Genomic DNA, 115343 nt, shown 5'->3' on the forward strand with positions numbered 1-115343 from the left:
CGTCGTCGGCCACCGTCTTCGTCGAGTCGGGATCCGGCATCGGTGAGGGCGCCCGTACGGGCCTCGCGAACGTCGTCACCGGTGTGCTGTTCCTTCTGGCCATGTTCTTCACGCCGCTCACCTCGATCGTCCCCGGCTACGTCGCCGCCGCAGCTCTCGTGCTCGTCGGTGCGCTCATGCTCGCGCAGATCAAGAACATCGACCTGACGGACTTCAACGTCCTGCTGCCGGTGTTCCTCACCGCGACGGTCATGCCGCTGACCTACTCGATCGCCAACGGCATCGGCGCCGGCTTCATCAGCTGGGTCGTCGTGAATGTCTTCGCCCGCAAGGCGAAGCAGGTTCACTGGCTGCTCTGGATCGTCGCGGCGGGCTTCGTGATCTACTTCGCCCGCGGCCCGATCGAGGCGCTCATCGGCGCCTGACCGCCGCCGCCTCGAGGTCCCGATCGGGCCGGGTATGCCTCGTGCATTCCCGGCCCGATCGGGACCTCGCGCGTTGGGGCGGTGTTCCGGGGACGCGTTGTGCCGCACGACGCGGGATGCCGCGACGCGACGGGTCCCTGGAACGCGCCGGCGGCCGCGCCGAGCCGGCCCGGCAGGCCCGGCTGCGCAGGCCTCGCGTCCCGGCATCCGCCACCCGCAGACACCTCTAGGTCCCGATCGCGCCGGGTATCGCGCGCACATTCCCGGCCGGATCGGGACCTCGGACGTGGGGGCGGCATTCCGGGGGCGCGTTATGCCGCACGACGCGGGATGCCGCGACACGACGGGTCCCTGGAGCGGGCGACACGACGCGCCCCCGGAGCGCACGCCGCGCCGCGCCGGCCACGGCCCGGCTGACCCGGCTCCGCAGGCCTCGCGTCCCGGCATCCGACCGCCCCAGAACGCCCCGAGGTCCCGATCGGGCCGGGTATCGCGCGTGCATTCCCGGCCGGATCGGGACCTCGCGCGCACCGGAGCCGCGCCGGGAACGACGAAGGGGCGGATGCCGCAGCATCCGCCCCTTCGTCGTGTGGCTTAGAGCGCCTCGATGATGGCGCGCATCAGGTCGGCGGTCTCGGACGGGGTCTTCCCGACCTTGACGCCGGCGGCCTCGAGGGCCTCCTTCTTGGCCTGTGCCGTACCGGCCGAGCCGGAGACGATGGCGCCGGCGTGGCCCATGGTCTTGCCCTCAGGTGCGGTGAAGCCGGCGACGTAGCCGACGACCGGCTTCGTCACGTGCGCCTTGATGTAGTCGGCCGCGCGCTCTTCGGCGTCGCCGCCGATCTCGCCGATCATGACGATGGCCTTGGTCTCGGGGTCGGCCTCGAACGCCTCGAGGGCGTCGATGTGCGTCGTACCGATGACCGGGTCGCCGCCGATGCCGATGGCCGTCGAGAAGCCGAGGTCACGGAGCTCGAACATCATCTGGTAGGTCAGGGTGCCCGACTTCGAGACGAGGCCGATGGGGCCCTTGCCGGTGATGTTCGCGGGCGTGATGCCGACGAGCGCCTCACCGGGCGTGATGATGCCGGGGCAGTTCGGACCGATGATGCGGGTCTTGTTGCCCTTGCTCTTGGCGTAGGCCCACGCCTCGGCGGTGTCGCCGACGGGGACGCCCTCGGTGATGACGACGAGCAGCGGGATCTCGGCGTCGATCGCCTCGATCATCGCGTCCTTCGTGAAGGCGGGCGGCACGAACGCGATGGAGACGTCCGCCCCGGTCTTCTCGATCGCCTCGGCGACCGATCCGAAGACGGGGAGAGCGACCTCGCCCTCGTGCGGCTTCTCGTGCGTGACGGTCGTGCCGGCCTTGCGGGCGTTCACGCCGCCGACGACGTTCGTCCCGGCCTTCAGCATGAGGGCGGTGTGCTTGGTGCCCTCACCGCCGGTGATGCCCTGGACGATGACCTTGGAGTCCTTGTTGAGGTAGATAGACATGTCTGTTGTCCCTGTGTCTCGGTAGTCTCGGCGCGTCTCAGGCGTTCGCCAGCTCGGCGGCCTTGTCGGCGCCCTCGTCCATACCGGCGGCGAGCGTGACGAGCGGGTGGTTGGCCTCGGCGAGGATCGCGCGACCCTCCTCGACCTGGTTGCCGTCGAGGCGGACGACGAGCGGCTTGGTCGCCGCGTCGCCGAGGATCTCGAGGGCCTTCACGATGCCCTCGGCGACCGCGACGCACGACGTGATGCCGCCGAAGACGTTGACGAAGACGCTCTTGACCTGCTCGTCGCCGAGGATGACGTCGAGACCCGACGCCATGACCTGCGCGTTCGCGCCGCCACCGATGTCGAGGAAGTTGGCGGGAGTGACGCCGCCGTGGTTCTCACCGGCGTAGGCGACGACGTCGAGGGTCGACATGACGAGGCCGGCGCCGTTTCCGATGATGCCGACCTGGCCGTCGAGCTTGACGTAGTTGAGGCCGGATGCCTTGGCCTTGGCCTCGAGCGGGTCCGCGGCGCTCTTGTCCTCGAGCTCTTCGTGCTCGGGGTGGCGCACCTCGCTGGCGTTCTCGTCGAGCGAGACCTTGCCGTCGAGGGCGACGATGTCGCCGGCGCCCGTGCGGACGAGCGGGTTGACCTCGACGAGGGTCGCACCCTCGCCCTTGTAGACGTCGTAGAGCTTGACGAAGACGTCCGAGACCTTTTCGACGAGGTCCTCGGGGAAGTTCGCCGCCTTCGCGATCTCGACGGCCTTGGCCTTGTCGATGCCCTGGAGCGGGTCGACCTCGACGCGCGCGAGCGCCTCGGGACGCTCGACGGCGAGCTCCTCGATCTCCATGCCGCCCTCGACCGAGCAGAGGCTCAGGTAGGAGCGGTTCGAGCGGTCGAGCAGCACCGAGAAGTAGAACTCCTCAGCGATGTCGGCGCCCTGGGCGATCATGACGCGCTGGACGACGTGGCCCTTGATGTCGAGGCCGAGGATGGCTTCGGCAGCGGCATACGCCTCGTCGGGGGTCTTGGCGACCTTGACGCCGCCGGCCTTGCCGCGACCTCCGGTCTTGACCTGAGCCTTGACGACGACCACGCCGCCGATCTTCTCGGCAGCCGCCTTCGCCTCCTCAGGGGTGTCGGCGATGATGCCGGCGAGCACCGGCACCTCGTACTTCTCGAACAGGTCTCGTGCCTGGTACTCGTAAAGGTCCACTGCAATCCTTCGCTGGGCGACGGCGGGGGTGACGGGCGCGGAATTATCTCGATGTCGAGAGATCGCCCGGTCGAAAAGCCTACTACCCCCGCCTGAGCACCCGAAGCCCGATCCCCTCGTTCGGCGGGGACCCGACTCATCGTCGGAGCGCGTCGGTCCAGGTCTCGCGGTGGGATCGCACATAGTCGGAGACGGATGCCCAGTGGTCGCCGTGCCCGGCCGTGAACATCGACGCCCACGGCTCGACACCGGCCGCATGGGAGCGCCGCAACAGGTCGTGCATCGCCGCCGCCCGCTCCGCCATCGCGTCCGGCAGGCCATCTCGGAGCTCGTCGTCGGCGCCGTACCCGTCGACGAACGCGGCGAGCCCCGGAGCGGCATCCGCGGGATCGGCGGATGCGTCGTTGAGTGCGAAGGCCTGCGCGGCGTAGGCGAGATCCCACAGCCGAGTGCTGGGGGCCGCGGCATCCCAGTCGATGAAGACCCACCGCTCCCCCATCACGAGGTTCCACGGCGCGAGGTCGTTGTGGCAGACGAGTTCGGAGGCGGGCGCGGGGATCGCACTCTCCCAGAGGCTGTCCTCCGGCGGCGTCCACCCGGCGCTCGCGTCGTGGATCGCTCGCACCATGGCTCCCACCCGCCCGAGCTCCGCGGGTGCCATCGTGCCGTGCATGAGCGCGAGTTCGCCGGGCACGTACTCGAGCACCTGGCGCCCCGCCTCGTCACGGCCGCGCGGCTCGGGCGCATCGATCCCGGCGGCGCGAAGTGCATGGACGTAGGCGGTGACGCTCGCCGTCGACGCCGTCCACGGCTTGCGCACGGAGTCGCCGATGCGGACGACGGCGCCGCTCGCGTTCCCGCCCGAGAGCGCCTCTTCGTGCGGCATCCGTCAGATCCAGCCGCGCTCGCGCGCCGTGATCGCAGCCTGCTGCCGCGTCGCGAGGCCGAGCTTGCCGAGGATCGACGAGACGTGGTTGCGGACGGTGCCGGCGGACAGGTGGAGGGATGCCGCGATCTCGGCGATCGTCTCCCCTCGGGCTCCCGCGCGCAGCACGTCGAGCTCGCGGTCGGTCAACGGCGAGCGCTCGTCGCTCAGAGCGTCCGCGGCGATCTCGGGGTCGACGTACCGGCGCCCCGCGGCGACCTCTCGGATGACCGCGGCGACATCGCCGGCAGGCCGGGACTTCGGGACGAAGCCGTCGACGCCCGCGCTGAGCGCGCGCCTCAGCACACCGGGGCGGGCGTGGCGGGTGACCACGACGCAGCGGGCGGGGATCCGCTGCCGGATGCGGGCGGCCGCCTCGACGCCGTCGATCCCGGGCATCTCGAGGTCGAGGAGGCAGACGTCGGGGCGGAGTTCGAGCGCACGGGCGACCGCGCTCTCGCCGTCGGCGCACTCCGCGACGACCTCGAGGTCCTCCTCGAGACCGAGCAGGGTGGCGAGCGCCGTGCGGATCATGTCCTCGTCGTCGGCGATGAGCACGCGGATCATGCGGCTTCTCCCGCGGTCGGCACCGTCTCGATGGGAACGGTCACGACGAGTTCGAATCGTGCGTCGTCGCGGCTCGACGACACGTCCCCGCCGGCGACACCCACTCGATGCGCGATGCCTTCGAGCCCGGCGCCGGCTCCGATCGTCGAGCCGGGTCCGGGGTCGTTCGCCGCGGTCAGCCGCCAGGCGTTCCCGGCCTTCTCGAGCCCGAGCCGGGCCCACTGTCCGCCGCCGTGCTTGAGGACGTTCGTCGTGCATTCGCGGATGACCGGCCCCAGCAGGTCGGCGGGAGCGGATGCCGCATCCGCCGCGACGTCGAGGGTCACCTCGAGTCCCGCAGCGCGCAGCAGGTCTGCCGCGTTGGCGAGCTCGTCGGGGAGCGGCACACCGCGGAAGCGTCCGGCGAGCGCCCGCGTGCCGTCTCGCGCCTCGTCGACGGAGGCCCGCGCCAGGGAGATCTGGCGGGCCGCGGCATCCGGGTCGCGCCCGATCATGCGCTCGGCGAGTTCGAGCTGCAGGGCGATCACCTGCAGGTGGTGGCCCTGGAGGTCGTGCAGCTCCCCGGCGAGGCGGAGGCGCTCCTGCACGGCGGCGAGGCGAGCCTCGGTGCGCCGCGCGTGATCGAGCTCGAGGACGACGTCCCACGACCAGAGCGAGAGCGCCTGGGTCGCGGGGAGCAGGATCGCGAAGAAGGCCAGCACGAAGGCGTCGCCGGTGGATGACGGGCGCACGCGTTCGAGGATCCAGAGGACCACGAGCGCGACTTCGAGGAGGACGACACCGCGCCAGCGGATGCCGGGTCCCCACCGCACGAGGCAGAGAGTCGCGCCGATGAGCGCGGCGCCGAGGAGCACCGATCCGGCGACGACCCCGAGGAGGATCGATGCGAGGATCCCCGCGACGACGGGCAGCGAGAAGAAGCGTCGGTGCCACGGAGGACTGTCGCGGTCGTCGAGGTCGCCGTCCCGGCGATAGCGCATGAGGAGGAGAACCGTCGCCGCGACGATGACCGCGGACAGACCGAGGAAGCCGACGAGAACGGGCGGGATGCGCCAGCCCCCGCGGGCGACCAGCACGACTGCTCCCCACACCACGAGCGTTCCCAGGAGGAAGAAGACCATCGACGAGGCGATGTACCAGCCGGTGGCCGTCACCCCGCGTGCGAGCGCGACGGCGGTGCGCGTCGGGGTCGGGTCGGGCATACTCACACGGCCACAGTACGACCATGACGAATGTCACCCCTCCCGGCGCCGATCCTCACGTCGGGAGGTGACGCGCTGGCACTGCCGCGGCCCGGACGAGCCGGGTGGGATGGGATCACGGCGATACGAGATCCGGTCGCCGCCTCCGAGAGGAACATCATGTCGAACCCCGTCTCCGACCTCGTCGCCGGCTTCCAGGACCTGGTGGCGCAGATGCCCGACCTGCTGCAGCCGCTCGTGGTGGCGCTCGCGGGAGCCGTGCCGTTCATCGAGGGCGAGGGGGCTGCCGCGATCGGTGTCGTCGGCGGCATCCACCCCGTCATCGCGGCCCTCTCCGGCGCGATCGGCAACTTCCTCTGCGTCACGATCGTCGTGCTGGTGACCGCGCGCGTCCGCACCGCGGTGACCACCCGTGCCGGCGCTGCGGAGAAGCCGACGTCGGCGCGCTCCGAGAAGTTCCAGAAGGCCTACCACCGCTACGGCACGCCCGGCGTCAGCCTGCTCGGCCCGCTCATCCTGCCCACGCAGTTCACGGCCGCGGCGCTCAAGGGCACCGGCGTCCCGACCCGTACGGTGCTGTTCTGGCAGGGCGCCGCGATCGTCCTCTGGACCACCCTCGTCACCCTGATCATCACGGGTGTGATCGCCGCCGCATCCTGACGTCGGCCGGCCGGTCTCCGGCGGTTCAACGACACGACACCCTCACGTCACCCGACGCGCCTACGATCGCCGGCACCCGATCCGCTTCGCCGCGCACCCCCGCGCGACGCGTACCCGTGAGGAACGCATGCGCCTTCCCATCCGCCGCCCGTCCACCGTGGTGTCGTTGTCCCTGGCCTTCGTGATCGCCGCCTGCGGGTGCGCGTTGCCGCCCCAGCCCGGCCCGCCCCAGCCCGACCCGGGCCACGGCACCGCGGCCCGGCCGTACTACAGCAGCAAGACCCCGTACGTCCCGCAAAGCACCCCGGCCGACCTCGCACCCGCGCCTGCCGGATTCGCTCCCGTGTACACGGAGTCCGTCGCCCGCCACGGATCCCGCGCCCTGTCGAGCTTCAAGTACGACTCGCTGACGACGCAGATCTGGGAGCAGGCGCGCTCGGAGGGCGCCCTCACACCCCTCGGCAAGACGCTCGGCCCCGAGGTGGCGAAACTCACGGCGGCGAACCAGAAGCTCGGCTACGGCAACCTCACCGGCCAGGGCGCGGATCAGCATCGCGGCATCGGGTCGCGCGTCGTCGAGCGGCTGCGGTCACTCTTCGGCCGCGTCGATGCCGGATCCGACACCATCGCCGTCGAGAGCTCGGGCGAGGCGCGCGCGACCGCGTCGGGCGAGGCCTTCGAGAAGGGACTCCTGGCCGCGGACCCGCGTCTCGCCTCGCATCTGCCTGCGGACATTCAGAAGGATCCGGACACCCTCTACTTCCACAAGTCGGCCGCGAACGCCGACTACCAGGCCTACGAGGACGGGCCCGCTGTCACTGCGGCGGTCGCGAGGATCACCGACCAGCCGCGCAGCCACACGGTGGCCCGTCGCACGTTGGAACGGATCTACACGCACGGCTTCGTGGACCGCCTGGCTGCGGGCCGTTACCACTTCGTCGACGGCGGCGACGGCGAGACGACCGTCGACAACGAGGTCGACGCGGCGATGATGCTCTACAACCTCTACATCATCGCGCCCGATATGACCGACGAGGTCTCCGTGGACTTCACCCGGTACATCACGAGCACCGACGCCCGCTGGTTCGCCTACCTGCTCGACGCGGAGGACTTCTACTCGAAGGGCCCCGCCTTCCGAGGCAGCGACATCACCTACCGGATGGCGACACCGCTGCTCGAGGACTTCCTCGACTCGATGGACGCGCGCCTCGCGGGATCTCACACCGCCGCCACGTTCCGTTTCGCGCACGCCGAGACGATCATCCCGTTCGCGGCGCTGCTCGGTCTGCCCGGGTCGACGCAGCAGGTCACGCCGAAGCACCCTTACACCTATGCGACGAACGCATGGCGAGGCGAGACGGTGACGCCCATGGCCGCGAACGTGCAGTGGGACGTGTTCCGCAACGCGCACGGGCGCGCGATCGTCCGCATGCTCTACAACGAGAAGGCGATCCCGTTCCGCGCCGGCTGCACCCCCATCGCGAGGGGCTCGCTCTTCTACGACGCGCGCGAGGTGCGGCGCTGCCTGACGGCGGCGCTCCCGACCGACGCGAAGCCCGTCGCGCCGCCCGCCGGCTGAGTCAGTCGACCCGTCGAAGGCCTCGCGTCGCGGGGCCTTCGATGCGATCACCGGATGCCGTGAACCGTGACGCGTGCAGCGGGCAATCCCACGTGCATTCCAGGTCGTTCCACTCGAGGACGCCCCCGAGGTGCGGGCACACCGCACTCACCGCCCGGGTCTCGCCGTCGGTCGTGGATATCCCGACCGGCCGGCCCGCGCGCTGTGCGACGACCCCCTCCCCTTCGGCGGGCTGCGGGACGGGAACGGCGTCCGCCTCGGCGCCCGCCCAGCCCTTCGCCGCGGCGATCCCGACCTTCGCGTTCTCGGCGGCACCCTGCGCGATGTCGGCGGGCATCGTGAGACGCGTGCCGAGCTGCGTCATCCACCGCGGCCGGTCGCTCATCTTCTCGCCGCGCAGCTCGCTCACGATGCGGAGCGCCGCCGCGGGCGCGTTCGTGAGCCCCCACTTCGCGTAGCCGGTCGCGAAGCGGACGCGCCCGAGCGAACGCGGCATGGTCCCGATGAAGGGGATGCGGTTGTGCGACGTGTAGTCCTGCGCCGACCAGCGGTGGGTCTCCTCCCCCACCGGCAGCGTCTGCCGAGCCCACTCGGCCAGCTCGTCGAGCATGGCCCGCTCGGAGTCGGCGCGCCCGACGGGGTGTCCCGCACCGCCGACGACGATCTGCGCGACATCCGCAGGCCCGTCGCCGGGGAGGACCGTCCGGACGGAGCGCGTGGGCTCGTCGGCGGAGAGGTACATACCGTCGGGAAGCGGTTCGGTCAGCGTGAACGAGACGCAGGCCGACCGCATCCCGCTCACCTTCGCCCAGTACAGACCACGGTCGAGGATCGGGATGCCGGTGGCCACCACGACCTGCGAGGCGAAGAGCGGCCCGCGGTCCGTCTCCACCCGGGGGTGCGGGAAGACCGTCACGCCGCTGACCTCGACCCCGAGGTGGAGGGTGCCGCCCGCCGCAACGAAGGCGTCGGCGAGCGCCGCCAGCATCCGCATCGGATCGATCGCGCGCTGGTCGTCGAGGGCGACGGCTGCGGCCATCGGGACCGCCGCGCCCCGAAGCTCCTCATCGTCCACGAGCCGCACCGCGAGACCGGCTTCGCGGGCCGCGTCGTACTCCTTCACGACGGATCCGCGCCCGTCGTCGTTCTGGGCGTACGTGTACGCGGTGCGCGCCGTCAGCGGCACGCCGAGCCGCTCGGCTGTGCCCGTCATCCACTCGACACCGTCGCGGTTCGCGTCGACATAGGCACGGACGAGGGATGCCGGGTGCCCCGACCGCAGCGACGAGAGCGTCGTCCCCTGCAGGAGCGAGACCTTGCCGGTGTTCGACCCCGACGCGAGCTCGCCGACGGCGCCCCGCTCGACGAGCGCGACGTCGACACCGGAACGGGCGAGCTCATAAGCGGTCGCGAGCCCGGTGAGGCCCGCACCCACGACGACCACCTCGTGCCGCGCGCCGGGCGCGAACGGGATGCCGGTGGTGGCGGACGAGTGCTGCTTCCAGAGCGAGGACATGAGGCGAGTCAAGGGGCCGGGCTCGGCCCCCGCACGGCCCTTGACAGAACGGGCTTCGCACTAGGCTTCCGTCCATGGCCGACGACCTCCGCCCCACGGGCAGCACAGTGGTGGCCGCGGCCCTCGCCCTGTTCGCGGAGCACGGTTACGAGCAGACCTCCGTCGAACAGATCGCGCAGTCCGCGGGCGTGTCGCGGTCGACGTTCTTCCGACAGTTCGGCGGCAAGGACGACGTCGTCTTCGCCGACCACGAGCTGTTGCTCGAGCGCCTGCGCGCCTACCTGTCCGAGACGCACGAGAACCCGTGGGCGGCGGTCTGCGAGGCGTCGGTGCAGATCTTCCGTCACTTCGCCGCCGACCCCGAGGTCGCGCGCCGCCGATACGCCGTGGTCCGCCAGGTGCCCTCCCTTCGCGACCGCGAGATCGTCACGGTGTTCCGTTACGAGCGGGTCTTCGATGAGTACCTGCGCCGGTCGGTCCCCGGGCTCGACCCGGTCGACGCCGTGGCCTTCGCCGCCGCCGTGACGGCGGTGCACAACCATGTGCTCCGCCGCCTCCTCCGCGGGTCGAAGCGGGTTCCCGCAACCGTCCTCGAAGCCGCGTACGACGAGCTGCTGCGGCGCTTCGGGGTGCACCCCGACCCGGAGCCTGCGGCGGACGACGACATCGTCGTGGCGACCTTCCCTCGACGGATGCCGCCCGCCGAGGTGGCCCGACGGCTCGGCGATCTGCGCTCCGCTACCTGAGACGGCGTTCCGCATCCGGTGGAACTGGATGCCATCGCGGCGTATCCTGGCGCGATGACCACTCCCCTGCCAGGCGGGACCTCCGGCCGCTACGACGTGCTCGGCCGTCTCGACACCGACTACTACGCCGTCTTCGCCGACGTCCCCGCCGCCGACCGCGAGGTCTGGGAGCGGGCGCAGGGTTTCGTCGACGAGATCGGCGACCGCATGCGCGACGCGTGGGATGCCGCGGACTATCCCCTCGACATCGCCGAGCGCTTCGGTGAGCTCGACCTGCTGAACGACGGCATCGATCACCCGCGGCTGACGCGCTTCTCGCCGCTGGCGGCAGGGCTCGTGAACATGGAGATCTCGCGGGGCGACGGGTCGCTCGGCACGGTCCTCGCGGTACAGGGCGGCCTCGCCCTGCGAACGCTCGCGCTCTTCGGCAGCGAGGCGCAGCAGGAGCGCTGGCTCCTGCCGGTCGCGCGTTTCGAGGTGCCCGCCGCCTTCGCTCTGACCGAGCCGGACCACGGCTCGGATTCGGTCTCGCTCGAGACCGTCGCCCGTCGCGACGGCGCCGAGTGGGTACTCCGCGGCGCGAAGAAGTGGATCGGCAACGGCGCCTCGGGCGGCATCACGTTCGTCTGGGCGCGGATCGACGCCGAGGGCGACGAGCACCACGGCGCCGTCCGCTGCTTCCTCGTCGAGCAGGACCGCCCGGGTTATACCGGCACGGTCATCGCGGGCAAGGGTTCGCTTCGCGGCATCCATCAGGCCCACATCGCGCTCGACGACGTCCGCCTTCCCGCCGATGCCGTACTGCCCGGCACCCGGACGTTCAAGGATGCCTCGACCGTCCTCTACGCGACCCGTTCCGGTGTCGCGTGGTCGGCGCTCGGCCACGCGACCGCCTGCTACGAGACGGCGCTGCAGTACGCGCAGCAGCGGATCCAGTTCGGCAAACCCCTCGCCCGGTTCCAGATGGTGCAGGAACGCCTCGCGCACATGCTCGAGGACCTCACCGCGATGCAGCTCTACTGCCGTCGCCTCGCCGACCTCGAAACCGCCGGCGGGCTCCGCCCCACGCAGGCCTCCCTCGCGAAGTTCCACAACACCCGCGCGGCACGCCGGGTTGCCGCAACCGCCCGCGACCTGCTGGGTGGCAACGGCATCCTTCTCGAGAACGGCGTCATGCAGCACATGGCCGACATCGAGGCGATCCACACCTACGAGGGGACCGAGTCGGTGCAGGCGCTCCTGCTCGGCAGGGACATCACCGGCGTGAGCGCGTTCGCCTGACCCCGTTCCCGCAAGCCCGTTCCCGCGGCAGTGCGGGCCGGGCAGGATGGGCGCATGTACGAGATCCCCGCGCCGATGCTCGCGAAGTCCGTCCCGGCCGTTCCGGATCCCGCGAAGACGGCCGGCGGCCTGCTCTACGAGCCGAAGTGGGACGGGTTCCGCGCGATCATCGGGTGGGACGGGTCGGAGGTCGAGATCGGGTCGCGCGGGTCGAAGCCGCTGACGCGATACTTCCCTGAGCTCGTCGAGGCGATCTCGCGGCTGGTGCCCGAGCCGTGCCTGCTCGACGGCGAGATCGTCGTCGCCGACGGTGAGCCGGGATCGCAGCGGCTGCACTGGGAGCAGCTGTCGCAGCGCATCCACCCCGCGGCCTCCCGCGTCACGATGCTCAGCGAGACGACACCGGCCATGTTCGTCGCCTTCGACCTCCTCGCGCGAGGCGACCGTGACCTGCGGGACGAACCGTTCTCGGAGCGCCGCGCGCAGCTCGAAGACCTGCTGGGCGGCGTACCGCATCCGATCCATCTCACCCGGACGACGACGGATCGGACCCTCGCCGAGAAGTGGCTCGCCGAGTTCGAGGGAGCGGGACTCGACGGCGTCGTCGCGAAGCCGCTCGCTCTTCCGTACGCGCCGAACAAGCGCGCCATGTTCAAGATCAAGCACGCGCGCACCGCCGACGTGGTCGCCCTCGGCTACCGCATTCACAAGAGCGGCTCGGGCGTCGGGTCGCTCCTGGTCGGGCTCTACGACGGCGACGGGAGTCTCCGCCAGGTCGGCGGCGTCGCGGCGTGGAGCAACGCGCGACGGCTCGAACTGATCGACGAGCTCGCGCCGCTGGTCGTCCGCGACGACGACGGCGAGGCAGTCACGGGCGCGTCCGATCGATCGCGTTTCACCGGGTCGAAGGACACCTCTTTCGTGCGGCTGCGCCCCGAGCGCGTCCTCGAGGTGGCCTACGACCAGCTCGAAGGCGACCGGTTCCGTCACACGGTGCAGTTCCAGCGCTGGCGGCCGGATCGGGATGCCGCATCATGCCGCTTCGACCAGCTCGAGACCGTCTCGGCCTACGATCTGGCGGACGTCCTGACCTGAGTCAAGGGGCGGTGGCGGCCGCCCCCGGATCGATAGGGTCGCAGCATGGGCCTGTTCTCGTCTTCTCCCCGCTCGGTGCGACTCGACGATGGGCGCCCCCTCCGGACTGCGGCGGTGGGCAAGCCGGCGAGCATGTGGTCCGACGGGTTCGGCACTCTCGCGACCCGCTCACTGCAGGTCATCATCGTCGCCGTGATCGCCGTGGCGTTGATCCTCGGGATGCTGCAGCTCACAGTCGTCGTCATCCCCGTCCTGCTCGCCCTCATCATCGCGTCGGCGGCGGCTCCGCTCATGGGATGGCTGCGACGCCTCGGCATCCCGTCGGTCTTCGCAACGATCCTCACCCTTCTGGCGTTCGTCGTGGTGCTGGGCGGCATCGGCTGGCTGGTCGTGAACGCCGTCCGCGATCAGTTCGATGAGCTGTCAACGCAGGCTCAGCAGGGTTTCCAGAGCGTCCTCGACTGGAGCAAGACCCTGCCGTTCGACATCGATCAGAAGCAGATCGACGAGTGGGTCGGCAGCGCGACCGACTTCCTCACGAGCGCGCAGTTCGGCTCCGGCGCCCTGGCCGGCGTGAGCGCGGTCGCGAACTTCCTCACCGGGCTCGTCCTCATGATCGTGACCCTGTTCTTCTTCCTGAAGGACGGCCCGGCGCTGTGGGAGTTCCTCATCCGCCCGTTCCGCGGCGGGAACTACGATCGAGCCGTGCGGGTCGGACACAAGACGGTGCAGACGTTCGGCGCCTATCTCCGCGGCACCGCGGCCGTCGCGGCGGTCGACGCCATCGGCATCACGATCGGTCTGTTCATCCTGCAGATCCCGCTCGCCCTGCCCCTCGGAGTGCTCGTCTTCGTGCTCGCGTTCATCCCGATCGTCGGTGCGACGGCGGCGGGCACCCTCGCCGCCCTCGTCGCGCTCGTCACGAACGACCTGGGCACCGCGATCTGGGTCGTCATCATCGTCGTGGCCGTGAACCAGCTCGAGGGCAACTTCCTGCAGCCGTTCCTCATGGGCCGTTCCATGAAGCTGCACGCCTTCGTGGTCCTGATCGCGTTGACGATCGGCACCGTGCTCGGCGGCATCGTGGGGGCGATCCTCGCCGTCCCGCTCACCGCGGCGGTCTGGGGCATCATCCAGGTGTGGGACGGACCGAACACTCCCGCCCGCTGGGCGCGAAAACGACCCGCGACCGAGGAGAAGGTCGACACCGTCACGGCCGACTGAGCCGCGTCAGTCCTTCTTCGCCCGCGACGGCTGCACGCGGGGTGGTTCGCCCGGCATCTTGGGGAACTCGGGTGGGAACGGCAGCTCGCCGAGCCCCGCGTCGAGGTCGCGCTGCCACCACTCGAGCAGCGTGTCGATGCGCCCGGGCGCGGCCTGCAGGTCCTCCCACGGATCGCCGATCGTCTGGAGTCGATCGGGCACGGTCCGAACCGTGAACGCGGTCGGGTCAACGCCGTCAGCGAGCTCGTCCCACGTGATCGGTGTCGCGACCGTCGCGCCGGGAAGCGCCCGGGGGCTGTACGCGCCCGCCATCGTGCGGTCGCGGTTCGCCTGGTTGAAGTCGATGAAGATGCGCTCGCCCCGCTCTTCCTTCCACCAGTTCGTGGTGACCTTGTCCGGCATCCGTCGTTCCAGTTCGCGACCCGCGGCGATCACGGCGTGCCGAACATCGAGGAACTCGTGCGTCGGTTCGATCGGGCAGAAGACGTGGATGCCGCGATTGCCGCTCGTCTTGAGCCAGGCTTCGAGACCCGCTTCGCGGAGGACCTCTCGCAGGGCCGGCGCGACGGCTGCCGCGTCGGCGAAGTCGGTACCGGGCTGAGGGTCGAGATCGATGCGCAGCTCGACGGGGTTATCGGTGTCGGCGGCCAGCGAGGCCCACGGATGGAAGACGACCGTGTTCATCTGCACGGCCCAGGCGATCGCGGCGGCTTCGTTCAGGACGACCTGAGGATGCCGGCGGCCGCTGTTGTACGTACACACCACCTGGTCGACGTAGTCAGGGGTGCCCTTCGGGGGATTCTTGGAGAAGAAGCTCTCCCCGTCGACGGTGTCGGGGAAGCGTTCGAGCGAGACGGGTCGGTGCCCATTCGCACGCAGGAACGGCTCGGCGACAGCGAGGACGTACTCGGCGAGCTCGTGCTTCGTGATCCCGGGCACGGGGAACACGATCCGGTTCGGGCTCGAGAGCGACAGTTCCCTGCCTCCCGGCAGCTGCAGGGTGATCCGCTCCGACGCCATGCGACCCACCATAGGCGTGAGTCACCGCGGTGGACAGGGGGTTTCAGTCCTCGTCGGACGCGTCCGCTTCCGCAGCCGCATCGACGGTTTCCGCGGCATCCGCGATCGTGATGAGCGCATCGAGCTGCTCGCGCTCGAGCCGAATCCAGGGCCCCGCCGCATCCACGAGGAATCCGCTCAGCTCGGGTTCGCTCTTGAGGGCTTCGCCGAGCTGGGCCGCGGTGAGAGGCATGGGCTGATCCTCGCGACGGAGCACGAGCACCTCGAGCGGGTGCGAGAACACCTGGAGGTAGCGGGTGCCCTCAGCCGAACGCGCCTCGGCGACGCCCATCCCCTGTCCATCAGGACGGGGGCCGGCAGCGATCCAGGCGCCGCGAGCGACGAGGGCATCGACGACGGCGCGCGCGGTCTCGGGAGTGCGCGGACCGGCGAGGAGGTTCTTGATCGTGAAGTCGGGGTCGGCCTGGTCGAGCGCCCGCGAGATGAGCCCCGTCGGCAGGACGATGCGTCGGCCCGGGCCGGCGTGGTCGAAGACGATGCCGTCGTAACCCGCGTCGACGACGTTGCGGAGCACGTTCTGGGCGGGCTGGCCGAGGATCGACGTGTTCGTGTTCTCTTCGGCGTCGGACCCGAGGCCCGCCTGGACCGCGGCGGCGCCGGTGTAGGCAAGGAGGAACTTCTTGTCGTTCATGATCGAGATCGCCAGCCGCAGCGGCTCGCCGGCGGCGACCTGCGCCTGCGCGTCACCGAGGATCCGCAGGTAGAGGGTTCCCTGCAGCGCCTGGCGCGTGACGCCGAGGATCGCCGCATTGTCGGGCTGCTCGGGCGCGTCGGCGAGAGCCGCGAGAAGGAGCGTGTTGTCGGGCATGCCCGGCCGCCCCTCGGTGCGCTCGGGCGCCGTCTCCGGAACCTTCGGCAGGCGCGGCGGCTCGGGGCGCGGCGAGGGCTGTCCGTAGGTGGAGACCGAGATCGGCACGAAGGGCACCGGTTCGGCATCCGCCTGCTCTGCCGCAACAGCCGCGCTGGCGTCCTGCTGGACGTCGGAAAGCTCCGCCTGCGCGTCGACGGGGACGTCGCCGGTCTCGTCGGAGTTCTTCTTCGGACGACGGGAGAACAGAGCCATGCGTTCAGCGTACGCGCGATGCGCCGCGGGGTGCGCAGCGCTCAGCTGAGCGCGACCCGCGAGATCGTCAGCGCTTGGACGCGCGGTACCCAGCCTTCCGGGCGGCGTCCGCGGTAGCAAAGCACTGTTCGGGGTGGGTCGCCTTGTAGAACTGACCGCCGGGCGCGTGGTAGATCCAGTCCGAGGTGTGGCGCGTGGTCTGGTTGCCCTTGATCGGGTGGCTCTTCGGGCAGGAGGTCTTGCTGATCGGCTTGGCCACCTGACTCGGGACGGTCTTGCCCTTGACGGCGGCGGTCGCCTTCGATGTGGTTGTCACCGTCGCGTAGCCGGCTTTCTTGCCGGTGACCTTGACGGTGATCTTCTTGCCCTTGACGCCAGCCGAAAGGGTGAGGGTCTTGCCGGTAGCTTTCGAGATGGCCTTGCCGTTCGCGTACCACTGGTACGACAGGCGGGTGCCCGAAGTCCAACGGCCAGGCTTCGCGGTGAGCTTCTGTCCCACCTTGGCCGTGCCGGTGATGGTCGGCGTCGCCGACAGCGACACCTTCAGGGTGGCCTTCGAGGTCTTGGTGGCGGTGACGTAGCCGGCCTTCTTGCCGGTCACCTTGACGGTGAGGGTCTTGCCTGCGAGGGATGCCGGGAGCTTGTACGACGCCTTCGTGGCGCCCTTGATGGCCTTGCCCGAAGCGAACCACTGGTAAGAGAGCTTGGTCCCCTTGGTCCACGCGCCGGGCTTGGCCGACACAGTGCCGGCAACTTTCGCGGTACCGCTGACCGACGGGGTGCCCACCTTCAGCGTCGCCGCTTTCACCACCGCGGTCTCGGCGGTGCGCTTGAACTGAAGAGCCTCGTCAGACGGGAACCCTGCCGCATCGAGGGCCGCGTAGACATCCACCGAGACTCGTTTGCCGACCGCATCCGCGCCGAGGGTGATCGACGAGGAGGCCCCATCCTGCAGGAGCGTGTCACCGGCGTACCAGGCGTAGCCGAGGTCAACTCCGGCTGGCCAGACCCCCCGCGACACGGAGAGGTTCTTGCCGAAGGCTGCCGTTCCGGAGATCACCGGGTCGCTCACGGCACCTGCCAGCGTGTCGACGTTGGCATCGACGCCGGCAACGGGCGCAGTGTCGACCTGCACCGGAGCCGAGAATTCGAGGGAGACGGCGTCGTCCCACCACTCGATCCAGCTCGTGATGCCATCGCCGTCGTCGTACCCCAGCTCGTTGAAGCCGACGCGGTATTCCCCCGCGGGGAGCTCATCGATGATGTACGTCCCGTCCGGCGCGATCCGTGCCGAGTAGGAGTAGTAGAAACCGTCACCTGTCAGTCGCCACGCGTTCGCGATGCCCTCTCCGGTGAAGATCCGATCGCCAGTGACGGTGCCGGAGATTTGCCCCGTCGGGGCCGCCTCATCGGCGACCGCCGCCTGGGGCAGGGCCCAGATCGAACCCATCAGCAGAGCCGTGCCCGTTGCGAGCGCAACCGACCGACGACGCAACGATGCGCCCATGCTTTTCCCCAGTCCCGCGACCCCCGTCGCGCGCTATCAGCAAATTCCCAGCGAATCGCTGGGCTCATTCTGACACAGCGAAAAGGCGCGACCGTGCAGTCAGAGCTTGGTGATGGGGGCGACCTTGATCAGCAACTTCTTCGGGCCCGCGGTGTCGAACCGCACGTGTGCGACGCGCTTGGCGCCCTCGCCGGTGATCATGTCGACTTTGCCCTCGCCGAAGTCGTCGTGACGGATGCGGTCGCCCGCCGTGAGCTCCATGTCGCCGTTGTCGCGGATCTTGGCCGGGATGCGGTTGGCGAACTTCGCGAGCGCGTCGGACTTCTCCCGCTTCGGCAGCGGCACGAGGTCGTCGCCGTAGCGGTTCGAGCCCGATCCCCCGAAGCGCGAACCGCCGCCACCAGGGCGCCCGTTGATCGCGCGCGACTGCATGCCGCCGCGCGAGTTCACGTCGCCCGGCGACTGACGCCAGTCGATCAGCTCGTGCGGGATCTCCTGCAGGAACCGGCTCGGCATCGCGGCCGAGACCTCGCCGAACTGCGCGCGGGTCATCGCGAGCGAGAGGTGCAGCCGCTTGCGCGCGCGGGTGAGCGCCACATAGAAGAGGCGTCGCTCCTCCTGCGGGCCTCCGGGCTCCCCCGCCGAGATCCGGTGCGGGATGAGGTCTTCCTCGACGCCCGTCACGAAAACGGCGTCGTACTCGAGGCCCTTCGCCGTGTGCATCGTCATGAGGGAGACCGACCCACTGGCGTCGTCGAGGTCGTCGGCATCCGACACCAGCGTCACTTCGGTGAGGAAGTCCAGCAGCGTGCCGTCGGGATTGTTGCGCGCGAACTCGCGCGTCACCGCGACGAGCTCGTCGAGGTTCTCGACGCGCGCCTCGTCCTGCGGATCCTTCGACATGCGGAGAACGTCGTAGTAGCCCGACTTGTTCAGGAGAACGCGGAGGCCCTCGGTGACGGACGTCGACGGAGCGATCTCGCCCGAGCTCGGGAGCATGATCTCGGATGCCTCGACGAGGACGGCATCCAGTTCGGCGATCGCCTTCTGCACCTTCGCACCCACGCCGAGCGCCGATGCGTTCGCGAGCGCGTCGCGGAAAGTGATTCCCTCGGATGCCGCGTAGCGCGCGATCGCCGTCTCGGTGACGTCGCCGATGCCCCGTCGGGGCTTGTTCAGGATGCGGCGCACCGCCATCTCATCGGCAGGGTTCGCGACCGCGATGAGGTACGCCATCGCATCCTTGATCTCGGCGCGGTCGTAGAACTTGGTGCCGCCCATGATCTTGTAGGGCACCGCCGAGCGGATGAAGATCTCTTCGAGCGCGCGCGACTGCGAGTTGGTCCGGTAGAAGACCGCCATCTGCGAGTAGTCGACGCTCTTGCGGTGCAGGGCCTCGATCTCGTCGGCCACGAATTGCGCCTCATCGTGCTGCGAGTACCCGGTGAAGCCGATGATCGGGTCACCGTCGCCCACATCGGTCCACAGCTTCTTGTCCTTGCGGTCGAAGTTGTGGCCGATGACGGCGTTCGCCGCCGACAGGATGTTCTGCGTCGAGCGGTAGTTCTGCTCGAGCAGCACGACCTTCGCGCCGGGGAAGTCGCGCTCGAACTCGCTGATGTTGCGGATGTCGGCACCACGGAAGGCATAGATCGACTGGTCCGAGTCACCGACGACGGTGAGGGACGCGCCCTCGACCTCGGGTGCCTCATCCGGCTCGAAGATCATCATCCCGCCGCTGGAGAACGCGTCGCCCGCCTTGCCGACGACCGGTCGCGTGAGCTCGTGGATGAGGGCGTACTGGGCGTGGTTCGTGTCTTGGTACTCATCGACGAGGACGTGACGGAAGCGCTTGCGGTACACGTCGGCGACGTGCGGGAAGGCGCGGAAGAGATAGACGGTCTGCGCGATGAGGTCGTCGAAGTCGAAGGCGTTCGCCTTCTGCAGCGCGCGCTGGTAGTCCGCGAAGATGTCGACGAACACCCGCTCGGCGGGGTCGCTCATGTTCGCCTGGCGTGCGTAGGACTCGGCATCCGCCAGTTCGTTCTTCAGTTTCGAGATACGACCCTGCACGGCGGCGGGCGTGAAGCCGAACGAGTCGCCCTCGTGTTCCTTCACGAGGCGCTTGACGAGCGCGCGGGAATCGCCGGAGTCGTAAATCGTGAAGCTCTTCGTGAAGCCGAACTGATCTGCCTCGCGGCGCAGGATCCGGACGCACGCGGAGTGGAACGTCGAGATCCACATGCCCTGCGCGGTGTCGCCGACGAGCTGGCGCACGCGCTCGCGCATCTCCCCCGCGGCCTTGTTCGTGAACGTGATCGCGAGGATCTGGCTGGGGTACGCCTCTCGCGTCCGCAGCAACGAGGCGATGCGGCGGGTGAGCACACTCGTCTTGCCGGAGCCTGCGCCCGCGACGATCAGCAGCGCCGGCCCCCGGTGGGTGACGGCCTCGCGCTGCGGCGGGTTGAGACCGGCCAGGAGATCTTCGTCGGGGCGGGAATCGCCCGCGGGGCGGGGCGCTCCGGCGCCGACGATGACGGGCTTGATGGAGTCGCTCATGTCCCCACGAGTCTACGTTCGCCCACCGACACCGACGCCGTCACGCCAGCGCGGCGGACACGCGCCGCGAGATGTCGGTGATCCGCCCGAGGGTCGCGGCCAGCCAGACTCCCGGCTGATGGTGCGGGTCTCCGGTCCCCTCGACAGCGGGGACGGATGCCGCGTACGCGTCGATGCTCTGCCAGGCGGCATCCACTCTCTCGCCCATCTCGTCGTCGACGGGCGGCGTCGCCATGAGTTCCGCGACGCGACGGAGCGCGGCTTCCAGCAGCGCGGGATCGCCGTGCCGCTCGTCGAGCCGATCATGCTGCGCGAGGACGTCGAGCAGGTCGCGGGTCAGGTACGTCGCCCGCTCGAGGCCCCACCACCGCTGGGCGTTCTCGTCCCGCACGCCGCCGATCCCGCGCGCACGGATGTTCGCTCGTTCGGACCGCGACGCTTCATCCACGTCGGCGGCGACGGCCATCGCCATCTCGGCGAGCGCATCGCCGTCCTCGCGCAGGCTTCCGGCGTCAGGTTCGCCCTCCCCCGCAGAGTCCGCCGCACGATCGAGCGCGGCCACCACCGCGGCCCGCAGCTCCGACAGCCGGTCGCGCGCCGACTGCAGGTAGAGCGGCGGGACGAGCACGACGTTCGCGACGACCCCCACGAGGACCCCGAACGCCATCGTCGCGAGGTACGACGACGAGAACCCGTCCGGATCGTTCTTGCTGAGCAGCAGGACGAAGAGTCCGGCGAGCGCGACCCAGTCCCGACCGACGCCGAGGGCACGGATGCCGCCGAGCGCCACTCCGACGAGGACGACGAGCGCGAGCCCCGCGATCCCCGGCGTCCCTGCGGCGACGAGGGCCAGCCCGCCGAAGCCGATCGCGATGCCGCAGGCGAGACCGATGAGCGATTGGATGCCGGCGCGCAACGAATCCGCGACGGTCGGATACATGCTGACGAGCACACCGAGGGGCGCATAGTAGGAGTACTCGGCGTCAGCGAAGGGCACCAGGGGTGCGAAGAACCAGGCGATCGCCGCCGCGACGGCCGTCTTCAGCGCCAGGATCAGCCGTCGCGTGGTGAAGACGTCGCCACCGGCACGGCGAATGCCCAGCGCCACTTGGGCGGCCGTCAGTCGGGGCGGGGTGCGAGACACCCGGGCACGCTATGCGCGCGGCCCCAGTCCGCGGGGCCCCCTTGCGTCCGCGCTCCCGTCGTCGTAGGCGGGTCAGCTGACGAGTGTCCGCGACCGGGCGGGGAAGCTCGCTCGAGGAGCCGCGATGGCCCGGTGCGAGAGGGACGACGCGGAGCGCGACCACGGCGCGAGAGCGACCAGTCCACGGCGGGAACGCGGCAGCATCCCCACGGCGAACAGGGCGGCCATCGCCGCCGGACCGACGGGTCCGACCGCCGCCGCGAGCGAACCGGAAGCGAGGACGGCGCCGACAGCGAGCACCGGCACGAGGATCAGCTCGTCGCGGAGCAGTGCCGCCGTTCCCGTGGCGCCGCGGCGGGAGGCCGTCTTCGGCGTCACCCAGAACGTCGCCCGTCGACCGAGAACGGTGCGGACGACGGCGGCGAGGACGACGAAAGTCGTCGATGCGTACAGCAGACCCGCCGTGAGGGCGAACGCGACGCCGGCCGCCATGCGCTGCGTGCGCGCCCGGCGGACCGCTTCGGGCAGAAGCGGGGCGGCCGCGGCGAGCGCGGACACGAGCATCACCCAGACGGGCGGGGGCGTCCCGGTTCCGGCCAGCGCCGCTCCGGCAACGAGGGTCGCGGCACCGGCGAGCGCGGTGACGGGGACGAGGGCGGTCTCGAGCGCGAGGTCGAGGCCTTCGCGGAGGCCGAGCCCCCGCATCCGTCCGGGGTGACGGAGGAACTCGACGGCGCCTTCGGCCGTCTTGCGCATCTGCACGCGGAACGCGGCGTAGTCGATCGGGTAGTCCTCGGTGAAGGCGGCCTCGACGTCGACGATCCGCCAGCCGCGACGGCGGAGCTGCACGGTCATCGCGAGGTCCTCTGCGACGGCTTCGGGGAATCCTGCGACGTCCTCGATGGCCGCGGCACGGACGAGCGCGCCGCGTCCGAGGAAGGCGGTGACGCCGTGGGCGCCACGTCCCCCGCGGGTGACCCCGAGGTGGGTCGCGAGCAGGGGACCGAAGTAGCGTGCGAAGCGACTTCGCCCGGGGGATGCCGCGGGTGACGCCTGTGCGACCGCCACTGTCGAGTCGGTGAGAGCCCTGCGGCAGATCCGGGCCACGCCGGGTTCGAGGACGACGTCGCTGTCGCAGATGAGGAACGCGTCGTAGCGTCCGCGGAGTTCCGCGATGCCCGCGTTGAGGTTGCCGGCTTTGAACCCGGACCGTTCGGCGCGGCGGATGACCTGCCAGCCCCGGGCTGCGGCGAGGGCGTCGACCTGCGCGATCGCGTCGAGATCGCGTGAGTCATCGAGGAGGACGACGTCGACGGGGATGTCCTGGTGCGAGCTGCGGATGATCGCGACCGCGTCGAGGTCGTCGCAGACGCAGACGAGCACGGCGATCCGGTCGGGACCGCTCCCGGTGCCGTGGGCGCCCGTCGGGCGGGGAGCTTTCGAGCGCAGCCACAGCGCCGCAGCCCGGCCGCCCGCGACCCACGTGAGGGCGCTCGCGATGGCGAAGACGACCGGGAGCACCGAGCCCTGGCTCCCGGCCCAGGCGAAGAGGGGCACAGCGAGGGCGATCCAGACCGCGACGACGAGGACTGTCGATGCGCGAACCAGAAGTCGTCTAATCACATACGGAGTATATGTATACATGGAATCGTTTTTCGTGGATGTCGTCGTGATTCGTCGGCCCCGGATCATCAGAGGAGCCGCCGTTCCGACGCCCACGCCGTGAGTTCGTGGCGCGACGACAGCTGCAACTTCCGCAGCACCGAGGAGACATGGGTCTCGACGGTCTTCACCGAGATGTAGAGCTCCCGCGCGACCTCCTTGTAGGAGAAGCCGCGCGCAATGAGGCGCATGACCTCCTGCTCGCGCCGCGACAGCCGGTCCAGCTCGTCGTCGACGGCGGCCGTCTCCCCCGCCGCGGCACCGAAGGCGTCGAGGACGAACCCCGCCAGACGTGGCGAGAACACGGCATCCCCACCGGCCACGGCGTGGACCGCTCGACTCACGTCGGCACCCGACGAGCCCTTCGTGATGTAGCCGCGCGCGCCGGCGCGGATCACGCGCACGACATCGGCCGCGGCATCCGACACGCTCAGCGCGAGGAAACGCGTCGCGGTCCCGGCGGAACCGAGGATGACGGCCTCGCCGCCGAGCGCGTCGGCGGCGCCGTCCGCGCCCGGGAGATGCACGTCGAGGAGCACCACGTCGGGGCGTTCGGACGCGATGACCGCAACGGCGCTCTCGACGTCGGCCGCCTCGCCGACGACGTGGACCGAGGAGTCGAGGTCGGCCCGCAGCCCCGACCGGAAGATCGAATGGTCATCGACGATCACGACCCGCAAGGGAGCCGCCTCAGTCACGCCGCGCACCTGCCGTCGGGAGACTCAGGCGCACTTCGGTCCCCGAGACGTCCGGCACCGAGCGGATGACGGCGGTGCCGCCGGACCGCCGCATCCGCCCCACGATCGACTCGCGCACACCCCAGCGGTCGGCCGGAACGGCGGCGGGATCGAACCCGGCGCCGCGGTCGCGGATGAAGACGTCGACAGCCGATGCCGCCCCCTCGATGTACACCGAGATCTCGCCCCCCGCGTGGCGGGCCGCATTGAGCATCGCCTCGCGGGCTGCGGCGGCGAGCTCGCCGCTCGCGCGCTCGGTCGACGTGCCCGTCGAGACGACCTCGATGCGCACCGGGAAGTCGAGCTCCAACGCCCCCGCGTAGTCACGCAGATCGGTGGGGAGATCACTGTCGGCCGGGGAGTCGCCGTCGTAGAGCCAGGCGCGCAGTTCCCGCTCCTGCGCCCGCGCGATGCGCGACACCTCGCTCGACGCACCCGAGCGGTTCTGGATCAGGGCGAGCGTCTGCAGGACCGAGTCGTGGAGGTGAGCCGCCATCGCCGAGCGCTGCTCGTCGCGCACCCGTCCGATGCGCTCGTCGACCAGGTGACGCCAGGCCTGCAGAAGAGCGGATGCCGCGATGGCCGCGGCGCCGGCGACGGGGAGGAGGAGTTCGCCGATGACGGCCCGCCCGCCTCGCACGTCGGCGGTGCCGGCGACCGCGACGAACACCACGGCGAGCGCGACAGCCGCGAGCACGCGAACGACCATCGCATGCCGCGGACCACGCGACGGGTCGACGCGGTCGATGCCGCCCGCCCACACCCCCGCGGCGGTCGCCAGCAGCGTCGCAGCCCACACCCATGGGACGGTCGGCCAGAAGCGCAGGCCGTACCCCGTCGTCTCGGTGAAGTACAGGTCCAGGTACACGGACGAGGTCGCGCGCGCCGCGGACAGCACGCCGGCGAGGCCGACGCCCGCGCCCGTGAGAAGCAGCCATGCAACCGGTACGCGGCGTTCCGTGGCTCCGTCGCCGGCGCGGAGCGGCATGAACAGCCAGCACCACACATAGAAGAGGAGTCCCGCCCCGGCGAAAGCCGTGGCCACCGCCAGCAGAAGGCGCACCCGCGTCACGGAGACGCCGAAGTGGTCGGCGAGGCCCGCAGCGACGCCGGTCACGGCCATCGTCCGCGGCCGCGTGAGCGGGATGCGGGTGGGCCGCCGGTTCGGGCGCGCCGGCCGGAGCGGGCGGGCCGCGGCATCCGTGACGGTCGCAAGGGAGGACATGTCCACATCAAACCACCGGGGTCCACCGGCGGACATCATCCGGAAGAGTGATCAGGGATGGATCAGGGTCACCCCTGATGGTGGAGGATGCCGGACCCCGGCATTCTCGGAATATGTCCTCCCCGCCGCCTTTCGCTCCGCCCGCCGCGCCTCCTCGGGAGGGCGTCGCCGACCGCTTCTTCGGCTGGACGTCGCGCCTCGGTTTCGTCCGCTTCGACGGCTGGTTCGGTGGGGTGGCCGCCGGGGCCGCCGCGCGGTGGGCCGTCGATCCGCTGATCGTGCGCGGCATCCTCGTCGTCCTCGCGATCCTGGGATTCCCCGTGGCCCTCGTCTACGGCGTCGCGTGGGCGGTCCTCCCCGATGCGTCAGGCCGGATCCCGGGGCTCGAAGCGCGGTATCGCCGGTTCCATTCGGGCCAGGTGGGCGCGCTGCTCTTCATCGCGGCATCCTTCGTCCCCGCCCCCCTCCCGCAGCTTTTCGGGATCCCCACCCTCGCTCTGCTCGGCGGGGCGTACTTCGGCGACATCGTGGGCGTGGCCCTGGGGCTCACGGTCGCCGCGATCATCGTCGCGAGCGTCGTGGTGCTCGCGGTCGGGAGGCGAGGCCCTCGATCGGTTGTGCCCACGGTGGGCGACCCGGCCCCCGTCGCAACCGACGAGGCCAAGGGGGCGCCGACCGAGGCGCCCCTCGAACCCGACGCCCCCTCCGACACCGCGAGCGACGACGACCTCGCGCGGTGGCGCGAGCAGCACGCAGCGTGGAAAGTCCAGGATCAGGCGTGGCGGCGAGATCAGCAGGATGCCGCCCGCGCCGCGCGGGACCAGCTGCGACGCGAGCGCCAGGAGAGCGCCGCGGCCTTCGCCGCGGAAGCCGCCGCCCGTCGTCGCGAGCGTCATGCGACGGCGCCCCGTGCTCCGTTCGCCTTCGTGGCGCTCGCGATGGGTGCCGCGGTGATCGTGGGGACGATCGCCGCGCTGTCGACGACGGGGGCCGATCCGGTGGCGGCGGGTCTGTTCGTCGCGGCCCTCGTACTGGCGGGGGCGATGACCGTCGCCGGCGCGCTACGGCGCCGCAGCGGGTTCCTCGCCTTCGTGACGGGCCTCGCGCTGGTCGCGGGCGTCGGCGCATCCGCTCTCACGATCGGGCGGGATCTGCACGTCGGGCACTGGAACATCTCGAACGTCGCCGGGCCGTTCCACCAGGGCGCCGACACGTTCGTGCAGCCGTGGGGGGACCTGATGATCTCACTGCAGAACACGGGAGTGGACGGCGCCATGCACATCGACAAGCGGTCGGGAGGGACGGGCGTCTCCGTCAACGACGACGTCCGCGTGGATGTCGAGATCATCACCGACAGCGCCTCGATCTACGTTTCGACCCCCTCCGAGGGCTTCGTCACCCTCGACGAACTCGATGGTGTCGCCCGAGCGCCCCTCGGAGACGGTCGCACTCGCTACACGCTCAGCGTCGGCGACACCTCCTCCCCCCGCACGACGCAGGCACTCGTGATCGAGCAGGAGTTCGGCTACATCGACTTCACCCTCGAGTCCGACCTCACCCCCGAAGGGTCCTCCTGATGACCGCCACGCCCACCGCCGACCTCGAGCTCCTCTCGGTCGACGACCCCTCCGCATCCCCCTCGACCTCCGTCGCGACAGGTCCGCGCGTCCGCTGGGCGGCCATCGTCTGGGGGCTCACGTTCGCGGCCATCGCCGCCGGCGGGTTCGCCGTCGCCTCCTCTCCCGCCGCAATGGCGTGGCTGATCGATGCTGTCGCCGATGCCGAACTGACCACGGCGATTGCCGCCTGCCTCTTCCTCGTCGGGGGGCTCGTCACCATCGCCGGGGTCGCCGGCCTCCTGCGCCGTGCGCAGCGTTCACTCGAGGGTCGGCGCATGCATCAATCAGAGCCGGAGTCAACCCGCCAGACGTGAGGACGCCCCGGCCCCTACGGTCATGACGTCGCCTTACCCCGGGCGGCGTTCGGACGGATGCCGTGCATCCGCAGTACCCGCAGGAGTGGCCGTGGCAGATCCGTCCGACGAGCCTGTCACGACAGGAATGCTCGACGGCCGATACGTCCTCGCCGACTGCGTCGGCCAGGGGGGCATGGCCCGGGTCTATCGGGCTGAGGACGTCGTTCTCGGCCGCACCGTCGCGATCAAGATCATGCGCTCCGAGGCCGAGAACCCGGCGATCCTCCCCCGAGCGCGTACCGAGATGTCGCTCCTCGCGTCGCTCAACCATCCCTCTCTCGTGACCCTCTTCGACGCGAAGATCGTTCCCGGTCAGCCCGAGTACCTCGTCATGGAGTTCGTCGAGGGACAATCGCTGGCCGTCGCGTTGCAGACCGGACCACTGGATGCCGCCGAGACGGCCGGTCTGGTCGGCGAGATCGCGGCCGGGCTCGAAGTCGTCCACCGTTCCGGGATCGTCCACCGCGACGTGAAACCCTCCAACGTGCTCCTCGCACCGCCGACGATCCCCGGTCGCAGGCACGGTGCGAAGCTCGCCGACTTCGGGGTCGCCTATCTCGCCGACAGCACCCGACACACGACCCCCGGGACCGTGATCGGCACCGCTGCCTACCTGGCCCCCGAGCAGGTGCGCGGCGAACCCGCCGGTCCACCCGCCGACGTGTACGCGCTGGGCCTGCTGGCTCTGGAGACGATCACCGGCGACCGGGCGTTCCCGGAGGCATCCGGGATCGGACGCGTCATGGCTCGCCTGGTGGAGACACCGGACGTCCCCTCCTGGCTCGGACCGGAGTGGTCGGCCCTCCTGCGCGAGATGATCGCGCGAGACCCCGCGGAGCGTCCCACCGCAGGGCAGGTCGCGCACCGGGCACGCTCGTTGCCGACCGACATCGTCCGGATGCCTCGACCCGCGGTCGCGGCGATCGATCAGGAGACGCAGGCTCTCGACCTCGGGTACGCAGCGGCGCCGGTGGAGGCGGTCGGTGCACCCGCGGTCTCGCCGCTCGACGCGCAGGCCTCCCGCCGGGCGGCGCGGACGCGGAGGCGATCGCGGCACTCACGCACATGGATCCTCACGGGAGCCGCGGGCGTGGTCGTCGCCGCCCACATTGCGATCGGGGCGTGGTGGGCGAACGGCGCTCCGGGCCAGCAACCTGCCCCCGAGCAGACTGTGAGCGAGCCGACGAGCCCGGCGCCGGCGGAGCTCGTCGTGGATGACGGCGAGCAGGGTCTGGTGCCCCTGAACACCACCGATACCGTCGACACCGTTGCCGAGAACGACCCCGTCGTCCCCGACACCGCGACCGCGGAGACGAACGGAACCGGAGACGAATCTGCGATCGAGACGCCGGGGTCCACCGGAGCGGACAAGACCGCCGACCGACCCGCACGCGAGAACGCCAACGAGAAGGCTCAGGACCACGCGAACGAGAATTCTGCCGTCCGCGGCGGCTCGTCCAACAGCAAGGGCAACGGCAACGGCAACGGCAAGAACGACTGAGCCTCCGTCATACGCCGACACCGCGCGTCATCTCCGGTCATCACACCAGGGGACGTCCGAGGGTCGGGATAGCGTGAGGCCATCGCGACGGTCCGGGTGGTCCCGGGCACCGGGTCATACCGGATGTGCAGCGGGTTCGACTCCCGCCGTCGCGTCGACGACGGCGTGCGAGCGTCCGGCGTTGGCCATCCTCGCTGAGACGAGGCAGGCCACGGAGTCACCCTTCGATGGCGGTCAGGCCACACCCCTCAGATCCGGGGCGAGGCCGGCATCGTCGAGCTCGGCCCAGAGCTCATCGGGAATCGCGGACGCGCGCCGCTCGATGCTGCTCTCGACGTGCGCGACGCTGCGCATCCCGATGACGGTCGAGACGACGGCAGGATGCCGGAGCGGATACTGCACCGCCGCGGACGGCAGATCGACGTCATGGGCTCGGCAGATCGCGGCGAGCCGCTCCGCCCGCTCACGGACGGCGTCGGAGGCCGGGGCGTAGTCGAAGTGCGCGTCGGGCTGGATCTGAGCGGAGCTCAGCAGACCGGAGTTGTAGACGCCCGCTGCGACGATCGCGACGCCCCGCCGGAGGGCGAGGGGCATCAGATCGGCGAGAGCCGTCTGATCCAGGAGCGTAAGCCGACCGGCCAGCATCACCACGTCGATGTCGTGCGCGTCGATGAACCGCGCCGGCATGGCCGACTGGTTCATGCCCGCCCCGATGGCACGGATGACGCCCTGTTCCCGAAGTTCGATGAGCGCCGGGATCGCCTCACGAGTGGCCTGCTCTTCGTGCTCGTCGGGATCGTGCAGGTACACGATGTCGATCCGGTCCGTGTCGAGGCGGGCGAGGCTGGCCTCGATCGAGCGCTTCACACCGTCGGCTGAGAAGTCCCACTCACGACGGACGGATGCCGGGACCACGAAACCCTGATCGTCCTGACGGTCCGCCGTCTCGGGGCTGTCTACGAGCAGTCGGCCGACCTTCGTCGAGATGACGACGTCATCGCGCGGCGTTCCGGCCAGCGCAGCGCCCAGCCGACGTTCGGAGAGGCCGAGGCCGTAGTGCGGAGCGGTGTCGAAGTACGTCACACCCGCGGCCAGGGCTGCATGCACCGCTGCGGTCGACTCATCATCGGTCGTCTGACGATTGAGGTTGCCCAATTGCGCGGCGCCGAAACCGACATCGCTGACGGGGAGCTTCTCCCTGATGGATCGCGTGGCAAGAGAGGGGGCGGTCATCGGGTCCCGGTTTCTTCCGTATCGGCCGAACGGGCGGTGGGGGATCAGGTCGTCTGGATGGCCACGCCGATTCGTTAGCTGTACGAGCCGAACCTATCAGCGTGACAGCGTCGACCCGCTGCCACCCGTCAGAGCCCCGGGTAGCGTTCGCCGACGGGGACCTCGACCGTGAGGACATTGCCGGGCTGCGCGAGCGGGCACGCCCAGGCCGGGTCGTACGCGCACGACGGGTTGTAGGCGAAGTTGAAGTCGAGCACGATCGTGCCGGCCGCGGCATCCGATCCGAGGTCCGCGCCCTTGATCGTGTCGATGAGGTAGCGACCACCGCCGTACGTGCCGTTCGCACGTCCGGCGAGCGCGTCCCGCACGGGGATGAAGAGACCGCCGCCGTATGTGGTCAAACGCCAGACGTCCAGGGTGCCCACCTCCGGGACGTCGACGAGGGCGATCCGCTCGAACGGAACCACCCCGTCCGTTCCCGTCGCGAACTCGAATCCGCCGGGCTCCGCTGCGAGAAGCGGCAGCTCGAAACGCCAGGCGGGGTCGTAGGGCGCAATCGGCACCCCGGTGAACTCGGGGCGCACGTCTGGCAAGAGCGGAGTCGCCGGGTGCGTCGCGAGCATCTCGTCGCGTCCGCGCTGCCACAGCGCGTGGCCTTCCTCCGGGGTCACCGCCCGCACATCGGCGTAGAGGGCGAAGACGCGGCGACGCCAGTCGACGACGTCGGCGGCGGTCCGGGCAGCCGTGGGGATCATCGGCTCAGGCTACGCGCTCCTGCCGCCTCACGGGCCTGGGCAACCGCTGACCCCTCTCCCCCGACACGCGCCGCGCGCGTAGCCTCGCGGGAGGAGGTGCTCCATGCGTACACATCCCTCGACGTTCGCGGCGGCAATCGTGCTCGCCGGCCTCACCCTCACCGCCTGCGCGACGGAAGGAACCGCCATGCCCGAGTCCGATGGCTCCACCCCGTCGAGCCGCCCACCGTTCCGCACGGCCAGTCCGGCTCCGCTCACCCCTCCCGGAGCCCCTGCGGAGGTCCCCGAGGCGAAATGGGCTGCGCTCGTCTCGGACCTCGCCGCCCGGGGCGTCTCCGGCGACCCGACCCTCGTCTCCGCGGAGCGTGTCGAGTTCGCCAATGGCTCCCTCGGATGCCCGCAGCCCGGCATGTCGTACACCCAGGCGCTTGTGAACGGGTACCGCATCGTCGTTCGGACCGACGATCGCACGTTCGACTACCGCTTCGGCCGTGGCGACGAGCCCCGCCTCTGCGAGCGCTGACCACGGATGCCGAAAGGGGCGGCGCGTCGTGTGACGCACCGCCCCTTCGAGCACCCGAGTGTTACTGGGTCTTCACGAGCAGCGCCTCGTCGGCACCCGACGCGTTGTCGACGACGACGACCATCGCGCCGAGCGGCTTCTGAGCCGCATAGGCCGAGGCACTGGTCCGCACCGTCACCGATGCCTTCCCGCCCTTCGGAACGACCTCGTACTGGCCGTTGCTGAAGGCGGGCTTGCTCGGGTCGTACGTAGCCGTCCCGGCGAACGCATCGCTCCCGTCGGTGGTCCCGCTGAACGACTGCACCGAGTAGGTGAACGGCCCCGTGATGCCCAGGTCGGCGAGGTTCACCGGCAGCAGGATGGTGCTGCTGTCCGTGGGCGCCTGGGAGAGGAATCCGCTCGGAACGAGCTCGCCGGTCTTGACGTTCTGGACGAACACCTCGGCCACCCCGTCGACGTCCCCGGCGCGCACCGCACCGGAGTCGTACGACAGGACCACCCAGTCGGGCTTGCCGTCGCGGTCCGAATCGATCACGACGTCGAACTCGTTGGACGCCGCGTTAGACCACCGCGAGAACGTGTTGATCGCGAACACCGCGAGCGGGTCACCCTCGGCCGTCGCGAACGACTGCACACCGGCGGCACGCAGGTCGTACCCGGTGTCGGTGATCGCCTTCGGAGCATCCCGCTTGTCCGACAGCCCCCACGTGTAGACGTCGGCGGCGGCGTCCAGCGCACCCTCGCGGTTGCGCAGTTCGAGGGCGCGGTCGCCGTCGGTGACACGTCCACGGGTGCTCAGCGCCCCCTTCACCGTCACGTCGCTGTTGGAGCGCGGGACGAGGAGGTAGGGCACGCGCAGTGTCGAGCCCGCGGCCGTGAGCACAACGTCTCCCGAGACCTCCGAGAACGAGAACTGGTCGTCGCCGTCCAGCGAGCTGGGAACCGACGAGGCCGGGATCGAGACGGAGACGTTCACGGTCTTGGTGCGTCCGGGGCGGACGGTGACCGACTTCGTGTTCGTCGTGACCTTGGCCTTGAGCGACTGCGCGGACGGCGCCGTCGAGACGCGGTACGTCACCGGCTTCGTGCCGTCATTGCGGACCGTGACCTTCTTCGTCCCGCCGAGCGTGTCCGTCGACTCGTCGAAGCCGAAGCTCAGAGCCGCTTCGCGCATGCGACCGCTGTCGGTGCGGAAGCTGTCTCCGGTCGCCGTCACCTTCGTCGCCACGGCCTGCGCCGTGTCGACGAGGCCGACACCACCACGGGTCGGATCGATCCCGGCGACGCCCTTCGGGTCGGCGGTGGAGACGAGAGCTGCCGAGATCTGCTCGGTGTCCCAGGTGGGGTGCGCCTGGACGGTGAGAGCAGCGACGCCGGCCACGTGGGGTGCGGCCATCGACGTTCCCGACAGCACCGCCGAGTCGCTTCCCGTGCCGACGGCGACGGAAGAGATCGACACTCCCGGAGCCGCGACGTCGGGGCTGATCGAGCTGTCGCCGCTGCGAGGTCCGGAGGAGCTGAACGACGCGTAGCCGCGGAAGGCGGGGTTCGCGATCTCCTGGGCCTTCACCGTCACGGCCGCGCCGTTCACGAAGGCGGCACCGGCGGAGGATCGGACGCCGAAGAACGGGATCGTCACCTCGTAGGGGGTCGCGTCGTCAGGGTTCTCGGTGATGGCGCCCTCGTACGGCGGAAGGTCGTTGGTCGAGTTGACCATGACAGCAGCTGCCGCGCCGGCCTGCTGCGCGAAGATCGCCTTCGCGGCACGCGCGCAGGTCCCGCGAGTCGACACCGCGATCTGGTTGCCGCCCTTTGCGACTCCGACGCGGGTGTAGTCGGATGCCGCGCATCCGAGCGACTCGTCCGCGGCGGTCGCGGGGTCGTCGGTGAGCCGCACGACCTTCAGCGTGCCGAGGCCCGTGAGCGACGCGCCGTTGGCGTTGATCGCTTCGACGGCCTTGCCGCCGACGGTGAGCGCTGCGCCGGGGAACGACGCGGTGCTGTCGACCGCGGATACGGCGATCACACCGTCACCGCTGCCCGGGGAGCCGGTGAGGTAGGGGCTCGGGCCGGAGTTGCCGGCGGATGCCACCACGACGACGCCCGCGCCCACGGCGTTGGCTGCCGCGACGGCGCTCGGGTCGTCTCCGGTGCCGAACGAGGAGCCCAGCGACATGTTGATGACGTCCATGCCGTTGTCGACGGCCCAGTCGATGGCCTGGATGGTCATCTCCGTCGAGCCGTCGCAGCCGAACACGCGAACGGCGTAGAGGTCGGCCTGGGGGGCGACGCCGGGGCCGATGCCGAAGTCCACCGAGGGGGTCTTGGCGTTGTAGGGGCCCTTGTATGTCGACCCGTCGGGCAGGACGCCTGAGCCGCCGGTCGTGCCCGCGACGTGCGAGCCGTGGCCTTCGCAGTCGAGCGGGTTGGAGTCGGGCTTCGGGACCAGCGCGTCGCCGGTACCGGCGGGGTCGTAGTCGTCGCCGACGAGGTCGATGCCGCCCTTGACGCGGGGAGCCTTCGGGCCGAACAGGGCCGGGTCGGCCGGCTGATCGGATGCCGCGGCTGCCGCTTCGTACGCGGCGGCGGTTCCGGGCCCGCCGAATCCGGCGTGCGTGTAGTCGATGCCGGTGTCGATGATGGCGACCTTGACGTTCTTGCCCGTGTATCCGGTGCTCTGCCACACCTGGGGGACGCCGAGGAAGGGAACCGAGACGGCGTTGTCGAGCTCGTGGCGGACGACGGGGTGGACGGCGACGACACCGGGAAGCGCGGCGACGTCATCGAGCTGCGCGGTGGGGACGGTGGCCTGGATGCCGTTGTAGGCGGACTGCATCTGCGCGCGGATCTTCCCGCCGCGCTGGGTGATGCCGGAGCGGATCGCGTCCTGCGCCGCCTTGAGGTCCTTCTTCACATCGGTGCGCTCGCGCTTGCTGAGCGAACGCCCTTCTTCCGCTTCGACGACGGCGACGGGGTCGCCCTCCATCTCGATCACGACCGAGACCTGCCGGTCGGGATCGATCGCCGCAGCCGAGAACGAGCTGTCGATCGCTCCGCTCGACGTGCTGCGCTCGAATCGCGCGGTGGGGTCGTCGTCGGGTGTCGCGGCGAGAGCCGCGGTCGTGGGCAGCGAGAGCGCGAGGACGCCCGCGACCGCCAGTATGCGTCGGTGCAAGGGGGACCGCCTTTCCTTCTGGGAAGAGCGCTCGGCACAGAACTGACGATTCATCCGAGTCGGATGCAGCGGCCGAGGCTGATAGGAGGCTATGCACCCCCTGTCGATCCCCCAAGAGGAAGATGCTCAGATGAGAGGATCCTCACGCTCGTTCAGGCGATGCGGGTCCCCGGCGGAAGGCGACGTGCCGGCGTGCGGGTGCGCGAGACGGCCCCCCACATGAGGAGCGCTGCGACGATCACCTGCCCTCCCAGACCGACGAACCAGATCGGCACAGTCGAGGCGTCCACCTCTTCCGGTGTGGCCCCGGACTGATCGGGATCGCAGTCGCTGTAGACGTAGTCGAGATCCGGGGCGATCTGAGACTGCCTCACGGCGTATTTCACCTGGCCGAAGAGGTCCTCCGGGTAGCCCTGACTGTTGAAGCCGGTCGGCGTCGCGTCGGCGAGGATGACGAACGGGTTCGCCGCGAGCACCCACCACACGTAGTCGAAGCGCGGCACCCGCGACGTCGTGGGCTGACCGTCGTCGCGGCAGACCTGCTCCGCGGGGGTGGACGCGCAATTCGAGGAGCCGTCTATGCAGAGCGGTGCCCCGGTGGTCTCGTCGTACTGGAGCGCCTCGTAGCGCTCCACGCGTTCCGAGGAGAAGCTCGCTCCGATCAATCCGAACGCGATCGGAGTGCCGATCGTGAGCGCCGCCACGACGAGGTAGGTCGCTGCGACCGAGAAGAGCGGACGGGCGAGCACACCGCTGATGGCCGTTCCGATGGCGGCGACGACGCCCGTCTCGATCACCAGGATCGCCGTCGATGCGACCACGGTGATCGGCTGCACCCCACCGCCGAAGGTGGCGATGACGAGGAAGGGCACCGCGACGGCGGCGAAGGTCAGTCCGGTCAGCCATGCGGCGAGGAACTTCCCGAGGACGATCTCGAGCGTCGTGGCCTGGGTGACCTGGAGCGGTGCGAGGGTCGCGGCATCCCGATCGCCGTTGATCGAATTGCCGCTGAGGGTGGGCGACACGAGAACGACCAGCAGAAGGGTCACGAGGACGACGACGGAGTACACACCGGGACCGGTGTCCTCCTGCCATGTGAACGAGAGGAAGGCGAGCGCCGTCGTCCCGACGAGGACGAGGGCGAAGACGCCGAGCAGGACGTACCAGGAGACGGTCCGGATGCGCTGGGTCAGATCGAGCCGGGCGATGGTCCACAGGCGCGAGGCGTTCATCGCGCACCTCCTTCGAGGTCGAGGAAGGTGTGTTCCAGGATGCCGCTGGCCGCCGAGAACTCCGCGACCGGCAGGCCTGCCGAGACGAGGGCGGTGAGGCCCGCCGCGGCCGCGGCGTCGCCCGCGAAGCTCAGGAGGACGTCGCGCCGGTCGACGGGGATCGTCGCGACGTCGAGCCCGAGTGCCTGGGCGACGGGGAGCGCGGCAGCGACGGCATCCCGGTCGGCGAGACGCACCCGCCAGGTGCGCGCACGCCCCGCCGCCTCTGCGACCCGCTCCGAACTGACCGTCTCCCCCTGCATCATGAAGACGGCATCGTCGACGACCTCTTCGAGCTCGGAGAGGATGTGGCTGGAGACGAGCACGGTGCGTCCCTCCGCCGCGAGGGAACGCAGCAGCAGACGCAGATCGATGCGCGCCTGCGGATCCAACCCGGATGCCGGCTCATCGAGCAGCAGCACGCGCGGGTCGTGCACGAGCGCGCGAGCGAGACCGAGGCGCTGCTTCTGCCCCCGCGAGAGCACACGCGCGGGGGCGTCGCCGAGCGTCTCGAGACCCACTGTCGTGAGCAGCTCCGAGGCGCGCGACACCGCTGCGGCCTGGCTCAGCCCGGAGAGCCGTCCCGTGACGGTGATCGTCTCGCGCGCGGAGAGCGACGGCCACGCGCCGAGGCTGTCCGGCATCCAGCCGAGCTGCGCGCGCGCTTTCGCGGGCTCGGCGACCGGATCCACCCCGGCGATGCGGATCGTGCCCGCGTCCGGCGCGAGAAGGGAGGCCAGCATGAGCAGCAGGGTCGTCTTGCCCGCGCCGTTGGGTCCCACGAGTCCGGTGACTGCGCCTTCGGGCGCCTGGAAGGTGACGTCGCGGACGGCGTGGACGTTCCCGAAGGATCGTCGCACCCCCTCGGCGACGATGCCGGCACTAGTCATAGGGCTCACCCTAGGGGGTAGCTGTGTCCGATCCGGGAACGGTGCGCCATGCCCGGAGGTTCAGGAGTCCGAACACCAGCAGAAGCGCGGACGCGCCCACGGGCGCCCACAGAGCGGTCGCCGAACCCGCGGACTCCGCCAGCGAGCCGACCACCATGCTCGACAGCGCCTGCCCGACGACGACCGATGAGCCGAGCACCGCCATGACGGTGGCCTCCCGCCCGCGCGGCGAGCGCGCCGCCGCGAGCGCGTAGAGGGTCGCGAGCGTCGGACCGATGCCGCAGCCGGCGAGCGCGAGGGCCCACCCCATCGACACCGCCCCGGTGGCGCCGGCGGCGAGGACCGCGCCGACGACGAGGACGGCCGTGAACGCGATCCACCGCCACGGCAGCGAGAAGCGGCGCGGCAGGATCCCGACGGCGAGGGCGAGGACCGCCGACCCGATTCCCATGATCCCGTAGAGGATGCCGGTCTGCTCCGGGAATCCGCCCTCGTCCGCGAACGCGGTGAGCGAGGTCAGCATCGAGCCGAAGAAGAGGCCGGTCGCGAAAGTGCCTCCGGCGGCCAGCAGGATGCCGGGCCGCGCGATGCTCCGCGCGGGCTCGCGCTCGGCCGCCCCATCTGCGTAGCCCGCGGTGCGCGCCGTCGGGTGCAGGGCGAAGGCGGTGACGAACACGAGAGTCAGACCGGCGGCGGCGAGAACCGGAGCGGCCGGCGTCGCAGCGATGGCGACGACCCCGACGAGGACCGGGCCGAAGACGAAGACGATCTCGTCGACGGCGGACTCGTAACCCATCGTCGACTCCTGGAGCCGCCCGCGGGCGCCCCCGGCGAGCCGCATCCGTCCGATCGCACCGACGAGGCGCGCGCGCGACATCGGGGACACCTGAGGGGCCGTGGCGCCGGCGAGCGCGGAAACGAGCAAGACCAGGCCCTCGGGGGTGTCGCCGTAGGCCACGGCGACGAGTGCGACGAGGACGGCGCTCTGGACGAGCGCCGCGAGGAGCAGAACGGGCCGCTGACCCCATCGGTCGGCGGCGGCGCCGATGAGCGGGCCGGTGGCGATCGTGCCGAGACCGACCATCGCCGACGTGAGCCCGCCGACGGCGAGCGATCCGCGGGCGTCGACCACCATCGTGAGAACGCCGACCACGATCATCGCGTAGGGCAGTCGCGCGATCAGGGCGATGGCGAAGTAGCTGACCCCGATACTCGCAGCCAGGGTGCGGACCGGGCTACCGCTCTCCGCGGGGCGCACCGGAGTGGAATCGGTGAGGGGCATGTGTGACCTCCGTGTAGACGAGGCGTCGTGCCGCCTTGACTCTCCACGGATCAGGTAGTTACACGGGGTGCTGGCGCACCGGCATCCATTCTACCGATCGGTGCCTGAGCGTCCGAAGAACGCGACCCCCAGGTCGGCGTGGTCGACGAAGACCCCGTCGACGCCGGCATCCGCGATCCGCTGCCACTCCCCCTCCCAATCCCCGAACGCGGCTTTCGCCCGCCCGCGACGGAAAGGAACGGAGAGGAACGCGTTCTCGGGCCGGCACGTCCACGTGTAGACCTCGAGCCCACGCCCCTGGGCGGCGGCGACGATGCCGTCGTCCTCGAGGATGACGCGCTTGTCGAGGCTGATGCCGTCGACCTCGTGGGCGAGCCGGTCGAGCCCTGCGTGGGTCAGCTGATCCGCGTACGTCGGGGCGTCCGCTCCGCGCGTCGCGACGAGATCGTGCGGCCGGCCCTCGGCTTCGAGGAGGTAGATGTAGCGGGCCCGGATGCCGCGGTCCCGCATCCGCTGCAGGATGCCCTGCTCGAACGACTCGATCACGAGCGGGTGGTTGCCGGCATCCCATCCCGCGCGGCGCAGCTCCGCGTCGAGCAATGCCGCCACGTCGTAACCCAGCGAGGCGAAGTAGGTGGCGTGCTTGACCTCGAGGACGACGCCGATCCCCCGACCCTCACGCCGTCCAGCCGTCGCCACGAGGTCGAGGAGATCGCGCAGCCGCAGGATCGGCAGTCGATCGTCGAACTCGGCGCTCCGCGGGCGCAGCTTCGGCAGCCGCTCCCGGCAGCGGAGGGTGGCGAGCTCCTCCCAGGTGAAGTCCTCCACGAACCAGCCGGTCAGAGGTTCGCCGTCGACGTGTTTCGTCGTGCGCCGCGATGCGAACTCCGGATGCCGCGCCACGTCCGTCGTCGAACCGATCTCGTTCTCGTGCCGGATGACCGCGACGGCGTCTTTCGTGAACACGACATCCGGTTCGACCGCATCGACACCGAGGTCGAGCGCCAGCTCGTACGAGGCCAGAGAATGCTCGGGACGATACCCCGGTGCGCCTCGGTGGCCGATGACGAGCGGGCGCGTGCGAGACATGCGCTCAGGCTACCCAGCGGGTGCGTGCCCGAATGCCCTGCCGACGACGGCGTAAGAGCCTCATAGTCCTCTCACAGCGGGGCTCCCCTCGCGCGGAATCACGGTCGGATACGCTGGATCGACAGCATCGCGCTGTGAGTCGACTTTTGGAGTGAGACACACAATGGCAGCGTCCGGCAATTTCGCCTTCAACAATCCGGTCTTTCAGGAGCAGCGCCCCGGCCTGACTCCCCCGGCCGCCCAGACGAACAACGCGGCAGCCTCGCACCAGGCCGCCGACGTCGCGTCGAACGCCCGGCTCGAGGGGATGTACGCGGCTCCGACCGCGTCGTCCGCCAACACCGGCCGCATGACGGTCGAGGACACCGTCGTCAAGACAGCGGGTCTGTTCGGCATCCTTCTCGTCACCGCTCTGGTGGGCTGGTTCTGGACCCTCGGCGGTTCGCTCATGCCGACCCAGGTCGAGCCGGGCAGCCTCACGATGGCACCGTGGATCATCGGCGCGTTCGTCGGGTTCATCCTCGCCCTGGTCATCACCTTCACCTCCCGCAAGAAGGTGCGCCCCGCACTCATCTGGGCGTACGCGGCGGCTGAGGGTCTGTTCGTCGGTGGTATCTCCGCGTTCTTCGAGTTCATCTGGCCCGGCGTCGTCCTGCAGGCCACCGTCGCGACCCTCGTCGTCGTCGGTGTGACCCTCGCTCTCTTCGCCAGCGGCAAGGTCCGCGTGACCAAGAAGGCCAACAAGATCTTCATGATCGCGATGGTCAGCTACATGGTCTTCGCCCTCGTGAACCTCGTTCTCATGTGGACGGGCGTCACGAACGGCGCCTTCGGTCTTTACTCGATGAAGGTCGCCGGCATCCCCCTCGGCCTCATCATCGGCCTCCTGGTCGTCCTGATGGCGGCGTACTCGCTGGTGCAGGACTTCGACCTCGTGCAGCAGGGCGCCCGCAACGGCGCTCCCCGCGAGTTCGGCTGGATCGGCGCCTTCGGCATCATGGTCACGGTCGTCTGGCTGTACGTCGAGATCCTCCGCATGATCGCCATCCTGCGAGGCAGTAACTGATCGCACCGCGTCATACGACGCTCAGTCAGGAGGGCAGGCGGAGGACCGCGATGGTGCCCCGCGTCGGGGACGACTCCAGCGAGACGTTCGCACCGTAGGCATCCGCGAGCGACGCTGCATTGGAGAGTCCGATGCCGGTGCCCGGGATCGCCGCTTCGTGGGCGTAGGGAGCACGGTAGAAGCGCTCGAACGCGTGGAGCCGCTCTTGCTCGGTCATCCCGACGCCGTGATCCGCGACGGTCACAACGATGTCGCGGCCATCCTCGTGTGCTGACACGACGATCGTTTCTCCGCCGACAGGGGTGAACTCGACGGCGTTCCGCAGCAGCTCTTCGAGGATCGACGACAGGTCGCGGACGGCGATGCGGGCGGCGCGCTCCGGCATCGGTCCGATCCGGATGCCGATCCCCCGCTCCAGCGCGCGTGCGGCGACCTCCGTCACGGCGTGCCTCACGACCGGTCCGACGTGCGAGGCACCGGAGCGCGCTTCGACGTCCCGGGACGTCTGGCCCGCGGCGATGAGGCGCTCGACGAGGCGCAGCAGCCGCTCCGCCGACCGCTCGACGGCCTCCCAGCGCTCGGTCTCGGCGGAGCCGTTCATGAGGGCGATGTCGGTGTGCCCGAGGATGACGGTGAGCGGGGTGCGGAACTCGTGGCCGACCGTACTGAGGAAGCGGTCGCGGACCTCGACAGCGTTCACCAGATCGGTGACGTCTTGCCCGACGATCACGATGCCGACCTCGTCGCCGCCGGCGACGACGGGGCGGACGATGACCTGCATGACGCGACGGGGATCTCCACCGAACTCGACCGTGCGGGGCGCGGCGAAGTCACCCGAACGGACTCGCTCGACGAAGTCCGCAGACGTCGCCTCCGCCGGCATCGACGGGTCGGCGCGCCAGATGAGCGACGCGAACCCGTCCCGGTCGACGTCGTCGATGCCAGACCTGCCGCTGATCTCAGCGGCAACGGCGTTCAGGAGAATGGCCCGGCCGTCCGGCCCGAAGACAGCGACGGCGTTGTCGGTCGCGTCGAGCGTCGCTCGCAGCATGGCCGTGTCGCGACCCGAGAGGCGCAGGGCATGGTCGAGCTCCGTCGACACGCTCTGCATCGTGGCGCGCATGCGGGCGAGGTCGCGAGCGACGAGACTCACGGTGACAGCGACGAGGGCGCTGATGATCGGCAGCGCGACGACGGAGACGATCTCACTGGCGCTGTCGAATCCCCCACTGCTCAGCGCATGCGTGATCGGCCCGAGTGCGGTGAGCACCACGCCCACCGCCGTCACCACCGGCGGGAACGCGAACGCGAGCCATCCCAGCGGGAAGATGATCAGCATCGACGCGGAGGGCAGCACGTCGGTGCCGCCGTCTCGCAACGGGACGCAGGCGACGATCTGCAACAGCGGGACAGCGGCAAGCCACTGGGTGTTCCGCGTCGGCTGAACGAGCCAGACAGCCGTCATCGCTGCCGTGCTGAGGACGATGACGCCGAAACCGGCGAGCAGGAGCGGGGTGACCCGCGCGCCGTCGATGGTCCCCAGGACGAGGACGACGATGAGACTGGCAGCCGCCAGCAGGAACTGCGCGTACGGCTGCGTGCGCGAACGCTCGATCAACGCCTCACCCCCTCCTCAGTCGGCGGTGCAGAAAGGGGCCGGGTCCCGCGCTCACTCTGGCCGTGCGGCCCGCTCCCTGTCAAGTGGCGCAGGAGCGGGCCATCACGGTGGTGAGGTTCGGGGCTCACTCCCACTCGATGGTCCCCGGGGGCTTCGACGTCACGTCGAGCACCACCCGGTTGACCTCGCGCACCTCGTTGGTGATGCGGTTGCTGATCTTCGAGAGGACGTCGTACGGCAGACGCGTCCAGTCCGCGGTCATCGCGTCCTCGCTCGACACGGGACGAAGGACGATCGGATGCCCGTAGGTCCGGCCGTCCCCCTGCACACCGACCGAGCGAACGTCGGCCAGGAGCACGACGGGACACTGCCAGATCTCTCCGTCGAGTCCCGCCTTCGTCAGCTCCGCGCGGGCGATGGCGTCGGCGTCACGCAGGATCTCGAGGCGGTCAGCGGTGACCTCGCCCACGATGCGGATTCCGAGGCCGGGCCCCGGAAACGGCTGGCGACCGACGATCGCCTCCGGCAGCCCGAGCTCTCGCCCGATCGCGCGGACCTCGTCCTTGAACAGGGTCCGGAGCGGCTCGACGAGCGCGAACTGCAGGTCTTCGGGAAGGCCGCCCACGTTGTGGTGGCTCTTGATGTTGGCCGTGCCGCTGCCACCACCGGACTCGACGACGTCCGGGTACAGCGTCCCCTGCACGAGGAAGCCGATCGGATCGCCGTCAGCCGCAGCCTCGGCGATGAGATCGGCCTGGACCTTCTCGAAGGCGCGGATGAACTCGCGTCCGATGATCTTGCGCTTCTGCTCCGGGTCGCTGACGCCCGCGAGCGCGTCAAGGAAGGTCTCCCGGGCATCGACGGTGATGAGACGGACTCCGGTGGACGCGACGTAATCGTTCTCGACCTGCTCGCGCTCGCCCTTACGGAGGAGACCGTGATCGATGAAGACCGCAGTGAGCTGATCGCCGACGGCCTTGTGGACGAGTGCCGTCGAGACAGCGGAATCCACGCCACCCGACAGAGCCGAGATCACGCGACCGCGACCGACCTGGGCGCGGATCTTCTCGATCTGCTCCGCGATCACGTTGTCGCTGTTCCAGTCGGCGGGCAGGCCCGCCGCCTTGTGCAGGAAGTTCTCGAGCACGCGCTGCCCGTGGTCGGAGTGCTTGACCTCCGGGTGCCACTGCACCCCGTAGAGCTTGCGGGCATCGTTCGCGAAGGCAGCGACCGGTGTGACCGCCGTGCGGGCGAGGACGTCGAACCCGTCGGGAGCGGCGCTGACCTGGTCGCCGTGGCTCATCCAGACGTTCTGATCGACCGGCTGCCCAGCGAGGAGGACGTTGTCGGTGACGATCGTGGCATCCGTCGCGCCGTACTCACGGAGCCCGGTGTTCGCGACCTCGCCGCCGAGGGTCTTCGCCATGACCTGGAAGCCGTAACAGATGCCGAGCGTGGGCACGCCGAGATCGAAGACCGCGGCATCCAGCTGGGGGGCTCCCTCTTCGTAGACCGACGAGGGCCCGCCCGAGAGGATGATCCCGACCGGGTTCTTCTCGGCGATCTCTGCGGCGGTCGCAGTGTGGGGCACCAGTTCGCTGTAGACGCCGGCTTCGCGGACCCGGCGCGCGATCAGCTGCGCGTACTGGGCTCCGAAGTCGACGACCAGTACGGGGCGCTGGGAGGTTTCGGTCTGCTCTGTCACCGGGTCTCCGTGGGGGTTTCGAGGGGGGTGGATGCGGCGGCTTCCCGCTCAGCCAGGTACTGCCTGACCTCGCGAGCGACCTTCGCCTCCATGAAGAAGGACAGGAGGGGCACGATGCCGCCGAGGGCCAGGACGATGAAGCGCGGGAAACGCCACCGCATGAGGCTCCAGACTCGGAAGCACGCGAAAAGGTACACGACGTAGAACCAGCCGTGCACGATGAGGATCGCGAGCGAGACGTTGACGCCGTCGCCCGTCGACACGATGTCGCAGGTGTTCGTCGCAGGAACGAAGAGCGAGAACCACTGGCAATCGGGACCGGGGATCGCGGTCGCGAACCACAGGAGCCCGCCGGATCCGCCGGCGAAGAGCTCGACGTGGATCGGGGTGTACTTGAGGATCATCTCGGCGACCAGCAGAAGCAGGCCGACACCGGTGATGATCGAGGCGATCTGATAGAACTTCAGGGCGCCGCGGATCGCCGGAAAAGTGGCGAGTTTGGGCTGGACGGGCATGGCTCCCAGTCTACGGGCGCGGCGAGGGCTGCTCGGTGCGGTCGGCGTCGACATCACCCTCGGTGAGGGCTTCGACTTCCTTCTCCCAGGCGTCTCGAGCAAGGCGGTACCACATGTAGAACGCGAACCCCGCGAACACCGCCCACTCGATGGCATAGAAGATGTTCAGCCAGTTGACGGAGGACAGCTCCGCGGGCGCCGGCGAATGGATCACACGGAGGCCGCCGAAGGACTCTGCGGATACGAGGTAAGGACGGTAGACGTCGACCCCCTCGGCATCCTGCCACTGCGAGAGCAACATCGCGGGTGACATGGCGCTGATCTCGAACGGGTCGCCGCCGCGCGGCGGCTCCTTGGCGCCTTCATCGGAGATGAGGCGTCCGGTCAGGTCCACCTTCTCGGGGGCCGCACCGTTGAGGGTGGATGCCGCGGCATCCGCCGTCGTTCGGTCGGGGCTGAAACCGACGGCCACAGCCAAGGACGCGGGCCCGTCGAGGCCTTTGGTCGACGAATCGACGCGGAGTTGTCCGGCGACCCAGAACCCGGGCTCGCCGTCGTCGTATCGCGAGGTGATCACGCGGAAGTCGCCCGCGACGAATGAACCCGCGACGTCGACACGCTGACCCACGAGCGGCTCGGCCAGGTACTCCCCCGGTGTGACGACGTCGCCGAGAGGACGCATCTGCTCGGTCATCCCTGCGGCGGGCGGGTCGGTGTCGATGGCGTTACCCAGCTGCCACTGCCCGAGCCACGCGAAGATCCCCGCAACCAGGAGGGCAAGCCCCAGCATCCCGATCCAGAACGGTCGGACCATCACTTCCCGCAACGTGGGCGGGAAGACCTCGGGGAGATCCTCGGCGGTGCGAGCGCTGGTCATCAGTGCGACGACGCGTACGGCGCGACCACGACCTCGACGCGCTGGAACTCCTTGAGGTCGGAATACCCGGTCGTCGCCATGGACTTGCGAAGCGCACCGATGAGGTTGGCGGTGCCGTCGGAGACCGGCGCCGGGCCGTACAGGATCTCCTCGAGCGGCGAGACCTGCGCGACTTCGACACGGGTTCCGCGCGGCAGCTTGGCGTGGTGCGCCTCCGGTCCCCAGTGGAATCCGCGACCGGGCGCGTCGGTGGCGCGAGCAAGCGCGACGCCGAGCATGACCGCGTCCGCGCCCATGGCGAGCGCCTTCACGATGTCACCCGAGGTACCCACTCCCCCGTCTGCGATGACGTGCACGTAACGGCCGCCCGACTCGTCGAGGTAGTCGCGGCGCGCGCCGGCGACGTCCGCGACGGCAGTGGCCATCGGCGCGTGGAGCCCGAGAGTGGCACGGGTAGTGGATGCCGCTCCCCCACCGAATCCGACGAGCACGCCCGCCGCACCGGTGCGCATGAGGTGCAACGCGGCCGTATAGGTCGATGCGCCGCCCACGATGACGGGAACGTCGAGGTCGTAGATGAACTTCTTGAGGTTCAGCGGCTCGGTCTCGCTGGACACGTGCTCGGCGGATACGGTCGTGCCGCGGATGACGAACAAGTCGACGCCGGCCGCGACGACGGTCTCGTAAAGGTCCTGGGTGCGTTGGGGCGTAAGAGCACCCGCCACGGTGACGCCCGCGGCGCGGATCTCCGCCAGCCGGTCGCGTACCAGCTCGGGTTTGATCGGCGCCGAGTACAGCTCCTGCATGCGGCGCGTCGCACCGTCCGCGGGCAGCGCAGCGATCTCCGTGAGAAGCGGTTCGGGGTCGTCGTACCGGGTCCAGAGCCCCTCGAGGTCGAGCACCCCGAGCCCGCCGAGCTGGCCCAGCATGATCGCCGTGCGGGGGCTCATGACGGAGTCCATCGGCGCCCCCAGGACGGGAATCCCGAAGCTGTACGCGTCGATCGACCAGGTCGTCGAGACGTCCTCGGGGTTGCGCGTGCGCCGCGAGGGCACCACGGCGATGTCGTCGAAGGCGTATGCGCGACGTGCGCGCTTGGCGCGGCCGAGCTCGATTTCCATGGTCACCGTTCCAGCCTACCGTCGAGCCCTCGCCCCCGCCCCGCCGCTCACCTGGCTCTGCTCACGCGCTTCTCGTCCCAGACCGGCGCATCCGACTCGTACACCTCCCCATCGGACCCGAACACGAGGAACCTGTCGAAAAAGCGGGCGAACCAGCGGTCGTGCGTGACGGCGAGCACCGTGCCTTCGAACGAGGTGAGGGCGCTTTCGAGCGACTCCGCCGAGACGAGGTCGAGGTTGTCGGTCGGTTCGTCGAGCAGCAGCAGAGTCGCTCCCGAGAGCTCCAGCAGAAGGATCTGAAAACGGTCCTGCTGGCCTCCCGACAGGTTGTCGAACGTCTGCTCCGCCTGCGCGACGAGCCCGTAGCGGTCGAGGGCAGAGCTGGCAGCATCGCGCGGCATCCCGCTCCGTCGGTCATCGCCCCGGTGAAGGATGTCGAGGAGCGGTTTTCCGCTGAACTCGGGATGCCGGTGCGTCTGCGCGAACCACCCCGACACCACCCGGGCTCCGAGAGTCACACGCGCCTCATGATCCACAGGCTCCAGCGCGATGGCGGCATCCGTCACATGTCCTCGGATCGAGTCTGGTTCGGTGCCACCCGCCGCGAGGAGACGCAGAAAGTGCGACTTGCCCGACCCGTTCGATCCGAGGACCGCGATCCGGTCGCCGAACCAGACCTCGACATCGAACGGACGCATGAGACCGGTCAGCTCGAGGCTCTCGGCGACCACGGCCCGCTTTCCCGTGCGCGCGCCGCGAAGACGAAGATCGAGCTTCTGCTCCGTGGGCCGAGCCTCGGGAGGACCGGCCTCTTCGAACTTGCGCAGTCTCGTTTGTGCGGCTCGATACCGTGAGGCGAACTCATCGCTCGCGGCAGCCTTCACCTTCATGTCGGCCACGAACTTCTTCAGAGCCACGTGCTGCTCGTCCCACCTCCGCCGCAGCTCGTCGAGGCGCGACATCCGCTCGTCCCGGGACTGCTGGTAGGTTCCGAACCCACCGCCGTGGACCCACGCGGTACTTCCCGCAGCGCCGGCCTCGAGGGTGACGATCCTGTCAGCAGCCCGTGCCAGCAGTTCCCGATCGTGCGAGATCAGCAGAACGGTCTTGGCTGTCTCGCGCAGGCGTTCCTCCAGCCAACGCTTTCCGGGGACGTCGAGGTAGTTGTCCGGCTCGTCGAGGACGAGCACGGGATCAGAGCCACGCAGCAGGGCCTCGAGAGCGAGGCACTTCTGCTCGCCGCCCGAGAGCGTGACGAGCTCGCGGTACCGCGCTCTGTCGAACGGCGTGCCGAGTGCCGCGATCGTGCAGGTGTCCCAGACGGTCTCGTATTCGTATCCCCCGGCGTCCGCGTAGTCCGCAAGAGCGGATGCGTAGCGCAGCTGAGAATCGAGCACGTCGTTGTCGATCAGCGCATTCTCGGCCGTCTCCAATTCGCGGGCGGCGCGGGCAATGCGGGCGGGAGACACTTCGATCAAGAGGTCGTGAACAGTCTGGCCGTCGCCGCCGTGGCCGACGAACTGATCCATCACACCGAGCGACCCGTCGACGGAGACGACACCCCCGTGAGGCGTGAGGTCGCCGCGGACGACCCGCATCAGTGTGGTCTTGCCGGCGCCATTCTGGTCGATGAGCGCTGTCGTCTTGCCGGACGGCACCCGGAAAGACACGTCGTTGAGGAGACGACGCCCGTCGGGGAGGGTGAAAGAGACGTTCTGAACGTCGATGTGAGACACGATATGGTCCTTCCGCTCCCAGAGCGGAGCCGACCAGACTATCGAAGAATGTCCCATGCGCGCACACGAGAGTGCGCGTTAACCACGAAAGCCCCGACCAGCATTGGTCGGGGCTTTCGATCGAAAGAAGTCCGGCGGTGTCCTACTCTCCCACAGGGTCCCCCCTGCAGTACCATCGGCGCTGTGAGGCTTAGCTTCCGGGTTCGGAATGTAACCGGGCGTTTCCCTCACGCTATGGCCGCCGAAACACTATTGATGTTTCAATCTGCACAACGATTAAACGTTATGCGGTTCTCGACCGTACATCGAGAACCACTCAGTGGACGCAAGCACCTAAACGGTGTGTTATCAAGTCATCGGCTTATTAGTACCGGTCAGCTTCACGTGTTACCACGCTTCCACATCCGGCCTATCAACCCAGTAGTCTGGCTGGGAGCCTCTCACCCGAAGGTATGGAAATCTCATCTTGAGGCCGGCTTCCCGCTTAGATGCTTTCAGCGGTTATCCATCCCGAACGTAGCTAACCAGCGGTGCTCTTGGCAGAACAACTGGCACACCAGAGGTTCGTCCAACCCGGTCCTCTCGTACTAGGGTCAGATCCTCTCAAATTTCCTACGCGCGCAGCGGATAGGGACCGAACTGTCTCACGACGTTCTAAACCCAGCTCGCGTACCGCTTTAATGGGCGAACAGCCCAACCCTTGGGACCTACTCCAGCCCCAGGATGCGACGAGCCGACATCGAGGTGCCAAACCATGCCGTCGATATGGACTCTTGGGCAAGATCAGCCTGTTATCCCCGAGGTACCTTTTATCCGTTGAGCGACAGCGCTTCCACAAGCCACTGCCGGATCACTAGTCCCGACTTTCGTCCCTGCTCGACCTGTCAGTCTCACAGTCAAGCTCCCTTGTGCACTTACACTCGCCACCTGATTGCCAACCAGGTTGAGGGAACCTTTGGGCGCCTCCGTTACTTTTTGGGAGGCAACCGCCCCAGTTAAACTACCCACCATGCACTGTCCCTGAACCGGATTACGGTTCGAAGTTAGATATCCAGAGTGACCAGAGTGGTATTTCAACAATGACTCCACGGTAACTGGCGTCACCGCTTCAAAGTCTCCCACCTATCCTACACAAGCCACACCGAACACCAATACAAAGCTATAGTAAAGGTCACGGGGTCTTTCCGTCCTGCTGCGCGTAACGAGCATCTTTACTCGTAATGCAATTTCGCCGAGTTCGCGGTTGAGACAGTTGGGAAGTCGTTACGCCATTCGTGCAGGTCGGAACTTACCCGACAAGGAATTTCGCTACCTTAGGATGGTTATAGTTACCACCGCCGTTTACTGGGGCTTAAATTCTCAGCTTCGCCTTGCGGCTAACCGGTCCTCTTAACCTTCCAGCACCGGGCAGGCGTCAGTCCGTATACATCGTCTTGCGACTTGGCACGGACCTGTGTTTTTAGTAAACAGTCGCTACCCACTAGTCTCTGCGGCCTCCACGCCCTTTCGGAGTAAATCCTAATAAGCGGAAGGCCCCCCTTCTCCCGAAGTTACGGGGGCATTTTGCCGAGTTCCTTAACCACGATTCTCTCGATCTCCTTGGTATTCTCTACCTGACCACCTGAGTCGGTTTGGGGTACGGGCGGCTTGAACCTCGCGTCGATGCTTTTCTTGGCAGCATAGGATCACCCACTTTTTATCCGCATCGTGTCTCAGCCTATGTGAGAGACGGATTTGCCTATCTCTCGGCCTACGCACTTGCCCCGGGACAACCATCGCCCGGGATGGGCTACCTTCCTGCGTCACACCTGTTAATACGCTAGCCGCACCAGAACGGGGTCGAGCGTTAGACCGGCCGGCTTCACCCCGAAGGGATCCACTCAGCCGGGTTAGGACTCTTAGCACCACTGGATTAGCTTGGGCGGTTCTTCGCCGGTACGGGAATATCAACCCGTTGTCCATCGACTACGCCTGTCGGCCTCGCCTTAGGTCCCGACTTACCCAGGGAAGATTAGCTTGACCCTGGAACCCTTGGTCTTTCGGAGGACGTGTTTCTCACACGTCTTTCGCTACTCATGCCTGCATTCTCACTCGTGTAGCCTCCACGGCTGGTTCACACCGCCGCTTCGCTGGCCACACGACGCTCTCCTACCCATCAACCCGGCTGGACCACGAAGGCCTACCAATAATGTCAATGCCACAGCTTCGGTGGCGTGCTTGAGCCCCGTTACATTGTCGGCGCGGAATCACTTGACCAGTGAGCTATTACGCACTCTTTCAAGGGTGGCTGCTTCTAAGCCAACCTCCTGGTTGTCAAGGCAACTCCACATCCTTTCCCACTTAGCACGCGCTTTGGGACCTTAGATGGTGGTCTGGGTTGTTTCCCTCTCGACTATGAAGCTTATCCCCCACAGTCTCACTGCTGCGCTCTCACTTACCGGCATTCGGAGTTTGGCTGACGTCAGTAACCTTGTAGGGCCCATCGGCCATCCAGTAGCTCTACCTCCGGCAAGAAACACGCAACGCTGCACCTAAATGCATTTCGGAGAGAACCAGCTATCACGAAGTTTGATTGGCCTTTCACCCCTATCCACAGCTCATCCCCTCAGTTTTCAACCTAAGTGGGTTCGGTCCTCCACGACGTCTTACCGTCGCTTCAACCTGGCCATGGATAGATCACTTCGCTTCGGGTCTAGGACATGCGACTGAATCGCCCTATTCAGACTCGCTTTCGCTACGGCTACCCCTCACGGGTTAACCTCGCCACATATCGCTAACTCGCAGGCTCATTCTTCAAAAGGCACGCTGTCACCCCTACTAAGGAGGCTCCAACGGTTTGTAAGCAAACGGTTTCAGGTACTATTTCACTCCCCTCCCGGGGTACTTTTCACCTTTCCCTCACGGTACTTGTCCGCTATCGGTCATCTGGGAGTATTTAGGCTTATCAGGTGGTCCTGACAGATTCACACGGGATTTCTCGGGCCCCGTGCTACTTGGGATACTCTTCGCGTCAAGAGAGGCATTTCGACTACGGGGTTGGCACCCTCTATGACCCGCCTTTCAATGCGGTTCGTCTATACCTTCTTGTAACGCCGACAGATCGGCAGAACTGTCTGAAAAGTCCCACAACCCCGAATACGCAACTCCTGCCGGATATCACACGTACTCGGTTTAGCCTGTTCCGGTTTCGCTCGCCACTACTAACGGAATCGCGGTTGCTTTCTCTTCCTGTGGGTACTGAGATGTTTCACTTCCCCACGTTCCCTCTACCCGCCCTATATATTCAGGCGGGAGTCACTAGGTCGGCACGCCGCCCAGCGGGGTTTCCCCATTCGGACACCCTCGGATCAAAACTTGCTTATCAGTTCCCCGAGGCTTATCGCAGATTGCTACGTCCTTCTTCGGCTCCAGATGCCAAGGCATCCACCGTTTGCTCTTAAAGACTTGAAATCACATGAGTTGAATCGTCAATCGAAATTGACTAATGATCTTTAAGATCATCTTTCTGAACCGATCAAAGATCAGTTCAAAGATGCTCGCGTCCACTGTGTAGTTCTCAAAGTACGGGCGGTACCCTCCCCACGCCGGCAACACCGACACAGAAAAGGCCCTGAGGTTCGTCATGCCACAACCCGAAGGTCACAACACATCCGGTCCCTCAGGACCCAACAGCGTGCATGTGCAAGAAGCCTCACCCCGAACCGTTCCAGACCCGAAGGCCGTACTAAATTCGAAGGTCACCCTCCCACACCTCGTCAAATGTTCCACCCATGAGCTCCCAGCGAGAACATTCGTCTCGATCTGGGTTCTGGAAGACCGAAGTCTTCAGATGCTCCTTAGAAAGGAGGTGATCCAGCCGCACCTTCCGGTACGGCTACCTTGTTACGACTTAGTCCTAATTACCGATCCCACCTTCGACGGCTCCCTCCACAAGGGTTGGGCCACCGGCTTCAGGTGTTACCGACTTTCATGACTTGACGGGCGGTGTGTACAAGACCCGGGAACGTATTCACCGCAGCGTTGCTGATCTGCGATTACTAGCGACTCCGACTTCATGAGGTCGAGTTGCAGACCTCAATCCGAACTGGGACCGGCTTTTTGGGATTCGCTCCACCTCGCGGTATTGCAGCCCTTTGTACCGGCCATTGTAGCATGCGTGAAGCCCAAGACATAAGGGGCATGATGATTTGACGTCATCCCCACCTTCCTCCGAGTTGACCCCGGCAGTATCCCATGAGTTCCCACCATTACGTGCTGGCAACATAGAACGAGGGTTGCGCTCGTTGCGGGACTTAACCCAACATCTCACGACACGAGCTGACGACAACCATGCACCACCTGTTTACGAGTGTCCAAAGAGTTGACCATTTCTGGCCCGTTCTCGTATATGTCAAGCCTTGGTAAGGTTCTTCGCGTTGCATCGAATTAATCCGCATGCTCCGCCGCTTGTGCGGGTCCCCGTCAATTCCTTTGAGTTTTAGCCTTGCGGCCGTACTCCCCAGGCGGGGAACTTAATGCGTTAGCTGCGTCACGGAATCCGTGGAATGGACCCCACAACTAGTTCCCAACGTTTACGGGGTGGACTACCAGGGTATCTAAGCCTGTTTGCTCCCCACCCTTTCGCTCCTCAGCGTCAGTAACGGCCCAGAGATCTGCCTTCGCCATCGGTGTTCCTCCTGATATCTGCGCATTCCACCGCTACACCAGGAATTCCAATCTCCCCTACCGCACTCTAGTCTGCCCGTACCCACTGCAGACCCGAGGTTGAGCCTCGGGATTTCACAGCAGACGCGACAAACCGCCTACGAGCTCTTTACGCCCAATAATTCCGGATAACGCTTGCGCCCTACGTATTACCGCGGCTGCTGGCACGTAGTTAGCCGGCGCTTTTTCTGCAGGTACCGTCACTTTCGCTTCTTCCCTGCTAAAAGAGGTTTACAACCCGAAGGCCGTCATCCCTCACGCGGCGTTGCTGCATCAGGCTTTCGCCCATTGTGCAATATTCCCCACTGCTGCCTCCCGTAGGAGTCTGGGCCGTGTCTCAGTCCCAGTGTGGCCGGTCACCCTCTCAGGCCGGCTACCCGTCGACGCCTTGGTGAGCCATTACCTCACCAACAAGCTGATAGGCCGTGAGCCCATCCCAGACCGAAAAATCTTTCCAACTGCTGACCATGCGGTCGCAGCTCATATCCAGTATTAGACGCCGTTTCCAGCGCTTATCCCAGAGTCAGGGGCAGGTTGCTCACGTGTTACTCACCCGTTCGCCACTGATCCACAGAGCAAGCTCTGCTTCACCGTTCGACTTGCATGTGTTAAGCACGCCGCCAGCGTTCATCCTGAGCCAGGATCAAACTCTCCGTAAAAGAAAAATACTGACAACGACCGGAATAGGCCGAAGCAGCGAGTTTGAACTGACCAAACAGATAAATCATTGCTGACTATCTAATGCCGACTTCCCGGAAGAAGCCGGACTTTGATCCAAAGGAATCTCACCCAGCCGAAACTGGGTAGAGGTTATTTGGCATTTGACAAGTGCACGCTGTTGAGTTCTCAAGGATCGGATGCTCCCACACCACCCGCAAGGGCTTCGTAGTGAGGCAACTTCTCTACCTTAGGACGAGTCTCGCAGAACCGTCAAACCCGACACGCCGTGAATCTCGAGAGATTCTCGTGTGCGGTTGGCGGCAAAGAGAGCACGTCCCGCGGCCCACGTCCTAGATCTGCGATCAGACCCAATCGCAGAGCGACTGTTTCTTATCGGAGTGGGGTGGTTCGCCATCTTGAGGGCGGCGGGCCTTTCGGCCTCTCGCTCTTCCCTGTGGGGCGAACAAGTAATAAGTTACGCGGGGATCCGGGGGCGGGCAAATCTGGCCCGCATCCCGGGCGTGTCGAGCCCGCAGGCCCGCTCAGCGCTTGTAGTTCGGGGCCTCGACGACGATCTGGACGTCGTGCGGGTGGGACTCCTTGAGCCCGGCCGAGGTGATGCGCACGAACTTGCCGCGAGCCTTCAACTCATCCACAGTGCGGGCGCCCACGTAGAACATCGACTGCCGGAGTCCACCGACGAGCTGATAGGCGACGGCGGAGACCGGGCCGCGGTACGCGACCTGCCCTTCGATGCCCTCGGGGATCAGCTTGTCGTCGCTCGGAACGTCGGCCTGGAAGTAGCGGTCCTTCGAGTATGAGGTCTTCTTCCCTCGGGTCTGGAGTGCACCGAGGGAGCCCATCCCCCGGTAGAGCTTGAACTGCTTACCGCCCTGGAACACCACTTCACCCGGGGACTCGTCCGTACCGGCGAGGAGCGAGCCCAGCATCACGGTGTCGGCACCGGCGACGAGTGCTTTCGCAATGTCACCGGAGTACTGCAGTCCGCCGTCCGCGATGATCGGGACCCCCGCTTCTCGAGCGGCGAGGGATGCCTCGTAGATCGCGGTCACCTGAGGAACGCCCACACCCGCGACGACGCGCGTCGTGCAGATGGAGCCCGGGCCGACACCGACCTTCACGGCATCCACCCCTGCATCGATGAGAGCCTGCGCTCCTTCGCGGGTCGCGACATTGCCGCCGATCACGTCGATGTGGGCGAAGGACTCGTCTGCCTTGATCCGCTTGACCATGTCGATGACACCGGCCGACTGTCCGTTGGCCGTGTCGACCACGATGACGTCGACACCGGCATCCCGCAACGCTTCGGCGCGCTCCCACGCGTCCCCGAAGAAGCCGATCGCCGCGCCGACGCGTAGCCGGCCCTGGTCGTCCTTCGTCGCGAGGGGGTACTTCTCGCTCTTGTCGAAGTCCTTGATCGTGATGAGCCCGGCGAGCTTGCCCTCGTCGTCGAGGAGCGGCAATTTCTCGACCCGGTGGTGGGCGAAGAGAGCGATCACCTCGTTGGCGCCGATCCCCACGCGGCCGGTGACCAGACCGTCGCTGGTCATGACGTCGCGCACCTTCGTGGTCTGGCGTTCGAAGCCGGACACGAAACGCATGTCGCGGTTGGTGACGATGCCGACGAGCTTGCCCTCGTCGTCGATGACGGGGAGCCCCGAGATGCGGTATTGGCCGCAGAGATTATCGACTTCTTCGATGGTGGCGTCGGGCGTCGTCGTGATGGGGTCGGTAATCATGCCCGACTCACTGCGCTTCACGCGGTCGACCATCTTCGCCTGATCGACGATGGAGAGGTTGCGGTGGATGACGCCGATGCCACCCTCGCGAGCGATGGCGATGGCCAAGCGCGCTTCTGTGACGGTGTCCATCGCTGCCGAGATAAGAGGAGTCGCGACGGTGATGCGTCGCGTGACCCGTGAAGAGGTGTCCGCCTCGGACGGGATGACATCCGTGTGGCCGGGCAACAGCAGGACGTCGTCATACGTCAGTCCCACGAATCCGAACGGGTCGTTGTGCTCGCTCATGCGCGCTCCTTCTCGATCACGTCGATTCTAAGCGCCGAGGGCCGCGTGGTATTCCCGTGCGGCACTCCCGCAGAGCCACCAATCGCCGCTCCGCCTTCGCACCCGAGTTGCGCCTCCGAAACACGCAGGCAACAATCAACCAATACGTTCAGGTGTCGCCGAAGCCACCGAACACTGGTACCCCTCGGCGCGTTCGACCACTCAACTCAGGAGGTGCCAGTGGCGATCACCCCGACGACGCGCACTGTCCGTCGCCCGGGGCGGATGACACGTCGCGTGTCCGCCCTCGCCGCGTTACTCTTCGCGGCGATCGTGCTCCTCGTAGCGATGCCCGCTGCGGCGTTCGCTGCGGCCCCCGACACTCCGGGAGCCGACCAGGAGAAGACCTCTTTCTACTTCGCGGGCGTCATCACTTTCGACGATAAGCCTGTGCCCGACGTGTCCATCTCCGTCGAGGGCGGTGCCGCCTTCGAGGCGACCACTATCACCGACGCCGACGGTCGCTGGCGCCTGTATGTCCCCGAGAAGGATGAATACACGTTGACCGTGGACGAGTCGACGCTCCCGAAGGGTGTCATCGTCGAGGGCGATTCCGCCTCGCAGAAGGTGGAGTTCGGACTCACCGGGTCGAAGATCGTCAACCTCTTCCTCGGGGAAGGTCAGCGACAAACGCAATCTTTCGCCGATCAGCTCGCATCCCGGTTGTTCAACGGCGTGAACTTCGGCCTCCTGCTGGCTCTCGCCGCGATGGGCGCAGCTCTGATCTACGGGACCACGGGACTCTCCAACTTCGCGCACGGTGAGCTGGTGACGTGGGGCGCGCTGATCGCGATGGTCTTCAGCACCATGTGGCAGTTGCCGCTCTGGCTGGGCGTCGGTGCTGCGGTACTGGGAGGTGCCGCCCTCGGATTGGCGTCAGACGCCGCCATCTGGCGACCACTCCGCCGCAGAGGCCTGGGCGTCGTTCAGCTCATGATCGTCAGCATCGGGCTATCGCTCGCCCTGCGATACACCTATCAGTTCGTCGTCGGCGGTTCGACGTACCAACTCCCCGGCGCGAGTCCTGCACCGATCCAACTGGGACCGATCTCGGTCTCCTACATCGACTTGATCAGCATGGGCGTAAGCATCATCGTGATCCTGGGTGTCGCGTACTTCTTGCTCGGCACCCGCATCGGCAAGGCGACGCGTGCCATCTCCGACAATCCGCAGCTCGCTGCCGCGTCCGGTATCAACGTCGACCGCGTCGTGCGGATCGTCTGGATCCTTGCCGGCGTGCTCGCTGCCCTCTCGGGCGTGCTTTGGGCTTACTTCCGCCCTGGCGTCAAGTGGGATATGGGCACCCAGATGTTGCTCCTGATCTTTGCGGCGATCACGCTCGGCGGGCTCGGCACCGCCTTCGGCGCACTCCTCGGATCCCTCATCGTCGGAATCGTTGTCGAGACGTCGACGCTGTGGATTCCTTCAGACCTGAAGTACGCGGGCGCGCTCGTCGTACTCATCCTCATCCTGCTCGTGCGACCACAGGGTCTGCTGGGCCGTAAAGAGAGATTGGGGTAGCCCATGGACTGGGGTGCCATCGTCGGAAACACGCTCAGCTATCTGCTGAGCCCCATCACCATCGCCTACGCCCTCGCGGCGACCGGATTGGCCGTACATTTCGGCTACGCAGGTCTCCTCAACTTCGGCATGGCCGGCTTCATGGCATTGGGTGGCTACGGCTACGCGATCTCTGTGCTCAGCTTCGGCCTGCCGTGGTGGCTGGGGATGCTCATCGGGCTGCTCCTCGCAGCAATCTTCGCCCTCGTCCTCGGAATCCCGACGCTGCGTCTGCGTGCGGACTACCTCGCCATCGTGACAATCGCGGCGGCCGAGATCGTTCGCCTCCTGTTCACCACTCAGCTCTTCGACGAGTACACGAACTCTGCGGACGGGCTCGGCAACTATCACGGCGGATTCCGTGACGCCAATCCGTTCCCCGATGGCTCTTACGGGTTCGGGCCGTGGACGTTCAATGCCGATGGCCTGTGGGTGCGGGTGTTCGGTCTGCTCATGCTCGCCATCGCCCTGTTCGTCGTCTGGTCGCTCGTGCGAAGCCCCTGGGGCCGAGTGCTGAAGGGCATCCGCGAAGACGAGGACGCGGTCCGTGCACTCGGGAAGAACGTCTTCGCCTACAAAATGCAGGCACTCGTGGTGGGCGGGGTCATCGGCGCCCTCGGCGGAATCGTGTTCGTCCTCCCCTCAGCGGTTGTCCCCTCGAGCTACACGACATCGCTGACGTTCTTCCTGTGGACGGTCCTTCTGCTAGGCGGCGCCGCTACGATCATGGGCCCCTCGATCGGAGCTGTCCTCTTCTGGATGGTGATGGCGCTGCTCGGCAATATGCTGCCCGAACTCGCCGAGCAGGGGCTCCTTCCGATGACGAGCATTCAAGCGGGCACGCTCCGCTTCATCCTCGTGGGACTCGCGCTGATGCTGCTGGTCATCTTCCGACCGCAGGGCCTTCTCGGCGACAAGAAGGAGATGACCTTTGTCAAGTGATCTGACACCCGACAACCCCGCGGCAGCGGCGTCACCGACCGGCTCGGTTCGACGCCCAAAGACCGCGGGCCTTGCCAAGGGGGACAACGTTCCGGGCGTCGCGAAGAACGATCCCATCCTGGTGATCGATGACGTCCAGCGCCGCTTCGGCGGGCTCACTGCGGTGGATGTCCAGCACCTCGAGATTCCCCGCAACGCCATCACCGCGTTGATTGGACCGAATGGCGCAGGCAAGACAACGCTGTTCAACCTGCTATGCGGCTTCGACAAGCCGAACAGCGGCCGCTGGTCCTACGACGGGAAGAACCTCGCCGGCATCCCCGCCTTCAAGGTGGCTCGCATGGGGCAGGTGCGCACATTCCAGCTGACGAAGGCGCTCGCTCTCTTGACGGTGCTCGAGAACATGAAGCTCGGTGCACCCGGACAGCGCGGCGAGAAGTTCTGGCAGAGCTTTGTACCGCGCGTGTGGCGTCCGCAGGAGAAGCAGATCGAGGAGAAGGCTCGCGGTCTCCTCGCACGCTTCAAGCTCGACACCAAGGAAAAGGACTTCGCGGCCAGCCTCTCCGGCGGCCAGCGGAAGCTCCTGGAAATGGCGCGCGCACTCATGAGCGACCCCAACCTGGTCATGCTCGACGAGCCGATGGCTGGCGTGAACCCTGCCCTGACGCAGTCTCTCCTCGACCACATCATGGACCTCAAAGAGCTCGGCATGACGGTGCTCTTCGTCGAGCATGACATGCACATGGTGCGCCACATCGCCGACTGGGTCGTCGTCATGGCTGAGGGCAAGGTCGTCGCAGAGGGCCCGCCGGACACTGTCATGCAGGACAAGGCGGTCATCGACGCGTACCTCGGTAGCCATCAGGATGTCGACCTGGGAGTCGTGACGGGCCGAGTCCCCGGCGAAATCGACGAGTCTGCGCGCGAGATGCTCGCAGAGATCGAAGAAGTGGAGGCGTCCTCGAGCACGGACGCCGAGAAAGAGGACAAATGACCGAGGCATCAGGAGTGGCGTCTCCGCAGGCCGGGCCGATTGACCAGCGCGAGCTCGTCGTCGAGGTCAAAGACCTGCTCGCCGGTTATCTACCTGGCATCAACATCATCAACAACGCCAATTTGATCGCCCGCAAGGGTGAACTCATCGGCATCATCGGTCCGAACGGCGCGGGTAAGTCAACCCTGCTCAAAGCCATCTTCGGCATGGTTAAGGTTCGTGGCGGCGAGATCAACGTCGACGGCGAGAGCATCATCGGGTTGAAGTCCGACAGCCTTGTCCGCCGCGGTGTCGCGTTCGTGCCGCAGACGAACAACGTCTTCCCCTCGCTCTCGATTGAGGAAAACCTGCAGATGGGTCTGTATCAGCGGCCCAGCGCGTACAAAGAGCGGCTGGAGTTCGTCACATCGATCTTCGCCGAACTCGGCAAGCGTCTGAAGCAGCGCGCCGGCTCCCTTTCGGGCGGCGAGCGTCAGATGGTGGCGATGTCGCGGGCCCTCATGATGAACCCGTCTGTCCTGCTACTCGACGAGCCGAGCGCCGGCCTCTCCCCCGTGCGCCAGGACGACGCTTTCATTCGCGTCTCCGACATCAACAAGGCCGGCGTCACGACGATCATGGTCGAGCAGAACGCCCGCCGCTGTCTGCAGATCTGCGACCGCGGCTACGTACTGGACCAGGGACGCGACGCCTATGAGGGCACCGGCCGCGAGCTACTCAACGACCCCAAGGTGATCGGGCTGTACCTGGGCACCCTCGGCACTGACTGATTCCTGTCACGAAGCCCCCGCAGCTCCGGCTGGCGGGGGTTTCGTCGATCTCAGGCATCTGCACGCGCGGACCCGGGCAAAAGGACAGCGCCCGGGGGATGCCCCCGGGCGCTGTCCTCAATGATGCGCGATCAGTTGATGCGCGTGTGGGTGTTGTCGGCCCCGTACTGGAAGATGCCGATGGTCGCCTCAGTCGGGTCGCCGTTCTCGTCGAACGTGACCGGGCCGGAGTAGCCGTCGTAGTCGGCTGTACCGCCATCGAGGATGATGTCGGCGCAGTCGGCGAACGTCGTGCACTTTTCTCCCTCGCCGCTACCGCCGGAGACTTCCTGAAGCTTGCCGGCGATCGCGGTGCCCGTCGTGTCGTTGGCAGCGAGGGCGCCGAGCGCGAGGAGCACAGCTGCGTCGTACGACTCAGCCGCGTAGGACTGGTCCTCGAGCTCGCTGTTGCCTGCAGCGGTCCACGCAGTGTTCAGACGCTCGACGAAGTCGTCCTCGAGCACGGGTCCGGGCGTCGTGCCCTGAGCGCCCTCGAGCGAGACGCTGACGTCCTTGCCCCACTGCTTGAGGTTTCCGTCGACGAGGTAGAAGTTCTTCGCGTCCTGGCCCGCGTTGACCAGCAGGGGCGCGATGGTCGCGAACTCATCGAACGTGATTGCGACGATAGCGTCGGGGTTCTCCGCAGCAACCGTTGCCACCTGCGCGTCGAACGAGGTGTCACCCGTGTTGAACGACGACTCCGCGACGACCTTGCCGCCGGTTCCCTCGAACACTTCCTTCACCACGTTGCGCAGGCCCGTGCCGTACGCGTCGTTGATGTAGATGATGCCGATCGTGCTCTTGCCGTCTTCCGCGATCTTGTTCGCGAGTACCTCACCCTGGAGCAAATCGCTGGGAGCGGTACGCCAGTAGAGGTTGTCATCGTCCCACGTGGTGAAGTCGGGCGACGTGTTGGCGGGCGAGAACGTGATGACACCCTCGGACACATTGCTGTCCAGGAAGAGCTTCGTCACGCCGGATGCCGCGGCACCGATCATCGCCGACACGCCCTCGTTCTGAAGGCGGGGAACCGTAGTCTCGAAAGCTTTGTTGTCGGTGTCGCCCGAGTCTCCGGTGCTCAGGTCGACGGTGATGCCCTTCTTGGCTTCGTTGATCTCGTTCACCGCGAGGAGCACACCAGCCTCTTCAGGCGGGCCGAGGAACGCGAGGCTGCCCGTCTGCGGCAGGACCGTGCCGATCTTGAGTGTCAGGTCTTCGCGCTCCATGGCGGGACCGCTCGACGAAGACGACGCCGGGGCGGCGGGAGAACCGGCGCAGCCGGCGAGGACGAGGGCGGTCGCGCTGGCGAGGGCGATGCCGCCCATGGCTTTTGCGACGCGCGATCGGGTGAAGACGCTCATTGTGCTCCTTGCTGTGGTGGCACGGATCGGATCGGGTCCGGCCCGGTGTGATCAACCTAGCGGGACGCTCGTCTCCTCGATGTTGCCGTTCGTTAACGATGTGTAACGAGGTGGATGCGCTCCCATGGCTACGCCCGTGCCGAACTCCGGCGCACGCGTAGCCATGGAAGCGGCGGCCTCAATGCGAATAGCTGAAGTACCAACCCTCGTGTCCGCGGAACTCATCCACAAGGAAACACGAACCCACCGTGTGACCCGCTCTCTGGATTATTCGCCGATCAGACTGACACAACGACAGCGTTATGTAGGGCCCCGCTGTCCCTGAGTGGGCTGACGCTGCTGTCGCGGGCAACAGTGATAGAACAGCCGCACCGGCGACAGCGAGAGCTGTAAGACGTGCAGATCGTTTGATGGACATGGATCGGACCCCCTGTGATCGGGTCGGCCGTCTGGCCGATTCTCCCGCACAGTCCAGCACACCGTGTTGCCGGGGCACATTAGAAGTTCTTCAAGCGGCATCCAGCCCGATTCAGACCGGGCCGGGAACGGATGTCACCGCACGGGCACGCTGGCGCCGCGAAATGACGAGCGAATCGACGGCGAAGACGGCGATGGCGATCCACACGAGACCGAACCCGATCCAGCGCTCGAAGGGCATCGGCTCGCCGAGGATGAGAACGCCCGTGAGGAACTGCATGATCGGCGCGATGAACTGCAGGATGCCGACGACGGTCAGGCTCGTGCGCCGCGCACCGGCGGAGAAGAACAGGAGCGGGATGGCGGTGACCGCACCCGCCAGCAGAAGGAGCACGGTGTGCGGTGCGCCCTCGCGGCCCATCGTCAGGCCGGAAGCCACCCCGACGACGATGAGCTGGATGACGGCGATCGGAATGAGCCAGAAGGATTCGAGCGTGAGGCCACTGACGGCATCCACCGAGGGTCCGATGCGCTTCTTCACCAGTCCGTAGGTCGCGAAGCTGGCAGCGAGGCCGAGCGCGATCCACGGCACGGAGCCGACGGCGACGATGATGACGACGACCGCGAGGCCGGCGATGCCGACGGCGATCCACTGGGCGAGACGCAGTCGTTCCTTCAGCACGATGACACCGAGGAGGACGGTCGCGATCGGGTTGATGAAGTAGCCCAGGCTCGTCTCGACGACGTGGCCCGACAGCGTGCCGATCAGGAAGAGCTGCCAGTTGACGTAGATGAGGAGGCCCGCGAGGAGCGTCCACAGCATCAGTCGGCGGTCACGGAGGATGACGCGCATCCGCCCCCAGCCGCGCGTGATCGCGAGCAGCGCGACGCAGAAGACGAGGCTCAGCAGGATGCGCCAGCCGACGACCTCCCACGGGGTGGTGGGAGCGAGGCTGACGAAGTACAGCGGCAGGAACCCCCAGAGCACGTAGGCGCTGAACACGAAGATCCCGCCGAGGGAGCGTTCGCGGGCGGCCTGCTCGGGTGTCATGAGCACAAGCCTACGACGGTCATGACACCAACACGGCGCCGAAGACTGCCGACCTCCGCTCGGATCCTGCCAGCGCCGCGGGAAAGCCGAAGGGCCCGGATGCCGAAGCATCCGGGCCCTTCAGAAGGTGCTGAACGTCAGCGGACGACGACCGCCAGGACGTCGCGAGCCGACAGCACGAGGAACTCGTCAGCACCGAACTTCACCTCGGTGCCGCCGTACTTGCTGTACAGGACGCGGTCGCCGACGGCGACGTCGAGCGGAACACGGTTGCCGTTGTCGTCGATGCGACCGGGGCCAACGGCCACGACCTCGCCCTCCTGGGGCTTCTCCTTGGCAGTGTCAGGGATGACCAGGCCACTCGCGGTGGTCTGCTCGGCCTCGACCTGCTTGATGACGATGCGGTCTTCGAGCGGCTTGATGGAAACCGACACGGTCTACCTCTTTCTTGCTGGTGGGGTCCTGCTTCAAGACTCATCAGCACTCGGTTACCGAGAGTGCTAACGAAAGTCTAGGGCGCGGCTGGCACTCATGCAACGCGAGTGCCAACAGAGCTCCGGAGGTCGCAACGCCTAGGCTGGCCGGATGGAACAGGCCGAGCTGACCGCCCTCCTGACCCCGCAGGGATTGCGCATGGTGGACGAGGTCGGACCCCTGGCATCCACCGCCGAGGTCGCTGCCGCCGTCTCGCGCCTACGGGCCGCAGGCCACTCCCCCGACCTCGTGTCCGCGGTCGTCGGGCAGGCCCACCTGCGGGTGCGCGCGGCGAGCAAGTTCGGACCGTTCGCAGACCGCATGCTTTTCACCCGGGCAGGACTCGAGCAGGCGACACGACTCGAGGTCGCCGCGCGTCACGCGGGGCGGTTCCGGGATGCCGGGGCGCACCGCGTCGCAGATCTCGGCTGCGGCATCGGCGGCGACGCTCTGGGCCTGGCCGGCCTCGGACTCGACGTGCTCGCGGTCGACGCCGACGAGACGACGGCGGCCCTCGCGGCGTACAACCTCGCGCCGTTCGGCGACGCCATCACCGTGCGGCACGGCAGCGCGGAGGACACCGACCTCGACGGGTGGGATGCCGTCTGGCTCGACCCCGCCCGCCGCACCGCCGGGCACACCGAGACGACGCGCACCGCGCCCGGGGACTGGTCGCCGTCCCTGGACTGGGCGTTCACTCTGGCGGAGCGGATGCCGGTGGGCATCAAGCTCGGTCCCGGACTCGACCGCGGCATGATCCCCGACGGCGTCGAGGCGCAGTGGATCAGCGTCGACGGATCGACGATCGAGCTCGTCCTCTGGTCGGGATCGCTCCGGCGTGACGGCGTGCGCCGGTCTGCGCTCGTCATCCGTGGGGGCGCGGCTGCGGAGCTCACGTCGGCCGGTGACACAGAAGACGAGCCGGTCCGCGCGCTCGGCGCGTTCGTCCACGAACCGGAGGGCGCCGTCATCCGCGCTCGCCTCATCGGCGATGTGGCGCGGAGCCTCGACGCCGGGATGCTCGGCGGCGGCACGGCCTACCTCACGTCAGACACTCCGCTCACCAACCCGTTCGTCCAGTCGTTCCGCGTGCGCGAGGTGCTGCCGCTCAAGCCCGCTGCGATCAGCGCGGCGCTGCGGAAAGCCGATGTCGGCACCGTCGAGATCAAGAAGCGCGGCGTGGACGTGGACCCGGCGCAGTTCCGGAAGAAGCTCGCGCTGCGAGGGCCGGCATCCGCCACTCTCCTCCTGACCCGGATCGGCGAGGGGCGAGACGAGAAGCGGGTCGCCCTGCTCGCAGACCGGGTGTAGCCGGCGGGTTCAGCCGCGCGTCAGCCGACTGAGGCGAAAAAAGCGGGAGCCGCCTCATCGCACAATGCGGGGATATCGTGTTCCCAGGCGCCTGTTCTGAAGCCGGACACGCTAGGGCGTGTTGCTAAACCCTCGAGTGAGTGGCTGGAGCGATTGTTGATGGGTGTCGCGTGATGTGATTTCTGACGAAGTCTGGGCTGCGATCGGTTCGCTCTTCCCCCGTGCGAGGGCGACAGGTCGGCCGCCGGTGGACCGTCGTATGGTGGTGGAGGCGACGGCGTGGCGGTTCCGCACCGGTGCGCCGTGGCGGGACGTACCGGAGCGATTCGGGAACTGGAACACGATTTACAAGAACTTCAACGGCTGGGCTGAGCAGGGCGTCTGGGCAAGCGTGCTCGAGAAGATGCAGTCTCTCGCGCAGCAGGCTGGTGACGTGGATTGGGTCGCCTCGATCGACTCGACAATCGTTCGCGTGCACCAGCATGGGGCGACGCTTCCGCGCACCACAGGGGGCTCCTCAGAACTACAAGAAGTTCGGCGATGAGCCGCCCGATCATGCGATTGGACGTTCCCGGGGCGGTTTGACGACGAAGAACCACTTGGTCTGTGATGGGAAGGGCCGCGCTCTCGCGTTCATTCTGACTCCGGGTCAAACTGCCGACACGATCATGCTGGGCGCGACGCTTGAACAGATCCGCGTGCCGGCCGGTCGAGGTCGTCCGCGGCCCCGTCCGGACCGGGTGATGGCGGACAAGGGTTACCCGTCCAGAGCGAACCGTGCTTGGCTGCGGACACGCGGGATCGCGGCGACGATCCCGGAACGCGACGATCAGATCACTCATCGTCGTAAGCGCCGCGGGCGGCCGATCGACTTCGGCGACGAGCAGCGCAGCCGCTACCGCGGCCGTAACGTTGTCGAGCGATGCTTCAACAAGCTCAAGCAATGGCGGGGCATCGCGATGAGGTCAGACAAGCTCGCCCGCAACTACCACGCCGGACTCTGCCTCGCCTCTACCCTGCACTGGCTGAGCTCGCGTGCGATCATTTCTCATGCCGTCCTTCCCAGGGAACCTTCCCGCCGCGCCGAACCGTAAACCGGACATCGATGACGACTTCAGCACCGGACTGAGCTCGGAACGATGGGTTGCAAGCTATCTGCCGCAGTGGACGACCGCAGAGCGGGCGCGCGCACACTACGAAATCGTTGCCGCCGGGATCGAGCTGCGGATCGACGCTGACCAGCCCGATTGGCGCCTCGAAGATGCGCCTCTACGTGTCTCAAACCTGCAGACCGGCGTCTATTCCGGGCCGGTCGGCTCCTCGATCGGGACGCATCGCCACCGCACCGATCTCGACGTGCGTACCGAGACACCACAGAGCCTCCTGTTTGCACCGTCACGCGGGCGGGCGGAAATCACCGTCTCCGCGACCCGAGCCGCCAACTGCATGCTCGCGGCATGGCTCGTCGGAACCGAACACCGATCCCCGACAGAGTCCGGCGAGATCTGCATCTTCGAGATCGACGCCGACGCCATCGGGGAAACCACCATCGCCCGCACCGGCATCAAAGCACACCACGACCCGGACCTGACCACCGACATGGCCGAGGTCGTCGTCCCCCTAGACGCCTCTTCGCCCCACACCTGGACGGTGGTCTGGGGCGAAGGCGAGACCGTGATCGGATGCGAAGGCCGCACGCTTCGACGGATCGCGCAGGCCCCCGACTATCCGCTGTTCCTTATGATCGACCTCTTCGAGATCGGACCACGCGAAGGCAGTTACCCAAAGTCCGCCACAATCCACCACGTCCGCGCATGGCGGTAGACCGCGACCGATCGCGGTTTAGCAACACGGCCTAGATGACAACCCCTGCCACCCGACCCGTTTCGAGCAGCCATTGATCTAGTCGTTCCGCCTGGTGAGCGGCGCTAGGTGAATGTTGCTCCGAGACCGGATGGGACAGGACGAACACTGCCGCGACCCCAGACACGACGTATCGTGCGAAATCCCTCCGACTAACGTGCATGCCTGTCACCCCCTCAACTCTAAAATCGCGAGTTCCTCACTCGGCAGCTCACGCGATGCCAGCTCTTGGAGCGCATCGATCAGGCCGCCCGTGGCGGGAACAGAGCATCCCTTATCTTCGAAGAAGATGTGCCCTCGAGCCACATACACGTCAGTGGGCTCGGGCTCCTTAGCGCCGTCGCTGCTCTGGGAGTCCTCCCAGGTCAAGTACAACCCGCCGGGCAGGCCGTCGTCCTGAGTCGCTGTGCAGTCGGCTATCGCAACGGCATCAGAGATGAGGGACACGAACTTTTCACGCTCGTCGCCACGGAGTGTGAAGGCCGCTCCTTCGCGGCCAGAGTAGACGCCGGAGCGAACTTCCAGCGATGACCCGCCAGCGCCGCTCGAATGGCCGCTGCTTCCCGCACAACCCGAGAGCGCCAAAACGAACAAGAACGAACACGTCCCGACGATGTAAGCCTTATGTGACGAAGTCATGGTTTTAGTTGATCGTCTTCCTACTCTGACCTTTTCCCCTATATGCGCCACAGTAGAGCGAATACGGCCCTCGGTCCGCGGCGGTTGGGGAGGTGATTTTGTCTCCGGAGTTGTCGTAGTTTCGAGCATTGGTCTGGCCAGGCTTGTGGCACCAGTAACCCGAAACGCACCGCCTCCAAAAGTGATAGTCGGTCCCTGGCCAAATGGCTAGCGCAATGCGGATGCTTTCAGAAGAACACGCGCCATCGTAGCCATCCCTGGAGATCGCACTTTCTAAAGCACCCTCGGTGAGCGAGGTGAACATCGCGCCCGCCGCGCGTCAGCCGAAGAGGGCACCCTGAGACGCGGCCCACCACAGCCAGCCAGCGCTGTACACCAGCGAGGCGAGGCTGAGCCCGAGGCCCCAGAAGGCGGTCTCGCGCTTCTCCCACGGGCGCCGGAGCGCGAGGACAGCGAGCACGACGCCGATCAGGCCGATGGGGAACCCCCACCCGACGAAGCAGGCGAGCACGAGGCCGAGCGTGCCGAACAGGAGCGACCAGCCCGCGCTCCGCGGGAGGGCCGGCGGACGGCGGATCCACTGCGCCTCGGGCGCGACCACCGCATCGGGTTCCGGATGGATCGCGAGGGGAGGCGCGATGGGAAGCGGCTGCGTCAACTCGCGTCGGAATCCACCTCGGTGCGCCCCCGGAAGGGCGGAGTCGGTCGGCGGGTGGGCGACGTCATCCGAGGCCGGCTCGACAGCCGGCACCCGGCCCGGTGCGGGGGGAGGCGGCATCCGCTCGTCGGTCATGAGGACGCCGCCACCTGGATCGTCGTGACCGGCAGAGTGGAGTCCGCGCCGAAGGCGAGCGTCGAGGCGGGACGTCCGCTCGTGATGAGCTCCGACGCGAGCGCGGCGATCATCGCGCCGTTGTCGGTGCAGAGCGACAGCGGCGGGATACGGACGGCGACGCCGGCGGCCTCGGCTCGCTCGAGCGCGACGTCACGGAGGCGCTTGTTCGCGATCACGCCGCCGCCGAGGAGCAGCCGGGGAACGCCGTGACGCGCACACGCGTCGAGGGCCTTGGTGACGAGCACATCGACGACCGCTTCGCGGAAGGATGCCGCGACGTCGGGCACCGACAGGGGCTCCCCCGTCGCCTCGTGCTGCTCGACCCACCGGGCGACCGCGGTCTTGAGGCCCGAGAACGAGAAGTCGTAACGGTGCTCCGCCATGTCCGAGGCACGCGACATCCCTCGCGGAAAGCGGATCGCGCTCGGATCGCCGGTCGCGGCGGCACGGTCGATCTCAGGACCGCCGGGGTAGGGCAGTCCGAGGATGCGGGCGATCTTGTCGAAGGCTTCGCCGGCGGCGTCATCCATCGTCTCGCCGAGGAGCTCGACGTCGGAGACGAGATCGCGGACGAGGAGGAGCGACGTGTGCCCGCCGCTGACGAGGAGAGCGACGGTCGGGTACTCGACCTCGTCGCCGGTGAGGATGTCGGCGGCGATGTGACCGACGAGGTGGTTCACGGCGAAGAGCGGCTTGTCGAGGCTGACGGCGAGCGCCTTCGCGGCACCGACGCCGACCATCAGGGCGCCGGCGAGACCGGGTCCGCTCGTGACGGCGACCGCGTCGATGTCGGCGAGGGTGACCTGCGCCTCGGCGAGCGCCGCCTCGATGGCGGGCTGCAGCGCCTCGAGGTGGGCGCGGGCCGCCACCTCGGGCACGACGCCGCCATAGCGGGAGTGCTCGTCCATGGAGCTGGCGATCGTGTTGGACAGGAGCGTCCGCCCGCGGACGATGCCGATACCGGTCTCGTCGCAGCTCGTCTCGATGCCGAGCACCAATGGTTCGTGTGCCAGGGGTTCGTGTGCCAGGGGTTCGTGCGCCATGTCAGCACCAGCCCTTCTCGGCTGTCGGGGCGGCCGTGACGCGCGCTTCCCAGGCGACGAGGTTCAGCTGCATGACGATCGCGTCGACGTCGTCGGGCTGGTAGTACCGGGGGCGACGGCCGACCTCGGCGAAGCCCTCCGACACGTACAGCGCCGTGGCACCGGGGTTGTCGGCACGCACCTCGAGGAACATCTCCCGGGCGCCGCGGGAGCGCGCTGTCGCGAGGAGTTCCCGCAGCAGTGCGCGCCCGCGGCCGTGGCCCCGGGCATCCTCGGCGATCGCGATGGTCTGGATGTCGGCATCCGCTGCGCCCTCGACGGCACGGACGCCGCCGTAGCCGACGAGGCGACCGGCCTCGACATCGACGACGTAGCGGCCGTGGGGTGAGGCGAGTTCGCCCGCCATGAGCGCTTCGCTCCAGGCGTCGGTGGGGAAGGACGCGCGCTCGAGACGCATGATGTCGTCGAGGTCGGCGGATGTCGCGGTGCGGAGGGTCACTGGCCGACCTTCTTCCGCGGGCCGGGCATCGTGACGTCGGGGGCCCGCAGGTACAGCGGCTCGCCGATGTCCTCGATGCGAGCGGCGGCGACGGCGCGGGCTGCGACCAGGGCGACCATCGCTCCCGGGATCGCGGTCGTGTCGCGCCGCTCGGCCCCGTGCTCGGCGAGCGCGGCGTCGATGTCGTCGCGCTTCACGAGGGATTCCTCGGTGACGCGCACCGGGAGGCCGTCGTCGTCGATCCCCTCGTAGACGGTGAAGGCGAACTCGCGCCGGCGCGCGTCGGTGACGACCGCGAACCGGGGGACGTCGGCGAACGGGTCGGCCAGCAGCACCGCGAGGGCCGCCGCGTCGTGGCTTCGCACGGGAACGACCGGGATGCCGCGGCCCAGGGCGAACGCACGTGCCGCCGCGATGCCGACCCGCAACCCCGTGAACGGGCCGGGGCCCATGCCCGCAGCGACGTGGGTCAGGGTGACGGGTTCGGGGGCGCCGGTCGCACCGATCGGGCCGTGCGCGGCATCCGTCAACACCGTCTGCAGGAGCGACCCGATGATCTCGGCGTGACCGAGCGGGTCCGCGCTGGCGGCCTCTGCTCGCACCGCACCGTCGGCGTCGGTCACGGCGACGGCCGTGCCGAGGGAGGTGTCGATGCCGAGGATCACAGGGTCAAGGGTATCCGGGAGCGCGCGGAGGAGCCGCGGTCAGGGTCGCCGGGTGACGGTGACGATGCGGGGGGCGGCGTCTTCGAGCTCGGCGGCGTAGTGACCGGTGGTGCCGCAGGCGTTGTCGACGCCGGTGCCGCTCCAGCCGCGCTCGATCTCGAGCTCCCACCAGGTGTCGACGAGACCGTCGACCATGCCCCGCCCCCACTCGACGATCGTGACGGCATTGTCGGGGTCGAGACCGAGGTCGTCCAGCTCGGCCGGCGAGCCGAGTCGGTAAGCGTCGACGTGAACGAGCGGCGGGCCGCCGACCTCGGACGGGTGCGTGCGGGCGATGACGAACGTGGGGCTCTGCACGGGACCGCGGATGCCGAGGCCCTCGCCGATCCCGCGGGTCAGGGTCGTCTTGCCCGCGCCGAGCGGACCGGTCAGGACGATCAGGTCGCCGGCGCGCAGCACGGCGCCGAGGTCGCGGCCGAGTGCTTCCATGTCCTCGGGGGAGGCGATCTCGCGGCGCCCCTCGAACTGCTCGATGCCGGTCATGACCGCACCTCTCGTCGCGGCACGCGCGGGCCGATGCGCGTGACGATCTCGTAGTTGATGGTGCTGGCGGCCTCGGCCCAGTCGGTCGCCGCGGGCACGCCCGTCGCGGGGTCGCCGAACAGCACGGCTTCGTCGCCGACTGCGACCGGCTCGTCGCCGACGTCGACGACGAACTGGTCCATCGCGATACGTCCCGCGACGGGGAAGGTGCGGCCGTTGATGGAGACGGGACCGGAACCGGATGCCGCGCGCGGCACCCCGTCGGCGTAGCCGATCGAGATGAGGGCGAGTGTCGACTCCCGCTCGGTGCGGTGCAGGTACCCGTAGGACACACCCTGCCCCGCGGGCACGCGGCGGACGGCGGCGACCGCGGCTCGGAGGGTCATGGCGGGGCGAAGTCCGAGGTCTGCCGAGGAACGGTCGTCGAAGGGCGACAGACCGTAGATCGCGACGCCGAGACGGACGCAGCCGAGGCGGGCCTCCGGGAGGCCGATCGCGGCGTGGGAGGCGGCGATGTGCCGGAGCGGTGGGCGGAGACCGGCGGACTCGGCGGCGGCCTGCGCGACCGTGAAGCGCGAGAGCGCGGTGCGGTCGTCGTCCGGCGAGGTGTTGGAGAGGTGACTGAAGATGCCGAGGACCCGGATGACGCCCTCTCGCTCGAACTCGGCCGCCTCCGCGAATACACGGCCGTAATCGGCCGGTGCGACGCCGTTGCGGCTGAGGCCAGTCTCGACCTTGAGCTGCACGATCACCGGCCGGTCCACGGACCCGGCGCGAGCGGCGGCGCGGAGCTGCTCGAGACTCGAAACACCGAGCTCGATGTGGGCGGCAGCGGCGTCGGCGAAATCGACGCCCGGCGCGTGCAGCCAGGCGAGCACGGGCGCGTCGATGCCGGCATCCCGCAGTTGGAGGGCCTCGGGGATGTCGGCCACCGCCAGACGGGCCGCTCCCCCGGCGAGCGCCGCGCGCCCGGAGCGCTCCGCGCCGTGTCCGTAGCCGTCGGCCTTGACCACGGCGATGACCTCGGACGCCGTCAGACGCGCGAGGTGGCGGACGTTGTGCTCGATGGCGCCGACGTCGATGACCGCCTCACGAGCGACGCCCTCCGGCATCCGGTTGGGGAGGGGCATCCGGTTGGGGAGGGGCATCCGGTCGGGGCGGGGCATCCGGCTCATGCGTGCGCCTCGGCGATGACGTAGGCCGTCGCGAGTCCCGCGTCGTGCGAGAGCGACAGGTGGACGGTCGTGATGCCGCGACCGGCGACGGTGGCAGCCGTCTCTCCCGACAGCGCGAAGACGGGGCGGCCCGAGGGCTCGGAGGCCACCTCGATGTCGGTCCAGTGGACGCCGTCGGATCCGCCCAGGGCCTTGATGAGCGCTTCCTTCGCGGCGTAACGCGCGGCGAGGGAGCGCGGTTTGAGGGTCTGCTCGGATGCCGTGAACAACCGTTCCATGAGCTTCGGTGTGCGCGCGATCGAGCTCTCGAAACGCGGGATGTCGACGAGGTCGACACCGATTCCGATGATCATGTCGCCTCCTGTCGCCGTGCTCTACGGCATCAGATCAGGATATCCGCGCGGGTCGGACAGGCGCGTCGCGGCGGGGTGGACCGTACTCCGGAGAATCGCAGGGCGCGCAACCCGCGACCCGCGCAGATCCGGGGTTCCTGGCGGACGACCCGGGATCCATCCGGAGAACGGCCCGCAGGAGGCGCCCGCGGGTCCGCTGCGGGGTCGCCGCAGGTCCGCTGCGGGTCCGCCGCGGGGCGTGCCCGGCGCGTCGGTCAGCCGATGGCGAGGCGGACGACGCGCTCGACGGCGTCGAGGCCCGGCGAGAGCTGCTGGTCGGAGCGGACGTAGGTCTCGCGGGAGCGTCCGTAGGGGTCGACGACGTCGTCGTCGGTGGGATCTGCGGGCGGGAAGACGAGGCCGCGCTGTCCGCCGATCACGGCGAGCGCACCGCGCAGCCGCTCCCGCGCGTCGGCACCGGTCGCACCGGCACGGATCGCCTCGTCGGAGGTCGCGGCGGCGAGCCGCTCGAACTCGCGGATCGTGAACGTCGCGCGCAGCTTCGCGGGCGCGAGCTCGACGATGGCGCGGCGGTGGTCGCGATCCATCGCGAGCACGAGATCCGGCTCCTGCAGGAGCTTCTCGGTGAGGTACCGCGAGCCGTGGGCGGCGACGCGGTCGGCGGGCACGCCGTGGCCGAGGGCGAGCTCGGCGGCTTCGCGCGGCATCCGATCATCGGCGCGGGCGCGGACACCTGCGCTCGTGGCCTCGACCCCGAGCTCGCCGAGACGCTGCTGCAGCACCAGCGCCGCCAGCGGCGAGCGGCAGATGTTGCCCGTGCAGACGGTGAGGATCTGGATCACGCGGTGCCCTTTCGAACGGATGCCGCGGCTCGCCCCTCACCGACGTCACCACCGTGGTGCGTGGCGGAACGGCGGCGCTGCGGCGGGATGCGGACGGGCACCGATACGGTAGGGCCCGTGCAGGATCAGCTTAGCGACGGCCACTCGTCCCCCACCGCGGACACTGCCGCTGCGCCGTCCGGGGCCGAGGAGGGCGTCCGGCCGCACCGCGGTCGACGTCGCCGGCGCACGGACTGGCGCTTGGGCGGCACGGCCGTTCGCGCGTGGAACGGCTCCGTCCTGATCGTCGCGCTCGTCGCTCTCGGTGCGGCGATCTTCACGGGATCGCTCGTGAACCTGCTGTGGGAGTCGCCCTGGGCTCCGCTGGCGTCGACCGCGGTGCTCTGGGTCGGCATGATCGTCCCCGTCGCCGTCGCGTTCCGTCGAGGGCGCCCCGCGGGGCTCCTCCGGTTCCGGCCTGCCGACCTGGTCTACGGTCTCGCGCTGGGACTGGGGCTCCGCGTCATCGACGGCTGGGTGACGGATGCCGCTTCTCGCCCTCTCCCCACGGCCGACATGACGCCGTCGTGGCTGCTGACGGATGCCGTCCCCGCCGGTCTCGTCGGCCCCGTGCTCGAGGAGTTCCTCTTTCGCACGGTGATCCTGATCGCGGTCTACTCGCTGCTCCGCCGACCCGCGGGTCGGCCCGCGGCGGCCGTTGCCGCCATCCTGGTGTCGACGGCGACGTTCATCCTCATCCACGTCGTCGACGGATCGCTGCCGCTCGGCGAGTCGATCTCGGTGGGCGCCGTCGGGCTCGTGTGCGCCACCCTCGTCATCCTCACGGGACGCATCTGGGGGGCGGTGCTGGTGCACATCGTCTACAACGCGACCATGCTCCTGCTGATCGCAGCGGGCGCGGCCCTCTCCGGCGGGCAGTGACCCCACCCGCCGGAGCACCGACTCTGCGTCAGGGGCGGCCCATGCCGTAGTAGGTCCACCCGGCGGCGCGCCACGCGACGGGGTCGAGCGCGTTCCGCCCATCCACGACGATGCGGCCCGCGGCGAGGCTGGCGGCGTGCTCTGGGCTGAGGTCGCGGCGGTACTCGTCCCACTCGGTGACGAGGATGACGGCGTCGGCACCACGCAGCGCCTCATCCCGGTCGGCGACGTAGGTCAGCTGAGGGTGCTGGCGACGGGCGTTGTTGATCGCTTCGGGGTCGGTGAGCGAGACGTTGGCGCCGAGCTCGTGCAGGCGCACGGCGACATCGAGGCCGGGAGAGTCGCGGATGTCGTCGGAATGGGGCTTGAACGCGGCACCGAGAACCGTGACGTTCTTGCCGTGGACGTTGCCGCCCAGCCCTTCGACGACGAGCTCCACCGCACGCTCGCGGCGTCGCATGTTGATCTGGTCGACCTCGCGGAGGAACGCGACCGACTCGCCGCGGCCGAGCTCTTCGGCGCGAGCGGAGAACGCGCGGATGTCCTTCGGCAGGCATCCGCCGCCGAAGCCGATTCCCGCGCCGAGGAAGCGACGGCCGATGCGGGCATCGTGACCGATCGCATCGGCGAGCATCGTGACGTCGGCCCCGGCGACCTCGGCGATCTCGGCCATGGCGTTGATGAAGCTGATCTTGGTCGCGAGGAACGCGTTGGCGGACACCTTGACGAGCTCGGCGGTCGCGTAGTCGGTGACGATGAAGGGCGTGCCCTTCGCGACCGAGGGGTGGTACACCTCGCGCAGCACGTCGGCCGCCCGCTCGCCCTCGGCCCCGGCGGGGACGCCGGCGACGAGACGGTCGGGGTCGATCGTGTCCTGGACGGCGAAGCCCTCGCGCAGGAACTCGGGGTTCCACACCAGGGTCGCCCCGGTGTCGCTGACGCGCGGGGCGAGGGATGCCGCGGTGCCGACCGGCACGGTCGACTTGCCCGCGACGAGGTCGCCTTCGGAGAGGTGGGGCAGGAGGGCGTCGATGGCCGCGTTGACGTAGGTGAGATCCGCGGCGTAGCCGCCCTTCACCTGGGGCGTGCCGACACCGACGAAGTGGACTGCGGCGCCGGCCGCGGCGGCGAAGTCGGTGGTGAAGGACAGTCGCCCCGAGGCGATCCCGTCGGCGAGGATCTCGGACAGTCCGGGCTCGAAGAACGGCGCCTGGCCCGACGCGAGAGTCGCGATCTTGCGCTCGTCGACGTCGATTCCGACCACCTCGTGGCCGATCGAGGCCATGGCGGCGGCATGCACGGCGCCGAGGTAGCCGCATCCGATGACAGAAAGTCGCATTGAAAGTCCTTCCACATACGGGCGCCGTGTCGTCAACGCCCCGGTCGTGTCTACCAGATTCCCGCGTCGGCAACTTTTCGGGCCGGCGTCGCAGAGGCACCGTTCCCGGTGGGCGCACAGCCGGAATGGCCTCGACGGAGTGCTCGACGCGGGAGGCCGCGGTCGATATTGTGAGCGCGAGCACCGCCTCTCCACTCCGACCTCACCCGAAGAGGACGTCACGATGAGCACCTCCGCAGAGGGTCTCTCCGAGGCCGGATCCGTCCTGCCCCCGACCCCAGCAGCACCGAAGTACACCCCAGAGGATCGCGTTGCCCCTGAGGATGCCTCGCTCCTCTGGCCCGACGCACACCTCCTCGCCGAGCCGCCCCCGGGGTACCAGCCGCTCGAGATGCCGGCCGCGTGGGAGCCGGAGCCGGTGCAAGCGCCGTCACCCGAACCGTGGCCGTACGCGCCCTACGCGCCGACATCCCACCAGGCGCCTGCGCCCGAGCCGCCGCCTGCGCCGGCGCGCGGGCCGGTGGCGGGATACGTCATCTCCGCGCCGCACGAGGGCACCGGATCCGTCCCGGTTCAGCGAGCTGCGGCGGGCAGGCACGCGTTGCGAAGCTTCCGCGACCTCCGCTCCGGACCCCTCGCGGGGCGAGATTTCGCCTCGATGCGAGAGTTCGCCGTCGCTGCTGTGCTCGAGGCGGGGTACGCCGAAGCGGATGTCGCCCGCCTTTTCCGTTTCGCGCCGTGGCAGCTGCACGCATGGGTCGACGAAGCGCGGGGCGCCTCGTTCGGTCCGGGCGAGAGCCCGGCCTGACTCACTCGACCGTGACGGACTTCGCGAGGTTGCGGGGCTGATCCACGTCGAGACCCTTCGCCGTGGCGAGGCCCATGGCGAAGATGTGGAGCGGCACGACGGCCAGGAGCGGCTCGAAGAGCGGTCCCGCCAGCGGGATGCGCAGCACTTCGTCGGCGAAGGGGAGGACGGCGGCATCCCCTTCTTCGGCGATCGCGATGACGCGGGCGCCGCGGGCGCGGATCTCCTGGATGTTGGAGACGACCTTCTTGTGCAGTTCGCTCGAGGCGCGGGGGGACGGGACGATCACGAAAACCGCCTGACCGGGCTCGATGAGCGCGATGGGACCGTGCTTCAGTTCCCCGGCCGCGAAACCCTCGGCGTGGATGTAGGCGAGCTCCTTGAGCTTGAGCGCGCCCTCGAGGGCGATCGGGTATCCCACGTGGCGTCCGAGGAACAGCACCGACTGGGTGTCCCCCATCCACCGGGCGAACTGCTCGATGTGCTCCTGCTCGGTCTCCAGCACCCGGGAGATGCCCGCGGGGATCGCTTCGAGCTGTGCGACGGCGTCGCGGGAGACCTCCGCCGAGAGCGAGCCGCGGACGCGACCGATGTGGAGGGCCAGGAGGTAGAGGGCGGTGATCTGCGCGACGAAGGCCTTGGTCGAGGCGACCGCGACCTCGGGGCCGGCGTGGGTGTAGACGATCGCGTCGGACTCGCGCGGGATCGTCGCGCCCTGCGTGTTGCAGATCGACAGCGTCTTCGCCCCCTGCTCGCGGGCGTACTTGACCGCCATGAGCGTGTCCATCGTTTCGCCGGACTGCGAGATCGACACGACGAGGGTGTCGGGTCCGATCACCGGATCGCGGTAACGGAACTCATGGGCGAGTTCGACGTCGACCGGCACTCGGGTCCACTGCTCGAGCGCGTACTTCCCGACCATCCCGGCGTAGGCGGCGGTTCCGCAGGCGATGACGATGACGCGCTGGATGCCGGCGAACAGGTCGTCGAGCCCGTCGAGCTCGGGGATGACGACCGTGCCCTCGTGCAGCCTGCCGCGCAGCGTGTTCGCGACGGCCTCGGGCTCTTCCGAGACCTCCTTCGCCATGAACGACGACCAGCCGCCCTTCTCGGCGGCGGACGCATCCCAGACCACCTCGAAGGGTTCGACCTCGACGGCGCCTCCGGCGAAGTCGGTGACCTCGACGCCCTCGGGTGTGATCGCGACGATCTGGTCCTGGCCGATCGCGAGGGCGTTACGGGTGTGCTCGACGAACGCGGCGACGTCGGACCCGAGGAAGTTCTCCCCCTCGCCGAGGCCGATCACGAGCGGGGAGTTGCGGCGAGCGCCGACGACGAGACCGGGCTGATCCTGGTGCATGGCGAGCAGCGTGAACGCACCCTCGAGGCGGGCGACGACGGCGCGGAACGCGGCCACGAGGTCGTGGGATGCCGCGAACTCCCGACCGAGGAGGACGGCGGCGACCTCGGTGTCCGTCTCACTCACGAAGGTGTAGCCCCCGGCGAGGAGTTCATCCTTGAGCTCGGCGAAGTTCTCGATGATGCCGTTGTGGATGACGGCGAGCTTGCCGTCGTCGGCGAGGTGGGGGTGCGCGTTGACATCGGTGGGCCCGCCGTGGGTGGCCCAGCGGGTGTGGCCGATGCCGGTCGTGCCGTCGACCATCGGATGCGCGGCGAGGTCGTCGCGCAGCACCTGCAGCTTGCCGGCGCGCTTGCGCATCTCGAGGTCGCCGCTCGCGTCGATCACCGCGATGCCGGCGGAGTCGTAACCGCGGTACTCGAGTCGGGCGAGGCCCGAGAGGAGGATGGCCTGACTGTCGCGAGGCCCCACATATCCGACGATTCCGCACATGCCCTCAATGCTAGGTGCGAGCGACTGGGACTCTGCCGCGCCCGGCGCCGGGCGCGCCGTTTCTCCGCAAGGGCTGGCGGCGGCGGCATCCCTTTGGTACCTATGAGGCACCGTGTCCCCCGCACGGTCGTGCCCCCCCACACGATGGAGTCCCTCATGTCCGCATCCCCCCGCGCCCGACGACGCTCGGCGCTCGCCCTCACCGCCGCGCTCGCTCTGACCTTCGCCGTCGTCCCCGCCGGCGCGGCATCGGCTGCCGTGTCGACCTCGTGCACCGGCACGAGCCAGTCCGCCGCGCAGAGCCGCATCCTCGCCGACGTGAACGCGGCGCGGAAGGCGAAGGGCAAGAAGGCGCTGACGCTGAGCTCGGCGATGTCGAAGGCCGCCGTGGCGTGGTCGGGCAAGCAGGCCGCCGCGAACCGCATGAGCCACAACCCCCGGTACGCGTCGCAGATCCCCTCCGGGTGGACGCGCGCGGGCGAGAACGTCGCCTTCGGGTACACGCCGAAGAAGGTCACCCCCGCGTGGATGGCGTCGACGGGCCACCGCGCCAACATCCTCGGGTCGTACAACCGCATCGGCATCGGTGTCGCCTGCTCGTCGAAGGGGCTGCCGTTCTACACGCAGGTCTTCGGGAACTACCCGGGGTGACGCCGGGATGATCCGCCCCGGGACGGAGCCGTAGACTCGGCGACCACTGCCGCAGCGTCGCGACGAGTTCCGTCCCGTGAGGAGGACCGATGTCCGACGCCGCCCCACCGCCACCGCCACCGCCGAGGCGGATCCCGCCGCGGCCGGCGCTCCCGGCGCCCGCGCCGCGACGACGGGCATCCGTTCCCGCCCTGGTGCTCACCGGCTACGTCGCGGTCCTCGCGCTCATCGCGTTCTGGCCGACTCCGGTCGATGCCGACGTGGCTCCGTTGATCGATGCGCTGTCGCGTCGGCTCCCCGCGATCACGCGTCCGCGGGTGGAGTTCGCCGCGAATGTGGCCCTGTTCGTGCCGTTCGGCGTGCTCCTGCCGATGATCCTCCGCGGCGCACGCGAACTGGTGCTGCCGATCGCCGTCGTCGCGACCGTGACGATCGAGTGCACGCAGGCGCTGATGCTCAGCCACCGCGTGCCGAGCGTGCTCGACATCGTCGCCAACGTCACCGGCGCCTGCGTCGGGATGCTGGGCCTCGCCCTGTGGCGACGCGTTCGCCGCTCCTGAGGTCAGAGCTTGCGGAGCCGCACCGTCTCGACGGTGTGGTCGGCGGCCTTCCGGAGGACGAGCTTCGCCCGGTGGCGGGTGGGCTCGACGTTCTCGCGCAGGTTGGGGAGGTTGATGTCGTTCCAGAAGCCGAGGGCGAGGGAGACGGCCTCGTCGTCGGAGATGTCGGCGAAGACCTTGAAGAACGAGTTCGGGTTGGAGAACGCCGCCTCGCGGAGGGCGAGGAAGCGGTCCACGTACCACTGCTCGATGTGGTCGACGTCGGCGTCGACGTAGATCGAGAAGTCGAACAGCTCGCTGACGGCGATGTCGTGCGGGTTCGGCGCCGATGCGAGGACGTTCAGCCCTTCGACGATGATGACATCGGGCCGACGGACGGTGACCTGGGCGTCGGGGATGATGTCGTACCGCATGTGGGAGTAGTACGGGGCGCGGACCTCCGCGGCACCCGACTTGACCGCGACGAGGAACTCGACGAGCGCACGCCGGTCGTACGACTCGGGAAAGCCCTTGCGGTCCATGATCCCGCGCCGCTCGAGCTCGGCGTTGGGGTACAGGAACCCGTCGGTCGTGATCAGTTCGACGCGCGGCGTGCCGGGCCAGCGGCTCATCAGTTCGCGCAGCAGTCGGGCGGCCGTCGACTTGCCGACGGCGACCGATCCAGCGACCGCGACGATGAACGGCGTCGTCGCATCCTCCTCGCCGACGAAGCCCGCGGTGTCGGCGCCGAGGCGCTTCGTCGCCGATGCGTAGAGCGACAACAGCCGACTGAGCGGGAGGTAGACCTCGCGCACCTCGGTGATGTCGAGGCGATCGCCGATGCCCCGCAGCTGCACGACCTCGGTCTCGGTGAGGGGCTGCTCCATGCCTGCGGCCATGCGAGCCCACTCGGCGCGGGGGATCTCGCGGTACAACGAGTCGATGGTCGTCGGCGTCTCATCGGGGGACATTGCGGCAACTCTAGCCCTGCCGGCCGGCTCGTCTCGCGCGCGTGACGCATGCGCGCGGGGACGCGCCGTGCCGTACCCTGGGATCCGGGTGTTCACCCGCGGCGATTCTGCCGTTCTCGACGGGGGTTTTGCCATGTGGCGACGCGTGCTTGCGGTAGCGACCGCGCTGGTGCTCGCGGCATCCGTCGGCGTCACCGCGACCCCCTCGTCGGCCGAGGCTGCGGGACCGAGCTGGTACAAGACGAAGGGCTCCCGCGTCGTCAACGCGACGACGGGCAACAACGTCACGCTCCGGGCGACGTCGTGGTTCGGCATGGAGACCGACACCTGCGCGCCGCACGGCCTGTGGTCGATCAGTCTCGACCAGGGCATGGCTCAGATCGCCGGCATGGGGTTCAACACGGTCCGCCTGCCCTTCGCGAACGAATGCCTGACCCGCACGTCGGCGAACTCGGTCAGCCGGGACCTCAACCCGAAGCTGGCGACGGCGTCGCCGCTGAAGATCATGGATGCCGTCATCGCGACGGCCCGCAAGTACAATATGCGCGTCATCCTGGACCGCCACCGCCCGGGCACCGATGCCCAGTCGGAGCTCTGGTATACGAAGAAGTACTCCGAGAAGCGGTGGATCTCGGACTGGCAGATGCTCGCCAAGCGGTACAAGAAGGAACCCACCGTCATCGGCGTCGACCTGCACAACGAGCCGCGCGGCCCGGCCTGCTGGGGCTGCGGAGTGGCTTCTCGCGACTGGCGCGCGGCCGCGACGCGCGCGGGGAATGCGATCCATCAGGTCAACCCGAAACTGCTGATCATCGTCGAAGGCGTCCAGTACGGACCCGACGGCAGCGCCACCTGGTGGGGCGGCAACCTGCGCGGTGTCGCGAAGAAGCCGGTCATCCTGAAGGTGAAGAACCGCGTCGTGTACTCGCCGCACGAGTACCCGTCGTCGATCTCGGATCAGCCGTGGTTCCACACCCGGGACTACCCGAACAACCTCCGCAGCGTGTGGGAACGGAACTGGGGTTTCATCGCGACGAAGGGCATCGCCCCGGTGTTCGTCGGCGAATTCGGGACGAAGCTGCAGACGAGGTCCGACAAGCAGTGGCTCGCGAAGCTGGTGGGCTACCTGAAGGACCGTCACATCAGCTGGGCCTACTGGTCGTTCAACCCGAACAGCGGCGACACCGGCGGCCTGCTGAAGGACGACTGGTACACCCGCGACAAGGCGAAGCTGGCGGCGCTGAAGCCGATCCTCACGCCGAAGAAGGTCCCGTACCCGGCTGCTCCCGCGCCGACGCCGGCGCCGCTACCTCCGCAGCCCTCCCCGCAGCCGTCGCAGCCGGGAACCTCCCCTCCTCCCGCGGTCGGCCAGTCGTCGAGCGCCTCGTCCAACGGTGTCTCCGCCACTCTCACCGTGTCGAGCGCCTGGCCGGGCAAGTACCAGATCGCCCTCGCCCTCACCGCTTCGTCGGGCGTGAAGGTGAGGTCGTGGACCGCATCCTGGGCTTCTCCCGGCGCGACGGGGGCGGACAGCGCCTGGGGCATGACGTGCCGCGTCACGAGTCCCGGTAAGGCGAGCGCGCGCGTGAGCTGCTCGGGTGCCGAGTGGGGTGTCGCGAACCTGTCGCAGGGCGCGCGGGTCGAGGTGGGCGCGATCCTGAACGCGCCGAAACCTCCGGCGAAGCCGACACTGTCGTTCTCCGTCGGCCGCTAGTCTCCGATCGTGCGCCTCGGAGTCCTCGATATCGGTTCGAACACCGTCCACCTGCTGGTAGCTGATGTGCGCCCCGGGGGACGACCCCTCGCGACGACGAGCAACCGCACCGTGCTGCGCCTCATGCGCCATCTCACACCCGACGGATCGATCAGCGCGGAGGGCGTCGACGCTCTCGTCCGTGCCGTGACCGATGCCCGCCGGGTCGCGGAGCGCGAGAACGTCGTCGAACTGCTCGCGACCGCGACGAGCGCCGTTCGCGAAGCCACCAACGGTGCCGAGGTCATCGCGCACATCGAGGCGGCGCTCGGGCAGGACCTGCAGGTGCTCGGCGGCGAGGCCGAGGCGCGATTCACCTTCCTCGCCGTGCGGCGCTGGTTCGGCTGGTCGGCCGGCCAGATCCTGCTCTTCGACATCGGGGGCGGCTCACTCGAACTCGCTGCGGGAAGCGACGAGCTGCCGGAGGTCGCGGCATCCGTCCCGCTCGGTGCCGGCCGGATGACGGTCGAGTACCTGCACGACGACCCGCCGGGAGAGGATGCCGTCGAGCGCCTGCGCGAGCATGCGAAAGCGACCCTGAAGCCGGTCGTGGCGCAGATGGCGTCGCAACCCTCCCCCGAGCACGTCGTCGGCTCGTCGAAGGCGATCCGTTCGCTCGCGAAGCTCGTCGGGTACCCGGCGCCGGGGTGGGCGGGCACCGAGCGCATGGTGCTGCCGCGCGGGGCGCTCGGGTCGTGGATCCCGCGGCTCGCTCGGATCCCGGCATCCGCTCGGCAGGAGTTGCCGGGGATCACGGCGGACCGCACCTTCCAGATCGTCGCGGGGGCGGTCGTGCTCCACACCGCGATGACGGCGCTGCAGGTCGACGAGCTCGAGGTGTCGCCATGGGCGCTCCGCGAGGGCGTCCTGCTGCGCTACATCGAGTCGCTCAGCTGGAATGCGCCGACGGCCTGAGTATCAGGGCGTGACCATGCCGCCGTTGACGTTGAGGGTCTCGCCCGAGACGTAACTCGACTCTGCCGACGCGAGGAAGACGAAGGCGGGCGCGATCTCGGCAGGCTGGCCGGCGCGCTTGTACTCGTTCTCCTCGTCGAAGGCTGCCATCTGCTCGTCCGAGACGCCGTCGCTCACCTGGAGCGCGGACCACACCGGGCCGGGCGCGACGACGTTGACCCGGATGCCGCGCGGCGCCAGCTGCTGTGCGAGACCCTTCGAGAGGTTATTGACCGCCGCCTTCGTCGCCGCGTAGTCGAGCCGGTCGGGCGCAGGCTTGTAGGCCTCGAGCGAAGCCGTGCTGATGATGGATGCCCCGGCCGGCATATGGGCGAGGGCGGCCTTCACGATCCAGAAGAAGGCGAACACGTTCGTCTCGAAGGTGGTGCGGAACTGCTCGTCCGAGAGGTCCTCGACCCGGCTGACGGCGACCTGCTTGCCGGCGTTGCTGACCAGGATGTCGATGCCGCCGAGGAACTCGGCAGCCTCGGCGACGAGGGCCCGGCAGCGCTCGGGGTCGGTGATGTCGGCGGCGATCGCGTGACCGCGGACGCCGGCGTCGGCGATGACCTGCAGGACGTGGTCGGCATCCTCCTGCTCGTCCGGCAGATGGACGATGACGACGTCGGCGCCCTCACGGGCGAAGGCGATCGCGGCGGCGGCGCCGATTCCCGAGTCGCCTCCGGTGACGAGCGCCTTGCGCCCCTGCAACCGGCCGGTGCCGCGGTAGGTGTGCTCGCCGAGGTCCGGCACCGGCGTCATCCGCGCCTGCACGCCCGGCTCGGGCTGATGCTGCACGGCAGGCTCGACGCGTGCGTAGCGCGTGACGGGGTTGTCGAACGTGTACTGGTCGGTCATGCTGCCACGGTAGGTCGGGATGCGGCATCCGCTCACCCCCTTGCGGAGCGCGCGGCGGCGCGGCAGAGCAGGGCGTGGACTCCCGGGCGGCCCGCGATCCTCGCACTTGCCCGGCCTGCGCGCAAGCCGTCCGCGCGCGCGATCTGGCTACCTAGAGTGGGGCCGTGCCGAGCGCCGCAACCCCTTCTCACGAGTGCACCGTCTTCTTCCTCCCGGGGTTGGGGCTGGATGCCTCGGCTGTCAGCGCGATCGCGGCGGCAGCGGACGCGCGGCTCCGCATCGTGGCGGTCGATCTGCTCGACCGGGGGCGCGCGGCATCCGTCGACGACCTCGCCGACACCGCGCTCGAGCGCATCGCTGCGGCGGCTGACGGCGGCCCGTTCCTCGTCTGCGGACACAGCCTCGGCGGCAAGGTCGCCGGGCGGGTGATGGCGCGCGTGCTGGCCGGCACCGAGCCCGTGTTCGGGCTCGCGGGTGCCGTGCTCCTCGCCCCGTCTCCGCCGGCTCCCGAGCCGATGCCGGACTCCACGCGCGCGGAGATGCTCGAGACCGCGCAGGGCGAGCACCTGTCGCGGGAGGATGCCGCCGCTTTCATCGCCGCGAATGTCGCCGCGCCGCTGGCCGCCGACCTGCACGACGCGGCGATCGATGCGGTCGTGCGGCAGCCGGCATCCGCGTGGCGTGACTGGCTCACCGCGGGCAGCCTCGAAGACGCGACCTCGCTCGTGGGCGTGCTCGATCTGCCCGTCGTCGTGCTGGCGGGCGAAGAGGACGACGCCCTCGGCGCCGACGCGCAGCCGGAGCTCGTGGCGGACGTCTACCCCCGCGCCCGGGTAGAGCGGATGCCCGGTGTCGGGCACCTGCTGCCGTACGAGGCTCCCGAGCGGGTCGCGGCGGTGCTCATGACGACATGGCAGGCGATCCGCGCCGGGGCCCCGGTCGTCCCCACGGAGTGGGGGCGTGTGCTCGCGTCGACGCGGGTCGACGTCGCAGTGCGGCGCGCTCTCGCGCATCGCGCGATCGCCGACGACCTCGAGCGAGCACCGCGGACGCTGAGCCGTGCGCAGGTGCAGACACTGCGGGAGCTGGCCGCGCGCCTGGTTCCGCAGGGCGAGGGCGGGGCGATCGATCTCGCGCTGCGCGTCGACGACCTGCTCGCCGACGACGGCGGAGATGGTTGGCGTCCGGCGGGATCACCGGTCGACGCCGTCGCGTACGGCCTCGGTCTCGACGCCATCGCTGCGGTCTGGCCGAGCGAGGCGGCCGGCCAGCGTGATCTGATCGCGCGGATCGTCGCCGAGGGTATCCCCGCGGACGGGCTCGGTGCCGACGGCATCCGTTCGTGGTTCGAGGATGCGCGGAACGATCTGCTGCGCGTCTGGCTGTCGCACCCCGCATCGTTGGTGAGGATCGGGTTCGACGGTTTCGCGATCGGCGGCATGGGTCCGCGTCCTGCGGGATGGGCCGAGATCTCAGCGGGCCGGAGAGAGCCGTGGGAGCCGTCGGGGCTGGGCGAGACGGTGACGGAGGGAGTCGCATGACCGGCGACCAGCGCCGGGTGACGGATCACCCGAGCATGCAGAGGTTCGACCTGGACGAGGTCGTCGACGTCGTCGTGGTGGGCACGGGCGCCGGTGGCGCTCCTCTGCTCGCGCGTCTCGCGGCGGCGGGGCTGCGCGTCGTGGCGCTCGAGGCGGGTCCCGACTTCGCACCCAGCGAGTTCACTCCCGACGAGTTGGAATCCACGAAGATCAACTGGATGTCGGAGCGTCTGAGCGGCGGCGAGGATCCGACGGCGTTCGGCCCGAACAACAGCGGTTTCGGCGTCGGCGGCAGCACCCTGCATTGGGGCGCCTTCACTCCCCGACCCGACGCGCGCGACCTGCGCCTGCGCTCCGACACCGGCGAGGGCCGCGACTGGCCGATCGATCACGCGGAACTGATCCGCTACATCGAGCGGGTCGAGTCCGACATCGGCGTGAGCGGTCCGGCGCACTACCCGTGGGACCCGTCGCGCCGCTACGCCTATCCCCCGGTGCGTCGCAACGGATCGTCCGACGTGATGATCCGCGGGTGCGAGGCGCTCGGCATCACGGCGACCGACGGACCTGCGGCGATCATCACCCGCGACCGCGACCAGCCGCACTACGGCCGGCGTCTCGCGACGCTCGACAACGGCGACATCCACCAGGGCGACCGGTTCGGCGCGAAGGCCACCACCGCGAACACTTACCTGCCTGCCGCGGTGGCCGCCGGCGCCGAGGTGCGACCGGACTCGTTCGTCCACGGGATCGAACGGGATGCCGCGGGCCGTGTCACGGCCGTGGTGTACCGCTCGGGTGGTGTCGAGCGGCGGCAGCGGTGCGCGGCTCTGGTGCTGGCGGCCGGTGGGGTGGAGACTCCTCGACTGCTGCTGCACACGGGCATCGCGAACGGGAACGGCGCCGTGGGGCGCGGGTTCATGGCGCACGGCGGCGTGCAGGTGTGGGGCCGGTTCGACGAGCCGATCCGCGGGTATCGCGGGTATCCGTCGTCGATCATCAGCGAAGACTTCGTGCGCCCGGAGGGCGTCGACTTCGTCGGCGGATACCTGCTGCAGAGTCTTGGCGTCATGCCTCTCAACTTCGGCGCGCAGCTCGTGCGCGGCGCAGGGCTCTGGGGCGACGATCTCATGTCGGCGATCGACGAGTACCCGTTCAGCGCGGGCATCGGCATCAACGGCGACTGCCTGCCCGACGACGGCAACGCTCTGACGCTGAGCGACGAGCTCGCCGAAGACGGGATACCGAGGGCCGAGATCTCCTTCTCGCAGGGCGACAACGAGCGGGCCATCGACCGGCACAGCGTCGCGACGATGGAGCGGATCCTGCGGGCCGCGGGTGCGCGCAGCACCCGTGTCACGCAGCGGACCGCTCATACACTCGGCACCGCGCGCATGAGCGACGATCCCGAGGACGGCGTCGTCGACGCATCCGGTCGGTCCCACGAAGTGGACAACCTCTGGATCTGCGACAACTCGACGTTCCCGAGCGCGCTGACGGCGAATCCCGCGTTGACCCAGATGGCCCTCGCGCTGCGGACCGCCGACCTCATGCTCGCGGCCCGCTGACCCCGGGTCAGCGGGCGGTCACCGGACAACGGCTGTGGTCGCCGCAGATGTTGCAGACGCGGTGGTGTACTCGCTCTTCTTTCCGGTGACCGTGACAGTGAGCTTCTTGCCCTGCAGGGAGGACGGGATCTTGTACGTCGATCCCGTCGCCTTCGAGACCGGCTTGCCACCAGCGAACCACTGGTACGTGAGTGAGGCGCCGGTGGTCCAGGTCCCGGGGACAGCCTTCAACGTCGAACCGACTTTCGCCGAGCCGGTCACCTTCGGAATGGGTGCCACAAGCCTGCCGGCTGCTACGGGGTCTTCCATCCACTGACTCACATTGACGGAACTCGTTCCCGTCGACCAGCCGGTGACGACAACCCCGATGTTGGTTCCGAAGTCGGCCGGGGTCAACGCGAGCGTCGATCGGGTTGCACCGCGGATCGGCTCGCCGTCTCGATACCACTGGTAGGCGAAGCTGGCGCCACGGCCCCACGCGCGAGACACGGCGGTCAGCGTCGAGCCGACACGGACAGTTCCCGATACCGTGACGCTTCCGGCCGCGACAGCCCGGGGCGCCGTCGCGTTGTATCCCGTCAGGGTCGCCGGTGTGCCCACCGTGAACCGCTTGGCTCCGTTGACGCTCGGTTTTCCGCCGAGCCAAATGGCGCGCGCTCTGCCCTCCTGCCACGCAGTGAATTCGAGCGTGTACGTTCCGGCCGGCAGTCCGCTGAGGGTGTACTTTCCGGCGGCGTCCGCGGTTTCGTCGACAACTCGCTCCCAGACGCCGTCAACGAGGCGGAACGCGGCAACCAATCCGTCGGAGACAGCCTTCCCCGAAGAATCCCGGAACGTACCGGTGACGCGCGTCCCCTGCGGCAGAGTGGCGTTCATCTTCCGGAGATCGTTCGCTCCTGAGATCGTGACCGGTGCCGCCGTAGCGCTCGAGGCTTGCCCTTTCCACCATGTTTCGGCGAGACCACCGTCGGTCGGGCGGAACCGGAGGGTGTACCGCCCGTCGGCGAGCCCTTGCAGCAGGTAGGACCCGTCTGGCTTCGAGTATGTGTGACCGATCGACCGACCCGCCTGGTAGACGAAGACCTGAACGTCCGCTTGGCGAGCCCCGGACGGCCCCGTCACCACCCCACCGATGGTGCCCCCGCTTGTGAGGCGTGCATCGAGATTCGCGACTCTCTGTCGGCCGGAAACGGTGACAGTCGTCGCTGCGGCGGCGGTGGGGGCGTTTTTCCACCACTCGGTCACGAGGTTGACGTTCACGTCGCCGGGTGCCGCGAAGTCCACGCGATAGGTTCCCGGCGGAACCGCGCGGATACTCCACGCGCCGGTGCCGTCGGATCCACCCTGCACGGAAACCCCGGTCGCGGTGTTCACGGCCGTGACCCGGATCCCGTCCAGCGCGCGTCCCGAAGGTCCTGTGACACGACCGGAGAGGATGCCGCCCGCCGCCAGCGACGCATCGACGTTCTTCACCGTGGCGCCGCGGGCGAGCGTAATGGCCACTGCGGTGGACGAGTTGGGGGCGTCGCGCCACCACTCTCTGATCAGATTGGTCGTTTCGTTCGGCCGGAACTCGACGACGTAGCTGCCCGCCATCAGCCCGACGAACCTGTACGTCCCATCGGCGGATGTCTTCACGTTGCCGATCCGCTCTACGGCGGATCCGATGCGGCGAGCATATTCGACCATGACACCGCCGAGGTTCTTGCCATTCGAGTCGGTAACGCGACCGCTGATAGTGGCCCCGGTGACGCCGACTCCCGCTACCGCGGCCCCCTTCGCGTCCATCACCTTGCCACCGAGCGTCGCGGACGTGTTCTGCGTGTCGAGCGTTGCCGTCGGAGTCAGGACACCGGATGCCGCTGTGGCAGCCTGCGGCGCGGCCAAGAGACCCGACATCGCGATGATCCACGCGGCGGTGACCGCCGAACCGCGCACGAGAAGACGGTGCCGTGCACTCATGTGAGCACTCCCCTGCGAGCGCCCCAGCGCCCGACATTCGATCGGGAACCACCCCTCGGGCTCCTCGCGCTCAGCATGGCAGAGCGTCAGCTTGGTCAGCAACAACGGGTTCGTCGATGTGTCGCTGCCCCAGCGTCATCTCGCCGTCGCACGCATCCGCTACCGTGGTGCGCACGTCCTCGTCAACGGTGCCGATCTGAGCCTGAGCGCTGTCGCGCTGTCGCCCGAGGAGGAACTCGATGTCCGCTCGTTCGTCGCACCGCCGTTCACGCAAGCGGTCCGCCCCGAAACCCCCCGGGGTGCGGTGGTGGGTCTACGTGATCGTGATCGTAATCGCGGTGGGGGCAGCAGCGCTCGTCGTGGCGGCGCTGCTCGAATACTGAGCCTCAGCCGACGCGTGACGCGCGCGGCGACCTGCGGGTCCACCAGGCCCGCCGCGGCAGCGCGACGACAGGCGCCGGCTCGACGTGATCGACGCTGAGCGGCACGGGGACCTCGAGCACGACGGCGTCGTCCCGCTGGTAGATGCGCGCGCCCGGGCCGAGCACGCTGATGCCGCGCAGCTCCGGCCCGACGGCGGGGGCACGGTCGAGGATGCCGATCGACGAGGTGCGCACGAGGAGCGCATCGCCGACAACGTCGATGTCGACCCGGACCTCTTTGGCGATCGAGTGCTTGATCGCGTTGACGAACCCCTCGTTGACGATGGTGGCGACGCGTCGCGAGAGGGCGGGCTCGATGAGGACGTCGACGGCGGCGGGTGAGATGTCGCTGGTGACGCCGAGGACCGCCCGCCAGGTCGCGACGAGTTCGAAGAGGTCTTCGTGGGCACTCTGCACCGACCCTTCGAGGGCGGCGGAGTCGGTCTCGGCGATGAAGGCGAGGATCGAGTCGAAGGCGGCATCCGTTTCTCGGCGGAATCTCGTGATGTCGTCCGGGGTGAGTTCCCACTCGTCGGCGGCGGCCGCCAGCAGCACGCAGCGCCCCTGTACCCGGCCGTGGAGCACGTGGGCGGCGTTCCGCAGCGGGCGGCGGGCCGACGCTGTCTTGGCGGTGAGGGTGCGCGCGACGAGCCCGAGGACGGCTTCGAGTCGGTGCGCGCTGTCCGAGGCCCGAGCGATCGCGTCGGTGCAGGCGGCGAGCGCGACCGCCACGAAGGGCACCGACACGAGGGGCACGGAGAGGGCCGGCTCCCCCGTCCCGACGAGCAGGTGGGAGATGAGCGTCATCACCCCGCCGGCGGCGATCCAGACGGCGATCAGGATGCGTCCCCGTCTGGCGCGTGAGCTGGTCCGGCCGAGCACCCGCACGACGATGTCGGCGGCGAAGGTCACCGGACCGCTCAGGAGGATGGCGGCGAGTGCCACCCACGGCCCGGCGACGTGGTGGACGTAGGGAACCGACCCCAGGAGAAAGACGAACCCGGTGACCAGATACGGCGCTGGCCGCAGCATCGTGAAGGCCGACCGCGGCGGCGGCTCGACGGCCTTTCCTTCCGCTGCGCTCGCGAAGACGCGCAGGTCGAGCCCGGCGCGTTCCTCGAGGCGGTGGCTGGCGGTGCGGACCTGGTCGGCGTAGTCGCGGACGGCGGCGAAGTCGATGGTGCCCGCGAGCATCCTGTCGCGATTGCGCCGCAGGTCGGAGACGAGGGGGCCGAGGATCTCGCGGTTCTCCGACTCGAAGCGGGCGAGCCTGCGCCGGCCGGCGGTGAGCGCGGCGATGGCGGTGGTCAGACGCTGCCGGCTCCCCCGGGTGAGTTCGATGGATCGGACGGTCATCGCGATGATCGACAACCCCGCAACCCAGACGACGACGTTCGAGACGATGCGCGCGATGGGGGCGCTGATGTCGGCCGCGTCGCCGTACAGCAGCAGGTAGACGCCTTCGTGCACGAACGGGCGAAGGACCGCCGCGAGGATGATCGCGGTGAGGACAAGGATGCCGCGGTGCGAGGCGCGCTGCAGGCGACGCTCGAGACGCGCCACCGGGATGAGTGCGGCGACGAGGACCGCCCAGCCGACGGCGGCCACCGTCACGACCTGTACGTAGCTCGACGGTCCGCTGTAGTGCTGGTACGGGGCCATCACGGTAAGGGAGATGACGAGGCTGATCCAGATCGCCGGGCCGGTGAAGAACGCATGGCTGGTCACGGCATCCCACCACACGTGAGTGCTCAAACCGATTCGCCGCCGTGCGACGAGTGCGGGAACTCGCCCGGCCATTATTCGTCTTTCCCCCGTGGGCTCCGTTGGCCCCGCGTCAGTCTAGCGGCGGGGTCAGGCGGTGTGGGCGGTGATGTCGGGGGCGATCGGGGCGTGCGGCTGCGGGCGCTTCTTGGTGCGTGCGCGGACGAAGTCACCGACCTTGCGCGACAGCTTGTGGCTGGGGATTTCGACGATCTTGAAGAAGACCCACGACAGCGGGATCGACACGATGACGCTGACGAGGCCGGCGATCCGCAGATTCTGGTCGCCGAACAGGTGCGCCATCGAGATGACGACGGGTTCGTGCACGAGGTAGAGGCTGAACGAGATGAGCCCGAACCATTGCATGACGCGGCTCTCGAGGAACCGGCGGAAGACCGGGACGACGATCGCCGCGATGACGGCGAGCGTTGCGCCGAGGGTCGTCACCGCGTCGAACGGTTTGACGAGGAAGGAGAGGGACTCGAACGGCCGGATCAGCCACGGCGAGATGATGAGGATCGGCGCGACGAGCAGGAGGAGTGCCTGCGTTCCGCGGCTGGGGTGCCATTGCCGGATGGTGGGGAGCCAGGTGGCGATGACCACGCCGATGAGGAACATCGGCAGGTAGACGAGGGCACGGTTGCCGAGGCTGCTCGAGACGGCGATGCCGACGATCGCCGCGATCGCGAGGATCCAGTTGTAGCGCGCGAAGCGGACGCCGAGGAACACGAAGACGGGCAGCAGGAAAGAGAAGGCGATCTCCCACTGGAGCGACCACAGCGGGCTGACGAGGTCGCCGGTGCCGAACAGGAGTGTGGCATCGCCCCAGAGGGCTTCGGGGCTCACCGGCTTGTCGGTGATGCCCAGCCAGGCGCTCTCCATCGCCCCGGTGCGCGGGATGATCAGCACCCAGCCGAGGTAAAGGATGATCGCGCCCCACACCGGCAGGTAGAGGCGGAGCAGTCGTTGCGGGTAGTAGCCGACCCACGAGAAGTCGCGGCCCTGCTTGAGGACGGGGAGGGTGAGCACGACGCCGCTGAGGACGAAGAAGATGAAGACCGCGCCGGCACCGTCCCAGAACAGGTGCAGGGGCGTGTAGGTGAGCAGCTCGGGCAAGCCGTTGGCCGCGCGACGCACGAGGTAGGGCTCGGCGAAGAGCGGGAACGTGAGCATGATGTGGTGCACGACCACGATGAGTGCGGCCAATCCGCGCAGACCGTCGAGCGATGTCAGGCGTTTCATGGGTCTCCTGGGGCGTTCGTTGACGACCGTGGAGAGTGCGGGATCACGTGTCAACGGCGGGGGAACGTCCCGAGAAGTGTACGTGAACAGTTTCGGCGAGAACGGATGCCGAGGGCAGACATGCCGAACGCCCGGACCCTCGTGGGCCCGGGCGTTCGGAGCGGCGGCTTACTTCTTGAACGCGTCCTTCACGTTCTCGCCGGCCTGCTTGAGGTTGGCCTCGGCCTGGTCCTGGTGACCTTCGGCCTCGAGGCGCTCGTTGTCGGTCGCCTTACCGGCGGCCTCTTTGCCCTTGCCAGTGAGGTCTTGGGCCGTGTTCTTGATCTTGTCGTCGAGTCCCATGATCTGGTCCTTCCGTCGATCGCTCCGGAAACGGATCGTCCCGGATGCTTCGACGCTACGAGCGCCCCCGCCGCGCGCCGAGGGGCTGGCGCTTTCGGTGGAGATGAGTTAGCGCCGACGGCGTGCCCTGGAGCTCAGCCCCGCACGACCTCCGCAAGTCGCTCTCCGACCCGTTTGGCGTCTTCCTCAGACGCGGCTTCGACCATCACGCGCACCAGCTGCTCCGTGCCCGAGGGTCGCAACAGCACCCGCCCTGCCTCGCCCAACTCCGCTTCCGCGGTAGCGACTGCCTCGAGCACATCCGGGTCGGTCGCGCGTGATCGCTCGACACCCTTGACGTTGATGAGCACCTGCGGGAACACGGTCATGACCTTCGCGAGCTCCGACAGAGGCTTCCGCGTCCGCACGATCTCCGCAGCCAGGTGGAGGCCGGTGAGCACACCGTCACCGGTGGTGGCGTACTCGCTCATGATGACGTGGCCGCTCTGCTCACCGCCGAGCGAGTAGCCGCCCTCGTTCATGCGCTCGAGGACGTAACGGTCGCCGACGGCGGTGGTTTCGAGGTGGATGCCGTTGGCCGCCATTGCGCGATGCAGACCGAGGTTGCTCATCACGGTCGCGACGAGAGTGTCGTCGTGCAGCAGTCCGCGCTGCTTCATCGAGACGGCGAGGATCGCCATGATCTGGTCGCCGTCGATGATGTTGCCGTCGGCGTCGACGGCAAGGCATCGGTCGGCGTCGCCGTCGTGGGCGATGCCGAGGTCGGCGCCCGTGCGGAGCACCTCCGCGACGAGGACGTCGAGGTGGGTGGAGCCGAGGCCTTCGTTGATGTTCATGCCGTCGGGGTCGGCACCGATGACGGTCACTTTGGCGCCGGCATCCCGGAACGTCTCGGGCGAGACACCGGATGCGGCACCGTGGGCGCAGTCGAGCACGACGTGCACTCCTCGCAGGCTGGTGCGAAGCGAGGCGAGCAGGTGCACGACGTAGCGGTCTTCGGCGTCGGCGAAGCGGCTGATGCGGCCGACCGCTCCCCCGGTGGGGGCGAGCTTCGGACCGGTCATGGCTTCTTCGATGCGCTGCTCGACGACGTCGGGCAGCTTGACGCCGCCGCGGGCGAAGATCTTGATGCCGTTGTCGGGCGCCGGGTTGTGCGACGCCGAGATCATGACGCCGAAGTCGGCGTCGATGTCGCCGATGAGGAAGGCGGCGGCGGGGGTCGGCAGAACGCCGGCATCGAGCACGTCGACGCCGGACGATGCGAGCCCTGCGGCGACGGCCGCACTCAGGAAGTGGCCCGAGACCCGCGGGTCGCGGGCGACGACCGCGGTGAGGCGCTTGCCGGCGGCTTTGCGTGCGTTCGCGATACGACCCTGGCCCAGGACGACAGCGGTCGCCTGGGCCAGGGTGAGCGCGAGATCGGCGGTGAGGGGGCCGTTCGCGAGGCCCCGCACACCGTCCGTCCCGAACAGTGCCATCGAAGGATTAACGCTTCGAGTACTGAGGAGCCTTACGCGCCTTCTTGAGACCAGCCTTCTTGCGCTCCTTGACGCGAGCGTCACGGGAGAGGAAGCCGGCCTTCTTAAGGGTCGGGCGGTTGTTCTCTTCGTCGATCTGGTTCAGCGACCGCGCGATGCCGAGGCGCAGGGCGCCGGCCTGGCCCGAGGGGCCACCACCCGAGATGCGGGCGATCACGTCGTAGCCGCCGGCGAGGCCGAGGACCGTGAACGGGTCGTTGATGAGCTGCTGGTGCAGCTTGTTCGGGAAGTAGTCCTCGATCGTGCGGCCGTTCACCGTGATGGTGCCCGAGCCGGGAACCAGACGCACGCGGGCGATGGCCTGCTTGCGGCGGCCGACAGCGGCACCGGGGACGGAGAGCACGGGACGGACCGGGGCAGCCTCAGTGGCAGCCGGGGTCTCGGTCGAGTAGTTCTCAGGGGTCTGGTCGAGGGAGTCAGCGATCTTCGCCATCAGATAATCCTTATTCTTCTCGGCGGCGCTTACTGGGCGACCTGGTCGAAGGTGTACGTGGTGGGCTGCTGGGCAGCGTGCGGGTGCTCAGCACCGCGGTAGACCTTCAGCTTCGTCAGCTGCTGGCGCCCCAGGCTGTTCTTGGGGAGCATGCCGCGAACGGCCTTCTCCACAGCGCGGACCGAGTTCTTCTCGAGGAGCTCGGCGTAGGTGACCGACTTGAGGCCGCCCGGGTAGCCCGAGTGGCGGTAGGCCTTCTTCTGCTCGAGCTTCTGGCCGGTGAGTGCCACCTTGTCGGCGTTGATGATGATCACGAAGTCGCCGGTGTCGACGTGGTTCGCGAAGGTGGGCTTGTGCTTGCCGCGCAGGAGCGTGGCAGCGTGCGAGGCAAGGCGGCCGAGGACGACATCGGATGCGTCGATGACCACCCACTCGCGGGTGATCTCACCAACCTTGGGCGTGTAAGTGCGCGTCACAGTAGTGCTGCTTTCATAGATTCGAACGGAGGAGTTCGTGAATCCCACTCCGGGGTGGTTCGCTCGGGATGCCGGTCGAACACGCCAGTGGAGGGCTCACGTTCGCGGTGCGAGGCCAGCAGGGCGCAGGCACCAAAGCACAACTATACACGAAGGCACACCGCGGTGACACCTAGTCGATGCGCTGAACTACCTCACCAGAGTGACGTTCGGGAGACCATCCAAGGATTGCTCATAGACCCCGGACAGCTTGTGGTAACCAGCCTCTACGAGGTAGACCCGTTTCCCCATTACGGCAGCGGGCAGAGCGATGTGTAAACGGTCCGATACAACGACGTCGGCGGCGGACACGGCGCGGATGTAGTAGCTGAAAGTGGAATACTCCAGCGCACTGACGTCGACCACAGCAACCCTTTGGAAAGCTTCCCGTTGCAACTCGTGCCCTGCTGCGGTCACACGCTCCATCAACTGCGACCCCGCTGCTTCGAGGCGCCGGCGAAAGATTCTGCGTGCCACAGTCGATCGAACCGCATGGGGTAACGCGAAGAACACCTTCCGCGCGACTTGCATGACCAAGGACGCCCTCCGGGCCGACTCGCTAGGAGGGGTTGACAGGCGGGACTCGCCGTCCGTCCGCCCGCCGATGAGCAATTGCACACCAGACGTCGAGGAGCGCGAGAGATGAGGTTGAGCAATCTCTCGGACAAAACGATGGCCGGAGGCGACGACATCGTGGTCCAACAGCAACCGGACGCCGCGCGCTCCAAGATTGGCGCCCCATGCTGACTGGGTCTTCTCGAATGAATACCTCTCGCGAAAGAACCAAAGCGTCTCGGCAGTCCTGCCTTCGAAGATGAAAGAAGGATCGATCGTCTCAAACAGTGCGGACGAGGGGAAGATCACGAGCGGAAGGTCGGGGTGGGCCGCTATGCGCTCGCGGAGAATTGAAGGAAACTGGTACACCTCCAGCAGTGCACCGTTTGGAGGGACGATGATCAGATCCGCCGTGTTGGGGGCTACGCGGTCGATCTTCATTTCTGCGAGCATTCGGTCGAACACTGCGTGCATCAAGAAGTCACCATTGTTGCCCAACAGCCGACCATCACGGTCAGTCATCTCCACGACGTACGCTTTCGCGCCTCGCCACCTGGAAATCTGCTCGAACAGGCCGTCATACTCGGGCCAGTTCACCGATTGACGTCTACTCAGCTCGTCCATTAGCACCCTCCTCTTCTTCGACGCCTTTTTCGAGCCCGCCAAGATATGCAGCCGCGACAGCACGCGTCGAGAACTCAGCGGTGGCATAATCGCGAGCTCCACGGGACATAACGCCCCACTCGTCAGGATTCGCCGCAAGTCCTTGTAGGCTCGCGACCATCTCATCCACGTCGGAAATGACGAAACCACCGCCACTGCGACGAATGACGTCCCCCATGGCACCGACGTCCGAAACTACCGAAGGTAAACCGCTGAACATTGCCTCCGCCAACGCACCAGGAAGCCCTTCAGCTCTCGAAGGCAGGACAAACGCGGCCAAAGACTTTGAGTAGACCGATGATGCATTCGAGACATAACCGACCAGGGTGATGAATTCAGACACGTCCTCCGATGCGGCCCTGAACTTCTTCTCGTATTCGGCGTTGATGAACGGCCCGACGAAAATGGCGCGGGCGGGCACGCCAACATCGCGAAGCCTCCGCACCACCTCCAAGATCAGATGTGGCTGCTTGATGGGACCAAGCTTTCCGCAGAAGAGCAGGGGAAAGTCCTCCGCCGGTGGCGCAGTTCGGTCGACGCTGAATTCATCGCTAACAGGGTTAGCGATGCGTAGAACCTGCTGCTCCTCCGCGCCGAGAGCCAGTGCTTCCGCTCGGATACCGTCAGAAAGCACATAAATTCGATGCGCGCGACGAACAATATGACGAAGCAGAATGCGCTTCGCCGCGCTCGACCACTTTCCCGAGGTGCGCAGATCGCCACCTTCCAGAACGGGAAGAACTACAAGGCTGGTCGATTTTGAAGCCATTAGGGCCGGGATCAGATTCACCCAATACGCGCCATGCAAATGAATATGGGAGTAGCGGCCACGAGTTGCCAGCACGAGCCAGCTGGCTCTCATGGCCCAAGAGATCTGAGCGAGAATCCCGAACCCGTCGCTGCGAACCAGCTCCAAGTTCCTCCGTGACCATCTAGCCCCGGGCTCTCCACTGCTACGGCGTCTATACGCGAGGTCGACAGGAGTCGAGCTCATCGCTCTCACCTCACCGAACAGGCGCTCTTGGAGAACCACAGGACCGGAATATGCTCCCGCGGTTCCCCATGGCGAAAGCACCAACATCGCGTCAGCCATTACTTGCGTCGCTCGACAGCGCTTGCCAGCCGCAAGGCACCTGTTATCAGGCGGGCTCTCAATGGCGCCGGCGGCATGCGATCGATAATGCGCGGCTGCTTTCCCCGAAACCAGCCGTACACTTCACGCCGACCTACATTCATTCCTTTCGCGGACAGAAACGCGGAGCCGCTCTTTCCACCGAAATGGTGCACGTACTGCTCGTGTTCATAGAAGCCAGCGGCAGCAAACCCGGCCACCAAGATTTCCGCCTGCTGTTTCGTGACTGACCACCACCATTGGTGTCCTTCATCCAACGGGTATTTACGATAAATATGGGAGTCGATCAATAGGCAGTAGCCGTCCAGGCGAAGCGGATCACTCGCTACTCCGTAGGAGACTGCGCCCTCTTTGTGGTGCGATAGCAATCGCTCCAGCCAATCAGAACTTCGAATTTCGACATCGCTATTCAGAAGGAGAAAGTGAGTCGATTCTTCCGCCGCCAAGCTGGCGGCAATGTTGTTGCCGCCAGCGAAAAGCGTATTAACCTCGGAAAGTTGTAGCTTATCGATAAGCCCCTCAGCCTTGAGCCCTTCTACAAGATCGACGGTCTCTGGATCAGACGCATTATCGACAACGATCACCTCGTAATCGACATTCTCGGTATTTTGCCGGAGGCTTCGAATTGTGAGATCCACATACTTCGGAGCATTATGGGTCAAAATAAGGATGCTAACAAACCGCTTGTCAGATGTCATCGCGCTTTCCTTTTCCTCCAGCCAATACGTTCTGAGAATGCCCGCCCGAGGAGCACCGAGAGCCAGGCGAGCGCCTGAATCGCGGCAGCGGCCAAAAACACGAGCGCGTACATACCGTCAATCAGCGCGCTCGCTGACAAAAGTGCAGTGGAGATCGCGATAGAGGTTGCGAGGAGGCTAACGGTGAGCCATCCGCCGGACCGCAACACCACACTCATTCGGATCACCCCAAATGCAAGGCGCCAAGCCGTCAGGAAGAGCGCGAATGTGATCAAGTCGACTTGCGCCAGAGTCAAGGCGATTAGCGCGGAGGCCACGGTCTCCACCGCATTGAAGACGGTGCTCTGCCACCACTGCTTGTTCGACTGCTGATACCCCTCGAGCACCGGAGCTATGAGCCTGATCGGCAGGCTCGCCAACATCACGACGGCGACTGGCACGGCGGCTCGCCAATCGGTCGGAACGAATGGGCCAAGAACGATTACCACCGCACCGAGCATCGATACGGCCAGGGCAACTACCGAACCCAGGATCTGCGACAGCTTCACCGCCAGCGTGACGCGCCCGCGCCCCGATTCCTCTCCGAATGCCGAGAGTGCCACCCGTGCCAGCGGAACCGCTAGGAGCCCCGAGATTCCAAGCGAGAGCTGGAAAGCGAGGTAATACAAGCCCAGGGTTTCCTTGTCAGTGACGAACTGCGCGACAAAGAAACCGATCTGAAGCGGCAATGTCATAACTAGCGAATTGACAGCCCACGCGAATCGTTCCCGCGGTGTCGCCGGCTCAGATTCAAGTGACGGCTCGGCGATCCGCCTCCTGAGGTCTCGCAGACAGACGATTTGAACGAGGTAATACGCAAGCGTCGGGATAGCCAGGGCGAGAGCGCTCTCCAGCCAAATCGCAAGCCCCACGCCCAGTAGCAGTTTGAGCGTCGCAGCCAGAAGCTGGGCCATGACCAGTTTTGTGTAGGCCCGCAACTTGACACCCGCCGCGTAGAAGACGTCCGCTTCCCCCTGAAGCGGGATGCTCAAGGCGATCAACACCGCGAGAACTCCGCCCTCCACGCCGGACGCAAAAAACAGGACCACTGCCACTACAAGCGCAGCGGCAGTCAGCACAGCGTTCTGGCGTCTGGTCGCGCGAACCAACCGACTGAAGGAAGTCGAACGACCAGACAAGTACCCATTCACTTCGCCAAAGTTGGCGATGCTCGTGAAAAACGTCAGCGACGAGAGCGAGGCTGCCCAGAGCCCAAACTCAGCAGGGAGCAACCAAATCGCTAGGACGAGCTGACTCGCGGCTGACAGCCCTCGCACGGCTGCGGTCCCGATCGAGAGCGAAACAGCACCTCGCAGGACTCCTCCCACGGGCCTCCCTCCAGGCCCACTCCCGCTAACGGTGCTCATCGGAGGGGGCGCCCTTGAACTTGCGCTCCCGAAATCCAAACAGCTGAGCCCGTGCGCGCGGGCAGGCCGTGGGACTTGCTGTCCGGCAACGTTGGGTCCGACTTTCGAGACGCTGCGAGCACGACTACGACGAGACAGGTGAGGAAGATGCCGAATCCGCGGTTCTCCGTCGGAAATCCGTTCAAGACCGTACAGACAACGAGGCCGACCGCGACGACCGTGTACGTGGGCACCCGAAGTTCTGGGATCGCTGAATGTTTACGTGCTCGTAGCGCGGCCGCAAATACGAGACACACCGCCCAGATCACAGCCACAGCGCCGACAAGGCCAAATTTTGCGAGAACGACCAGCGGAGTGTCTAGCGTGAAGCCCCCGTCGTCCGTATACCCCGAGCGCACCGACGGAAAATTGATCCCGAGTCCCCGACCGAACCAGAAATTTGACAACCAGATCTGCAGAGTCCACTCGTATGCATTCGACCTATCGATGACTGAGCCGTCCTGCTGCACCGCAGACCATCCCGAATCGAGAACTCGATCGAAAAAATCCAGTCGACGAGCTGCGATGCCCCCTCCGAATGTCTCAGAGAAGGCCAGAACGATCCCGTACATGAGCACAGCGGCGGCGCCAGCAACGAGCAGCCGCCCGACCCGTTGGATTAGCCCGCGACGACTGAACACCGCGGCCAACAACAGGCCGACCACCGCGAAAATGGCGGGTTGACGACCTCCTGTGCTTACGAGAATCGCGATCTGGAGGAGACCAAGCATGAGCCAACCGAGCCCGGTCGCCCGGCTGTTGAAATACAGGGTCAACGCAAGGGCGATCCCAGCGAATACGGGCATGGAGGATGCCAGACCAAGCTGCGAGAAGCCGAGAACATCGCCACCTCGCCTCGACAGCCAGGTCGAGAGCGCGAGTGCCGCTGCCATGAGCGACGTGGCCGAAACCAGCACTGTTACGGTCCGCCAAGACAGCCTCAGCCCAGCCTCTACTCCGACCAACAACAGGGCAGGCAGAGACAGATAGCCGACCGCATCACGCAACCAGGAGTCAAGCGAAGCAGACCCGAACCCCAATTGCAGCAGCGAGAGGACCGGCACGATCGCCAGAATGATGGCCGCAACCATGACTGGCTTTATGACTTCTCGATTGAATGGATCGGTACTCGACCATCGGTCGCGTAGGGACCAAAAGGACCATGCACCCAAGATCAAGCACAGCGCAACAAACGCGAGTTTGAGCTGACTGTTTACTGCTGAGTTCTGGAACAAGAAGAGCGTTCCGGCGAGAACAACGGTCAAACGAAGGAACGCTGGGGGTACCAACCAAGCCAGGCTCAGGAGGACGACGGCACCGAAACTGACCAGAATCTGACCGGATGCCGCGCCTGCGATCGCCAGCCCGACGCCTACGGCGACTAGCGACGCGACCCGTGTGAGCGATCGGCTCCGAAAGTTTGTCGGCTGAGGCCTAGTCACGGTCTCGCAACCTCGCCAACTGTTTGAGGTGTTCGGCTTGCTCTACGTCTGTGAAGCGATAGCGGATCACTCGAGCTGGATTGCCGGCGACTATGCCGAACGCTGGCACATCTTTTGTCACGACGCTCCCGGCGGCGATCACCGCACCGTCTCCCACCGAGACGCCCCCGAGCAATACCGCAGATGCGCCGATCCAAACATCGCTTCCCACGGCGACACGGTCGAGCGGTTGACCAGCCCGATCGCCAACCCATTCGCTAAGCGCAATCGGCACTCCCACCTCATCTATGCGATGGTCAAGCTTCCCCACTATCTGGACGCCGCGCGCAATCAACGCGAAATCCCCGATCGACCCGTCCACTTCAACCAACGAACCTTTCCCGATAGAGACGTTCCGTCCCAGGGTCAAGCCATGCGGGCTGCCCACGTAAGACCCCAGACCAAGACGAAGTCCCGGTCCGTGGGTCACGTTGGGGCCGATCTGGCGGCTATTCAGGATCTTGCGCGCCAGACGCTCCACCACTTTCGGAAGCCGGCTTCGATTTGCCGGGATCGAAGAATTCATCACGCAGGCCACCCGTCTTTGTTCAGGTCCTGATTGCTCCCGCGAAGCGCGCTTGCTAGCCCCTCAGCCATCTGTTCGGCCGAATAAGCACGACGCACTCGCGCAGCCAGACTCGGGCGATCCTGCTCCGGCAGAGCCTCGAGTTCACTCACGATGGCGCTTGCGAGCGAATCTGGGCAGTCGCTCTCGAAGAATTTGATCCCGCCGAACCTCGCAAGCTCGATCTCGGGTGCATGAGGTTCATCCTTGGCGACGAGCACGGGCACGCCGAATCCAAGGGATTGGGTGACACTGAGCCCGGCGTATCCGGGCGAGACGGCAGCCACAACATTGCGGTAAATGGATTGCAGCTGTACCGGAGACGTGATCTCTCCGTGAAACCTCGTCCGCTCGCCAACGCCCAACTCTGACGCGAGGCGTTTCAAGCGCTCCTCTTCGTCACCTGAACCCACCACCTCGACGATGACCCCTGCTGAGACTGCAGCTGGCACGGCCAGAGCCCGAATCAGCAGCTCTACCTTCTTCGATGCGACCAACCTGCCGACATAAAGGACTGAAGTTGTTGCGGACCCCGCGACTGCGGGCGTCATCTGTGTCGCCGGGTACAGAGAATTTGGCGCGACCCAAAGCGGGACCCCAGGGTTCATCTCTCTAGCCGGCATAACGCTGTCGTAGCCATACAGGACGGTCCCGTCGGCAAGCCCCCTCATCAGTTCCCTGAGACGGCTCGTAGCACTGTGCCTTCCCTTGCGCGGGCTCAGATGGCCCCACAGGAGGGTCCGGCGCCCGCGGGTCTTCCGTGCGAGCAAGATCAGCCAGCTAGTCACACTGCGCGGGTTTAAGTCCAGGATGCTGACATCTGCTCGGATAGCCGCGCCCCAGCCTCCTAGCTGTAGTAACAGCCGACCGAGAATGGATACGTTCCTTACGAGCGTGTAGTCCTCGGGCGCGACTCCCGTTCGCACAGACCTGTCGAGCTGACTGGACCCCGAGTAGATCGCCAGATCGCTGCCGAACTCCCGCCGGAGCACATCTATACAGGCTTGGCGGTAAAAGGGAAGCACAGCGAGGTAGAGCACATAACGCGGTGGTCTGTGAGCCTGGGCAGCGGAGAAGGATCTACTCATGCGAAACGGTCACCCACTAGCGCGCAGTCGGGGCCTGCAACGATCGCGCCGGGCGCGATAACGCCTGAGACAACGGTCATCGGGCGAGCCAGCACTGATCGGCCGACGTGAGCTCCGCCCAGGACAATGCATCTGGTCGTGATCCACGCGCCTTCGTCGATCGTTACAGGGCGAGTGATCAGCGCCATGTCACGACGGTGGCGGTGACTCCCTGTAGTCAGGAAGGTCTCTTGAGAGATGACGACGTCGTGCCCGACGCTGATGAAGTCTTGGTTGTGAAACCACACGCCTTCGCCGATCCAGGAACGATCACCCACGTGCAGCTTCCACGGAAACTTCACGCGCGTCCGCGGGCGGAAGACGACCCCGTGCCCGATCTCAGCGCCGAATGCCCGCAACACCCGCACCCGCAGGCCCGAACTGATCTGCCAGGGATTCGTCACGAACAACAGCTCGCACACTGCCCAGAGATAGACGAACCACGCCGGCCGGTCCCACGCTGCGCGCTCACCGGGGGCCTTCGAGAGATCGATCACCGGGATGTCAGACATCGTCCACCTTCCGAAACCAGGCCGAAACCGACGCGCGGCTAGGGTCAAGAGCATGTCGCGTCCCGCCCCCGCAGTCACTGTACTGGGAGTCAACTACCCCCCAGAGCCGACCGGCATCTCCCCCTACACCGGCGCGATGACACGTGGATTATCGAAGCGGGGATACCGGACGCACGTGGTCACGACGCATCCTCATTATCCGGAGTGGCGTGTGTCGGCAGGTTACGGACAGTGGTCGCGGAGGGAACATCTCGACGGAGTCGACGCGCTGAGACTTCGCCACTACGTCCCGTCGAAGCCCAGCGGCATCCGGCGTCTGCTCTCCGAGCTCAGCTTCGGGGCGCGCCTGCTCTTCGCCCCGCTGCGCGGTCGCGACGCCGTCGTACTGGTCTCGCCCGCGCTCTTCTCGTCCGCATTTGCGGCCCTTCGCCTGCGACTCCTGCACCGGAAGACCCCCGTCGTCGTCTGGGTCCAAGACCTGTACTGGCTCGGTCTGCGCGAAACCGGTCAGGACGGCGGGCTCAGCAGCAAGGTGATCAAGACGACCGAGAAGTGGCTGCTGTCCACTGCCGATCGGGTCGTCGTCATCCATGACCGCTTCGCGGCCCGCGTCGCTGAGGACTTCGGTCTCGCTGAAGACCGCATTCACGTCGTCCGCAACTGGACCCACCTGGCCCCGACGGCTCCTATCGATCGGGCAGCGGCACGAGCGGCGCTCGGATGGGGCGACGAGGTCGTCGTGCTTCACGCCGGCAACATGGGCATCAAACAGGGGCTCGGCAATGTGATCGATGCGGCCCGGCTCGCCGAGGAACAAGGGTCCCCCATCCGCTTCGTCCTCATGGGTGGTGGCGGCGAGCGCGACCGGCTCAAGGCTCTCGGCGAGGGCGTCTCCACCCTGGAGTTCATCGACCCACTGCCCGATGCCGAGTTCTCCGCGGCTCTGGCGGCTGCCGACATCCTGCTCGTCAACGAGTACCCGGGCGTCAGCGAGATGGCCGTCCCCAGCAAGTTGACGTCATATTTCTCGAGCGGCCGACCCGTCATCGCCGCAACGGACAAGAACGGCATCACCGCCGATGAGATCCGCGCGGCAGGCGCGGGAGTCGTCGTACCGGCGGCCAGTCCACGCTCGCTCGTCGACGCGAGCCTCGACCTCGGGCGCGATCACGAGCGTGCTGAGCTGCTCGGTCAGAACGGCCGGCGGTACCGCGAGACCGTGCTCGACGAAACATTCGCGATCGATTCGTTCGCTACTCTTCTCCGAACGCTCATCGACGGAGACCGTGCGCGGCCTCCGCGTCCAGTCGTTTCGGCGAGTTGACTGCCTCGTCTAGCCCAGGGGGAACCTCACTGTGACCAAGCGCGCTCTCATCACCGGCATCACCGGCCAGGATGGCTCGTACCTCGCCGAACTGCTGCTCTCGAAGGGCTATGAGGTGCACGGTCTGATCCGTCGCGCGTCAACCTTCAACACGCATCGCATCAACCACCTCTACGTCGACCCGCACGACCCCACCGCGAAGCTCTTCCTTCATTACGGAGACCTCAGCGACGGCGCCCGCATGGTGACGCTCATGAGCGAGATCAACCCGGATGAGGTGTACAACCTTGCCGCTCAGTCGCACGTGCGCGTCTCGTTCGACGAGCCCGAGCACACTGCCGACACGACCGGTACCGGTACGGTGCGTCTGCTCGAGGCGGTCCGCCTGTCGGGCATCAAGACGCGGTTCTATCAGGCATCCACGTCGGAGCTGTTCGGTGCGACCCCTCCGCCGCAGGGCGAAGACACCCCGTTCTACCCCCGCTCCCCCTACGGTGTCGCGAAGTTGTACTCCTATTGGATTGTGAAGAACTACCGCGAGGCGTACGACATGTTCGCCGTCAACGGGATCCTCTTCAACCACGAGTCCCCGCGGCGTGGGGAGACGTTCGTGACGCGCAAGATCACCCGCGCCGTCGCCCGCATCAAGGCGGGTGTGCAGAAGGATCTGTATCTCGGCAATCTGGAGTCGATCCGTGACTGGGGCTACGCCGCCGAGTACGTCGAAGGCATGTGGCGGATGCTGCAGGCCGATGAGCCGGAGGACTTCGTCCTCGGCACCGGGGTCGGCTACACGATCAAGGACTTCCTCGAGACGTCGTTCGGTCACGTCGGACTCGACTGGCAGGAGTTCGTGCGCTTCGACGAACGCTACCTGCGTCCCACCGAGGTCGACGCTCTCATCGGCGACCCGTCGAAGGCTGCCGACAAGCTCGGCTGGGTTCCCACCATCCACGGGAAGGAACTCGCGACCCTCATGGTTGACGCCGACGTGGAAGCACTCGACAAGGGCCCGGAATGGATCGACACCGTGAAGCTGGCCTCATGGGGGACCGCGTGAGCACCGCCGTCGACGGCGTCGCCTACGCACCCGGCGAACTCGACCGGGATGCGACGTTCTACGTCGCCGGCCACCGGGGCCTCGTCGGCTCGGCGATCGTCCGCAAACTCGAGGCCGAAGGGTTCACCCACGTCGTCGGCAAGACCTCTGCCGAGCTCGACCTGAAGAACCGTGACGACGTCTTCGCCTACATGGCGGAGATCAAGCCGCGGTACGTGGTGCTCGCGGCTGCGAAGGTCGGCGGCATCCTCGCCAACAGCACGTACCCGGTCGATTTCCTCTCCGACAACATGCGGATCCAGACCAACGTCCTCGACGCGGCGCTCGCCCAAGAGGTCGAGCGCGTCGCGTTCCTCGGATCGTCCTGCATCTACCCGAAGTTCGCCGAGCAACCCATTCGCGAGGACTCGCTGTTGACGGGTCACCTCGAGCCCACGAACGACGCGTACGCGATCGCGAAGATCGCCGGCATCCTCCACACCCAAGCCGTCCGCCGCCAATACGGGCTCCCCTGGATCAGCGCAATGCCCACCAACCTCTACGGACCCAACGACAACTTCTCACCCAAGGGCTCCCACGTCCTCCCCGCCCTCATCCGCCGCTACGACGACGCCGCGAAAACCGGTGCCGACACGGTGACGAACTGGGGCACCGGCACCCCGCGCCGCGAGTTCCTCCACTCCGACGACATGGCCGACGCCGTCCTGCACCTCATGGAGCACTACGACGGGCCCGACCAAGTCAACGTCGGCACCGGCAGCGATGTCACCATCCGAGAAATCGCCGAGACCATCGCAGGCGTGACGGGCTTCGCTGGTGAGACCGAATGGGACACCACGAAGCCCGACGGCACACCGCAAAAGCTCCTCGACGTCTCCAAGCTCGCCGACGCCGGCTGGACCGCGAAGATCAGCCTGCAAGAGGGCCTCGAACGCACCGTCGCCTGGTACCACGACCACACCGACACCATCCGCGAGTAACCGGCGGCCTACCGTCGTACTGGTGGAGCGGCAACTACCTCACGCGAGCAGTCGCCGCACAAGATCCTCACCCCGGCCACATCGGAACCGGCAGATTGTCGATTCCGAAGTAGGCGAAGTCCGTCGCCTCGTTGCGCGGTGACGGTTGACCGGTGAGCTCGACAACGTAGGAAAGACCCACCGAGTGCTTGCGCGGATCGTCGCCGTGGGCGGTGCCGTCACTGGGTGCGAGCTCCGGAGGGAACCATTCGTAGACGTGATCGGGCTGCGCATTGAGTCCGATCGCGACACCGACGGACAGCGTGTCCTCCGCATGGCGACGAAGCGCCTGCACGATCGTCTCGCCGCGCTGCACGCGCCCGCCGAGGTGACACCACACGTCACCGAACGGCGAGTGGCGGAGGATGAGGCCGACCTGACGCCCTGCGTCGCCCGCGCGCACCGGGACGAAGTCGACGCAGAGAAGCGGAACGGATGCTTCGATCAACGCGTAGGTGTCATCAGGGAGAAACGTCACAGCACGATCCTCTCGCGTTGTTTACGCGCCCGTTCATGCGTGGCGCCCGCCCTTCGATGAGTGCAGCGCTTCCGCTGCAACGGTCGCGCCTCTCGAGGACCGCACAGATCGTGCCGTACCCACTAGTGTGAGGCGAGCGCCGGCTGGGGCAGGCGCATTCACAACTAAAAGGGGGAACGTCTTGGGCTTTTCATTTCGCCTGAGTGCGACCAGCGCTATCGCTGCAGCAGTACTCACGCTCGGCTTTGTCTCACCGGCGAACGCGGCACAGCCCGTTGGAGTCGTCTCGGCGTCGTCAGCGACGGCCGTAGCCACCCAGTCGATGCGTGCTGGCACACCGACCATCTCGGGCAAGGCCGTGGTCGGGCAGACGTTGAAGGCTGCCAGCGGTCAGTGGACGGTTGGGGCTTCGCTCGCCTACCGCTGGCACGCCAACGGGAAGGCCATTACGGGAGCGACGCGAGCTTCGCTGGCCATCTCTCCGTCGCTCTTGGGAAAGAGGGTCTCGGTAACCGTCATTGGGTCTCTGGCGGGTTACAAGACCACGTCGAAAACCTCGAAGGCGACAACCGCGATCCTTGCAGGCTCCCTCTCGTCCCGGACGCCGACCGTCTCGGGACCGGTGCGCGTAGGTGAGACCCTGAGCGTTAAACCGGGCACGTGGACCTCCGGGACTAGCTTCACCTTCAAGTGGTACGCGGGCAAAACACCCATCAAGTCAGCAACGGGTTCGACTCTCTACGTCTCCGCAAGCCTGAAGGGCAAAAAGATCACCGTGCAGGTGACCGGGAAAAAGGCGGGGTACTCGACCGTCGCGAAGAAGTCGAAGGCCACCGCGCCTGTCGGGAGCGCCTCGTGGGCAACGTCGAAGTACGGGTCTTTTGGAGAGCGGCGCTACACCGGTGAGGGTGATGACGTCATCAAACTCCCGGCGGGCGCCAAAGCAGGAATCGTGCTCGCGTCTCACCGCGGCGATTCCAACTTCGTCATCTTGTCGTCTACCAGCAACGGCGACTACGGCGAGCTCCTCGTGAACGAGATCGGCGATTACAGCGGCACGACCGCTTTCGGTCTCGACTCTTGGGACCGGGGCAAAAGCAAGTTTCTCGAAATAACAGCCGACGGCCCGTGGGAGATCAGAATCCGACCGCTGACGCGGGCATCCACTCTGCCGTCGTCCGGACGCGGTGACGGGGTTTTCCAGTACAAGACCACCTCGACCGCCACCCGCGCCATTTCGCACTCGGGTGACTCGAACTTCGTCATCCAGAACTACCGCGGGTCAAGTTCGGACCTCGTGGTGAACGAAATCGGTGACTACTCGGGGCGGAAACGTTTCGGAGCTGGCCCGAGCATTGTCGTGGTCAACGCAGATGGAACGTGGCGAATCCGCTAAGTCCCCTGCTACCTGGGGGCGGCCTGCCCACGTAGGCCGGCCGTCCCCTGCGCTGCGTGCTCGAATGCAAGCCCACGCGTCATCTGCCCGACACAGCGCTGTGGCAGACTGACCGGAATGATGGCACGTCCGCCCGGGCGTAGGCACGAGAGGCACCATGGAGCTCAGCGACTACATCCGCGTCCTCCGCAAGAACTGGCTGGTCATCGTCGTGCTGACGCTGCTCGGACTGGGCGCGGCCGCCGCGTACTCGCTCACGCGCACACCCGTGTACGAGTCGTCGAGCAGCGTGGCCGTGTCGACTCAGACCGGCGGCACGGCATCCGACATCCAGCAGGGTGCCAACTTCGCCCAGACGCGCATCAACACGTACGTCGGTCTTGCGACGACACCCATCGTGCTCAACCCGGTGATCGCTGAGCTCAACCTCGGCGTCACTGCCGAGAAGCTCGCGTCACAGGTCAGCGCATCTTCGGCCCTGAACACCACGATCATCACGATCTCGGTGTCGGACCCTGACCCTGTCGCCGCCGCCGACCTCGCGAATCAGGTCGCCGCCAGCCTCTCTACCGTCGTGCCCGAGATCGAGCCGCAGATCGAAGAGGGCGGCAGCCCCATCCGCCTCACGCGCGTCAGCGACGCGCAGCCCGCGCTCTCGCCCGCGAGCCCCAATGTTCCGCTCAACCTCGCGCTCGGCGCGCTGGTCGGCCTCGCCCTCGGAATCGGCCTCGCGGTGCTGCGCACCGTTCTCGACAACAAGGTCCGGACGCCCCGCGACGCCGAGGCCATCACCTCTGCTCCCTCGCTCGGCGCGATCGCGTTCGACACGAAGGCGAAAGACCGCCCGCTCATCGTCCACGCCGATCCGCTCAGCCCTCGGGCCGAGTCGTTCCGTGCGCTGCGCACGAACCTGCAGTTCCTCGACATGGGCGGCCGCTCGAGCTTCGTCATCACAAGCTCGGTCCCGAGCGAAGGCAAGTCCACCACCACGATCAACCTCGCGATCGCTCTCGCCGACGCGGGCAAGAAGGTGGCTCTCCTCGACACCGATCTGCGCAAGCCGAAGGTGGCCGAGTACCTCGGCATCGAAGGCGGCGTGGGCCTGACCGACGTGCTCATCGGGCGGACCCGCGTCGGTGACGTCATGCTGCCCTGGGGTGGCCGCAGCTTGTTCGTCCTCCCCGCGGGCAAGATTCCGCCGAACCCGAGCGAGCTTCTCGGGTCGAAGCAGATGGCGACCCTTCTCGAGGTGCTCGAGCGCGACTTCGACGTCGTGCTCTGCGACGCGCCCCCGCTTCTCCCCGTGACCGACGCCGCCATCCTGGCTCGCGGCACGAGCGGCGCGATCCTGGTCGCCTCGGCCGGCAAGGTCACCCGCCACCAGCTCGAAGGTGCGGTCGAGGCCCTCCACACCGTCGGCGCCAAAGTCGCCGGATTCGTCATGTCGATGGTGCCCACGCGCGGTCCCGACTCGTACTACAGCGGCTACGGGTACGGCTATGGGTACGGCTACGGCAAGTACGGCTACACGCAGGAGCAGCCCAAGGCCGCACGCGGACGCAAGCGCAAGGCGCCCGTCGCCGTCGTCCCCGACACCATGCCGGAGATGGGCAGCATCGGCTTCGATTCACGGCGCGACGCACGAAGCGCCGGCGACTCCACCGCTCGCTGAGCCATGGCACGCCGGTCGACGGTTCGCCGCGGGCTGCCCTCGGTCGTCGTGGCGATCCTGGTCGTCGCCCTCACTGTCGCCGTCGGCGCGCTCGTCGTGCTCGCACTGCAGCGCGCGCAGGGTGACAGCGTTCCGAGCGGCGCACAATCTGCACCTCCCGTCGCCTCCACTCCCCCGTCCCCATCTCCGTCGGCGAGCGCCGTCGCGCTGACTCCCCCGGGGGCCGCAGAACGCTTCCTCGCCGTCGGCGCCGACATGATCTGGCGCGCAACGGCAGGCGTCTGCGGGGGCGACCCTCCCGTGCTCGAGCGATCCGACGACGGCGGAGACACCTGGGCCGACGTCACCCCGACATACCGGGGCATCGCGCAGATCCGCGACCTCCTGCCCTTCGCCGACACCGAAGCCGACCTCGTCGCCGATGTCGGCGACGACTGCGAGACCCAAGCCCTGCGCACCTTCACCCAGGGCACCTTCTGGTCTCCGTACGACGACCTGCTCGCGCAGTCCACCTACCTCGACGGGGCTTCCGTCATCGTCGACGGCACCGCGCTCGACGCACCCTGCGCCCAACCCTGGGGCCTTCGCGCCTCCGGCGACACCGCCGCCTTCATCTGCGACGGCACGGCCTACGCCACGACCGACGGACGAACCTCCCCGATCGGCACCGGCGTCAGGGCACTCGACGTCCTCGACGGCACGGTGGTCGGCGCCACCACGGCGCCCGACTGCGACGGCATCCAACTGGCCGTGCTGAGCCCCGATCCCGAGCCGCTCGCCTGCGTCGAGGGGGATGCCGCCGCCCCGCTCGCGCTGTCGCTCACCGCCGACACGATCACCGTGTGGGCAGGAGACGAGCTCGTCAGAACGGCACGCTGATGCGACGGATGGGCCGGGTATGGCGCGCCCTCGGGACGACGTTCGTCAGCGGCCAGTACTTCACACGGTGGTCGATGATCCTCGCCCTCGCCGTCGGAGTTCTGCTCAGCGTCCCCAGCGTCGGCGAAGCATCGTTCCTGGGCTATCTGCGGGGTGTCACGGTCGCGGCGCTCGGTTCACCTCTTCTCATCGCCATCGGATTCGCCGCGGCGTGGGCCGAACGCCGCCTCGAACGTCCGGCCTACCGCGCCGCCGTGGTCGCCGGAGCCATCCTGGCGATCTCGGCCATCCGGCCGTTCGTCAACGACGCGGCGAGCACGCTCGTGTTCGCGACGTCGACCGGCGCCAACTGGCCGACGCGCATCACCACCAACCTGGTCACGCTGACCGTGCTCCTCACGGTGTGCGCGCTGACCGTCACGTACCACCGGCACCTCCGCGCCACCACGGCACGACTGCAGCTCGCGGGCGCGCAGATGCGGGCCGGCATCGCAGAGGTCCGTCGGCTGCGCGAGGAAGCGACCGCCACCCGGCACCGCCTCGTCGACGAGTTGCGATCCGCGCGCGACCGTCTCCTCGCGCAGCCGCTCGACTTCGACGCCGTGCGGGACTACGCCGACCGGACGCGCGCGGCATCCCACGCTTTGAACGGATTGCGATCCGCTCCCTCCGCAGAATCCCTCGAGGGGGTGGACGTGGGCGAGAGCCAGCGCATCCCCTTCGCCGGTCGACTCGGCAAGACCCCGCCGCTCGCCGTCGGTCTCACGTACGTGGGCGCCACGCTGCCGTTCGGGCTCGCCCACGGCGGACCGTCGGTCGCTGTCACCGCAGTCCTCGTGTGCGCCGCGCTCGACGTGATCGCCGTCGGCCTCGTCAGGGCCACTCGCCGGCTTCGGCCGCGACTCCGCGGCGTCCTCTTCGTCGCCATCTGGGTGGCCGTCGGGGTCGGGGTGATGGAACTCACCTTCGTCCTCCTCCCCGAGGTCGGCTCCCTCGGGCTCGTTCCGCTCGCGGGCATCCCCCTCACCGCCGTGATCATCAGCCTGTGCGTCGACGTGTACCGCCGCGCGCGCGCCGAGGAGCAACGCGCGACAGGCGTCCTCCTCGAATCGGCACGGCGGCTCGCCGCCGAGGTCGACGCGGCCCGGGCCCCCGTGCAGCGTGCCACCGATCTGCTGCACGGCCGGCTGCAAGGCCGGTGCGTCATCCTCGCCGCGCATGTCGACGAGAACATCCCCGACCGCGAGACGCTCGACACCTTCCGATCCCAGACCGACACCATCCTCGATGAGGTGCGGGATGACGGTATCGCGTCGACGGGCGGGGGCGAGGACGTCGACGACCTCGTGCGGGCCTGGTCGGTCGTGATGGGGGTGAGCGTGAAGATCGCCGACGATGCCCGCGACGGGCTCGCCGGGCTGCCCCTCGGCGACGACGTCACCGGCCTCGTCAACGAAGGACTCGTGAACGCGGTCAAGCACTCCGGCGCTCGGTGGGCCGAGATCGAGATCGGACGCGACGGCAACCGCGTTCACGTGCGGGTCGCGAGCCCCGGCATCCTCACCGTCATGGGCCCCGGTGACAACGGACGCGTGACGGGCATCGGTACCCGGGGCGACGGCACGACGCTGCGTCAGCTGGGCGACCGGGTCGTCCTCGAAGGAGTGTTCCCGATTCCGAGCGCGAACGTGACGGCGAGCTGACTCAGACCACGTCGAGCAGCGACGCGACCCGTTCGCGCAGCTGGCGGGGTGTGAACGGCTTCACGACGTAGTCGTCGACGCCGGCGGCCTTTGCCTGTGCCACGTCCTGGGGCGATGACCGGGCGGTGAGCATCATGATGCGCGTCGACGAGAAGTCCGGGTTGGCGCGCAGAGTCGAACAGACCTCGATACCCGTCTTGATCGGCATCATCCAGTCCACGATGACCATGTCGGGATGCTGCGCGTAGGCCACTTCGAGACCGGCACCGCCATCGTGCGCGACCTCGACGTCGTGACCGACGCTCGACAGAACGTGACTCAACAGCGACGCAACGTCCACATCGTCTTCCACCACCAGGACTCGTGCCACGCCGGCCCCCTAGGGTGACGCGCCGATATAGACATCGGCGCTGGGCTCGACACTACACTGCGCACGCCCGCGCTGTACGGTGTACGCGTGACGACACCCACGACAGCGGGGAAGGCGCCTTCCGCGCCGTCGTCGCGCACTCGGCGATGGGTGTTCTGGACGTCCACTCCGATCGCCATCGTCGCGCTCAGCCTCGCCGGCCTCACTCTGCAGGCACCGGCTCTTCCCATCGCCTGGTGGTGGCCCGCTGCGGGCGCGTGCGCCTGGTTCGCTCTGCGCGCACAGCGCGGCGAGCGCCGCTGGGCTCTCGTCGCCACCTTCGTCGCCACGACGATCGCCAACGCCCTCTCCGGCCGGCCCTGGCCGCTGGCTCTGCTGTTCGGCCTCTCCAACACCATCGAGATCGCCGTCATGCTGGCCGTGCTCGGGCGCGGCGTCGACGGTTTCCGCCTCACGACACTCACCCGTGGCGTGCGTTTCGTCGCAGCAGCGCTCGCCGCCTCCGCAGCGCTCGGAATCTCGATCGCGACCGCAGCAGCACTGGTCACGGGGGCGGCCTTCCTTCCCACCGCGATCGTCGCCTTCGCCTCGCACAGTTCCGCCATCATGCTCATCGGCGGGCTCGCCATCCTCCCGCCGCGAGAGGCCAAGGTCCCGCAGGCCATCGAGATCGCCGTCCACGCGGCCATCGCTGCCGCCACCCTGTTCCTCACCTTCGGACCAGGTGGGGAGACGAGCCTGAGTTTCCTCGTCTTCGCGGTCCTCGCCGCCGGGTGTCTGCGCTTCCCGCTGCGCACGGCGATCTGGCAGTCGCTTCTCATCTGCATCGCCTCACTGCTGTTCACCCTCAGCACCGGTGGCGCGTTCGGTTTCGACATCACCGCATCCCGCACCTCCCCCGTGAACCTCGTGACCTTCATGAGCACGGTCGGCGTCTTCACCCTCCTCGTCTCCGTCGCCCGATACGAGAGCCGAGCGAACGCTGCTCTCGCCCTCAGCGCGGCTGAGGAGAGGGGCGAGGCCGAGCGCGCCCGCGCGGCGGCCCTCGCCACACAGCTCGATCTGCAGCGGCAGCGCGAAGACTTCGCGACCACCACCAGCCACGAGTTGCGCACCCCTTTGACGAACATCGTCGGCTACACCGACCTCCTGCTCGACACCGGTCTCGACGACCAGCAGCGCGGTTGGCTGGCAAAAGTGCGCCGCGGCGCCGATCGCCTCACCGCACTCGTCGACGGCCTCATCGAAGCGCGCGCACCCGGCGCACCCGACGCGGTCGCGGTCGACTCGCTGATCAGCCGGATCCGCGCCGCACACGCCGGCGAAGCCGCCGCGCGTCACGCGTCGATTTTCGCGGCGCCGAGTGGGCTCATCGCTCGCGCCCACGAGGCCGACGCGGAGCGCGCCCTGTCGAGCCTCGTCTCGAACGCGGTCACCTTCGCGGAGAATGGGGCCGTCATCATCACCGCCGCCCGCATCGACGACGACATCTGGATCACGGTGATCGATGACGGTCCCGGGATGACCGCCTCAACTCTCCGTCACGCGTTCGATCGGTTCTACCGCGGCCCCGAGGCAGCAGGGCGCGAGTCGGGAGGACTCGGACTCGGACTCGGCAGCGCCCGCGACCTCGCCCGCCGCAACGGCGGCGACGTCACTGTGTCATCCGACACCGGCCACGGCGTCTCCGCCGTCCTCCGGCTGCCCGCACTGACGAACGACGACACATGACGCATTCGTCACGTGCCCGTCATACGCCACTGCTAGCGTCCGTCCCACAGATGCACCTCTCGCGGGGGATGGCGGAATCATGGCGACCACGATGACAATCGGTTCGGCGGGCAGCGACGACACGACTGCGCGCGTTCGCCGCGAGGAGCCGGTGAAGCACTGGCGAAGGACGTACGCCCGACGCCTGTGGGCGAGCGATCTGCTGGTCCTGATCTGGGTCGTCTTCGGCACCCAGATCGCGTGGTTCGGGCTAGGCGCGGCCGACCTCGCCATCCGCACCAATCGCGTCGCCGGCGAGATCTCGTACTGGACTTTCTCCGCGGCGCTGATCCTTCTGTGGATGCTGACGCTCAGCCTCGCCGATACCCGAGACCACCGGGTCATCGGCGCGGGGAGCGCGGAGTACGCGCGCGTCGCGCGCTCGAGCGTCACCCTCTTCGGCGTCGTCGCGATCGTCGCCTTCCTCACCCAGGTCGAGGTCGCGCGAGGATTCCTCCTCATCAGCCTGCCCCTCGGCATCCTGATCCTGCTGTTCGAACGGTGGCTCTGGCGGCAGTGGCTCATCGCCCAGCGACGCAGCGGCGCCTTCTCCGCGCGAGTGCTTCTCGTGGGGTCGCGCCGGTCGGTCGTCGACATCGCGAACGAGCTCATCCGCACCCCGAGCGCCGGTTACCACGTCGTCGGAGCCTGCGTCCCCGGCGGGATGGTCGCCGACAGGGTCGAGGGCACCGACATCCCGATCATCGGCTCCCTCTCGGCATTGAGCGACGCCATGACGACGACCGGAGCCGACACGGTCGTCGTCACGAGCACCGACGAGCTCCCCGCCGACAAGGTCAAGCAGATCTCGTGGGGTCTCGAAGCCGGCCGGCAGCACCTCGTGCTCGCTCCCGGCATCGCCGACATCGCCGGCCCCCGCATCAGCAGTCGTCCCGTCGCGGGGCTCCCCCTCCTCCACGTCGAGACACCGCGTTTCAGCGGCGGCCAACGGGTGGTCAAACGCGCCATGGACGTGGTGGCCGCCTCGCTCGGCGTCGCCGTCATCAGCCCGCTCCTCGCCTTCCTCGCCATCGCCATCCGCCTGTCGAGCCCCGGCCCCGTGCTGTTCCGGCAGAAGCGGATCGGGCACGGCGGGCGCGAGTTCACCATGCTCAAGTTCCGCTCGATGGTGACCGACGCCGAGGACCGTCTCGCCGCCCTCATGGAGCAGGAACGGGATGCCGGCAACACGGTCCTCTTCAAGATGAAGAACGACCCGCGCGTCACCCCCATCGGCCGCATCATGCGCCGGCTCAGCCTCGACGAACTGCCTCAGCTGTTCAACGTCATCGGCGGGTCGATGTCGCTCGTCGGCCCCCGACCTCCGCTCCCCCGCGAGGTCGAGTTGTACGGCGAACACGTCCACCGCCGCTTCCTCGTCAAGCCCGGCATCACCGGGCTCTGGCAGGTCAGCGGCCGGTCGGCCCTGTCGTGGGAGGAGTCCGTGCGCCTCGATCTGTCGTA

Annotated in this window: 98 protein-coding genes and 3 rRNA genes (2 of these 101 running past the window's edge); 37 read left to right on the forward strand and 64 right to left on the reverse strand. The window is 67.7% G+C overall.

Going from position 1 to position 115343, the window contains the following annotated elements:
• Nucleotides 1-425, forward strand: partial view of an NCS2 family permease gene (locus tag ABQ271_RS11915; RefSeq protein WP_349308967.1) — the final stretch only. Its footprint begins 1003 nt before the window's first position; the window shows 425 of its 1428 coding nt (coding positions 1004-1428); the start codon falls outside the window, past its left edge; its stop codon occupies nt 423-425.
• 594 nt (nt 426-1019) lie between these two features.
• Here the strand turns inward: ABQ271_RS11915 and sucD are convergent.
• The 5 genes from sucD to ABQ271_RS11940 form a co-directional block, all read right to left on the reverse strand.
• A complete protein-coding gene (sucD, locus tag ABQ271_RS11920; RefSeq protein WP_349308968.1) occupies nt 1020-1922 on the reverse strand; it encodes a succinate--CoA ligase subunit alpha in 903 nt (300 codons plus the stop codon).
• Between the two features lie 37 nt (nt 1923-1959).
• On the reverse strand, nt 1960-3126 hold the full coding sequence (gene sucC, locus ABQ271_RS11925) for an ADP-forming succinate--CoA ligase subunit beta (protein WP_349308969.1): 1167 nt from the start codon (nt 3124-3126) through the stop codon (nt 1960-1962).
• 136 nt (nt 3127-3262) lie between these two features.
• Nucleotides 3263-4012 (reverse strand): phosphotransferase, encoded by a 750-nt coding sequence (locus ABQ271_RS11930; protein ID WP_349308970.1) that lies wholly within the window; start codon nt 4010-4012, stop codon nt 3263-3265.
• A gap of 3 nt (nt 4013-4015) precedes the next feature.
• A complete protein-coding gene (locus ABQ271_RS11935; protein ID WP_060916310.1) occupies nt 4016-4618 on the reverse strand; it encodes a response regulator transcription factor in 603 nt (200 codons plus the stop codon).
• Nucleotides 4615-5820, reverse strand: coding sequence for a histidine kinase (locus tag ABQ271_RS11940; RefSeq protein ID WP_349310899.1), 1206 nt, complete (start codon nt 5818-5820; stop codon nt 4615-4617). Before ABQ271_RS11940 ends, ABQ271_RS11935 begins: the two co-directional genes overlap by 4 nt.
• 159 nt (nt 5821-5979) lie before the next feature.
• Here ABQ271_RS11940 and ABQ271_RS11945 point away from each other — a divergent pair, with 159 nt between their 5' ends.
• Both ABQ271_RS11945 and ABQ271_RS11950 read left to right on the forward strand, forming a co-directional pair.
• A complete protein-coding gene (locus ABQ271_RS11945; protein WP_349308971.1) occupies nt 5980-6480 on the forward strand; it encodes a small multidrug efflux protein in 501 nt (166 codons plus the stop codon).
• A gap of 127 nt (nt 6481-6607) precedes the next feature.
• Complete coding sequence (locus tag ABQ271_RS11950; RefSeq protein WP_349308972.1) at nt 6608-8059, forward strand: histidine-type phosphatase; 1452 nt, start codon at nt 6608-6610, stop codon at nt 8057-8059.
• Between the two features lies 1 nt (nt 8060).
• On the opposite strand, the gene ABQ271_RS11955 is transcribed toward ABQ271_RS11950, so the two are convergent.
• A complete protein-coding gene (locus ABQ271_RS11955) occupies nt 8061-9575 on the reverse strand; it encodes an FAD-dependent oxidoreductase (protein WP_349308973.1) in 1515 nt (504 codons plus the stop codon).
• A gap of 74 nt (nt 9576-9649) precedes the next feature.
• On the opposite strand from ABQ271_RS11955, the gene ABQ271_RS11960 reads away from it, so the two are divergent.
• From ABQ271_RS11960 to ABQ271_RS11975, 4 genes are read left to right on the forward strand one after another with little or no spacing between them, the layout of a single operon-like run.
• Nucleotides 9650-10321 (forward strand): helix-turn-helix domain-containing protein, encoded by a 672-nt coding sequence (locus ABQ271_RS11960; protein ID WP_349308974.1) that lies wholly within the window; start codon nt 9650-9652, stop codon nt 10319-10321.
• Nucleotides 10322-10375: 54 nt separating this feature from the next.
• Nucleotides 10376-11602 (forward strand): acyl-CoA dehydrogenase family protein, encoded by a 1227-nt coding sequence (locus tag ABQ271_RS11965; protein WP_349308975.1) that lies wholly within the window; start codon nt 10376-10378, stop codon nt 11600-11602.
• A gap of 54 nt (nt 11603-11656) precedes the next feature.
• Nucleotides 11657-12697, forward strand: a complete 1041-nt coding sequence (locus ABQ271_RS11970) for an ATP-dependent DNA ligase (protein WP_349308976.1) — start codon at nt 11657-11659, stop codon at nt 12695-12697.
• 45 nt (nt 12698-12742) lie between these two features.
• A complete protein-coding gene (locus ABQ271_RS11975) occupies nt 12743-13921 on the forward strand; it encodes an AI-2E family transporter (protein WP_349308977.1) in 1179 nt (392 codons plus the stop codon).
• Nucleotides 13922-13927: 6 nt separating this feature from the next.
• Here ABQ271_RS11975 and ligD read toward each other — a convergent pair whose 3' ends face one another.
• The 8 genes from ligD to ABQ271_RS12015 all read right to left on the reverse strand — a co-directional run bounded on the left by ligD (nt 13928) and on the right by ABQ271_RS12015 (nt 24898).
• Nucleotides 13928-14941, reverse strand: coding sequence for a non-homologous end-joining DNA ligase (gene ligD, locus ABQ271_RS11980; protein WP_349308978.1), 1014 nt, complete (start codon nt 14939-14941; stop codon nt 13928-13930).
• A gap of 43 nt (nt 14942-14984) precedes the next feature.
• Complete coding sequence (locus tag ABQ271_RS11985) at nt 14985-16064, reverse strand: SseB family protein (protein WP_349308979.1); 1080 nt, start codon at nt 16062-16064, stop codon at nt 14985-14987.
• 67 nt (nt 16065-16131) lie between these two features.
• On the reverse strand, nt 16132-17514 hold the full coding sequence (locus tag ABQ271_RS11990) for a hypothetical protein (protein ID WP_349308980.1): 1383 nt from the start codon (nt 17512-17514) through the stop codon (nt 16132-16134).
• Nucleotides 17515-17670: 156 nt separating this feature from the next.
• Nucleotides 17671-20130, reverse strand: coding sequence for a UvrD-helicase domain-containing protein (locus ABQ271_RS11995; RefSeq protein ID WP_349308981.1), 2460 nt, complete (start codon nt 20128-20130; stop codon nt 17671-17673).
• Nucleotides 20131-20170: 40 nt separating this feature from the next.
• Complete coding sequence (locus ABQ271_RS12000; RefSeq protein ID WP_349308982.1) at nt 20171-21274, reverse strand: aromatic acid exporter family protein; 1104 nt, start codon at nt 21272-21274, stop codon at nt 20171-20173.
• 72 nt (nt 21275-21346) lie between these two features.
• Entirely contained in the window at nt 21347-22897 is a 1551-nt protein-coding gene (locus ABQ271_RS12005) for a glycosyltransferase family 2 protein (RefSeq protein ID WP_349308983.1), read from the reverse strand.
• A gap of 68 nt (nt 22898-22965) precedes the next feature.
• Nucleotides 22966-23634, reverse strand: a complete 669-nt coding sequence (locus ABQ271_RS12010) for a response regulator transcription factor (protein ID WP_349308984.1) — start codon at nt 23632-23634, stop codon at nt 22966-22968.
• A complete protein-coding gene (locus ABQ271_RS12015; RefSeq protein WP_349308985.1) occupies nt 23627-24898 on the reverse strand; it encodes a PspC domain-containing protein in 1272 nt (423 codons plus the stop codon). The genes ABQ271_RS12010 and ABQ271_RS12015 overlap by 8 nt, the downstream gene beginning before the upstream one ends.
• A 113-nt stretch (nt 24899-25011) precedes the next feature.
• Between ABQ271_RS12015 and ABQ271_RS12020 the strand changes: the two genes are divergently transcribed.
• The 3 genes from ABQ271_RS12020 (at nt 25012) to ABQ271_RS12030 (ending at nt 28374) form a co-directional block, all read left to right on the forward strand.
• A complete protein-coding gene (locus ABQ271_RS12020; RefSeq protein ID WP_349308986.1) occupies nt 25012-26475 on the forward strand; it encodes a PspC domain-containing protein in 1464 nt (487 codons plus the stop codon).
• Nucleotides 26475-26831 carry a hypothetical protein gene (locus ABQ271_RS12025; RefSeq protein ID WP_349308987.1) on the forward strand — a complete coding sequence of 119 codons (357 nt, stop codon included), beginning with the start codon at nt 26475-26477 and terminating at the stop codon, nt 26829-26831. The genes ABQ271_RS12020 and ABQ271_RS12025 overlap by 1 nt, the downstream gene beginning before the upstream one ends.
• A 91-nt stretch (nt 26832-26922) precedes the next feature.
• Complete coding sequence (locus tag ABQ271_RS12030; RefSeq protein ID WP_349308988.1) at nt 26923-28374, forward strand: serine/threonine-protein kinase; 1452 nt, start codon at nt 26923-26925, stop codon at nt 28372-28374.
• 234 nt (nt 28375-28608) lie between these two features.
• On the opposite strand, the gene ABQ271_RS12035 is transcribed toward ABQ271_RS12030, so the two are convergent.
• Together ABQ271_RS12035 and ABQ271_RS12040 are read right to left on the reverse strand one after the other, a co-directional pair.
• Nucleotides 28609-29607 carry an aldo/keto reductase gene (locus ABQ271_RS12035; RefSeq protein WP_349308989.1) on the reverse strand — a complete coding sequence of 333 codons (999 nt, stop codon included), beginning with the start codon at nt 29605-29607 and terminating at the stop codon, nt 28609-28611.
• Between the two features lie 128 nt (nt 29608-29735).
• Nucleotides 29736-30362: a DUF1684 domain-containing protein gene (locus tag ABQ271_RS12040; protein ID WP_349308990.1), complete on the reverse strand. Its 627-nt coding sequence runs from the start codon at nt 30360-30362 to the stop codon at nt 29736-29738.
• A gap of 103 nt (nt 30363-30465) precedes the next feature.
• Between ABQ271_RS12040 and ABQ271_RS12045 the strand changes: the two genes are divergently transcribed.
• Nucleotides 30466-30885, forward strand: a complete 420-nt coding sequence (locus ABQ271_RS12045) for a hypothetical protein (RefSeq protein WP_349308991.1) — start codon at nt 30466-30468, stop codon at nt 30883-30885.
• Nucleotides 30886-30946: 61 nt separating this feature from the next.
• Here the strand turns inward: ABQ271_RS12045 and ABQ271_RS12050 are convergent, their stop codons facing one another.
• The 5 genes from ABQ271_RS12050 to ABQ271_RS12070 form a co-directional block, all read right to left on the reverse strand.
• Nucleotides 30947-34060: a S8 family serine peptidase gene (locus tag ABQ271_RS12050; protein WP_349308992.1), complete on the reverse strand. Its 3114-nt coding sequence runs from the start codon at nt 34058-34060 to the stop codon at nt 30947-30949.
• A gap of 152 nt (nt 34061-34212) precedes the next feature.
• Nucleotides 34213-35292: an ABC transporter permease gene (locus tag ABQ271_RS12055; RefSeq protein ID WP_349308993.1), complete on the reverse strand. Its 1080-nt coding sequence runs from the start codon at nt 35290-35292 to the stop codon at nt 34213-34215.
• A complete protein-coding gene (locus ABQ271_RS12060; protein WP_349308994.1) occupies nt 35289-36221 on the reverse strand; it encodes an ABC transporter ATP-binding protein in 933 nt (310 codons plus the stop codon). Before ABQ271_RS12060 ends, ABQ271_RS12055 begins: the two co-directional genes overlap by 4 nt.
• Nucleotides 36222-36231: 10 nt before the next feature.
• Nucleotides 36232-37503 carry an MFS transporter gene (locus tag ABQ271_RS12065; protein ID WP_349308995.1) on the reverse strand — a complete coding sequence of 424 codons (1272 nt, stop codon included), beginning with the start codon at nt 37501-37503 and terminating at the stop codon, nt 36232-36234.
• Nucleotides 37504-37593: 90 nt separating this feature from the next.
• Nucleotides 37594-38592 carry a glycerophosphodiester phosphodiesterase family protein gene (locus ABQ271_RS12070; protein WP_349308996.1) on the reverse strand — a complete coding sequence of 333 codons (999 nt, stop codon included), beginning with the start codon at nt 38590-38592 and terminating at the stop codon, nt 37594-37596.
• Nucleotides 38593-38755: 163 nt separating this feature from the next.
• Between ABQ271_RS12070 and ABQ271_RS12075 the strand changes: the two genes are divergently transcribed.
• Complete coding sequence (locus ABQ271_RS12075; RefSeq protein ID WP_349310900.1) at nt 38756-39658, forward strand: Bax inhibitor-1/YccA family protein; 903 nt, start codon at nt 38756-38758, stop codon at nt 39656-39658.
• Nucleotides 39659-39683: 25 nt separating this feature from the next.
• On the opposite strand, the gene ABQ271_RS12080 is transcribed toward ABQ271_RS12075, so the two are convergent.
• From ABQ271_RS12080 to guaB, 10 genes are all read right to left on the reverse strand, one after another.
• Nucleotides 39684-41276: a PAS domain-containing sensor histidine kinase gene (locus ABQ271_RS12080; RefSeq protein ID WP_349308997.1), complete on the reverse strand. Its 1593-nt coding sequence runs from the start codon at nt 41274-41276 to the stop codon at nt 39684-39686.
• Nucleotides 41277-41400: 124 nt separating this feature from the next.
• Entirely contained in the window at nt 41401-42981 is a 1581-nt protein-coding gene (gene guaA, locus ABQ271_RS12085) for a glutamine-hydrolyzing GMP synthase (protein WP_349308998.1), read from the reverse strand.
• Nucleotides 42978-43496: a DUF3817 domain-containing protein gene (locus ABQ271_RS12090; protein WP_349308999.1), complete on the reverse strand. Its 519-nt coding sequence runs from the start codon at nt 43494-43496 to the stop codon at nt 42978-42980. The genes guaA and ABQ271_RS12090 overlap by 4 nt, the downstream gene beginning before the upstream one ends.
• 10 nt (nt 43497-43506) lie before the next feature.
• On the reverse strand, nt 43507-44373 hold the full coding sequence (locus tag ABQ271_RS12095) for an SURF1 family cytochrome oxidase biogenesis protein (RefSeq protein WP_349309000.1): 867 nt from the start codon (nt 44371-44373) through the stop codon (nt 43507-43509).
• Nucleotides 44373-45494: a GuaB3 family IMP dehydrogenase-related protein gene (locus tag ABQ271_RS12100; protein ID WP_349310901.1), complete on the reverse strand. Its 1122-nt coding sequence runs from the start codon at nt 45492-45494 to the stop codon at nt 44373-44375. The genes ABQ271_RS12095 and ABQ271_RS12100 overlap by 1 nt, the downstream gene beginning before the upstream one ends.
• Before the next feature lie 47 nt (nt 45495-45541).
• Nucleotides 45542-47230 (reverse strand): ATP-binding cassette domain-containing protein, encoded by a 1689-nt coding sequence (locus ABQ271_RS12105; RefSeq protein ID WP_349309001.1) that lies wholly within the window; start codon nt 47228-47230, stop codon nt 45542-45544.
• Between the two features lie 129 nt (nt 47231-47359).
• Nucleotides 47360-47476: ribosomal RNA gene (rrf, locus tag ABQ271_RS12110) — 5S ribosomal RNA — on the reverse strand.
• A 98-nt stretch (nt 47477-47574) separates the two neighbouring features.
• A 23S ribosomal RNA gene (locus tag ABQ271_RS12115) occupies nt 47575-50680 on the reverse strand.
• Nucleotides 50681-51070: 390 nt separating this feature from the next.
• Nucleotides 51071-52593 (reverse strand): 16S ribosomal RNA (locus tag ABQ271_RS12120).
• The 16S, 23S and 5S rRNA genes sit together here, the layout of an rRNA operon.
• A 543-nt stretch (nt 52594-53136) precedes the next feature.
• The gene (guaB, locus tag ABQ271_RS12125; RefSeq protein ID WP_349309002.1) at nt 53137-54642 is read right to left on the reverse strand and encodes an IMP dehydrogenase; all 1506 of its coding nucleotides are present in this window, start codon (nt 54640-54642) and stop codon (nt 53137-53139) included.
• Nucleotides 54643-54906: 264 nt separating this feature from the next.
• On the opposite strand from guaB, the gene ABQ271_RS12130 reads away from it, so the two are divergent.
• The 4 genes from ABQ271_RS12130 (at nt 54907) to ABQ271_RS12145 (ending at nt 58947) form a co-directional block, all read left to right on the forward strand.
• Nucleotides 54907-56202, forward strand: coding sequence for a branched-chain amino acid ABC transporter permease (locus tag ABQ271_RS12130; RefSeq protein WP_349310902.1), 1296 nt, complete (start codon nt 54907-54909; stop codon nt 56200-56202).
• A gap of 3 nt (nt 56203-56205) precedes the next feature.
• A complete protein-coding gene (locus ABQ271_RS12135; RefSeq protein WP_349309003.1) occupies nt 56206-57183 on the forward strand; it encodes a branched-chain amino acid ABC transporter permease in 978 nt (325 codons plus the stop codon).
• Between the two features lie 115 nt (nt 57184-57298).
• Nucleotides 57299-58177 carry an ABC transporter ATP-binding protein gene (locus ABQ271_RS12140; RefSeq protein ID WP_349310903.1) on the forward strand — a complete coding sequence of 293 codons (879 nt, stop codon included), beginning with the start codon at nt 57299-57301 and terminating at the stop codon, nt 58175-58177.
• On the forward strand, nt 58174-58947 hold the full coding sequence (locus ABQ271_RS12145; protein ID WP_349309004.1) for an ABC transporter ATP-binding protein: 774 nt from the start codon (nt 58174-58176) through the stop codon (nt 58945-58947). Before ABQ271_RS12140 ends, ABQ271_RS12145 begins: the two co-directional genes overlap by 4 nt.
• 131 nt (nt 58948-59078) lie before the next feature.
• Here ABQ271_RS12145 and ABQ271_RS12150 read toward each other — a convergent pair whose 3' ends face one another.
• The 3 genes from ABQ271_RS12150 to groES all read right to left on the reverse strand — a co-directional run bounded on the left by ABQ271_RS12150 (nt 59079) and on the right by groES (nt 62249).
• On the reverse strand, nt 59079-60347 hold the full coding sequence (locus ABQ271_RS12150; protein ID WP_349309005.1) for an ABC transporter substrate-binding protein: 1269 nt from the start codon (nt 60345-60347) through the stop codon (nt 59079-59081).
• A 529-nt stretch (nt 60348-60876) separates the two neighbouring features.
• Nucleotides 60877-61815, reverse strand: a complete 939-nt coding sequence (gene rarD, locus ABQ271_RS12155) for an EamA family transporter RarD (protein WP_349309006.1) — start codon at nt 61813-61815, stop codon at nt 60877-60879.
• 137 nt (nt 61816-61952) lie between these two features.
• Nucleotides 61953-62249 carry a co-chaperone GroES gene (gene groES / locus ABQ271_RS12160; RefSeq protein WP_017203655.1) on the reverse strand — a complete coding sequence of 99 codons (297 nt, stop codon included), beginning with the start codon at nt 62247-62249 and terminating at the stop codon, nt 61953-61955.
• A gap of 151 nt (nt 62250-62400) precedes the next feature.
• Here groES and ABQ271_RS12165 point away from each other — a divergent pair, with 151 nt between their 5' ends.
• The 3 genes from ABQ271_RS12165 to ABQ271_RS12175 all read left to right on the forward strand — a co-directional run bounded on the left by ABQ271_RS12165 (nt 62401) and on the right by ABQ271_RS12175 (nt 65424).
• Entirely contained in the window at nt 62401-63600 is a 1200-nt protein-coding gene (locus ABQ271_RS12165; RefSeq protein WP_349309007.1) for a class I SAM-dependent methyltransferase, read from the forward strand.
• Between the two features lie 482 nt (nt 63601-64082).
• Nucleotides 64083-64694: an IS5 family transposase gene (locus ABQ271_RS12170; protein WP_349309008.1), complete on the forward strand. Its 612-nt coding sequence runs from the start codon at nt 64083-64085 to the stop codon at nt 64692-64694.
• Nucleotides 64651-65424 carry a hypothetical protein gene (locus ABQ271_RS12175; protein WP_349309009.1) on the forward strand — a complete coding sequence of 258 codons (774 nt, stop codon included), beginning with the start codon at nt 64651-64653 and terminating at the stop codon, nt 65422-65424. The genes ABQ271_RS12170 and ABQ271_RS12175 overlap by 44 nt, the downstream gene beginning before the upstream one ends.
• Nucleotides 65425-65631: 207 nt before the next feature.
• Here the strand turns inward: ABQ271_RS12175 and ABQ271_RS12180 are convergent, their stop codons facing one another.
• From ABQ271_RS12180 to ABQ271_RS12220, 9 genes are all read right to left on the reverse strand, one after another.
• A complete protein-coding gene (locus tag ABQ271_RS12180) occupies nt 65632-66102 on the reverse strand; it encodes a hypothetical protein (protein ID WP_349309010.1) in 471 nt (156 codons plus the stop codon).
• 319 nt (nt 66103-66421) lie between these two features.
• Nucleotides 66422-66895 (reverse strand): hypothetical protein, encoded by a 474-nt coding sequence (locus tag ABQ271_RS12185; RefSeq protein ID WP_349309011.1) that lies wholly within the window; start codon nt 66893-66895, stop codon nt 66422-66424.
• Entirely contained in the window at nt 66892-67980 is a 1089-nt protein-coding gene (gene tsaD / locus ABQ271_RS12190) for a tRNA (adenosine(37)-N6)-threonylcarbamoyltransferase complex transferase subunit TsaD (protein WP_349309012.1), read from the reverse strand. The genes ABQ271_RS12185 and tsaD overlap by 4 nt, the downstream gene beginning before the upstream one ends.
• Nucleotide 67981: 1 nt before the next feature.
• Nucleotides 67982-68479 carry a ribosomal protein S18-alanine N-acetyltransferase gene (gene rimI / locus ABQ271_RS12195; protein WP_349309013.1) on the reverse strand — a complete coding sequence of 166 codons (498 nt, stop codon included), beginning with the start codon at nt 68477-68479 and terminating at the stop codon, nt 67982-67984.
• Entirely contained in the window at nt 68476-69144 is a 669-nt protein-coding gene (gene tsaB / locus ABQ271_RS12200; protein WP_349309014.1) for a tRNA (adenosine(37)-N6)-threonylcarbamoyltransferase complex dimerization subunit type 1 TsaB, read from the reverse strand. Before tsaB ends, rimI begins: the two co-directional genes overlap by 4 nt.
• Nucleotides 69145-69183: 39 nt before the next feature.
• Nucleotides 69184-69687, reverse strand: coding sequence for a tRNA (adenosine(37)-N6)-threonylcarbamoyltransferase complex ATPase subunit type 1 TsaE (tsaE, locus tag ABQ271_RS12205; protein ID WP_349309015.1), 504 nt, complete (start codon nt 69685-69687; stop codon nt 69184-69186).
• Nucleotides 69684-70799 carry an alanine racemase gene (gene alr / locus ABQ271_RS12210; protein WP_349310904.1) on the reverse strand — a complete coding sequence of 372 codons (1116 nt, stop codon included), beginning with the start codon at nt 70797-70799 and terminating at the stop codon, nt 69684-69686. Before alr ends, tsaE begins: the two co-directional genes overlap by 4 nt.
• Nucleotides 70800-70858: 59 nt before the next feature.
• On the reverse strand, nt 70859-71215 hold the full coding sequence (locus ABQ271_RS12215) for a holo-ACP synthase (RefSeq protein WP_349309016.1): 357 nt from the start codon (nt 71213-71215) through the stop codon (nt 70859-70861).
• Between the two features lie 254 nt (nt 71216-71469).
• Complete coding sequence (locus ABQ271_RS12220; RefSeq protein ID WP_349309017.1) at nt 71470-72057, reverse strand: low molecular weight phosphatase family protein; 588 nt, start codon at nt 72055-72057, stop codon at nt 71470-71472.
• A gap of 117 nt (nt 72058-72174) precedes the next feature.
• Here ABQ271_RS12220 and ABQ271_RS12225 point away from each other — a divergent pair, with 117 nt between their 5' ends.
• Nucleotides 72175-72978, forward strand: coding sequence for a CPBP family intramembrane glutamic endopeptidase (locus tag ABQ271_RS12225; protein ID WP_349309018.1), 804 nt, complete (start codon nt 72175-72177; stop codon nt 72976-72978).
• Between the two features lie 28 nt (nt 72979-73006).
• Here the strand turns inward: ABQ271_RS12225 and ABQ271_RS12230 are convergent, their stop codons facing one another.
• Entirely contained in the window at nt 73007-74317 is a 1311-nt protein-coding gene (locus tag ABQ271_RS12230) for a UDP-glucose/GDP-mannose dehydrogenase family protein (protein WP_349309019.1), read from the reverse strand.
• Nucleotides 74318-74540: 223 nt separating this feature from the next.
• Between ABQ271_RS12230 and ABQ271_RS12235 the strand changes: the two genes are divergently transcribed.
• Nucleotides 74541-75125, forward strand: coding sequence for a hypothetical protein (locus ABQ271_RS12235; RefSeq protein ID WP_349309020.1), 585 nt, complete (start codon nt 74541-74543; stop codon nt 75123-75125).
• A 1-nt stretch (nt 75126) separates the two neighbouring features.
• Here the strand turns inward: ABQ271_RS12235 and glmS are convergent, their stop codons facing one another.
• Nucleotides 75127-76977: a glutamine--fructose-6-phosphate transaminase (isomerizing) gene (gene glmS, locus ABQ271_RS12240; RefSeq protein WP_349309021.1), complete on the reverse strand. Its 1851-nt coding sequence runs from the start codon at nt 76975-76977 to the stop codon at nt 75127-75129.
• 156 nt (nt 76978-77133) lie between these two features.
• On the opposite strand from glmS, the gene ABQ271_RS12245 reads away from it, so the two are divergent.
• Both ABQ271_RS12245 and ABQ271_RS12250 read left to right on the forward strand, forming a co-directional pair.
• The gene (locus ABQ271_RS12245) at nt 77134-77628 is read left to right on the forward strand and encodes a CAP domain-containing protein (RefSeq protein ID WP_349309022.1); all 495 of its coding nucleotides are present in this window, start codon (nt 77134-77136) and stop codon (nt 77626-77628) included.
• An 89-nt stretch (nt 77629-77717) separates the two neighbouring features.
• Nucleotides 77718-78188 carry a VanZ family protein gene (locus tag ABQ271_RS12250; RefSeq protein ID WP_349309023.1) on the forward strand — a complete coding sequence of 157 codons (471 nt, stop codon included), beginning with the start codon at nt 77718-77720 and terminating at the stop codon, nt 78186-78188.
• A 2-nt stretch (nt 78189-78190) separates the two neighbouring features.
• Here ABQ271_RS12250 and coaA read toward each other — a convergent pair whose 3' ends face one another.
• Nucleotides 78191-79138, reverse strand: a complete 948-nt coding sequence (coaA, locus tag ABQ271_RS12255) for a type I pantothenate kinase (RefSeq protein ID WP_349309024.1) — start codon at nt 79136-79138, stop codon at nt 78191-78193.
• 133 nt (nt 79139-79271) lie between these two features.
• Here coaA and ABQ271_RS12260 point away from each other — a divergent pair, with 133 nt between their 5' ends.
• Together ABQ271_RS12260 and ABQ271_RS12265 are read left to right on the forward strand one after the other, a co-directional pair.
• A complete protein-coding gene (locus tag ABQ271_RS12260; RefSeq protein ID WP_349309025.1) occupies nt 79272-80852 on the forward strand; it encodes a cellulase family glycosylhydrolase in 1581 nt (526 codons plus the stop codon).
• Nucleotides 80853-80861: 9 nt separating this feature from the next.
• The gene (locus ABQ271_RS12265) at nt 80862-81806 is read left to right on the forward strand and encodes a Ppx/GppA phosphatase family protein (protein WP_349309026.1); all 945 of its coding nucleotides are present in this window, start codon (nt 80862-80864) and stop codon (nt 81804-81806) included.
• A 3-nt stretch (nt 81807-81809) separates the two neighbouring features.
• Here the strand turns inward: ABQ271_RS12265 and ABQ271_RS12270 are convergent, their stop codons facing one another.
• Nucleotides 81810-82703: an SDR family oxidoreductase gene (locus ABQ271_RS12270; protein ID WP_349309027.1), complete on the reverse strand. Its 894-nt coding sequence runs from the start codon at nt 82701-82703 to the stop codon at nt 81810-81812.
• A 164-nt stretch (nt 82704-82867) separates the two neighbouring features.
• On the opposite strand from ABQ271_RS12270, the gene ABQ271_RS12275 reads away from it, so the two are divergent.
• Complete coding sequence (locus ABQ271_RS12275) at nt 82868-84244, forward strand: alpha/beta hydrolase (protein ID WP_349309028.1); 1377 nt, start codon at nt 82868-82870, stop codon at nt 84242-84244.
• Nucleotides 84241-85812: a GMC family oxidoreductase gene (locus ABQ271_RS12280; RefSeq protein WP_349309029.1), complete on the forward strand. Its 1572-nt coding sequence runs from the start codon at nt 84241-84243 to the stop codon at nt 85810-85812. The genes ABQ271_RS12275 and ABQ271_RS12280 overlap by 4 nt, the downstream gene beginning before the upstream one ends.
• Nucleotides 85813-85830: 18 nt before the next feature.
• On the opposite strand, the gene ABQ271_RS12285 is transcribed toward ABQ271_RS12280, so the two are convergent.
• On the reverse strand, nt 85831-87774 hold the full coding sequence (locus ABQ271_RS12285) for a carboxypeptidase regulatory-like domain-containing protein (protein ID WP_349309030.1): 1944 nt from the start codon (nt 87772-87774) through the stop codon (nt 85831-85833).
• 239 nt (nt 87775-88013) lie between these two features.
• Between ABQ271_RS12285 and ABQ271_RS12290 the strand changes: the two genes are divergently transcribed.
• On the forward strand, nt 88014-88157 hold the full coding sequence (locus ABQ271_RS12290) for a hypothetical protein (RefSeq protein ID WP_349309031.1): 144 nt from the start codon (nt 88014-88016) through the stop codon (nt 88155-88157).
• Nucleotides 88158-88160: 3 nt separating this feature from the next.
• Here the strand turns inward: ABQ271_RS12290 and ABQ271_RS12295 are convergent, their stop codons facing one another.
• From ABQ271_RS12295 to ABQ271_RS12360, 14 genes are all read right to left on the reverse strand, one after another.
• Entirely contained in the window at nt 88161-89951 is a 1791-nt protein-coding gene (locus ABQ271_RS12295; RefSeq protein WP_349309032.1) for a hypothetical protein, read from the reverse strand.
• Between the two features lie 99 nt (nt 89952-90050).
• Entirely contained in the window at nt 90051-91202 is a 1152-nt protein-coding gene (locus ABQ271_RS12300; protein ID WP_349309033.1) for an acyltransferase, read from the reverse strand.
• A 168-nt stretch (nt 91203-91370) separates the two neighbouring features.
• A complete protein-coding gene (locus ABQ271_RS12305; RefSeq protein WP_349309034.1) occupies nt 91371-91544 on the reverse strand; it encodes a CsbD family protein in 174 nt (57 codons plus the stop codon).
• 134 nt (nt 91545-91678) lie between these two features.
• Nucleotides 91679-93022 (reverse strand): phosphoglucosamine mutase, encoded by a 1344-nt coding sequence (gene glmM / locus ABQ271_RS12310; protein ID WP_349309035.1) that lies wholly within the window; start codon nt 93020-93022, stop codon nt 91679-91681.
• Nucleotides 93023-93029: 7 nt separating this feature from the next.
• Nucleotides 93030-93515, reverse strand: coding sequence for a 30S ribosomal protein S9 (gene rpsI / locus ABQ271_RS12315; protein WP_349309036.1), 486 nt, complete (start codon nt 93513-93515; stop codon nt 93030-93032).
• Between the two features lie 29 nt (nt 93516-93544).
• The gene (rplM, locus tag ABQ271_RS12320; RefSeq protein WP_036309904.1) at nt 93545-93991 is read right to left on the reverse strand and encodes a 50S ribosomal protein L13; all 447 of its coding nucleotides are present in this window, start codon (nt 93989-93991) and stop codon (nt 93545-93547) included.
• Between the two features lie 189 nt (nt 93992-94180).
• The gene (locus ABQ271_RS12325; protein ID WP_349309037.1) at nt 94181-95182 is read right to left on the reverse strand and encodes a hypothetical protein; all 1002 of its coding nucleotides are present in this window, start codon (nt 95180-95182) and stop codon (nt 94181-94183) included.
• A 10-nt stretch (nt 95183-95192) separates the two neighbouring features.
• The gene (locus ABQ271_RS12330) at nt 95193-96341 is read right to left on the reverse strand and encodes a glycosyltransferase family 4 protein (RefSeq protein WP_349309038.1); all 1149 of its coding nucleotides are present in this window, start codon (nt 96339-96341) and stop codon (nt 95193-95195) included.
• The gene (locus ABQ271_RS12335) at nt 96341-97078 is read right to left on the reverse strand and encodes a glycosyltransferase (RefSeq protein ID WP_349309039.1); all 738 of its coding nucleotides are present in this window, start codon (nt 97076-97078) and stop codon (nt 96341-96343) included. The genes ABQ271_RS12330 and ABQ271_RS12335 overlap by 1 nt, the downstream gene beginning before the upstream one ends.
• On the reverse strand, nt 97075-98484 hold the full coding sequence (locus ABQ271_RS12340) for an oligosaccharide flippase family protein (RefSeq protein ID WP_349309040.1): 1410 nt from the start codon (nt 98482-98484) through the stop codon (nt 97075-97077). Before ABQ271_RS12340 ends, ABQ271_RS12335 begins: the two co-directional genes overlap by 4 nt.
• Nucleotides 98481-99788, reverse strand: coding sequence for an O-antigen ligase family protein (locus ABQ271_RS12345; protein ID WP_349309041.1), 1308 nt, complete (start codon nt 99786-99788; stop codon nt 98481-98483). The genes ABQ271_RS12340 and ABQ271_RS12345 overlap by 4 nt, the downstream gene beginning before the upstream one ends.
• Before the next feature lie 169 nt (nt 99789-99957).
• Nucleotides 99958-100530 carry a CatB-related O-acetyltransferase gene (locus tag ABQ271_RS12350; RefSeq protein ID WP_349309042.1) on the reverse strand — a complete coding sequence of 191 codons (573 nt, stop codon included), beginning with the start codon at nt 100528-100530 and terminating at the stop codon, nt 99958-99960.
• Entirely contained in the window at nt 100530-101657 is a 1128-nt protein-coding gene (locus ABQ271_RS12355; RefSeq protein ID WP_349309043.1) for a glycosyltransferase, read from the reverse strand. The genes ABQ271_RS12350 and ABQ271_RS12355 overlap by 1 nt, the downstream gene beginning before the upstream one ends.
• The gene (locus ABQ271_RS12360) at nt 101654-102208 is read right to left on the reverse strand and encodes an acetyltransferase (RefSeq protein ID WP_349309044.1); all 555 of its coding nucleotides are present in this window, start codon (nt 102206-102208) and stop codon (nt 101654-101656) included. The genes ABQ271_RS12355 and ABQ271_RS12360 overlap by 4 nt, the downstream gene beginning before the upstream one ends.
• A gap of 52 nt (nt 102209-102260) precedes the next feature.
• Between ABQ271_RS12360 and ABQ271_RS12365 the strand changes: the two genes are divergently transcribed.
• Genes ABQ271_RS12365 through ABQ271_RS12375 form a run of 3 tightly spaced genes read left to right on the forward strand, consistent with a single transcriptional unit; the run spans nt 102261 to nt 105572 of the window.
• Nucleotides 102261-103532 (forward strand): glycosyltransferase, encoded by a 1272-nt coding sequence (locus ABQ271_RS12365; RefSeq protein ID WP_349309045.1) that lies wholly within the window; start codon nt 102261-102263, stop codon nt 103530-103532.
• 31 nt (nt 103533-103563) lie between these two features.
• Nucleotides 103564-104592 carry a GDP-mannose 4,6-dehydratase gene (gene gmd, locus ABQ271_RS12370; protein WP_349309046.1) on the forward strand — a complete coding sequence of 343 codons (1029 nt, stop codon included), beginning with the start codon at nt 103564-103566 and terminating at the stop codon, nt 104590-104592.
• The gene (locus ABQ271_RS12375; protein ID WP_349309047.1) at nt 104577-105572 is read left to right on the forward strand and encodes a GDP-L-fucose synthase; all 996 of its coding nucleotides are present in this window, start codon (nt 104577-104579) and stop codon (nt 105570-105572) included. The genes gmd and ABQ271_RS12375 overlap by 16 nt, the downstream gene beginning before the upstream one ends.
• Before the next feature lie 67 nt (nt 105573-105639).
• Here the strand turns inward: ABQ271_RS12375 and ABQ271_RS12380 are convergent, their stop codons facing one another.
• Nucleotides 105640-106089 (reverse strand): DUF4916 domain-containing protein, encoded by a 450-nt coding sequence (locus ABQ271_RS12380; protein ID WP_349309048.1) that lies wholly within the window; start codon nt 106087-106089, stop codon nt 105640-105642.
• Between the two features lie 322 nt (nt 106090-106411).
• On the opposite strand from ABQ271_RS12380, the gene ABQ271_RS12385 reads away from it, so the two are divergent.
• The 4 genes from ABQ271_RS12385 to ABQ271_RS12400 all read left to right on the forward strand — a co-directional run bounded on the left by ABQ271_RS12385 (nt 106412) and on the right by ABQ271_RS12400 (nt 111739).
• Entirely contained in the window at nt 106412-107485 is a 1074-nt protein-coding gene (locus ABQ271_RS12385) for a hypothetical protein (protein ID WP_349309049.1), read from the forward strand.
• A 157-nt stretch (nt 107486-107642) separates the two neighbouring features.
• Nucleotides 107643-109157, forward strand: coding sequence for a polysaccharide biosynthesis tyrosine autokinase (locus ABQ271_RS12390; RefSeq protein WP_349309050.1), 1515 nt, complete (start codon nt 107643-107645; stop codon nt 109155-109157).
• Between the two features lie 3 nt (nt 109158-109160).
• Nucleotides 109161-110036, forward strand: a complete 876-nt coding sequence (locus tag ABQ271_RS12395; protein WP_349309051.1) for a hypothetical protein — start codon at nt 109161-109163, stop codon at nt 110034-110036.
• Between the two features lie 8 nt (nt 110037-110044).
• Nucleotides 110045-111739, forward strand: a complete 1695-nt coding sequence (locus ABQ271_RS12400; RefSeq protein ID WP_349309052.1) for a hypothetical protein — start codon at nt 110045-110047, stop codon at nt 111737-111739.
• Nucleotide 111740: 1 nt separating this feature from the next.
• Here ABQ271_RS12400 and ABQ271_RS12405 read toward each other — a convergent pair whose 3' ends face one another.
• Nucleotides 111741-112109 (reverse strand): response regulator, encoded by a 369-nt coding sequence (locus ABQ271_RS12405; protein ID WP_349309053.1) that lies wholly within the window; start codon nt 112107-112109, stop codon nt 111741-111743.
• Between the two features lie 87 nt (nt 112110-112196).
• Between ABQ271_RS12405 and ABQ271_RS12410 the strand changes: the two genes are divergently transcribed.
• Both ABQ271_RS12410 and ABQ271_RS12415 read left to right on the forward strand, forming a co-directional pair.
• A complete protein-coding gene (locus ABQ271_RS12410; RefSeq protein WP_349309054.1) occupies nt 112197-113840 on the forward strand; it encodes an ATP-binding protein in 1644 nt (547 codons plus the stop codon).
• A gap of 79 nt (nt 113841-113919) precedes the next feature.
• On the forward strand, nt 113920-115343 hold the 5' portion of the coding sequence (locus ABQ271_RS12415) for a sugar transferase (RefSeq protein WP_349309055.1). Its footprint extends 88 nt past the window's final position; only the first 1424 of its 1512 coding nucleotides appear in the window; the start codon lies at nt 113920-113922; its stop codon lies beyond the right edge, outside the window.

Source organism: Microbacterium sp. MM2322, from assembly GCF_964186585.1.
GTDB lineage: Bacteria > Actinomycetota > Actinomycetes > Actinomycetales > Microbacteriaceae > Microbacterium.

Excerpts from the sequence above, each read along its gene's own strand:
- ABQ271_RS12185 (WP_349309011.1), bottom strand. The coding sequence starts at position 66,895 with ATGACCGACGAGCGGATGCCGCCTCCCCCCGCACCGGGCCGGGTGCCG.
- rpsI (WP_349309036.1), bottom strand. The coding sequence starts at position 93,515 with ATGGCGAAGATCGCTGACTCCCTCGACCAGACCCCTGAGAACTACTCG.
- ABQ271_RS12090 (WP_349308999.1), bottom strand. The coding sequence starts at position 43,496 with ATGCCCGTCCAGCCCAAACTCGCCACTTTTCCGGCGATCCGCGGCGCC.
- ABQ271_RS12285 (WP_349309030.1), bottom strand. The coding sequence starts at position 87,774 with ATGAGTGCACGGCACCGTCTTCTCGTGCGCGGTTCGGCGGTCACCGCC.
- ABQ271_RS11930 (WP_349308970.1), bottom strand. The coding sequence starts at position 4,012 with ATGCCGCACGAAGAGGCGCTCTCGGGCGGGAACGCGAGCGGCGCCGTC.
- ABQ271_RS12165 (WP_349309007.1), top strand. The coding sequence starts at position 62,401 with ATGGAACAGGCCGAGCTGACCGCCCTCCTGACCCCGCAGGGATTGCGC.
- ABQ271_RS12060 (WP_349308994.1), bottom strand. The coding sequence starts at position 36,221 with ATGACTAGTGCCGGCATCGTCGCCGAGGGGGTGCGACGATCCTTCGGG.
- ABQ271_RS12045 (WP_349308991.1), top strand. The coding sequence starts at position 30,466 with ATGCGTACACATCCCTCGACGTTCGCGGCGGCAATCGTGCTCGCCGGC.
- ABQ271_RS12180 (WP_349309010.1), bottom strand. The coding sequence starts at position 66,102 with ATGACTTCGTCACATAAGGCTTACATCGTCGGGACGTGTTCGTTCTTG.
- ABQ271_RS11970 (WP_349308976.1), top strand. The coding sequence starts at position 11,657 with ATGTACGAGATCCCCGCGCCGATGCTCGCGAAGTCCGTCCCGGCCGTT.
- ABQ271_RS12145 (WP_349309004.1), top strand. The coding sequence starts at position 58,174 with ATGACCGAGGCATCAGGAGTGGCGTCTCCGCAGGCCGGGCCGATTGAC.
- ABQ271_RS11995 (WP_349308981.1), bottom strand. The coding sequence starts at position 20,130 with ATGAGCGACTCCATCAAGCCCGTCATCGTCGGCGCCGGAGCGCCCCGC.
- ABQ271_RS12075 (WP_349310900.1), top strand. The coding sequence starts at position 38,756 with ATGGCAGCGTCCGGCAATTTCGCCTTCAACAATCCGGTCTTTCAGGAG.
- ABQ271_RS12095 (WP_349309000.1), bottom strand. The coding sequence starts at position 44,373 with ATGACCAGCGCTCGCACCGCCGAGGATCTCCCCGAGGTCTTCCCGCCC.
- rarD (WP_349309006.1), bottom strand. The coding sequence starts at position 61,815 with ATGACACCCGAGCAGGCCGCCCGCGAACGCTCCCTCGGCGGGATCTTC.
- ABQ271_RS12365 (WP_349309045.1), top strand. The coding sequence starts at position 102,261 with ATGTCGCGTCCCGCCCCCGCAGTCACTGTACTGGGAGTCAACTACCCC.
- ABQ271_RS11990 (WP_349308980.1), bottom strand. The coding sequence starts at position 17,514 with ATGGGTTCGATCTGGGCCCTGCCCCAGGCGGCGGTCGCCGATGAGGCG.
- ABQ271_RS12150 (WP_349309005.1), bottom strand. The coding sequence starts at position 60,347 with ATGAGCGTCTTCACCCGATCGCGCGTCGCAAAAGCCATGGGCGGCATC.
- ABQ271_RS11945 (WP_349308971.1), top strand. The coding sequence starts at position 5,980 with ATGTCGAACCCCGTCTCCGACCTCGTCGCCGGCTTCCAGGACCTGGTG.
- ABQ271_RS12300 (WP_349309033.1), bottom strand. The coding sequence starts at position 91,202 with ATGAAACGCCTGACATCGCTCGACGGTCTGCGCGGATTGGCCGCACTC.
- ABQ271_RS12130 (WP_349310902.1), top strand. The coding sequence starts at position 54,907 with ATGACACGTCGCGTGTCCGCCCTCGCCGCGTTACTCTTCGCGGCGATC.
- ABQ271_RS12340 (WP_349309040.1), bottom strand. The coding sequence starts at position 98,484 with ATGAGCACCGTTAGCGGGAGTGGGCCTGGAGGGAGGCCCGTGGGAGGA.
- ABQ271_RS12400 (WP_349309052.1), top strand. The coding sequence starts at position 110,045 with ATGGGCCGGGTATGGCGCGCCCTCGGGACGACGTTCGTCAGCGGCCAG.
- ABQ271_RS12375 (WP_349309047.1), top strand. The coding sequence starts at position 104,577 with ATGGGGGACCGCGTGAGCACCGCCGTCGACGGCGTCGCCTACGCACCC.
- ABQ271_RS11950 (WP_349308972.1), top strand. The coding sequence starts at position 6,608 with ATGCGCCTTCCCATCCGCCGCCCGTCCACCGTGGTGTCGTTGTCCCTG.
- ABQ271_RS12175 (WP_349309009.1), top strand. The coding sequence starts at position 64,651 with ATGCCGTCCTTCCCAGGGAACCTTCCCGCCGCGCCGAACCGTAAACCG.
- glmM (WP_349309035.1), bottom strand. The coding sequence starts at position 93,022 with ATGGCACTGTTCGGGACGGACGGTGTGCGGGGCCTCGCGAACGGCCCC.
- coaA (WP_349309024.1), bottom strand. The coding sequence starts at position 79,138 with ATGTCCCCCGATGAGACGCCGACGACCATCGACTCGTTGTACCGCGAG.
- tsaD (WP_349309012.1), bottom strand. The coding sequence starts at position 67,980 with ATGGCGCACGAACCCCTGGCACACGAACCCCTGGCACACGAACCATTG.
- ABQ271_RS12235 (WP_349309020.1), top strand. The coding sequence starts at position 74,541 with ATGAGCACCTCCGCAGAGGGTCTCTCCGAGGCCGGATCCGTCCTGCCC.
- ABQ271_RS12360 (WP_349309044.1), bottom strand. The coding sequence starts at position 102,208 with ATGTCTGACATCCCGGTGATCGATCTCTCGAAGGCCCCCGGTGAGCGC.
- ABQ271_RS12270 (WP_349309027.1), bottom strand. The coding sequence starts at position 82,703 with ATGACCGACCAGTACACGTTCGACAACCCCGTCACGCGCTACGCACGC.
- ABQ271_RS12100 (WP_349310901.1), bottom strand. The coding sequence starts at position 45,494 with ATGGAAATCGAGCTCGGCCGCGCCAAGCGCGCACGTCGCGCATACGCC.
- ABQ271_RS12280 (WP_349309029.1), top strand. The coding sequence starts at position 84,241 with ATGACCGGCGACCAGCGCCGGGTGACGGATCACCCGAGCATGCAGAGG.
- ABQ271_RS12330 (WP_349309038.1), bottom strand. The coding sequence starts at position 96,341 with ATGGCTGACGCGATGTTGGTGCTTTCGCCATGGGGAACCGCGGGAGCA.
- ABQ271_RS12385 (WP_349309049.1), top strand. The coding sequence starts at position 106,412 with ATGCGTGCTGGCACACCGACCATCTCGGGCAAGGCCGTGGTCGGGCAG.
- ABQ271_RS12395 (WP_349309051.1), top strand. The coding sequence starts at position 109,161 with ATGGCACGCCGGTCGACGGTTCGCCGCGGGCTGCCCTCGGTCGTCGTG.
- ABQ271_RS11985 (WP_349308979.1), bottom strand. The coding sequence starts at position 16,064 with ATGGCTCTGTTCTCCCGTCGTCCGAAGAAGAACTCCGACGAGACCGGC.
- ABQ271_RS12015 (WP_349308985.1), bottom strand. The coding sequence starts at position 24,898 with ATGTCCTCCCTTGCGACCGTCACGGATGCCGCGGCCCGCCCGCTCCGG.
- ABQ271_RS12025 (WP_349308987.1), top strand. The coding sequence starts at position 26,475 with ATGACCGCCACGCCCACCGCCGACCTCGAGCTCCTCTCGGTCGACGAC.
- tsaE (WP_349309015.1), bottom strand. The coding sequence starts at position 69,687 with ATGACCGGCATCGAGCAGTTCGAGGGGCGCCGCGAGATCGCCTCCCCC.
- ABQ271_RS12035 (WP_349308989.1), bottom strand. The coding sequence starts at position 29,607 with ATGACCGCCCCCTCTCTTGCCACGCGATCCATCAGGGAGAAGCTCCCC.
- glmS (WP_349309021.1), bottom strand. The coding sequence starts at position 76,977 with ATGTGCGGAATCGTCGGATATGTGGGGCCTCGCGACAGTCAGGCCATC.
- ABQ271_RS12040 (WP_349308990.1), bottom strand. The coding sequence starts at position 30,362 with ATGATCCCCACGGCTGCCCGGACCGCCGCCGACGTCGTCGACTGGCGT.
- ABQ271_RS12020 (WP_349308986.1), top strand. The coding sequence starts at position 25,012 with ATGTCCTCCCCGCCGCCTTTCGCTCCGCCCGCCGCGCCTCCTCGGGAG.
- ABQ271_RS12070 (WP_349308996.1), bottom strand. The coding sequence starts at position 38,592 with ATGTCTCGCACGCGCCCGCTCGTCATCGGCCACCGAGGCGCACCGGGG.
- ABQ271_RS12135 (WP_349309003.1), top strand. The coding sequence starts at position 56,206 with ATGGACTGGGGTGCCATCGTCGGAAACACGCTCAGCTATCTGCTGAGC.
- ABQ271_RS12335 (WP_349309039.1), bottom strand. The coding sequence starts at position 97,078 with ATGACATCTGACAAGCGGTTTGTTAGCATCCTTATTTTGACCCATAAT.
- ligD (WP_349308978.1), bottom strand. The coding sequence starts at position 14,941 with ATGGCGTCGGAGCGGATCACCCTGCAGCTGCCGGGAGGCAGGGAACTG.
- ABQ271_RS11955 (WP_349308973.1), bottom strand. The coding sequence starts at position 9,575 with ATGTCCTCGCTCTGGAAGCAGCACTCGTCCGCCACCACCGGCATCCCG.
- ABQ271_RS12305 (WP_349309034.1), bottom strand. The coding sequence starts at position 91,544 with ATGGGACTCGACGACAAGATCAAGAACACGGCCCAAGACCTCACTGGC.
- ABQ271_RS11935 (WP_060916310.1), bottom strand. The coding sequence starts at position 4,618 with ATGATCCGCGTGCTCATCGCCGACGACGAGGACATGATCCGCACGGCG.
- ABQ271_RS12245 (WP_349309022.1), top strand. The coding sequence starts at position 77,134 with ATGTCCGCATCCCCCCGCGCCCGACGACGCTCGGCGCTCGCCCTCACC.
- ABQ271_RS12055 (WP_349308993.1), bottom strand. The coding sequence starts at position 35,292 with ATGAACGCCTCGCGCCTGTGGACCATCGCCCGGCTCGATCTGACCCAG.
- guaB (WP_349309002.1), bottom strand. The coding sequence starts at position 54,642 with ATGAGCGAGCACAACGACCCGTTCGGATTCGTGGGACTGACGTATGAC.
- ABQ271_RS12215 (WP_349309016.1), bottom strand. The coding sequence starts at position 71,215 with ATGATCATCGGAATCGGTGTCGACCTCGTCGACATCCCGCGTTTCGAG.
- ABQ271_RS12390 (WP_349309050.1), top strand. The coding sequence starts at position 107,643 with ATGGAGCTCAGCGACTACATCCGCGTCCTCCGCAAGAACTGGCTGGTC.
- ABQ271_RS12350 (WP_349309042.1), bottom strand. The coding sequence starts at position 100,530 with ATGAATTCTTCGATCCCGGCAAATCGAAGCCGGCTTCCGAAAGTGGTG.
- ABQ271_RS11940 (WP_349310899.1), bottom strand. The coding sequence starts at position 5,820 with ATGCCCGACCCGACCCCGACGCGCACCGCCGTCGCGCTCGCACGCGGG.
- ABQ271_RS12250 (WP_349309023.1), top strand. The coding sequence starts at position 77,718 with ATGTCCGACGCCGCCCCACCGCCACCGCCACCGCCGAGGCGGATCCCG.
- sucD (WP_349308968.1), bottom strand. The coding sequence starts at position 1,922 with ATGTCTATCTACCTCAACAAGGACTCCAAGGTCATCGTCCAGGGCATC.
- ABQ271_RS12290 (WP_349309031.1), top strand. The coding sequence starts at position 88,014 with ATGTCCGCTCGTTCGTCGCACCGCCGTTCACGCAAGCGGTCCGCCCCG.
- ABQ271_RS12355 (WP_349309043.1), bottom strand. The coding sequence starts at position 101,657 with ATGAGTAGATCCTTCTCCGCTGCCCAGGCTCACAGACCACCGCGTTAT.
- ABQ271_RS12230 (WP_349309019.1), bottom strand. The coding sequence starts at position 74,317 with ATGCGACTTTCTGTCATCGGATGCGGCTACCTCGGCGCCGTGCATGCC.
- ABQ271_RS11975 (WP_349308977.1), top strand. The coding sequence starts at position 12,743 with ATGGGCCTGTTCTCGTCTTCTCCCCGCTCGGTGCGACTCGACGATGGG.
- ABQ271_RS12170 (WP_349309008.1), top strand. The coding sequence starts at position 64,083 with ATGGGGCGACGCTTCCGCGCACCACAGGGGGCTCCTCAGAACTACAAG.
- ABQ271_RS12260 (WP_349309025.1), top strand. The coding sequence starts at position 79,272 with ATGTGGCGACGCGTGCTTGCGGTAGCGACCGCGCTGGTGCTCGCGGCA.
- ABQ271_RS11965 (WP_349308975.1), top strand. The coding sequence starts at position 10,376 with ATGACCACTCCCCTGCCAGGCGGGACCTCCGGCCGCTACGACGTGCTC.
- alr (WP_349310904.1), bottom strand. The coding sequence starts at position 70,799 with ATGCCGGAGGGCGTCGCTCGTGAGGCGGTCATCGACGTCGGCGCCATC.
- ABQ271_RS12065 (WP_349308995.1), bottom strand. The coding sequence starts at position 37,503 with ATGCCCCTCACCGATTCCACTCCGGTGCGCCCCGCGGAGAGCGGTAGC.
- ABQ271_RS11960 (WP_349308974.1), top strand. The coding sequence starts at position 9,650 with ATGGCCGACGACCTCCGCCCCACGGGCAGCACAGTGGTGGCCGCGGCC.